The following is a 115,343-nucleotide window of genomic DNA, read 5'->3' on the forward strand; positions in this document are numbered from 1 at the left end:
GTGCTGTGGCAAGGATGGCTCAAATTACAAGCCATCCTTGAAGGGTACGAATTAGCCAAGTCTCTTGAACTCTAAGATGTGATCAAGAGACAGCCGCAAAGGTGGCCTCAACGCTTAAGCAGCGGGCAATTAGTCTTCTAAATCAACCACCACATGTTCATCCAAGGCTCGAAGTGCCGCGAGCAAGTCTTCTGCCGCCTGACCTTGGGGGATGCTGACCGCCAACTTGGCGACAAAGACGTTAGTTCCCAGCGACTCCACCTGAACCCGAGCGCTGTCCATATGGGTCAATTCAGCGCCCTGCTGGTCAATCACGCTGGTAATGTCGTGCACTAGGCCCGGTCGGTCATTACTATGAAAGCTCAATTTAGCGGCCTGTGCAGGGCTTGCTTTGGCCACCACATCGTCGATTTGAACCACCAATCCTTGTTGGCGGGTAAATTCTTGTTTAATGGCATCGAGCTGATCCTGCGGTGCGGTGACTTTAATATTGCCAGCGACATGACCATCGAGGTAATTCACCTTGCTGCTCAGCCATTTGCCGTCATGTTCATGGGTAAACTGCGCCAACTGCTTTAATAAATTAGCCCGATCTGGGCCTGCAAACGAAACAATAAATGCGGCACTCATACGCTTACTTCCTTTAGTTATAGTTACCACTGATGATTACAAGTTATAGTACGGGGCCAACCTTGCAGCCAGCTGAACTAGGATCAATTTGCATTGAAATGTTGTTTTAAATCACAACATTGGTGTACCTGGTGATAAAAGCATCAACTTGATAAGTCATTATGAGCAATCACAATTCTTGGTACCTGTATATCATTGAAACCGACAATGGCAATCTTTACACCGGCATTACCACCGATGTCGATCGGCGCTTTCAGCAGCATTGCGACAGTTACTACGGCAAATCCGGCGCGCAAGGCGCTAAGTACTTCAGAACGCAAGCGCCAAAACGTGTTGTCCACACAGAAAGCTACCAAAACCGAGGACAAGCTTCGCAACGGGAATATCAAGTCAAAAAAATGACCAAAGCGCAAAAAATGACGCTTTTTAGCCATTAAATCATTAGCAATTTAAATTAATATTTCTAATGCAAAAACCATTCAATAATCGGTTTATAAAAACAATAGACCCATTGATAAGAAAAAATATTAAATCCATATAAAATAGCTAATTAACGAACAGATTGCGCAAAAAAACTTAGTCAAAGCATAAAAAAAAATAATGCAAACTAGGTGTCAATGTTGTTACAGATCAATGATTCAAACTAATCAAAATTGAGGTTACTAAAACTGTTACTGATCACTAAAAAAACTCTTGATTACTGTTGTTAAATAGCCCCATCGATTTACGGCAACAGACGCCTAAATCACTTTGTCCTACTAAACCGGAGGATCGGGCAATGAAAAAATTAGTTATCAGTGCAGTTTTGACTTTTGGTGTTTTAAATCTTGGAGTAAGCAACGCAGCGATGGATCCGGTGGTTGAAAAAGCGTTGCAAAACATCTGTCACAGCAGTGCGACTGATCGCTTAAACAACTTCAAAAGCGTTGTTAAAAGCTACAACTTGACCATGGATAAAGTAGCCAATCAGGTTGTTTGTAATGGTGAAGATATCGGTACCTTCGCTGCTGAAAATGGCGCAGCGAACACTGCTAACTTCTTACGTGATTTTCAGCAGGGCCACGTCGAAGTTCGTGACCTCGCCAAAGCTGAAACAACTCAAGCGCCTCAGGCGTAAACACTCACCAACATTTTCTCTCATTCTGTCATTTGCCGCGGCTAGTCCGCGGCTTTTTTGTTGTGGCTTTAACAAACAAAAGCGACAAAAAAAGCAATGGACCAGCCATTGCTTTGTTCGGATAAGATGAGCTGAACGCTATTTTATTGCCACTAAGTCCATATTGATATTGCCCAACGCGCCATATTTTACCGTTGATGTTGACCCAACTAGAGTCTCATGAACTCCTGTGGTGGCTCCCGTTAAAATCATGCTACCGGCCGGTACTTTGATACCGCGTTTGGCACAGCAGTCGATGAAGAATGCTAAGGCGCCAAGCTGACCATTGTGGATCCCATTAGCCGGCGCACTGTTGATCAGTTCGCCATTGATGATGGTTTCGACGGTGGTCTCAGCAAGAACCGTTTGCCAGTTTTCAATGGCAGGACCAATCACCATACCGTGTTGATTGCCTATATCTGAAATAATCGCCGCAGGCCCATAGCTATTGAGGTCGGGAACTGGGCTGCTGGCAATTTCAACACCGGCATACATGGCCTTGACCAAATGCTCTACCCCCTGCGACGTATCAACACTACCTGGCTCAATGTCCTCGGCGATCTCGATAATTATTTCTGCTTCGACGGCAATGAATCCGCCCGCGAACACGGGTAGTACAATCTTTTCATCATCGCTGTGGGCATGACCGATAAAATGGCTTACATTCTTGAAGACTGGCCCGATAATACGCTCAGCACCGTACTGTTCACGAAGCTCAGGGGGTACCATACCAATCTTCCAACCAACAATGGATTCTGGCGCCGCGCCAATGACCAGATCTTGAATTTGATAAGCTTCATTTAACGTCGGCGGCACTCGGCCAGGAAAAGCTTCTAGTAAACCACCAGAGAAGCGCGCTGCAGCAAGAGTTTCGGCCGTTTGGCTGATCTCATCCTGCGACAATGGGGTGGACGTTGTCATGATATTGTCTCCAAAATTGCAACTACAATAGTTCGTTGTGTCAGCAGTTATGGCGTTGACGTACTCGGTCATCAACTGGGTCGTAGCGATAGACCTGCCGTCACATCCGATTAATTTAATGACAACTCTAGGTCAATTGGATTTACCATTCCAGATAAATATGTCTCACAAATTGGTAATAACAGAAATTCCACAGGCAGTAAGCATCACCGCGAGGGTCTTTGAGCCTCATAAAAAAGCCCCGCGATTAGCGGGGCTCATCATGACTTAATTACAGCGGTTGAGCGGCTAAAATGTCACTGAAACCTGCTTGGTAACAGCAACCGCTTTATCGATTGCTTGTTCGATAGTCGGTGCTTTCGCCAATGCCACCCCCATCCGCCGACTGCCTGCAATTTCTGGTTTACCAAACAATCGTAATTGAGTGCCGGCCACAGCAAGTGCAAGGTCCAGTTGACCAAACTGAGTCTGGCGAGAGTGGCCAGAAGGCAGTAATACCGCTGACGCACTCGGGCCATAGTGCTCAATCGCGCCAATTGGTAATCCTAAGATGGCTCGAACATGAAGTGCGAATTCTGACAGATCCTGAGAGATCAGCGTCACCATACCCGTATCATGTGGTCGCGGCGACACTTCGCTAAAGTAAACCTCATCGCCTTTAACAAATAACTCAACGCCGTAAAGGCCATAGCCACCTAATTCTTCAACAATGGCTTTGGCAATATGCTGGGAGTTGTTCAATGCCGCCTCGGACATGGCTTGAGGTTGCCAAGATTCTCGATAATCGCCATCTTCTTGGCGGTGACCAATCGGCGGACAAAAGTGAATGCCATCACTGGCAAGCACAGTAAGCAGGGTGATTTCGTAGTCAAAATCGACGAAGCCTTCGACAATCACCCTACCTTCACCGCTACGGCCACCTTGCTGCGAATAGTGCCAAGCCTGATTTAAGTCATCACTGCTGCGGACCACACTCTGCCCCTTACCCGACGAACTCATCACTGGCTTCACGACACAAGGCATACCAACGTTTTCTAGCGCTTGGCGAAATTCGGCTTCAGTGTCGGCAAATTGATAAGCAGAAGTCGACAAGCCAAGGCTTTCTGCGGCAAGGCGACGAATTCCTTCGCGATTCATGGTTAGTGCGGTGGTCCGAGCGTTGGGCACCACTTTGACCCCTTCTGCTTCGAGCTTTAACAACTCGTCAGTCGCAATGGCCTCAATCTCTGGGATGATAATGTCAGGCTGCTCTTTCTCGACCAGCGCGCGCAACGCCTGGCCATCAAGCATGTCCAACTCGTAGCTGCGATGCGCAATTTGCATTGCTGGTGCATTGAGATAACGATCGGCGGCAATCACTTCAACACCTAATCGCTGTAATTCAATCGCGACCTCTTTACCCAATTCACCCGAACCTAACAACAAGGCTTTGGTCGCTGTCGCAGACAGCGGGGTTCCCAACATCATACTCTGAACTCCAAAGAAAAATCCGGCCCAAGTATATGTCAAATTAAGATGCAGGTATTGATCTGTATCGGCGCTGTTTGGCGAATCATATCAGCTCGAACGAGCGTGCAAATGAAAGCGGCCCCGTCATCGGAGCCGCTGCAACTAAAAGGTAGCTTGTTTTGAGTTAACGAGCTGTGGCTTTGTGGTTTTGCATTAAGCGCTGTGCTGCTTGCTGCGGCGTAAGTTGCTCGTAGAAATATTGGTCTTGCAGCACTTTGTCGTTTGCCGCATCAACCATTTCGTTTTCTAAACCGGTCATGTGCTTCGCTTGTTCTGCTACCGCACTACGCCAAGTAAAATAATTTTCGCTCATGATTCAGTCCTCATGTTTGAAACAACCTTCATTCGTTGCGAGCTAAAGCTATAACTATGATGTTCTGGTGGCTTTCGTTTGTAGCCTATCGTTTGCAACAGGTCGCTAAGTATAGACACGAAAAAAAGCCATTAGTTTAGTTTTTAATCAATAACCCTACTCTGATCACGGGTTTAAAAAATCAATATTGCGTTATTAATCTGCGGCATGTAGCCACTAAAAACGCATAAAACATGCATAAAAATACTGCACCAAAATATATCGATTTTAATTTAACGCAGTTATTTCAAGTTATTAATTAAATTTTTCTCGAACAAAAACATCAAAATTATTACTAAGTATTCACATCTAAGTCAGTGGAATGAGAATACTTATAGCTTACTTCAACGTCGATTGTCGCCACCGGATCAAAACCGAACGAACATTCCAGCAGTAAATTGATATTGCCACCAAACACCGCCATCGATTTTGGCAATGCAGCCGCCATTACAAAAAATAGTCGTATCACTACCGACTGTCGTACCGATGGCACGAGCATCAAAGCGAGCACCAACCCAGTCGCTTGCAAACCACTTTAAGCCGCCATTAAAGCCAAACGAGAATTCATTTTCAGAATCGTAATCGTCCGGCTTAAAGCTTGTCATACCGATGGTTGCACCAACGTAGGGGACAAAATTCGAGTCGCTGTACTCGATTTCGTTAACACCACCAATGTGGTAGTAACGAATATCCATATTCGAAGTGGTTTTGTCAGCAGATTCAGCATCTTTGATCACGAGATCAGTCTCGGTCTGCGCTAAATACAATTCATACTGCAGCCGGCTGCCATGTTTGTATTTTTGCAGATAATTAATACTCACCGCGATGTTGGTGCCATTGTCGGTGTCGAGGGTATAAGAATCAGATTCCAGCGATTTAAAATCACTACTACCACTAGTACCTGCGAGCAAAGACACATCAAAACTAGGTTGGTAAGCGGTGCCCTCTTCTGCGGCAATGGCCATAGTCGAAGATAGCGCGAGTGCCGCAGCAGCAAGACTGAACAATTTCATACTTAGTCCTTGTAAGCATATGAATGACCATTAGCCACCATGCGGCCAACAGCAACAACTGAGATCGGCAAATTGTTTCAGATTGGCATAGAAATGTGAAGTTATTGAAAAGATAGGGCCAACAGCTTCGTCCTATCGCGAATGGCCCTTGAGTAAGGTTATTGACCGGAGCAGTTGCTGCGATAATTATTTGCAACGTAGCTGACTGCTGCAGTTTGTTCGCCGCCAGCGGCAGTCGCGGGCAGCTGTTCAAGCTCTGCAATCGCCAAATATCCAGCGACCTGCTGTAACTGAGCATACAGTTCAGGCTGCTGTTTGAGTACTAGCTCTTGCTTGGCTTGATTGTCAAAGGTGCAATGGGCCGAATTAAGCCCTGTGACCTCACAATAACGATGTTGGGCAAACTCAAAGTACTGACCATTGTCGATAAACTCCGCGTTACGCCACTGTTTCATATAATGCGCTTTAACTTGCGCCATTGAGCTGGCTACCGGAGTCTGGCGGTAAACTGACAGCGACACGATCTGACCGCTATCTTTCAGATAAGCCAAGCCCACTTGTTTCATTGGTGTTTGCTTGTAATAGGCTGAAACCGCCTGCTGCAGCGGGTTGTTATATTGACCGCTCGGTTCAAATTCAAAGTGACAAACGACCAATTGCTCACTCTTGGCGAGTTGCGCCATCTGCTCATCATTGATAACTGCATCTTGATATTGCACCAATGATGCACGCGATAAGGCGATAGTTTCACCGAGCTGTTCACCGACTTCAGCAGCAAGCCATTCGTCGAGAGCTACAGTTTGATAGACATTCTGTTCATAACACCCATGCATATTCTCTGCGGGAATGTGGTGTTCAATAGCAAATGTTTGCTTGATGGTATTGCCAACTTCGATGCCACCAATGTCGCTGGCAACGGCGTTAAATGAAATTAGACAGATAGGAAGGATTCGGTTGATGCTCATGGTGGGGCCTCCTGGTCCATTTGTTTGGTGTCAACACAAACAGCCACCGATTGGAAGGTGTCAGCAAGCGAAGTTGCCGCTCACTAAACTAAAAGCGACTATTGAAGCCGCTCAAAAATTATACAACAAACCCCTTCAAATTTGACCTAGATCAAGCATTTTATTTTTCTAACTAAGTTTAAAACGCAACCTTTTAGCAGTCACGAATGAGCCTTATAAAAGTTCTCAATAACTTTATTTTGTAAAATAAAAACAAAGAATTAAAAAATCCGGAATTAAACCAAATCAACGCTAATGAGGGATTCATTGAAGGAATAACGCTGTTTAACATCCGATTAAAGTGTAAACAGCGTCGAAGTTTTTGAAACGTCGCGCAAGGCGGTGAAGCGGAGCCTACAACAAGTTATTGTGGGGCAGCGTTTCCAGTAGATGCAGAAGCCGTTGAACTTGCTTGGCTTGCCATTGCCTTGGCAATTTTCGGCGTCAATGCTTTTTGCGCCATTGGCGATGGCTCCAAACTATTGTCACGAGTCAGGCGCACGACGACTCGGCGGTTCTTGTGCCGGCCAATCGGCGATTTGTTTGATGCCACATGGCGCCGCTCCCCGTAGCCCGCCGTCACCAAAAGCTCATCATTAACGCCTTGTGTCACCATAAAGTCTTTGACTGCAGCAGCGCGCTTTTTCGACAACTCAAAGTTAAGCCAGCGACCACCATAGCTATCAGAGAAGGCGTCAATTTCAACGCGCACAACGGCGTCGTCATGGCGCAGATAGTCAACGATTTTGCGGAGTCGTTTTAACGACTCTAACTCAAGCTCATCACTATTTAGCTTGTAATTTAATACGCTAATCGCAACATCATCATAGCCATACGGAAGTAGGCCACCGACACAGTCAACAAACTCATTGAGAGAACGGCGGAAATTAGCCGAGTTTAGAGCCACTTCAATATCGCCAAGGCGACTGTAGCCATCTTTGTAAAATAGGGTCGGATTATTGCCCTGCTCTAATTCCGTTAGAATTTGCCAAGACAATTGCTCACCGAGCATGGTGTTAAAGCCGTCATAGACCTGAACATTGGCCATGAGGCTGGCTTCCATTCCTGGTTTGTAGCTCGGCGGTACTGACATCAGCCGAGCATGACCGCTGACTTGTGGCCGACGCAACATTTCTAGGGTCATATGCAGCGAGTTGCCACTACCGGCCTTGTCGGTGAACACAGCCGTGCCGTAACTCGGAATACCATGCTCAAGCTGACAGACCAGTGGCGAACTTTGGGTTAAAACCCAGTCCGAATGTCCTATAGGCGCAGCATACTGCCTGACAGTGGCCTCTCCGAATGGGCTCACGGCAGATAGCAACCCGAAGGTCATTGCAGTTGTCAGCACTGAATGTTTCATGATGGCTTAGTGTCTTCTCATGGTGGCCTGCATCTTTAATCGGCGTCTATCAAGATAACTTGAGTCATTTTTACGTTAGATACACCATTAAACAAGATTTTCTGGAATAATGGCGCTCGTTTTTCAAGTATTGAGTGCAAAAATGACCGCCACAGCCGATCCAAAACTAGCATTAGCAGCAAGATTCCGAGGTTATTATCCGGTGATCGTTGACATTGAGACCGCTGGTTTTAATCCGTTAACCGATGCCGTTTTGGAAATTGCAGCCACTGCGGTCACGATTGACGAAGACGGCCTGCTGTCGCCAATTGAAACCTTCGCCTATAACGTTAAGCCGTTTGAAGGCGCCAACCTAGAGCCGTCGTCTTTAGCATTCACTGGAATCGATCCGCACTGCCCCGATCGAAACGCAATTGATGAAAAATCAATGCTCAATCAGCTATCAAAAGCGCTGCGACCATTACAGAAACAACACGGGTGCCAACGTTGTGTTCTGGTCGCACACAATGCCGCATTCGATAATAGCTTTCTCAATGCTGCTATTAATCGGACGCGCTTTAAGCGAAGTCCATTTCACCCGTTTGTGACTTTTGATACGGCGACACTGGGGGCATTAGCATTGGGACAGTCGGTGCTCAAAGACTGTTGCGAACGGCTAGATATTAGCTTCGATCAACAAGCTGCCCACAGTGCAGCCTATGATGCGGCCAAAACGGCTGAGTTGTTTTGCCAAATCGTCAATCGCTATCAAGCCCTTGGTGGCTGGCCCTTGGCGGCAGAATAAACGGCTTCATTACGCCTACAAGAAAAAACAAAAAGGCGAACAAGTCGCCTTTTTGCATTAATTATTTTACGCCGTGCGCTTGAAGCTCTCGCCCAACACGAAACAGGCAGCGGATAAATTTAGAACGATTCATCGAGATTTACCTCCTTCATTTGTGATCAACATCTCAACGAGGCAAATGATAGACAGCAAAATAAACAGTGCAAAATGAAATGTTTTGCGCCACTGGCATTAATTTAACTAATCAAATATTTTTAAGCGTTAGCGGCAATGGCCAATAGCGCTTGATCGGCTTGTTGCCAGTCTTGAGGGCAAGGCTCAGCGTCATTGCCAGCAATTTTATATTGCTGCCACGGAGAGAGAAGCGTTTGTAGCTGATTAACTGGGTTGCTAGGTTCACTGCCGGCAACCAATGGCTCGGGTCTTAAGGCGTGCAATAGTCGCACGTCGGTCAAGCCGCCAGAGTGAAACGCCTGTGTCAATGAAGATTGATAACTCGGGTGGTGTTGATCGTAGAACGGTTGTTCATCCGCCAATTGTAACGCTTGTCGAAGATCTTGCGATGGCTTGTCATCGGTTGGTAAGCGGCCAAATTGAGGCTGATCACAGACATCAGTAGACAGCATCGACAGCAGCAATCGAAAGGTGTCGCTGTTGCCAGACGCTGCAGCAACATTGATCGACTGACCCAAGTCATATTCATTCGAAACCGGAGGCTTGGCAACCTGGGACAACACTAATAAAACCGCCTTTAATTCACTGCACTAGTTTACTGCACGATCACTGTTCATAAAGGTTATCGGCCTTGTCTTTTGTTTCTTTAATAAAAAAGCACCTGAGTTAGTCGAAAAAAAACGCCATCTTTTACTTCGTTGGGTATTTACATCACCATAATTCTTCGTATAATTCGCCGCCATACTGCTGACTACGCAAGGCAGTAACAATGCGCGCAATGTGCAGCTGTGGAGGGGTTCCCGAGTGGCCAAAGGGATCAGACTGTAAATCTGACGGCTCCGCCTTCGAAGGTTCGAATCCTTCCCCCTCCACCACTTTTCTTGCAGCTTCTCCAGACACTTCCTTTTCCTCGGCTTGTGATACACTCGAAACAAACCCATGTTTTAAAGTCGTTGGATGAAGTCAAACATCGATTTCAAGCGCACCAAAGTTCTGATTGTTGATGACCAAAGAGCGTTTCAAGTGACCTTGAAAGGCATGCTCGTAAATTTGGGCATCAAAGACATCCACTTTGTCGAATCATCTGAAGCAGCAATCCGCGCTTGCCGTTCAACAAAATTTGATATTGTCTTGGCCGATTACAATCTTGGACCGGGGCGAAATGGCCAACAGCTACTTGAACTCCTGCGGGCCCAGAAATATTTATCGCCCGCCGCAGTATTTTTTATTATCTCAGGCGAAAGCACCCGCGGCATTGTCCTCGGTGCGCTCGAACGTGAGCCCGACGATTATCTGGTTAAGCCGTTTTCCCTCAAACAATTAGCCAATCGACTAGAGCGGGCATATTCCAAACACCTTGAACTCGGGCCGGTCTACAACGCTGTGTTTGCCGATGATCTGCCACAAGCCATCACCGAATGCGAGAAACTGCTGGCAGACAATAGTCGCTACAGTGGCCTGTGTAATAAGATGCTCGCCGAGTTTCATCGCCGTACCGGTAACCCTCAACATTCCGAGAAAATACTCCGAGAAACACTTGAGCAACGCGATTTAATTTGGGCAAGAGTCAGTCTTGGCCATACCCTCAACGACTGTAAACGGCATGAAGAAGCCATCACCACGGTCGCTCCAATTTTGAAAACCAGCCCGCTGACAGTCGAAGCACACGACTGCCTAGCTGAAGCTTATATTGGCCTAGGCGACCAGACGCGCGCTTTGGAAATGCTGAAAAAGGCAACCGATCTGTCGCCCTTCCGGCCCGAGCGGCAGGAACGATTGGCCCAGTTGGCACTGGATAACGAAGAGTACTTGTTGGCCAACGACGCGTTCAAGCAGGTCTACGACCAGAGCCGCCGCGCAGTGGAGCGAAACACCGAACACTTGTGCAATTACGTTCGGAGCACCGTCGAAGCTTCGCTTAATATCCCCGATGAACGCACCTCTGGGCGACTCGAGTCAGAGGCTTTTAGCACCCTCATGCGAGCGCGGCAGGACGCACAATTTAACGGCTTCGATTTTCAAAACTATGAAGATTTGCTCAATGCTGCCAAATTCGCCCGTAAAGGCGATTTATTGAAAGCGAAAAAGCTCTACTACAAAGCCACCGAGCGCTACGATGAAAGCTCCGAAGAGAGTCAGCTACCCAACGATTTCATTACCGAAAGTCTCGCAACGGTCAGCCTGATCGGCGAATTGGAAGAAGCGCAACAAGTTCTAGCCAAAGCCAAACAGCTCGATTCCAGTAACCCTTTCTTGCAAGCCGCCATTGCCCACCAGCAACATGAAACAACGGGCCTGCAAAGCCGCCACGAGACCTTTCAACAGCATAGCAGAGCGGGTATGGAAGCCTATGATAAAGATGACTTTAAGACCGCAATTGAGGAGTTTGAGCAGGCATTACAAATCGCACCGACCAATACTGGCGCCGCACTTAACTTAATTCAAACCCTGCTCAAACGCTTATCTGAGTCGAAAAAAATGAGTCCGGGTCAACTGCGACGATGTGAAGAATTGTTCAAATCTGTCGACGGCGTTCGCCTGCCTGCGCAACACCGAAGCCGTAAAAATGAGCTTTGGGGACAATTTCAACAATTAAAACGCCAATAAGGACAAAGTTGCGGGATCTTTGATTGAATGTGAATGGGCGACCCAGTTACACTAACCGTGGCTTCAAAAGATATTTAAAATAACGACAAATTAAGGACACACAATGCGCTGCTTGCTTCCGCTCTCAATGATGTGCGCTGCTTTACTTGCCGGCTGTTCCACTACTGACAGTTGCGAAAATATTGAAGACATTAATGCTCAACGTCGCGAATGTGACGAGCTATCCAAGCGTATTCGCCAGACCGAGTCAGTTGTTGTTCGCACCAACTTGCAAGAAATCTATGAAAAACAATGCGTCGACATCCGCTTCTACCGCGATGGTTTTGATGACAAACAAGTGTGCTCAGCGAATCGCGATAAAAATGCTGAGAAAAAATAAGTACCAAATCGTCTAAAAGAAAAAGCCGTACTCTCGAGTACGGCTTTTTTTGTGGCTTGGTGATCATTATCCGCCTTGATGGCGATCGACTATTTCTTTGACATAGTCATCAACTGATAAATGCCGTTGAAAATAGGAAAACTCCATATCTTTCGCAATTGCCTGATCATCTGTGTCGACATCAATGTGATGCTCTTTTAATTGCAGTTTAACTTGGGTCTTCCAACTAAAGAAGTTTGTGCATAACACGTTAAACCTCCTCCCTATTCCTAAAGCGAATGAAAATGTAGGTACTTGTTTGGTGGCAGGGCGTTTGCGACAATCAGCGCTCTTTACTCCCTGCAACCGAATACTTTATGACCGACTTTAAAATCGTTTCTTTTAATATTAATGGCCTGCGCGCTCGCCTTCATCAGCTGCAAGCGCTCATCGACAAACACAGCCCAGATGTCATCGGACTGCAAGAGATCAAAGTCCATGACGATGCTTTTCCGCTCGAAGCAGTTGAAGCAATGGGCTATCACGTCGCATTTCATGGCCAGAAGGCTCACTACGGCGTTGCAATGCTAACCAAAGCAGAACCATTAAGCGTCGAGAAAGGTTTTCCTACCGATCCCGAAGATGCTCAACGGCGAATGATTACGGTGACTGTGCCACTCCCTAATGGTGATACGGTAAAAGTCATGAATGGTTACTATCCACAAGGAGAAAACCGCGATCATCCTGTGAAATTTCCATACAAACGCCAATTTTACCAAGATCTGCAAAGCTACTTGGAGCAACACTGTACCCCAGAACAAGACTTGGTGCTCATCGGCGACATGAACATTTCTCCGACCGATGCAGACATTGGCATCGGCGAAAACAATGCCAAACGTTGGCTCAAAACGGGCAAGTGTAGTTTCTTGCCGGAAGAGCGCGAATGGCTTGCCACTTTACAAAGCTTCGGCCTAACCGATTCGTTCAGAGCATTACACCCTGAACAAAATGAACGGTTCAGCTGGTTTGACTATCGCTCCCGCGGCTTCGATGACAACCGGGGACTGCGAATCGATTTACTACTGACCAGCGCCTCAATGCAAGCACGCTGCGTTGAAAGTGACGTTGATTACGAACTCAGAGGGATTGAAAAACCATCTGATCATGCTCCTGTCTGGAGTACGTTTCGTTTTTAGTTGAGAGTCAAAATAACAAACAGGGCTCCGAAGAGCCCTGTTCTGAATCATTGAAAAGTGATTTTTTTTATAGTAGCGCCGGAATCGCGTACTTCGGTTCCAACATACCCACCGCCAACATGGCAGCCAAACAAATCAATAGGACCGAACCTGGGATCACCAAGCGATCAAGCTTAGACAGCTTTTTCGGACGCTCTTTATCACCGATCCAACCATTGTTGTCCAACAGCATTGTCAATGCCCACGCCAGAACCGGGTTAGTTACTGCTGCTGCAAACACACAGATACCTGCCGCTTGTGCGTCTTTCTCATTGCGGATCATTTGCATGCCCGCTTCAAGCAGCGGCAGGAATACGCCAACTAAGAGTGCAACACGCATTACCGGAGGCCATACCGCAACATCCATTGGGAAGCCGAGCACAGCAACAATCATGGTCAGCAAGCCAAGCAGGATGGCGCCGGCCGGAATTGGGCGCTTGGCAATAGCCGCTGGGATCATGTAGGTCCCCCAAGATGAGGTGATGTTACCACCACCAACTGCGGTACCAACCATTTGGCGGAATGAACAAGCGGTCATGGTGTCATCAACATCCATCAACACGCGCTCGGAATTTTTCGGATAGTTCAGCTCTTGGAAAATACGGTGACCAAGGAAATCAGGCGACCACATGGCGACTGCCAGCAAAGCAAACGGCAACGACGCGATAAAGTGAGAAACCGTTGGCAAGCCAAGCATCCAACCTTGTTCAGTGCTGCCCCACCAATACATTGGATTCAAATTTGGCAGACCCATTTCGGTTTCAAAACGCAAGTCGAAACCGGCACCGAATGCCAACGCAATCAACAAGCCGGTAATAGCACAAGCTGGAATCGCCAACCAGCGTTTGCCTAGCCGCGCCAATACCGCATACAGAATGACAGTGACGCCGAGCACAACCAAGCCGACATAACCCATTTCACCTGCGGCAACGCCCGCTTCTGCGTTTTCCAAGCCGACCGCCCAATCCTGAATATTGCCGATCATGCTCATGGCGCCAGTAAAGCCGAGGAATACCAGCAAGCCACCGGCGACCCCCTCACTGGTGAGGTTGACGAGTTTCGAGCCACCTTTAAAGTAACTCAGCAACAAACCAAAGATACCGAGCAAAATAGCCAGCGCTAACGGGTGAGCACCCGCTAATGCAATCGCGCCAATCAGCGGGATCATAGGGCCGTGGTTACCGGCAAGGTTGGCCCTCGGGTTAAAGACACCGGAGGCAAGCACACAGAACAGCAATGCTGGGATCAACATTTCTACCCGGGCAACTTCAATGGCGAAATCTTTGCCAAGTTGGATATGTTCCCACTTTGCCGACAGACCGTCAGCCCAAGCCATCATCACCGCGGAATACATCGCAATAATGCCAATGGTACCGGCGATCGCTGGAACTAAGTCTTCCCACTCAAAACGGAAATCGCGGAAAGGTAAGTTAATCCCCCAACGCTTTGGCTGCATGATCTGCAATTCATGATCTAAGTAGTCAGAGCGACTTTCAAATTCGCTAGCAGGTTTGTGTAGCTCCTGATAGCTTTTGTTTTCTTGCTGTTCCATAAGGTTTCGCTTGTTGTTGCTCGAATGAGTAGCAAAGTCAGCAGGATAGCTTCCAGCTGCTTCGGCGGCTAAATAATTCTTAAAAATGAATAACGTGTAATCAGTCTAACCAAGATCTGATTTTTTGCCCGCATCAGCGACATACGCTCGACCCTTTTTTGATGGCCTGGCGAGCAATGTTGTTATGCTGTAAGCGTCAAACGCGCACACCATATGGACAATGGAAATTAATTTCATTGATGAAAATCAATTACAACCAACAACCAAATTCCGAACAACCACTATTCAGCGACAAATTATTACATAAAAACAATAGATTACTACAACACAAAAACAAGTGGCGAGGGACTAGCGTGGTCATCAATTGAAAATAATGAGCTGTAAATCCGGCGTAAATCAGTTGTTAATCAGGTGTTAACAATGAAAGGGCGACGAAATTAAATTACATTCAACCAGTAATTTGCCGCTTAATTGCTTATATAGCCGCATTCTTTATGCGGTTTTAGGTTGACAGAAAATTATGTAATTTTTTTACAAGAAGTATTGAAATCTGATCCAGATCAATCATTATTCAGGCACATTTCGATACCTTGATGCCACACAAAAGGCACCGTGCCACCAATATCAGTAAAGACCTGATATTTAATATGTTTTTAACCAAATAGACCAATAATTATAGCTGGTTAAATTTGAAGTAAAACGAATATAGCTGGAAATCATAAAACCATCTGCCAGATGGGCTGCTAAAATTATCATCAATTTCAGCAGTAACAGTTCTGATTGAGGCTGAATAAGGTGGCGTGTCGAAAGGCGGTCGTGTAACCCGCCCGCTATCAAGTATTCGTGTCGTACGCTGCAATCGCACATGCGACTGACATATTTCAAATCACAAGGTAAAAAGTAATGGCTGATCAAACCGAAACATTTGCCAGCGCCTGGGAAGGTTTCCAACCTGGCGACTGGAAAAATGAAGTAAATGTTCGCGATTTTATCCAAAAAAACTACAGCCCATATGAAGGCGATGAAAGCTTCCTAGCTGGCGCTACCGAAGCCACGACTCAGTTGTGGGACAAGGTAATGGAAGGCATCAAGCAAGAGAACTCGACTCACGCGCCTGTTGACTTCGACACCGATCTGCCTTCAACCATCACTTCTCACGGTGCTGGTTACATCAATAAAGATTTAGAAACCATCGTTGGTCTGCAGACTGATGCGCCATTGAAGCGCGGCATCATCTGTAACGGTGGTATCCGTATGGTTGAGCAAAGCTGTGCCGTATACGGCAAAGAGCTTGACCCTATGGTCAACAAAGTATTCTCTGAGTACCGTAAAACACACAACCAAGGCGTATTTGACGTTTACACTGGCGACATTCGTAACTGTCGTAAATCAGGTGTGATTACTGGTCTGCCTGACGCCTATGGCCGTGGCCGTATCATTGGTGATTACCGCCGCGTTGCCCTGTACGGCATCGACTTCCTGATGAAAGACAAAGTACGTCAGCACAAGTCACTCGAAGATGCGATGTACAATGCGCCAGATTCAGCCGCTCTTGAGCGTGCTATTCGTCTGCGTGAAGAAATTTCTGAGCAACACCGTGCGCTGGGCCAAATGAAGCAAATGGCAGCGAGCTACGGCTACGATATCAGTGGTCCAGCTACTTCTGCCCAAGAAGCGATTCAGTGGACCTACTTCGGTTACTTGGCTGCGGTTAAGAGCCAGAACGGTGCTGCGATGTCACTGGGCCGTACATCTACCTTCCTCGATGTCTACATCGAGCGTGACATTGCTGCAGGTAAGATCACCGAAGAACAAGCTCAGGAAATGATTGACCACTTCGTTATGAAGTTGCGTATGGTTCGCTTCCTGCGTACTCCAGAATACGATGAGTTGTTCTCTGGTGACCCAATCTGGGCAACCGAATCGTTGGCAGGTATGGGCTTAGACGGTCGTACTCTGGTTTCTAAAACCAGCTTCCGTTTCATGAACACCCTGTACACCATGGGCCCAAGCCCTGAGCCAAACATGACCATTTTGTGGTCTGAAAACTTGCCAGATAACTTCAAGCGTTTCTGTGCCAAAGTTTCTATCGATACTAGCTCTGTACAGTACGAGAACGATGACCTAATGCGTGATGACTTCGAGTCTGACGATTATGGTATCGCTTGCTGTGTGAGCCCAATGGTAATTGGTCAGCACATGCAGTTCTTTGGTGCTCGTGCCAACCTAGCCAAAACGCTGCTTTACGCAATCAACGGTGGTGTTGATGAGAAGCTGAAAACCCAAATTGGCCCAGTTTCTGACAAAATCACTGACGAGTATCTGAACTACGATGACGTCATTGCTCGCCTCGATTCCTTCATGGATTGGTTGGCGAAGCAATACGTTGCTGCGCTGAACTGCATCCACTTCATGCACGACAAGTACTCGTACGAAGCTGCGTTGATGGCACTGCACGATCGTGACGTACGCCGCACCATGGCTTGTGGTATTGCTGGCCTGTCGATCACTGCCGACTCACTGTCTGCAATTAAGTACGCCAAAGTGAAGCCTGTTCGCGACGAAGACGGCATTGCTGTTGACTTCGAAATCGAAGGTGACTTCCCTAAATATGGTAACAACGACGATCGCGTTGACAGCATTGCGTGTGAGCTGGTTGAAGGTTTCATGAAGAAGATTCAGAAACTATCTACCTATCGCGATGCGGTACCAACTCAGTCAGTTCTAACCATTACCTCTAACGTGGTTTACGGTAAGAAAACCGGTACTACACCTGATGGCCGCGAAGCTGGCGCGCCATTCGCTCCAGGTGCAAACCCAATGCACGGCCGTGACGAAAAAGGTGCTGTAGCGTCGTTGACGTCAGTTGCGAAACTGCCATTTGCTTATGCTAAAGATGGTATTTCTTACACCTTCTCTATCGTGCCAAACGCACTGGGTAAAGAAGAAGAAATCCGTAAGAAGAACTTGGCCGGTTTGATGGATGGTTACTTCCACCACACACCAGCAGTTGAAGGCGGCCAGCACTTGAACGTGAACGTGATGAACCGCGAAATGTTGTTGGATGCGATGGAAAACCCAGACAAGTATCCACAGTTGACCATTCGCGTATCTGGCTACGCGGTGCGTTTCAACTCGCTGACTAAAGAGCAGCAGAACGACGTAATCTCTCGTACCTTTACGACATCGTTCTAATGCATCTCAAGTAATGCATCTGAGCTAAAGCTCAGCTACACTAGGCCTTGCAATCTGCAAGGCCTTTTTTTTCCCGACAAGAAATCAAAATTATATGAGCATTACCGGACGCGTTCATTCCGTCGAAACCTGTGGCACCGTTGATGGCCCAGGTATTCGCTACATCGTTTTTATGCAGGGCTGTTTAATGCGCTGCAAATATTGCCACAACCGCGACACTTGGGATGTCGATGGTGGCAATGAAAAAACCGTCGAAGAGCTCATGAGTGACATGCTCAGCTATCGACACTTTATCGAAGCTTCAGGCGGCGGCATCACCGCTTCCGGCGGCGAAGCCACACTTCAGGCTGAATTTGTCACCGAGTTGTTCAAAGCTTGCCGCAACGAAGGCATTCACACCTGCCTCGATACCAATGGTTTTGTTCGTCATCACAATGAGAAGATTGAACACCTACTTGATGTCAGTGATTTGGTCATGCTGGATATCAAACAAATGGATGATGCCAAGCACATTGACCTCACCAAAGTAAGCAACCGCCACGCCAAGGAATTCGCCCTGCGATTGGCGGAACGCAATCAACCAACATGGATCCGTTATGTGGTCGTTGGTGGTTACACCGATGATGAGGCGTCAGCCCATGAATTGGCGAAGTTTCTCCAGCCAATGAAAAACGTTGAGCGAGTGGAATTGCTGCCCTATCACGAATTAGGCAAGCACAAATGGGAAGCGATGGGCGAAACATATGAACTGAATGATGTTCACCCGCCGAGCAAAGAAACCATGGAAACCATTCAGGCGATTTTCAAGTCATACGATCTGCCTGTGATCTACTAATGCATTGGGAGCTAGTTGGCGCGATCTGCTGGCTCTCCTTGCTGTTATGGCAACAGCCAGCCTCCTGTTGGCGGCGATTAACATCATCGCCGTTCACTTCAAAAGCCTTCGCCGCCAGTTTAGCTTTACTCGCAGTCTTGTGGCAGTTCGACATCGAACTGGTTGCAGGCTTATCGCTGCATTTTCTGCTGGTCACGTCAGCGGCTCTGATCTTAGGTTTTCGATTAGCTTGCTGGGCCACCAGCGGCGCGCTGTTGTTACTCGCTTTTGTCGGCCTGATGGATTGGCCCTCGTTAGCTCAAGAGTGGCTGTTCCAAGTTTTACCAGCCCTTGTCGTAAGCTACGGCCTGTTACTGGTAAGTCGAAAATACCTCCCCCGCCACTTATTCGTGTTTATTTTCGTCAACAGCTTCCTCGCCGCGGCATTGGCGATTGCGCTGAGCATTTATTTACAAGCGGGATGGTTTGGATGGACAGGCCAGTTCAGCGAACAACAAATCGATCATTACTTGCTTCGGATGCTGCCGCTCATGCTTTTTCCTGAAGCGCTATTAAATGGCATGCTGATGACCTTGCTAGTGGTGTACAAGCCTGACTATGTGTACACCTTTAGCGATTGGGATTATTTACGCAATTAGCGGTCGCTTTTGATGAACTGCTCCAGCTTTTCGAAAGCGTGCTTCAAGGTTACCGCCAAATCATAAAACTTCGGAGCACTGGCAACTTTCGGCACTTGTTGGCAACCCTGCTCGGCCATCGACTGATGCAAATCCCGATACCAGCTCCGCAAGCCTGGTGGCAATGGTGACTGTGAGCGCTTGCCGAGCCAGTACAAACCTTGCAATGGTAAGCTCAACATCAGTAGTGCCGAGGCGATTGCCGATGGCACCATGTCGGTCAGTCCCATCGCTATCGGCATCGACACCGTTAACACCGCAAACAAAGGGATCCAAAGCTGCGCTTTACGTGTCAGGTCAATAATGCGGTTTTCCGGCATAAGGACAGCCAGCTCAGCACGCATTGGCCACGCCCGCATGTAGTCCTGACCATCAACAAAAACTTGAGTAATTTTCATGCCACCACCATCGACCCGTCTACCCTTCATAAATAGCGTTCACTTTGAGCTATTTCAAGCTAACTTTACGAGTTTTCCATGAGTTGAGATCTTCGACACTCGAAGAAAATGAAAGTTTCCAACAAAAGTTGATATAGATTAAGTCTTAAACATGGAAAAATCGGTAAAAAAATTACAAAATTACAACCTGATCCTCTAAATGACTTCTTTCGGGTAAAAGAGGCCAGTTTTGGCTACTCTTTACACAACTTTTAGCGGCATCTTCTATTACTTCCTACATCGTACAAAAGGATACGTTTCGCCATGCAAAGTAAGCTCGTTCTGGTTCTTAACTGCGGCAGCTCTTCTCTTAAATTCGCCCTGATTGACTCACAAAATGGTGATGAGCACTTAAGCGGCTTAGCTGAATGTCTAAGTCTTCTTGAAGCCAGCATTATTTGGAAACTGAATGGTGAAAAAATTCAGGAAGATTTAGGTGCAGGTGCCGCCCACCGCGAAGCGCTCGAGCGCTTGGTGAAACTGATTCAAGACGAAGGCTTCAATGATCAGATTGTTGCTGTCGGTCACCGTGTTGTTCATGGTGGTGAAAACTTCACCGCTTCTGCTTTGATTACTCCAGAAGTTGTTAAAGGCATTGAAGATTGTGCCACTCTGGCACCACTGCACAACCCAGCTCACTTGATTGGTATTCGTGCAGCTCAAGCGGCCTTCCCGTCATTACCACAAACTGCGGTGTTCGACACAGCATTCCACCAAACGATGCCAGAAAATGCCTACCTGTACGCTCTGCCATACAAGCTATACAAGCAGCACGGTGTTCGCCGCTACGGTATGCATGGTACTAGCCACTTATACGTGAGCCGAAAAGCGGCTGAGATGTTGGGCCAAGACGTTGCCGAGACCAACGTTATTGTTGCTCACCTAGGTAACGGTTCTTCAATCTGCGCGGTTAAAGATGGTAAGTCAGTCGATACCTCAATGGGAATGACGCCACTTGAAGGTGTGGTGATGGGAACTCGTTCTGGCGATTTCGATCCAGCAATCATCTTCCACTTGGTCGACAAATTGGGTTACTCACTGGATGAAGTGAACACCATGGTTCATAAGCAAAGTGGCCTGTTGGGTTTGAGCGAACAATCAAGTGACTGCCGCTTCATCGAAGAAGGTATGGAAGAAGGTAAACCTGAATCAATCCGTGCTCACAGCGTGATGTGTTACCGCTTGGCGAAGCAAATTGCCGCTTATGCTGCCGCACTGCCACGCATTGATGCGATCGTATTTACCGGCGGTATCGGCGAGAACTCGGCCAATACCCGTAAAGAAGTCATTGAGCGCTTAGGTGTATTCGGGCTGAAACTGGATGAGCAAAGTAACCTTGACGCTCGTTTCGGTAACGACGGCTGCATCACGACTGCCGATAGCAACTTTAAAGCGTTGGTGATCCCAACCAACGAAGAGTGGATTATCGCTCAGGATAGCGCTCGTCTAGCTGGCGTATAAACAAAAAGAACAATATAGAGGTATATAACCGTGCAACGTACAATCATGCTGATCCCAATCGGCGAAGGCGTTGGTTTAACCACCATCAGCCTTGGTTTGCTTCATGCATTCCAGCGTTTGGGTTTATCCAGCACATTTTTCAAGCCTGTCGGCCAGCCTCGTCCTGGCTACGAAGGCCCAGAACTGTCGACGCGCATTGTTTCCAATGCCACTGGTATTCCAGTCATTGACTCAATCCCGTTGGAAATGGCCGAAGGTTTAGTCAGCGGCGACAAAAAAGACATCCTGCTCGAAGACATTGTCGAGCGCTATCAGCGCGATTGCTCTGAAGGTGAAGTGGTTATTGTTGAAGGCTTAGTACCGACTCGCCGTCACACATACGCCACTCGCCTGAACTTTGAAATTGCAACCGCATTAAATGCCGATATCGTTTTTGTCACCATCCCAGGTGGCGACAAAGCCAAAGATTTGAAAGAGCGCGTTGAGATCACCTATAACAACTTAGGTGGTAGTAAAAACAAACGTCTTCTCGGCGTTATCGTCAACAAAGTTGGCGCGCCGGTCGACGAGATTGGCCGCAACCGCCCAGATCTGTCTGAAATGTTCGATGAACATGAAGCGACCTTGTCTGCCAACATCGATAAGATTAAGTCTGCGTTTAGTCGCTCGAAAGTACCGCTGTTGGGTTGTATTCCGTGGAACTTCGATCTGATTGCTCCTCGAGTTTCGGATTTGGCGGAACACCTTGATGCCAAATACCTCAATAAAGGACAAGCCGATACTCGCCGTCTGCGCAGCGTGACGTTCTGTGCGCGCAGCATTCCAAACATGGTTGAACACTTTAAGCCTGGCTCGCTACTGGTTAGCTCTGCGGACCGCTATGACGTTGTTGTCGCCGCTTGTTTGGCCGCCATGAATGGCGTTGAGATCGGTGCATTGCTGCTGACCGGTGGTTACGAAACCAATCCTTATGTGATGGATCTGTGTAAGCAAGCGTTCGACAGCGGCTTACCGGTGATGATGATCAACACCAATACATGGCAAACGTCGCTAAGCCTGCAGAACTTCAATCTCGAACTGCCGATTGACGATGCTGAGCGTCTTCATTTAGTCCAAGAGCACGCGGCTCAGTACATCCACAACAAGTGGTTGATGGAGCTGATGGATGGCGTTGAAGGAACGCGCAAACTATCACCACCAGCCTTCCGTTATGAGCTGACTGAGCTTGCTCGTCGTGCCAACAAACGTATCGTTCTGCCAGAAGGTGACGAGCCACGCACCATTCGCGCTGCCGCCATCTGTGCTGAGCGCGGTATTGCCCGTCCAGTGCTGCTGGGTAGCCCTGCTGAAATCAATCGTGTTGCAGAGCAGCAAGGTGTGGTACTGCCACCAAGTGTCGAGATCCTCGATCCAATGGCGATTCTAGAAAGCTACGTGGCGCCAATGGTCGAGTTGCGTAAGCACAAAGGCCTAGAAGAAGTGGTTGCTCGCGAACACTTAGAAGACACCGTTGTTCTTGGCACCATGATGCTGCAAATGGGAGACGTCGACGGGCTGGTTTCTGGCGCTGTGAACACCACCGCCAATACCATTCGTCCTGCGCTGCAGTTGATTAAAACGGCGCCTAGCTCATCGCTCGTTTCGTCAATCTTCTTCATGCTACTGCCGGACCAAGTATTGGTTTATGGTGACTGCGCCATTAACCCAGATCCAAATGCTGAGCAGCTCGCAGAGATTGCCATTCAATCGGCAGAATCCGCTCTGGCCTTTGGTATTGATCCGAAAGTGGCGATGATCAGCTACTCAACCGGTACCAGTGGCACCGGCTCTGATGTCGATAAAGTGCGCGAAGCCACGCGCATTGCGCAAGAGCGTCGCCCTGATCTGATTATTGATGGCCCGCTGCAGTACGATGCTGCAGTGATGGAAAACGTGGCAGCCAGCAAAGCGCCAAATAGCCCTGTTGCAGGTAAAGCAACGGTGTTCATTTTCCCTGATTTGAATACCGGTAATACCACGTACAAAGCCGTTCAGCGTTCCGCTGACTTGATTAGTATTGGTCCAATGCTGCAGGGTCTCAACAAGCCAGTAAACGACCTATCGCGTGGCGCATTGGTTGAAGACATCGTCTACACCATTGCGCTGACAGCGATTCAAGCAACGCAAATGGAAGCCAGTGCCAAGGCTTAATCTTGCTGCACTTGAACTGAAAGTGCCACCTGTGTTGCAGGTGGCCATTACTGCTGGGCTGATCACCATAAGCCCAGCATCCAACCTCGCTTTTCCTCACCAACCTCTGTGGTCAACTTTGGCCATTGCCTGCGCCATTGTCGGCTTTGTTATTGCCATCAGTGGCGTCCGTCAATTCCGCCAGCACCAAACAACTGTTAATCCGCTAGCACCAGAGCAAGCCTCGTTACTGGTTACCTCGGCGATCTACCGCTATACGCGTAATCCCATGTATTTAGGTATGTTGATCGCTTTGCTTGGCTGGTCAGCTTGGTGGTTGCAGCCACTTGGCGTTATCATCAGCCTTCTGTTTATGCTGTACATGACACGCTTCCAAATCTTGCCGGAAGAACGCGCACTGGCCGCCCAATTTGGCCCGCAATTCAGCGCATACACTCAGCAAACCAGACGCTGGTTCTGATTGATCAGCAGATCTTGCATTTAATGTTTGAATTTCTTGTATAATTGGCGGTCGGCCTTGGTTTGCCGATCTTCTGTTAGTTATTGATTACCGAGTACATCATGGAACGAGTACCTGTTAGCTTGCTGTTAGAGCAAGGGCCTATGCTGAAGTCTTTTGCTGGCGTTATCGGCAGAGAGTTAGTGCCCTTCACTATCGCCAATAAAAACCCTCAGGCATTTGCCGAATTAGAAGCCGAGCTGGCGATCCCCAGTGAACGCTTGGTTAACCACTACATGGAATGGGCTGGATGCGACAAAGGCCGCTACAGCGCCAGCATCCCAACCCACATTTTCTTCCAGTTAGCGATGCCGCTGTGTATTAAGCAGTTGGCTCAATCGCGCTATCGTTTGAGTAAAGTCATCAATCAAGGCTGCCGGATGACGGTGATCAAACCGATCCCATGGGAAACGCCAGTGACGGCCAAGGTCTCCGTCAGCTCGATCAGAGAAGTGCCGGGAAAAGCCCGAGTCACTCAGAACATCGGGATTTATTACGATGATGAATTAGCGGCAGAGCTGCAAGTGCACACGTTGTTCCCGCTGAGTATCGCCAGCAAAAGACGCCATAAAGAGCCTGAAGTACAGCAGTCATTCAGTGTGATCGGTCATTGGAGCTCAAGCGATCATGATGGCCGCGACTTTGCCCTGTTAAGTGGCGACTTTAATCCGATTCATTGGAGCCGATGGATCGGTAAAATGTCGCCCTTCGGCACTCGGGTATTGCATGGCATGGGCACCTTTATTCGCAGCATTGAGGTGTTACAAAACAACCTGCAAGCCAATATCAGTGATATTGATGCTCGCTTTACCGCACCATTAAAACTGCCCGGCGGGGTTAATACCTTGCTCCATCAACTTGATTCCTCGGCAGCCCATCAGCAGCGGGTACCATTGCGCTTAGAAGACGAAAATGGCCGCCTGTTGATGCTCGGTAGTTATCGTCTTTAACCGCCCTTCACAATCAACAAGGCCCCTGTATGTTCATACAAGGGCCTTGTAGTTAACGCAGCTGCAACGCAGATCAGGATTCGCTTAAAGCAGCATCTAAATCTTCAATTTTCGCTTTCCACAGCGCCGGACCACGTACGTGGGCGTTGTCACCCGTGCTATCGACCGCAACGGTGACCGGCATGTCTTCAACCTCAAACTCATAGATTGCTTCCATACCCAAGTCTTCAAAGGCCACCACTTTGGCTTTCTTAATGGCCTTCGCCACCAAATACGCCGCTCCGCCAACCGCCATCAAGTAAACGGCTTGGTGGTTCTTAATGCTCTCGACTGCCGCCGGACCACGCTCGGCCTTGCCAATCATGCCGATTAAGCCAGTTTCAGCCAGCATCATGTCGGTGAATTTATCCATCCGAGTCGACGTTGTCGGGCCTGCCGGACCGACAGCCTCATTGCCCACTGCATCAACCGGACCGACGTAATAGATGAACTTATTGGTGAAATCGACGCCTTCAGGCAGCCCCTCGCCCTTGCTGAGCATCTCTTGGATGCGTTTATGAGCCGCATCTCGGCCAGTTAAAATAGTACCGCTGAGCAGCACTGTTTCACCGGTTTTCCATTCTTGAATATCCGCTTTGCTGATCTCATTCAGATTCACCCGACGCACGCTATCTCCAACTTCCCAAGTCACCTCAGGCCAATCGGAAACGTTGGGCGCTTTCAGTTCTGCTGGACCAGAGCCATCAAGGTGGAAGTGAACGTGACGGGTCGCGGCACAGTTTGGGATCAGACACACCGGCTTCGAGGCGGCGTGAGTTGGCGCTGTTTTAACTTTGACATCAACCACAGTCGTGAGGCCGCCAAGGCCCTGTGCGCCAATGCCTAACTTGTTTGCCTTGTCATACAAATCGAGGCGCAGTTGCTCATCAGCATTGTCAGCACCCTTGGCAATCAGTTCATGAATATCAACCGGATCCATCAGCGATTCTTTGGCTAGTACGGCCGCCTTTTCTGCCGTACCGCCGATGCCAATACCGATCATGCCTGGTGGGCACCAGCCCGCGCCCATGGTTGGCAAGGTTTTCAACACCCACTCGACAACGTCATCTGACGGATTCAGCATCACCATCTTGCTTTTGTTTTCCGAGCCGCCGCCTTTGGCAGCAATCATGACTTCCACTTGGTCGCCGGCGACCAACTCGGTGTGAACCACCGCAGGGGTGTTGTCTTTGGTATTGATGCGCTTGCCATTGGGGTCGGCAACAATCGAGGCACGCAATGGGTTATCTGGGTTGTTGTAGGCTCGGCGGGTCCCTTCATCAATCATTTCTTGCAGTGTTAAGTCGCCATCCCACTGCACTTTCATCCCGACTTTGACAAAACAAGTGACGATACCAGTGTCCTGACAAATTGGCCGCCGACCTTCAGCTGACATCCGGCTATTAATGAGAATTTGTGCAATGGCGTCTTTGGCCGCCTGCGATTGTTCTTTTTCGTAGGCTTCAGCAAGGGCATTGACGAAATCAAGAGGATGGTAATAACTGATGTATTGCAACGCATCTGCGACGCTGTCAATCAGATCGTCTTGGCGAATGATGGTCATTGTTATCTCCGTGGACCAGTTGCTCTGGTCCCATTTTGTTTTTAGAGGGTATAGATGTTTTTCACGTTGGCGCTATGATAACCTCCGCCACCCGTTGCTACCAGCGGGTAAGTCAATAATTGGAGAACAGATTTTTGCATCAGCGCCGTGGCTCAATTGAACGTTTGGACTGGCACCAATTTGGTGATCCAGAAGCAATCGCGCGACGCTTTTACCAGCAACCGGATTTCATCTGGCTTGATTCGGCCAGCAAGCATCACGTCAACAGCCGTCACCATATTCTGGCTTGGGCGCCGCGCTTAAAACTGCTCACCGAGCAGGGCCAAACCAAGCTCGTCGGCCAACCCCAAGAATCTGCCACTTTATCCGAATCTGACCTGCAATCACCGTTTGCCGCCATGCGGCAGCTGGCGCAACAACTTCATTGGCAACCAGCAACCGACAACCCAGCAGGCTTTGATGGCGGCTGGCTTGGCTTTTGGGGCTACGATTTAGGCCGATACCTCGAGCGATTACCCAATCAGGCACAAGCTGACATTGATTTCCCCGACATGGCCGTGGGGTGGTATGAAGCTGCGTTGATCATTGATCAAACCAAGCAGCAGGCTTATCTGATCGGAGAGCGTCACGCCTGTCATCATTTCAAGCAGCAACTTGAGCAATCGATACCTGAGCCTGCGCCTACGCCATTTAAGTTGGTTGCGCCATGGTCATCCAATATGTCTCACGCCCAATACAGCGACAAATTTGATGCCGTTCAGAATTACCTGCTGGCTGGCGATTGCTACCAAGTGAATTTGGCTCAGCGCCACCAAAGCCAGTTCCAAGGCGAACCATTCAGTGCCTATCTAGCGCTTCGGCAACATAACGCGGGGCCATTTTCAGCCTACATCAATAACAGCAAGGGCCAAGTGCTGAGCTTGTCACCCGAGCGCTTCATCGAATGCCAGCAGCTGCGCATTGAGACCAAACCGATTAAAGGTACTCGACCGAGGGGCCATGACGCAATCAGCGACACCAAGCAAGCTCAGGCGCTGCAGTCCGCAGAGAAAGATCGCGCAGAAAATCTGATGATCGTTGACTTATTGCGCAATGATGTCAGCAAAGTGGCCGCTCCGGGCAGTGTTGAAGTCCCGGTTCTATTTGGCATCGAGAGCTTTCCGTCAGTCCATCACATGGTGTCAACGGTCACCGCGCAATTGTCAGAGCACCACGATGTCTATGATTTACTTGAGGGCGCCTTTCCCGGCGGCTCGATTACCGGCGCACCGAAAATTCGGGCAATGGAAATTATTGACGAGTTAGAGCCACACCGGCGCAATATTTATTGCGGCTCAATCGGCTATATTTCAGTATCAGAGCAAATGGATACCAGTATTACCATTCGGACATTACTGTGTGACAACAGTCAGCGCATTTTCTGCTGGGCCGGTGGCGGTTTGGTTGCCGACTCAGAATGTTCAGCGGAATATCAGGAAACCCATGATAAGGTGAGCCGGATTTTACCTTTGCTGAATGATTTATGATGACAGCGAATCGACAGCAGTTCCTAACTCGGTTTAGTTTGCAACCCTTGCAAATTGATGACCACAAAGCCAGCTATCAGCATGAAGCCGCTGTCGTGATCCCGCTATTCGAGCGTCAGCAACAATTGCACGTGTTGTTTACCCAGCGCGCCGAGCACCTGCGCCACCACGGCGGCCAAGTGAGCTTTCCAGGCGGTCGGCATGACCTCGATGATCACGATCTGCAGGCTACCGCATGGCGCGAATGCAGTGAAGAAATTGGCGTGCAACCGGATTCGGTTTGGGGCCAACTGCCGGTTTATGTATCGAACAGTGGCTTTTCCGTGACGCCATTTCTGGGCTGGTTCGAACAACCTCCCGAGCCCTCACCTAACCCTGATGAAGTCGATTTTACATTTTCAGTGCCGCTGAATTATTTAATGGATCCGAGTAACCATTATCGCTACACGGTCAGACGTAATCAGCGCCAACTGGACGTCTACTGGATCCCGTGGAATGGCAGTTTTATCTGGGGCGTTACCGCCGGCATCATCCACAACCTCTACAGTCACCTGTACCGTCTACCCGGCAACGCCGAGCGCGACTGACAACATTTGTTGCCAATCGCCAGCAATAACCTTCTGCCATCACAACTCGCCTGATTCTGACTCAACAGGTTAGTATGCACGTACGTAATTTAGCTTCACGACAACTGGATCAGAAACCCTATGTTTAGTGTCCGCGACATGTTTACCGTTGGCATTGGCCCCAGTAGTTCACATACCGTTGGCCCAATGCGAGCCGCAGCCGATTTTGTCAACCAACTTGAGCAAAACCAGCAATTAATGGCCGTTACTCAGGTGAAATGTGAACTGTTCGGTTCCCTTGGGCAAACCGGCAAAGGCCACGGCTCAGGCAAAGCGGTGATTCTCGGGTTGCTCGGGCTAGAGCCTGAAACGGTCGATGTCGATCGGATCCCAGCATTGCTCGCCGACATCGAAAGCAGCCAACGCATCGCCTTGAAACAGCAGCATATTGTCCGCTTTCCAAGAAAAGGCGCAATTGTGTTTCACCACCGTCAAACCTTGCCTCAACATAGCAATGGCATGCGCTTGCAAGCCTTTGACGATCAGCAACTGCTGTTGAGTCAGGATTATTACTCCATTGGCGGTGGTTTTGTTGTCACCACCGAGCAATTCGGCCAACTTGAGCCTCAAAACAATGACGCGGCGTTACCTTTTCCATTCGAAACCAGCGCCGAACTCATGGCCCATTGCCGCGAACAAGGCATGACCATCGCGGGGATCATGCAAGCAAATGAGCAAGCATGGTGTGATTATGAACAAATCATCAATCACATCCGCTCGATCGCTGAGGTCATGGAGCAATGCATTGTTCGCGGTTGTCGCACCCAAGGCGTCCTCCCGGGAGGGTTAAAATTACAACGCAGAGCGCCACTACTAGCACGACAACTCAAAGCAGAACAAAAAACCAATCAAGATCCGCTTAATGCCATGGACTGGGTAAACCTCTATGCCCTCGCCGTTAACGAGGAAAACGCCGCCGGCGGCAGAGTGGTGACCGCGCCAACGAATGGTGCAGCAGGCGTCATTCCTGCGGTGCTGGCGTACTATCAGCATTTTGTCGGCGAATTGGATGATGACACCCTAGAAACTTTCTTCCTAACGGCCACCGCAATCGGCTCGTTGTACAAGCACAATGCCTCTATTTCAGGCGCAGAAGTCGGTTGTCAGGGTGAAGTTGGAGTGGCTTGTTCAATGGCTGCAGCGGCCCTAACGGCGCTACTTGGCGGCAGCAACGGTCAAATCGAAAACGCTGCTGAGATTGGTATGGAGCACAACCTCGGGCTGACCTGTGACCCAATTGGCGGCTTAGTGCAAGTGCCATGTATTGAGCGCAATGCCATGGGTGCAATTAAAGCAATTAATGCAGCTCGGTTAGCGATGCGCGGCACCGGCGATCACAAGGTGCCATTAGATAAGGTGATCACAACCATGAGAGACACCGGCCGCGACATGAAAACCAAATACAAAGAAACCGCCAGAGGTGGTTTGGCGGTGAATGTCATTGAGTGTTAATTACCGCACTGGTAAGTCAATATCAGCAAACAAGGCATCCATTTCTTCGGGTGAATTGGCAGCAATCGCCTGATCGACTAAGTCTCGATTCAGGTGCGGTGCGAATCGCTCGATGAAATCATACATGTAACCACGCATGAAGGTGCCTTTGCGGAAACAAATATTGGTCGTGCTGCGCTCAAACAAATGTTCGGTATGAATCGTCACTAAATCCTTATCCACGACCGGATCAATCGCCATGGTGGCGATCACACCAACGCCCAAGCCAAGGCGAACATAGGTTTTAATAACATCAGCGTCTGTTGCTGTAAACGCAATATGGGGCTTGCAGCCGGCTCTGGCAAATGCCTCATCCAATGCCGAGCCGCCACTAAAACCAAAGACATAGGTGACCAACGGGTATTCAGCTAGCTCATCAATGGTGATGTTACTGCTCCTAGCAAGCGGATGGTCGGGCCGCACCACTAGCGATCGTGTCCAGTGGTAACAAGGCAGGCGCACCAAATCCTGATACAAATGCATGGCTTCGGTGGCAATGGCAAAATCGGCTTCACCGCGAGCCGCCACTTCACTTAGTTGCGCCGGAGTTCCCTGATGCATATTAAGGCTGACTTTGGGAAACCGCTCCATGAAGCCTTTGATTACTTCAGGTAATGCATAACGAGCTTGGGTGTGGGTCGTTGCGATATTCAATAACCCTTCGTCCGGTCGGGTATGTTCACTGGCAATAGCGCGAATGCTATCGGCCTGCTCTAGCATCGAACGGGCCACTTCAAGGATTTGCTGACCGGCAGGGGTGACATGGCTTAAGTGCTTGCCGCTGCGACCAAAAATTTGTACGCCAAGCTCATCTTCAAGCATTCTGACTTGTTTACTGATGCCGGGCTGAGAGGTGTAAAGACTTTCTGCGGTAGCGGAAACATTGAGGTTGTGATTGAAAACTTCCACGATGTATCGAAGCTGCTGCAATTTCATTTTGTACCCTCAATTTGCTAACTGTGAGCAGATCATTAAACTTCAGTGTAAGAAACCGTATCCTTTTCTCCTACTCAATGGAATAACAATTTAACTGCATGTACGACTTGTTTAGTCAAAAAAAGGTACTGATTGTTGATGATTTCGCCGAATTTCGGCTGTCATTGCGTTCCATGGTCGATGGCTTTGGCTGTGCCACGGTTGATTTGGCCAAAAACGGGGAAGAGGCAGTCGCCCTTTATCAACAAAATCGACACCATATCGTGTTGTGCGATTACAACTTGGGCAAGCAACAAAACGGCCAGCAAGTGCTTGAAGAAATTAGCCTGCGCGGCTGGTTAAGAGCCGATACCGTGTTTGTGTTGATCACTGCAGAGACATCTCTCAGCATGGTCATGGGAGCGCTGGAATTTCGTCCTGATGATTATCTGTCGAAGCCAATTAACAAGGCTAATCTGAGAACTCGGCTGACTCGCTTGCTGCAACAAAAATCAGAACTATCCGATATCTACCAAGCACTTGGTCAGCATGACTACGCCCTAGCCCGCAAACGTTGTGCCGGCCACATTAAAGCCAAAAGCCGCTATGCTGGTGCCTGCTATCGCCTCTTGGCTGAAATTTTACTGCGTCAGGAAAAGCCCGCCGAAGCCAAGGCCATTTACCAACAAATGGTCGACGTGCGGGCATCGCGCTGGGCGCTGCAGGGTTTGGCAGAAAGCCATTTTATGCTGGCCGAAATCGATGCCTGTATTGATGTTTCAAAGCAAGTACTAGCCGACAACAGCAGAGCGGTTGATGCCATGGAGCTGCTCGCCAAATGTTACATGGCGCAAGGGCAATACCCCGAAGCGTATGATTTTATTAAGCAAGCCATCGCCATCTCACCACGCTCGATTAAGCGCCAACGAATCGCCGCGCAAATCGCCAAGCTAAGCAGCGACCAGCAAGCCGAACTGCGAGCACTACGCCACATCCATGAGCTTGGCATTCACTCAGTGCAAGCCGAGCCAGATGATAACGTGAAATACCTGAATATGTTGATTGGCCATGCGGAAGCAGAATCAGGCGTGAATCGACGTCGTTTAATTGCCGAGGCGCAAGACCAGCTGGCTCGGTTTAGCCGCCACAAAATCGATGAGCGGCACCACTGTCAGGGCTTAATTTTGCAAGCACAGATGGCCCGAGTTCAAGGCTCTCATAAGCAAGCAGAGGAGTTGTTGACGCAAGTATACGAGCAAGCTCCGGCACTAATGCAACAACAAGACGAGTTGACCTTAGCCATGCTTCAAGAGGGTTTGCAGCAGACGGGCATGGATGAGCACAAAGAACATGTCGAGCAACAATTACGGCAATCCCGTGAGCAGCATCAGCAGCGTGAACAAATCGCCGCTAAAAGCACTGAGAACGTTCGTGGCATTAAACAATATGAAGCGGGTGATTATGTTGCCGCAATTGCCAGCTTTCGAGATGCCATCGCCAGCAATCCGGCCAGCACGGCGATTACTCTTAATTTGGTGCAAGCACTGTTGAAACACTTGCCGCCGGGCACCGATCGGATGAAAGTTCGTGATGAATGCACCACATTATTGGATCAACAGCGATTTTTACAACCGAATAATCCAAGATATAAGCGATATCAAATGCTGAAGAGTAAGATTCATCAGCTGTAGCAGGAATCAATCCATGTCCGAACATCAGTTAGATTTCTCAACCGTGCTCGCCGCTTGCGTGCATGACATGAAAAACAGCTTGTTTATGTTGCTGCAATCCATCGAGCAGCTCGCAGACAACAATGATCTTCCTGCAGAACAACAGCAAGAGTTAGCCAAGCTTCACTATGAGGCGTATCGGGTAAATACCAACCTGATGCAGTTGCTCAGTTTGTATCGGATGGAGCGTCAACGCCTCCCGCTCACCATCGAAGAATATTTTGTTTCTGATCTATTCGACGAATTAATCGCCAAAAATGCTCTATACCTTGAAAGTAAGGAAATTGTCATCGACACCGATGTCGATCCCGACTTGATATGGTATCTCGATGGCGATTTGATCAATAACTTGCTGACCGATGTGGTCAACAATGCGCTGAGATATTGCAATAACAAGTTGCTGCTGAGCGCCAGAGTCAATGATCAGCAGATGTTGGAAATCATGATTGAAGACGACGGCAGTGGCTATCCTGAACAAATGCTAGCATTTGATACAACCAGTGATTTGCAGTCGTTGGATATTAAAAATGGCCGCACCGGCTTGGGTTTATACTTTGCCGGATTGATCGCACGTTCACACAAAAATAAATCGGTTCAAGGTAATATTAAACTCTCTAACGGAGGTCACTTTGGCGGCAGCGTATTTACATTAACGCTACCCTAACGGACCGCTTTTCGATAGAGTATAGAGCCTTGGAATACAAAAACTTAATGTACAGGATAATGGTCTAATGACTGGTACGGCAATCATAATTGTAGCGCTGATTGTGGCACTCATCTTTCTTGTCATCATCGTCAATGTGATGCAACAACAAAAAGAACGTCAAAACACTGAGCGCCGTACAGAAATAGCTCGTCAAAAAGCCATCATCGATGAAACCGAAGATGTCATGCTACTGAGTAGCAAAATGCCGATGAGTAAACAGCTGATGCGGGTACTGCTGACGCGCGTTGTTAACTCGCTGCAAGCCTGGCAGAAAGTACAAAGTACCGATGAAGTCAATCGTCGCTTAAAAGACATCAACGGCCAGCTAAAAGAACTCGATAGCAGCTACAGCGAGATCTCCGAGCGCGCCTTTCAGGTGCCGGACAATGAAAAGCAAGCCATTGCTTTGTTGCAGGGGCTGAAAAAGCTGCGCTTGCTAATCCGTGCCGAGCACAACAAAGGGCAGGTTTCACCAGCCGTATTTGTCGATGAAGAGAAACGCATCGACCGCTTACTGATTCGGATTAACTTGGAAAACTTAATGTCGCGCGCAACCGCGTCTATGCTAACCAAGCAATACGGCTCTTGCCGCCAAATGCTTGATAAAGCAGAAACCGTCATCTCCGCCGTCACTGTTCCCGATGAATATATTGCGGCGAAAATCAGTGACATCGAAGCCTTGAGGGCTGAACTGGCCGCCGTTAACCGCAAGGTTGAAGAAGAGAATCAAGCCAAGCTGAAACGCAAATCAGACGAAGACGACCTGATTTTCAACAAGAAAAAATGGTAATTCAAATTATTCACTAAGCGGGCTGAAAAGCCCGTTTTTTTTGCCTCGAACAAGGCATAAAAAAACCACCGCAACTTGCGGTGGTTTTTGTCATTTGATGACCGTTACTTTTTCTTGGCCTTAGTGGTTTTAGTCGCTTTCTTGGCTTTGGTCTGCTCTTGGTGCCACTGACCATCGCGATAATGCGCCACCCACCCTGTCGCCTTGCCATCGACTTCTGACATCACATACTGCTCTTTGTTCTTACGGCTGAAACGAACCAGAGCAGGATTGCCATCAGGATCTTTCGCTGGCGCATCGGCTAAGTAATAGAACTTCGGCGAGATGCGATCCCTGAATCGAGCCAACTCCTCGACCAGCGGCGCACGCGTTTCCCGCGATTTCGGGAAAGTGCTGGCCGCTAAGAAAATCCCTGCAGCGCCATCACGCAGCACAAAGTGTGCATCGGACTTTTCACATGGCAATTCGGGCAACATCACTGGATCTTCTTTCGGTGGCGCTGGCTCACCATTTTTCAGCAGCTTACGTGTGTTTTTGCAGGTTTCACTGGTGCAGGCAAAGTACTTACCGAAGCGACCATTGAGCAACTGCATATCAGAGCTACAGCGATCACATTCAATAACTGGACCGTCGTAACCTTTAATCTTGAACTCACCTTTTTCGACAATGTAACCATCACAGCGAGGATTGTTACCACAGACGTGAAGCTTACGTTCTGTGTCGATCAAGTAGCTGTCCATGGCGGTGCCACATTTAGGGCAACGGTCCTTCGCCATCAGCGACTCAGTTTCTGATTCAAGCGCTGACTCAGCCTCATCGCCAGACGTCAGGTTCATGGTGTTGTTGCAGCGCTCTTTTGGCGGCAAGGCATACCCCGAACAGCCCAAAAACACGCCGGTACGCGCAGTACGAATACCCATTGGGCGATTACATTTGCTGCATGGAATGTCGGTCATCACCATTTGGTTATCTGACATTCCGCCTTCCTCAGCAGGCAACTCGGCAGTTTCTAATTTGCCCGAGAAATCGGCATAGAACACATCCAGCACATCGAGCCAGTTTTGTTCACCAGAAGCGACCTGATCAAGCGTGCTCTCCATCTGCGCCGTAAAGTCATAACTCATCAAATCATCAAAGTTCTGCATGAGTCGATCAGTGACGATTTCGCCCATTTTCTCAGCGTAAAAGCGGCGCGCTTCGAGGCGCACATATCCGCGATCCTGAATGGTTGAAATGATGCTGGCGTAGGTAGAGGGGCGGCCAATGCCGCGCTTTTCAAGCTCTTTTACCAATGACGCTTCGCTAAAACGCGCGGGCGGTTTAGTAAAGTGCTGTTTCTGCTCTAACTTTTCTTTGTTAATTGCCTGGCCTTTGGTGACCGCAGGTAAGATCACTTCATCTTCAGCCTTGCGAACCAGCGGCGCTAAAACACGCGTCCAACCATCAAATTTGAGGGTGCGGCCACTAGCGCGGAATTCATAATCGCCGGCTTGCACCGTTAGCTTGGTGGCGTCGTATTCAGCTGGGACCATCTGGCAGGCAACAAATTGCTTCCAAATCAGCTCATAGAGGCGTTCTGCGTCTCTTTCGACACCAGACAGTTGCGATGCCAGCAAATTAACATCAGAAGGCCGTATCGCTTCGTGAGCTTCTTGCGCATTGTCCTTGCTGCCATAGACATTGGCCGACTGTGGCAAATAGTTGCTACCAAAATTAGCACCAATGTAATCGCGACAGGCCGCTACCGCTTGCTGACTCAAATTAGTTGAGTCGGTACGCATATACGTAATGTGACCAGCCTCATAAAGACGCTGCGCCAGCATCATGGTTTTCTTGACGCCAAAACCAAGACGAGTGCTAGCCGCTTGCTGCAAAGTCGAGGTAATAAACGGTGCCGAAGGGCGGGAGCGGCTCGGTTTCGTTTCGCGATCAGCGACAACAAACGACGAGGCATTAATCGCTGCCACGGCAGCATTGGCCTGCTCTTCATTAACCGCTTTAAATGCTTTGCCCGCATAACGCTGTAACTCGGCGCGGAACTGTTCGCCAGAGACGCTCAAATCAGCATGAATACGCCAGAACTCTTCTGGGGTAAAAGCTTTGATTTCACGCTCTCGCTCAACCACTAGGCGCACCGCAACCGATTGCACTCGGCCGGCAGAAAGGCCACGAGCGACCTTTTTCCACAACAGTGGCGACACCATAAAACCGACGACCCGATCAAGAAAGCGTCGCGCTTGCTGGGCATTCACCCGATCCGTGTTGAGGTGCGCCGGATTAGCAAATGCCGCTTTGATCGCCGTTTTAGTAATTTCGTTAAATACCACCCGTTGATACCGCTCAGGATCGCCACCGATCACTTGTTGCAAGTGCCAGGCAATGGCCTCTCCCTCGCGGTCCAAATCCGTTGCCAGATAAATGTTGTCAGCTTTGGCGGCAAGTGTTTTTAGCTCGTTGACCACTTTCTCTTTGCCGGGCAGCACTTCGTAACTGGCTTGCCATCCTTTATTCGGATCGACGCCCATGCGCGTGACCAGAGCCGCCTGCTCTTTTTGCTTCTTGAGCTTAGCTTTTTGCTCGGGCGACATTCCCGCAGTAGAGGTCCGTTTGCGATTAGCAGTCGAAGAAGATGACCGCGCGCCTGTCGGCAAGTCACGGATATGGCCGACACTGGACTTCACGATGAAATCCTTGCCTAAGTATTTATTAATAGTCTTCGCCTTGGCGGGCGACTCCACTATGACCAGCGATTTTCCCATAAAGATTACTGCTGTCCTTCAAACGATAAGTGGCAAAAAAAGAAGCGTATATATAGAGGCATAACGCCCCAGATGCAAGGATGTCAACTTTTCATTGCAAATTTTTCTCCAACAAATGACATCTAAACTTGCATCTTTTAACCTGTTTGCCGAGTTGATTCGCCCCAGATAAACCTGTAAAACGAGCAATTACTCGAGCAAGGAAGACCTTGCCTTTTCTAACAAAAAATAGTTCCGCACCCGATTACGCGAACAGCATCAGGTCAAAAGAGAGGCTCCTAGGTAATGACCTATCAAGAATACAATTTTGATGGACTGGTTGGTCCAAATCACAATTACGCTGGTTTATCTTTCGGCAATGTCGCCTCAACGGGCAATGCGAATTCCGCTTCCAATCCACAACAAGCCGCGTTACAAGGATTGGCCAAGATGCGCAAACTGATGTCGTTGGGCATCCCACAGGGCGTTTTCGCGCCGCAGCAGCGCCCTCATGTGCAAGCATTGCGCGCCATCGGATTCAGCGGTACTGATGCGGATGTGATGAGCCAAGCGCTGCAACAAGCACCAGCCATTTTTAACGCCTGTGTTTCTGCTTCTTCGATGTGGACGGCCAATGCGGCAACCGTATCACCGAGCCCAGACACCGCTGATGGCAAGGTTCATTTCAGTGCCGCCAATCTAGTCAACAAATTTCACCGTTCGCTTGAGCATCCTTTCACGACGGCTTTACTTGAGCGTGTTTTTCCAAGCCAAGCGCACTTTGTTCATCACGGCGCACTGCCAATGAGCGATCATTTTGGCGATGAGGGCGCAGCCAATCACACCCGTTTTTGCAATGGCTACGCTAGCGAAGGCGTAGAGTTTTTTGTCTACGGTAAAGCGGCATTTGATAGCAGCAAACCCCAGCCCCAAAAATTTCCTGCTCGGCAGACTCTCGAGGCCAGTCAAGCTGTCGCCAGACGCCACGGTTTGGCGGCCAATCGCACCGTCTATTCACAGCAGAATCCAGCCGTGATCGATGCCGGCGTATTCCACAACGATGTGATTTCAGTTGGCAATGGTAACGCGTTGTTTTACCACGAATTAGCCTTTGCCGATGAAGCACAAACAAAAGCCGACTTAGTGCAAGCTTTTGACGGTTTGGGCGAGATGGAATTTATCAAAGTTCCGACCGCAGAAGTGCCGGTTGCTGATGCTGTTGCCAGCTACTTATTCAACACTCAATTAATTACCTTGAACGGTGAAATGGCGTTGATCGCGCCCACCGAATGTCAGCAAACAGAATCAGTCCATCGTTATCTGACTAACTTACTAAAACAAAACACCGCAATTCAGCATGTTGAATACATCGACGTGAAACAGAGCATGCAAAACGGCGGTGGCCCAGCTTGCTTGCGCTTGCGTGTGGTACTGAGCGAACAAGAGCAGGCTGCTGTTAACCAAGCCTGTGTTATGAATGAGACTAAAATCAGTGCCCTAGAAGCGTGGGTGAAGCAACATTACCGCGATCGCGTGGATGTTGCCGATCTCGCCGATCCGCAGTTCGTCCAGGAGTGTAACACCGCGCTTGATGAACTGACTCAACTGCTTCAACTAGGCTCGATTTACCCGTTTCAGCAGGCCTGACAAACCACGCAGGTTTTCCAGCAAAAGCAAAGAGGCAAGAATCAACACGACAAGACGCCGTGAAATCATCCCTGATGGCTCAACCGCCGCTCCCTGCGGCGGATGCTTGTCGGATTGCCCCTTGCCCCTTTCCTAGCGAAGCCAATCGCCCTGTTCGTCTAGCCGAACTAACATCAACGCCAAACGGCGGCCACAAAAAAACCGGAGCTAAGCTCCGGTTTTTTTATTTAACGCTTAAAATGGGCTGCGAAATTACAGGCCTTCAGCGTTTTCAGACAAGTACTTAGCAACACCTTCTGGTGACGCGTCCATACCTTCTTTACCTTCTTCCCACTGTGCAGGGCAAACTTCACCGTTTTTCTCGTGGAAGTTCAGGGCGTCAACCATACGCAGCATTTCGTCAACGTTACGGCCCAAAGGCAGATCGTTTACGACTTGGTGACGAACGTTACCTTCAGCATCGATCAGGAAAGAACCGCGGAATGCAACGCCAGCTTCTGGGTGCTCAACATCGTAGGCTTGGCAGATTTCGTGTTTGATATCAGCAACCAGTGGGTATTTAACCGCACCGATACCACCATCTTCGATGGCAGTGTTACGCCAAGCGTTGTGAGAGAAGTGAGAATCGATAGATACACCGATTACTTTCACGCCGCGTTTTTCGAACTCTTCGATACGGTGATCAAAAGCAATCAACTCAGAAGGACAAACGAAAGTGAAGTCCAGTGGGTAGAAGAAAACTACCGCTTTTGAACCAGCGATGTACTCTTTCAGGTTGAAGCTATCAACGATTTCACCGTTACCAAGTACCGCAGCAGCAGTAAAATCCGGGGCGGGACGACCAACTAAAACAGCCATTGTTTATCTCCATTTTATGAGGCTCTGGCCCCCTTTTGGGCCAGCTACCAGATGTTCAATTATTCCGACGCGGACTCGCTCGCATCATCAGCATATTTTGCCGCAGTTTCCTTGATCATTGGTTGCAACTCGCCCTGTTGGAACATCTCGATAATGATGTCACAACCACCAATCAGCTCGCCGTCAATCCACAATTGTGGGAAGGTAGGCCAATTGGCATAGGCAGGGAGCTCTGCGCGAATGTCAGGGTTTTGCAAAATATCAACGTAAGCAAAGCGCTCTCCACATTGCATCAGCACTTGCGCTGCTTGAGAGGAGAACCCACAACTCGGCAATTTTGGCGAGCCCTTCATGTAAAGAAGGATTGGGTTTTCGGCGATTTGCTTTTTGATACGGTCCAGCGTTTCCATAAATGTTCTCTTTTAGCCTTAGAATTTCTTTCAGAGGCAACATTGTACGCAGCTAGTGTAGCGAATCAAACCAACAGTTGGAGTGGTTTTTGCCTATTAGTTTGATAGGTAGAGACATTCAAAAAATACTAAATGTAGCTTTTCGTTTTTTAAATACCCGTTAGAATACGGTCAGTATAAGAAAATCATCAAAAAGGGCATCATACCCTGCCAATGGAGACGAGAGATATGGCATTCGAATTACCCCCCCTACCGTACGAGAAAGACGCATTAGAGCCATTGATTTCTAAAGAAACTTTAGAGTATCACTATGGCAAGCACCACAACACTTATGTGGTCAAGCTGAACGGTTTGGTTGAAGGGACTGAGTACGAAGGCAAAAGCCTGGAAGACGTAGTTAAAACATCAAGCGGCGGCGTGTTCAACAACGCAGCTCAAATCTGGAACCACACGTTCTACTGGCACTGCCTGAGCCCAAATGGTGGCGGTGAACCAACCGGTGCATTGGCAGAAGCTATCAATGCAGCATTCGGTTCATTTGAAGAATTCAAAGCTAAATTCACCGACAGCGCCATCAACAACTTCGGTTCAAGCTGGACTTGGTTAGTGAAAAAAGCTGATGGCTCACTGGCTATCGTCAACACTTCAAACGCAGCGACGCCGCTGACCGAAGAAGGTGTTACGCCACTGTTGACTGTCGACTTGTGGGAGCACGCTTACTACATCGATTATCGCAACCTGCGCCCAAGCTACATGGAAGCGTTCTGGAAGCTGGCTAACTGGGATTTTGCGGCAGAAAACTTCGCTTAATTCGCAGTCAAGCAAACATAAAAAAGCCGCCTTAAAAGGCGGCTTTTATTTTATTATCAAACAGTTAAGCCATTAACTACTTAAATCATCAAAGAACTTTTTCACGCCATCAAAAAAGCCTGTCGCTTTTGGTCGATGCGTTTTTCCGCCCATTGATTCTTCCAGCTCTTCCAACAATTCGCGTTGACGAGCATTCAGCTTAACTGGCGTTTCCACCACCACTTTGCACAGCAAGTCACCGACAGCGCCACCACGAACTGATTTCACGCCCTTGCCGCGCATACGGAACATGCGGCCGGTTTGTGTTTCTTCGGTGATCTTCAGTTTCACCCGACCATCTAAGGTAGGCACTTCGATCTCGCCACCCAATGCGGCCTGGGTAAAGCTGATCGGCACTTCACAATACAAGTTATTGCCATCGCGAACGAAAATTGGATGTTCAGCGACATGAACCTGCACATACAGATCACCCGCTGGTGCGCCTGTTTCACCAACTTCACCTTCGCCAGCAAGACGAATGCGGTCACCGCTATCAACGCCTGCCGGAATCGATACTGACAAGGTTTTGGTGGTTTGTTTACGGCCTTGACCATGACAGTCACCACACGGATCTTTGATCACCTTGCCGCTACCTTTACAGGTCGGACAGGTTTGCTGCACGGCAAAGAAGCCTTGGCGCATTTGCACCTGGCCTTGACCATGACAGGTGCCACAAGTCTCTGCTTTGGTGCCTTTCTTGGCGCCCGAGCCGTCACAGGTATTACAGCTTTCCCAACTTGGGATCTTAATTTCTTTCTTAACGCCTTTAACCGCTTCTTCGAGAGTCAGCTCCATGTTGTAGCGCAGATCGGCGCCACGTTGAGGACCGCGACGGCGTCCACCGCCACCACCAAAGATATCGCCAAAAACGTCGCCGAAGATGTCGCCAAAGTCGGCGCCGCCAGCACCACCAAAGCCGCCCTGACCTTGTTCAAAAGCGGCATGACCATATTGGTCATATGCGCCTTTCTTCTGCGGATCAGAGAGAACTTCGTACGCTTCTTTAAGCTCTTTAAACTTTTCTTCCGCAGCGGCATCACCGGCATTACGGTCCGGGTGGTACTTCATCGCCAGCCGCTTGTAGGCTTTTTTAATGTCACGGTCTGAGGCGTCCCGCCCCACACCCAGCACTTCGTAATAATCTCGTTTTGACATGTTTCGCTACAGCCTTCTTTAAAACACCAACGCGGGCGATTGCTTCCACAAACGCCCGCGCGAATTACTTATCGAAAGAAAGGACGCTTATTTTTTGTCGTCTTTTACTTCTTCGAATTCAGCATCAACCACGTCATCTTGAGGTTGTGCTTGCTCTTGCTGAGGCTCGCCACCTGCGGCACCTTGTTGTGCTTGTGCTTTGGCCTGAGCAATTTCCATCAGTTTGGCAGAAGCTTCCATCAGCGCTTGAGTTTTAGCATCGATGTCATCTTTGGTACCAGACTTAGCAGCAGTTTCTAGCTCAGCAACAGCCGCTTCGATCTTCTCTTTGTCTTCTGCTGGCAAATCATCACCGGCTTCTTCCACTTGCTTACGGGTACCGTGAACCAATGCGTCTGCTTGGTTACGCGCTTGCGCTAGCTCTTCAAACTTCTTGTCTTCTTCCGCGTGCGCTTCGGCATCACGTACCATTTGGTCGATTTCATCATCGCTCAAACCAGAAGAGGACTTAATGGTAATTTTTTGCTCTTGGCCAGTGTTCTTGTCTTTTGCAGAGACATGAAGAATACCGTCGGCATCAAGGTCAAAAGTCACTTCAATCTGTGGCATACCGCGTGGCGCAGGCTGAATACCTTCAAGGTTGAACTGACCCAACGACTTATTCAGGCTCGCTTGCTTACGCTCACCTTGCAGTACGTGAATCGTCACCGCTGCTTGGTTATCTTCTGCGGTAGAGAAGGTCTGGCTTTCTTTCGTTGGAATCGTGGTGTTCTTGGTAATAACCGAAGTCATTACGCCACCCATCGTTTCGATACCTAAGCTCAGCGGCGTGACATCTAACAACAACACATCTTTCACTTCACCGGCCAATACACCACCTTGCACCGATGCACCCAGCGCTACCGCTTCGTCTGGGTTGACGTCTTTACGTGGCTCTTTGCCAAAGAAGTCAGTGACCGCTTTCTGAACAGCTGGCATACGTGTTTGACCACCAACCAGAATCACATCATTTATCTCGCTGACAGACAGGTCGGCATCAGCCAAAGCAATCTTCAACGGCTCCAATGAGCGCTTCACCAAGTCTTCAACCAATGACTCCAGCTTGGCGCGAGTCAATTTGATCGCCATGTGTTTTGGACCAGACGCATCAGCAGTAATATAAGGTAAGTTCACCTCAGTATTTTGTGCTGAAGACAGTTCAATCTTGGCTTTCTCACCGGCTTCTTTCAGACGCTGCATCGCCAGAGGATCGTTGCGCAAGTCAACGCCCTGCTCTTTCTTAAACTCATCAACCAAGTAGTTAATGACGCGGTTATCAAAGTCTTCACCACCAAGGTGAGTATCACCATTGGTTGCCAGTACTTCGAACGTGTGCTCGCCATCAACTTCATCGATTTCGATGATTGAAATATCGAAGGTACCACCACCCAAATCGTAAACAGCGATGATGTTGTCGCCTTGCTTCTTGTCCATGCCATAAGCCAAGGCAGCAGCAGTTGGTTCGTTGATGATACGCTTCACTTCCAAGCCCGCGATGCGGCCAGCATCTTTGGTTGCCTGACGTTGTGAGTCGTTAAAGTAAGCAGGAACAGTGATCACCGCACCAGTCACTTTTTCACCAAGGAAGTCTTCTGCAGTTTTCTTCATTTTCTTCAAAACTTCTGCAGAAACCTGAGGTGCCGCCATTTTCTCATCGCGGACTTGAACCCAAGCATCACCGTTGTCCGCTTTGACAATTTTGTACGGCATGATGTCAATATCACGCTGCACTTCTTTGTCTTCATAACGGCGGCCAATCAAACGCTTGATGGCAAACAGAGTATTAGTAGGGTTAGTGACGGCTTGACGTTTAGCAGCCTGACCAACCAATACTTCACCGTCTTCGGTGTAGCCGATAATCGATGGGGTTGTGCGATCGCCTTCCGCGTTCTCAATGACGCGTGGCTTGTCGCCGTCTAATACAGCGACACAAGAGTTAGTTGTACCGAGGTCGATACCGATGATCTTGCCCATAGTGGTCAATCTCCAAAAAATGGTTTACTTCATTTTGTCTGTTGACTGATAGATAGGGGCAAGCAATTCCTTTTCAAGCGGCGTGATAAAAAAAAGTGACATTTTTTTGATGGGTTTGTCTGAAAAGCTCGCATCGGCTGACGCTCAACGAACATTTTTACAGCGCCATGTCGGCGATTTAGCCAACATACAGCGCGACTCAAGCTAATCCAACGGCCCTAAATAACGGAATCGCTCAATCACTTCACCATCAATTTCGATGGTCTCAAAAAACATATCATAGGGCCGGACCCACAATTGCTTGTCGCCATACAATGGCCGATAGAGCACCATCTTCTCTTCGGTTTCACTGTGCGTTACTAAATCCAAAACGTGGTACTCGCCCCCTTTATAGTGTTGGTATTTGCCACGCTTGACGTGTAAATCGGTCATTTGGGGATCCTCTTATTTTTTGGAGTGTTCAGAATAGGTGCCATTCTGTCGTTGCAATCGCGTTTTAGCCAACTAATTATCGCCCGATTCGAAAAGATTTCGAATAAAACAGGCAGTTACTAGGAGCAATAAAAAACAGCTGCTATTCTTTATTGCCAAGACCAAGGAGGGACTATGCAGCTGTCAAATAAAATGCTCGACACCATGGATGCCTTCATGCTGTTGAGTGTGGTCAACATGAAGCTCAGAAACGAATACAGCGATTTAAATAACCTCTGTAACGCCTGCGATATTGACTGCCAAGCGTTACAACAAAAACTCCATTCAATTGATATGGAATACTACCCCGACAGCAATCAATTCCGCTAAGCCGCCGACTGCGAGCGTGGCCACACAAAAAAACCACCCGAAGGTGGCTTAGTCAGAATATTGCTGAGGGTGGCTTACGCGCCTTTACTCACCATCACCATAGCAGCGCGGATCAAACGACCGTTGAGGCTGTAGCCTTTTTGCATCACCGCCATCACTGTATTTGGCTCAAGTTCGGCATTTTCTTGCATCGACATCGCTTGATGTAATTCTGGGTTGAACGGTTCACCCTGTGGATCAATCACTTCAACGCCAAACTTAGACACTGCATCAACAAAGCTCTTTAGGGTCATTTCAACCCCTTCGATCATCGGCGCCAGCGCTTCTTGTGAGCGATCGGCAACCAAAAGTGCACGCTCCATATTGTCCATCACGGGCAGTAATTCGTTGACGAATTTTTCTAGGGCGAATTTGTGGGCTTTATCGACATCCATCGCGGCACGGCGACGAATGTTATCTACTTCAGCGGCAGCGCGGACTACCGAGTCTTGCTGCTGAGCAATCGTTGCTTTGGCGGCTGCTAACTCTTTCTCAAGGGCTAGTAGACGATCTTCGGCAGTCTCGACTTCGACTTGTTCCGCTTCTTGTTCTGCGGCTTGAGGTTCAACAGTTTCAGCTTCGGTCGCTTGTTCCAGCTCAACTTGCTCTTGTTCAGGCTTGTTGGTTTGCTCTTGATCAGCCATTACAACTCCAGACGATAAATCAGGTTAAATCTTCAGTTGGGCTAATTATGGGGATTGCTTTTCTGGTTTCAAGCATTGGATTCAAATCGATCACAACTCAGGTGCTAACCATGGCTTTTATTCAGCGCCATAGATAACATCTTTGCGGTCACATCAACCATCGGAATGACTTTGCTGTAGTCCATCCGCATTGGCCCAATCACAGCCAGCGCGCCGACCACTTCACCATCGACCTGATACGGAGAGCTCACCACAGAGCAAGACGACAAAAAGTCGATACCGCTCTCTTTGCCGATAAACAGCTGAACACCGTCGCTATCTAGGCAAGAATCAATCAAATTCAGTAAGTCTCCGGCTTGCAAAACACCATCGAAAACACTGCGAATTTGCGTAATATCGTCGGCAATCGCCGGATCTAACAAATGCTCTTCTCCAGCAACATGCCAGCGTTTAGTGCTTTGTTGTTGGTCAGCCAATGCCAACGCCTGCTGGCCGACCGCAATGGCCGCCTCTTCAACGTCTAGCCATTGATTCAGATGCGATTGAATATCGCTCAATGAATGATTGGGCAGCAATTGGTTCAGCTGTTGCGTCATTCGGCGCAAACAATCAGCCGTTAGCTCTTGGCTTAGTTGCAAAATACGGTTGTGAACGGAGCCGTCTTCTGACACCAGCACCGCCAATACCCGCCCTGCGCCAAGCGCCACCAATTCAATTTGCATCAGCCGCGCAGCGCCCGCTTTTGGCAGCACCACAAAACCAGTCAGTTGGGTCAGCTCGGCGAGCATGTCACTGGCGCTGCGACACAGCTGTTGGGTCGGCATTGATAAGTCGAGTTGCTTTTGCAATGGCACTTGCCATTGCTCTGTTTTGCGTACCGATAACATGGTGTCGACAAAAAGACGCAAGCCATCTTCTGTTGGTACTCTACCGGCCGAGGTGTGGGGCGACATCAAGTAGCCCATGTGCTCTAGTTTTGACATCACGTTGCGAACCGTTGCCGCGCTCGCTTTAATCGCGCCACACGATGTCAACGCCTTCGAGCCCACAGGTGAACCACAACGAATAAACTCTTCAATTAATCGCTGAAGAACTTCCTGCGCTCGATGATTGAGTTGAGTCATAACGCCAATACCATCAAAAACATCTCTGTTTGATATGCGAATAACATGACATAATTTCAAGCCTGTCCGGAACTTGTTCGATCACTACGGGCATTTTATTGTGATCAACGACAGCAATACCAACTCCTAAATAGCGGATCTGTCATGACAACCTCGGTATTCAACAAAGTTGCGATTATTGGTAAACCCGACCATCAAGGCGCCAACGAAACGGTGCTGGCTCTGCTTGACTTGATGGCTCGCATCAAGCAAGCCGTTGTTATTGAAGAAAGACTCGCCAAGTCCATTGGTTGTGATTACCCAACCGCTCCTTTGAATGAATTGGGTGAACAGGCCGATTTGGCGATTGTGGTGGGTGGCGATGGCAACATGCTCGGCGCCGCGCGGGTGTTGTCCCGATACAAAGTGGCAGTGATTGGGGTGAATCGCGGCAACTTAGGATTCCTCACCGATTTAAGCCCAGATAACTTTGAACAACCTCTACTCGACGTGTTGCAGGGCCGGTACAAAACTGAATATCGCTTCTTGCTCAATACCGAAGTCTATCGTCATGGCCAACTAAAAAGCGCCAACACCGCCGTCAATGAAGCAGTGCTTCACCCTGGTAAAATCGCCCACATGATCGCCTTTGAAGTGGCCGTTGATGATGATTTTGTGTTTCAGCAGCGAGCTGACGGCTTGATTGTGTCAACACCAACCGGCTCCACTGCATATTCGCTCTCTGGCGGCGGCCCGATCCTCACTCAGGATTTAGATGCGATGTGCTTACTGCCCATGTTCCCGCACACTTTGAGTGCCCGTCCGATCGTGATTAAAGCGGACAGCGAAGTGAAACTCAGAGTACTGGATGAGAACGACGACGATCTGATGATCAGCTGCGATGGCCACGTCACCTTAGCGGTTATGCCTGGTGATGAGATCATTATTCGTAAAGCGAAGCACCGACTGCGCTTGGTTCACCCGCCCTGCTACAACTACTACGAAGTATTGCGCTCAAAACTCGGCTGGGCCAGCAAACTTTTCTAGCGCAAATTTCGATCAAAAAACTTGCACCAACAGCAAAACACTGTATAAATAAACATACTTATACAGTAATTATACAGTGTTATTATGTTGCAGCAATTAACCATTCAAAACTTTGCCGTCGTATCAAAGCTGACACTTGATTGGAGAGCCGGCATGACGACCATTACCGGCGAAACTGGAGCCGGTAAGTCAATTGCACTGGATGCATTGAGTTTGTGCATGGGTTGCCGAGCAGAAGCAGGCATGGTTCGCTCTGGCGCCGCAAAAACCGATATTTCAGCAAGCTTTGATTTGCGCCAAATGCCTGAAGCCAGCTTATGGCTGCAACAACAAGATTTAGCTGGCGAAGAGGCCGACGAGTGCATTATTCGTCGGACCATCACCAAAGATGGCCGTTCGCGCGGCTATATCAACGGTTATCCCGTTCCTGCCCATCAATTAAAAAGCTTGGGGTCGATGCTGATTAATATACACGGTCAGCACGCCCACCTTGATTTACTAAAAAACGAACGACAACAAGATTTACTCGACCGTTTTGCTGGCAATGATTCGCTACTTGCGCAAGTGGCTAGCGCTTATCGTCACTGGCAACAAAGCCAGAAAGCTTTTGAGCAAGCAACAGCGCAGCAACAAGCCACTCATGATCGCTTGCAGTTGCTTCGCTACCAAGTGTCTGAACTCGACGAATTCAATCCGAATGATGGTGAGTTTGAACAACTAGAGTTGGAATTTAAGCTCTTAGCAAATGCTGTCGAGCTCATGGCCAGCTGCCACACTAGCCAGCAAATCCTATCCGAGTCAGAGCAGGATAATGTGTTATCGATGTTGCATCAGGTACAGCAGCAATTAATCCGAGCAAGCGAAGCCGATGCCAACCTGCAACCGACACTGGCACTATTAGCTGAAGCACGGATCCAACTCGAAGAAGCGGCCAGTGAGCTTGAGCATTACGCTGCCACCTTAGAAAGTGATCCGCAGCGCACTCAAGAGGTCGAACAGCGCCTAGAACAATGGCTGAGCCTCAGCCGCAAACACCAGATTCAACCCGAACAACTGGCTAGCTGCCACCAACAGCTGACTACGGAATTGGCCCAGCTAGATAATCCAGAACAGCAGCTCGAGCAATTGCAGCAAACCATGCAACAAGCAGAGCAAGAATACCTCGCCGTTGCTCACCAACTATCAGCGGCACGTATCGAAGCTGGCCAGCAACTCAGCAAGGCGATTGTTGCCGAAGTGCAGCAGATGAATATGCCCCACACTTTGATTGAATTTGCGATATCGCCAGCAAAGCCTTCCGCTCAAGGCGCCGATACCATTCAACTACTGGTTAGTACCAACCCAGGTCAAGCGCCCGGCGAACTAGCTAAAGTAGCTTCGGGCGGCGAATTATCACGGATTGGCTTGGCCATTCAGGTGGTAACTCACACCACGCAATCCACCCCAACGCTGGTGTTTGATGAAGTCGATGTCGGCATCAGTGGCCCAACAGCATCTGTTGTGGGCCGTATGTTGCGTAGCCTAGGTAGCAAAAGCCAAGTCATTTGTGTCACGCATTTACCACAAGTCGCAGCCAATGGTCATCAGCAGCTGTTCGTCGATAAGCTGATTGAGCAAAGCTCTACCGAAACGCGAGTCACGCTATTGGACAAGAAGTCTCGGATCAGAGAGCTAGCGCGGCTGCTTGGTGGTGAACAAATCACCGAACGAACATTGGCCAATGCGCAGGAGTTATTGCTCGAAGCTTAGCCAATCACTTTGCCAATGTTGGCAATGTGATAAGAATGCTAAAGCGACGGTGTACTAGGCGTCATCAACTCGGTATGATGCTCGCCATCTTTGTGTTAACTAAATGTCGTTACTTCGAATGTTAAAAGCCGCCTTTATTGCTCTTAGTTTGCTAACGCTGTCGGGCTGTTCTTATTTCAGCAATCTTGTCTACAAAATCGATATTCCCCAAGGGAACTACATTGACGAACGACAAGTAGAAAAATTGCGCGTTGGTATGAATAAGGATCAAGTGCTGTTCGTATTGGGCACACCAATGGCTAATAACGCCTTCGATCCCAACACGTGGAGTTACGTTTACCGCTTTAAAAGTGGTCGTGATGGTTCGGTTATCGCCAAGCACCTCGTTGCTAAATTCGATGAAACCGAGCATTTAATCGAAGTAACTGGCGATTACCAGCTACACGAGAACTTCCATATTCCAGTAGAAGAAGATATTCCTGATTTCCAACAGGATGCTGAAGTTGCAGCGGCTGCGGTAACTCCCGAAGTGAGCGAACAGCCTGTGAAACACAATGGCCCAGAGGTTTGGGCAATTAAAGTTGGCGAGTTTGGTAACCCACAAAACGTTAAGCGTTTGCAGTTCCAGCTAGAACAAGCAGGTTATGAAGTGAACTTACGTCCGTTGGAAGCTGAGCCGGGTGAAGTTGTCTCTGTGTTTGCCGAAGTCGCACACAGCAAAGAGGCGTTAGAAGAAAAACTCGAACTAATTGCCGAGCTCACTAAAACCAAACCCATTATTACCAAGCTGCCGCCGGCTTAAGTGTCTGCAGCAGTTTCACTGGCGCGACGGGCATTGACTCGTCCGCCGGTGACCTTATCAGCCCGTCCTTCTTCTTTTGCTTTCGCCGCCCGACGTTTTCGAACTTCCTTTGGATCGGCAATCAACGCTCGATAAATTTCAATTCGATCGCCCTCTTTTAATGGCGATGACAGCTTACAAGCACGACTCCAAATACCAACCTTATTGACTTTGTCAAAATCAATTTCCGGATGCATGTCGAGCACGCCTGATTGCCGTATAGCTTCTTCAACCGTGGTTTCTACGGCAACGGCGAGACTCAGCAAGGTCTGTTTTTGCGGCAAGGCATATGCGATTTCAATATTGATTTCAGCACTCACCATAAACCTCCTGAGCGCGAGTAACAAAGGCTTGTACCATATTGCTAGCAAGCTGATGGAAGATCTTATTAAATGCCGCTCCCAACAGACCGCTGGAAAACTCGAAATCGAGCTTCAGACTCACCCGACACGCATCTTCGGCTAATTCCGTAAACTCCCACAAGCCTTGCAGCTTTTTAAACGGACCTTCAACAAGCTCCATATGAATGGCTTGTGGCGCAACCAAAGCGTTATGGGTGGTGAACCATTTACTGATGCCACCTTTGGCAACTTTGAGCGATGCTTTCATGTGCTCGGACGAACTATCAAGCAGCTTACTCTCGGCACAGCCTGGCAAAAATTCTGGGTACGAAGCAACGTCATTTACTAAGTCAAACATCTGTTGCGCACTAAAACCAACCAGTGCAAATCGATCAACCTTTGCCACAAATATTCTCTCAGATAAAAATTTTTCAGAGTGTACCACAGCCCGATCAACAGAATGAACGTCGCGACGATAGCTTTCGCTTTGGGCGTGAGTATAATGAGCCGCCTATGGCTAAGAAAAAATCAAAAGACAAAAGCGGCTCTAATACCATCGCACTGAACAAACGTGCTCGCCACGATTACTTTATCGAAAAGGAATTCGAGGCCGGATTAGAGCTTCAAGGCTGGGAAGTGAAATCGCTACGCCAAGGCAAAGCGAACATTGCCGAGTCATACATCACTGTGAAAAATGGCGAATGCTTTATGTTTGGCTCGTCCATTCTTCCATTAACAGCGGCCTCAACACACGTCATCAGCGAGCCAACTCGAACTCGCCGGTTACTGTTGAATCGACGCGAAATCGACCATTTAGTTGGCGCAATTGAGCGCGAGGGCAAAACCATTGTTCCGCTGTCGCTCTATTGGAAAGGCCCCTGGGTCAAAATAAAAATTGGTACCGCTAAAGGTAAAAAATTGCATGACAAGCGAGACGATGCCAAAGACAAAGATTGGCAGCGCCAAAAAGCGCGCGTCATGAAGAAAGGTTAATTCCTGTGCAAACAAACACTCGGCGCTATTCATTGCCTCATAAGCTCTGATACAATGCGCCGATACCAAGGATTAACACCACTTTCGGGGCCGATTTTGGATTCGACGGGGATGATAAAGTCTTAGGTGCATGTCGTGGGGCGGTTGGCCACGTAAAAAGCCGCAAACTAATAGTCGCAAACGACGAAAACTACGCTCTAGCAGCTTAATAACCTGCTAGCGCCTATCTGCCCTAGCTTCCGCTTGTAAGACGGGGAGTTCAGATAGTCAAACCCAAACAAGATCGTGTGGACGCCGTGCCTGTCGGCTGAAGCATTAAAACTAATACAGGATAGTCTGTCCGTGGCGTGTCCGTCCGCAGCGTACCGGCGAATGTAATGACAGGACTAAACATGTAGGACCGAGGATGGCGCATTCACGGACGGGGGTTCAACTCCCCCCGGCTCCACCACACAACAGAATCAAGACGTCTCAGGACGTCTTTTTTCTTGCCTAAATAAAATAAATATCAACAACTTAAGTATCTTTAGGTATCTTTTAGTCTCATAACTTCTCCGCCTTCTGGAATACCTTTCAGTATTCCAAATCTATGCTAATCTCGACTTGGAATACCAAGATCCGGTGTCGTGATGGCCAAATATAAACTCACAGATAAAGCGCTAAAATCTGCCAAACCTAACGATAAAGATTATGTTCTGACAGACGGCGAAGGGCTGCAATTCCGAGTACGAACAAATGGTAGCCTACAGTGGAATTTTAACTACCGTCACCCATTCACTAAAAAACGCATTAACATGGGGTTAGGTACCTATCCAACCATATCGCTGAAAGCCGCTCGGGAAATGGCTGATGAAGCACGAACATTGGTAGCCAAAAGAATTGATCCCAAGGAACACCGGGAAGAGCATCGACGCATGGTGCTCGAACAAACAGAACACACACTAGAGAAAGTTACCGATAATTGGCTTGCCACTCAGCAATCAACAATAACAGCAGATCACATCAAGGATATTCGCCGCTCACTTGAGCTCCACATATTTGACGACTTGGGCGATGTACCTGTTACAAAACTTAAAGCCCCAACAGTCATAACCACCCTAAAACGAGTTGAGCAACAGGGCAAATTAGAAACCGTTAAGCGACTGTGTCAACGCATCAACAAGGTAATGACATATGCAGTTAATTGTGGACTCGTTGAAACCAATAATCTTGCCGGCATAAACGCCGCATTTATCAGTCCTACAAAAGAAAACCTCCCTGCTCTAGCACCGACAGAGCTACCTGAATTACTCAAAACAGCGTCCAACGCCAACATGCATAAAGTCACACGAGCTCTATTTGAGTGGCAACTTCACACCATGACAAGACCCGCAGAGGCGGCTGAGGCATCCTGGGCTGAGATCGACTTTGAAAAGCAACTATGGATTATTCCCAAAGAACGAATGAAAAACGGTAAAGAGCACATCATCCCGCTCACCGAGCACGCTTTGGCCATACTCGAGGCAATCAAGCCAATTAGCGGGCACCGCCCATTTATATTTCCTTCAGATAGAGATCCTAAAAAACCCCGCAACTCTCAAACAATCAACGCAGCCTTAAAGCGAATGGGCTTCAAAGGAAGAACCGTTGGTCACGGGCTCAGATCACTTGCTTCAACCACCCTCAACGAAGAAGAATTCGACTCCGATATCATTGAGGCCGCCCTATCACACACTGGCAAAGACGAAGTTCGCAATGCCTATAACCGGGCCAAGTATCTAAAGCGGCGTCGCAAGATGATGAACTGGTGGAGTAAGCATATTGAGAAGGCTGCTAGTGGGTATATGCTTATAAGCAAAATATCCAATTGAAGTTCACTTTTCGAGCCCAAGCAAACAACTAAGGACGCTTTTTGAGGCTGTTACTTTAGACGCATTTCCAATTCAGAAGCAATCTGATCTATATCATCGTCAAATACCTTGAAGAGTTTATCTGCCAAAAGAGGTAATTCTTCGATAAGAGCGTTTTGATCGCCTACTATCAATGGAAGTAGTTTGGTCTGTTTTGAGTCTATTTCTGATGACAGTACTGCGTTCAACTCTTTCATAGGCCAAGCCTTATTGACTGAATGCTGTGAAATAATAGCTACAACATATTTTGATTTCTGAAGCGCAGTATTTATTTTCGCTACTAGCGAGTCCCCCCATTTTATCTCAAAACAATCAATAAAAGCTTTTATTCCTTTATCCTCTAAAGCTCGATGTAGAGGAATTGCGACATCATCTTTATCTTCACTCGCATGGCACACAAATACATCATACATTTCAAAGCGTTCCTTAAGTTTTGCTATGGATTTTGGCGGGCTCGGTTCAAGCTCCAGTATTTTTTTACATAATGTTAAGTAAGAAGAGTTATCCTCTCCTCTTATCATTTTTATAAAGCTCAGGCGGCCGTAGATAGCATTTTTAAAATATCTACCGTCGAGTTTTTTGCTATCAATTTCTGATTCGCTCATATGGTAGCGAGTCATTAGGAACCTTCTCTCGGCTTCTACCAAATCTTTGCTCCAGCTATTGAGCATTGCTCTAGTATTTCTGATGAACTTTCGGCTTACATTTACCCCATCATTAACAACCAACCCTGTAACCTCTTGCCTTTGGGAACGATGCTGAACTCTCGTTTTCGAATCGTTTACAGTAAAGCCACTTTCCTCAATTGATTGACGAAGAAGGCTGCCAACACGCCATTCAACTTTTCCTAGGTCAGTTTCAAAACGATCAACAATTGCCAACGGGAACTTTCTATTGCTGGAGAAGGTAATATCATCGGCATACCGAGTGTAGGTAAGATGATACCTCTTTGCTATCTTAGTTAATGCCGTATCAAGGGAGCTAGCGGCAAGATTTGAAAGAACGGGAGAAGTAGGAGCCCCCTGAGGTAATCTGCTATGGTTTGTGCATAACTGAGCAAGTACTGATGCTGCACTGTTGCCCATATTAAAAGGAACATTCATAAATATTCCTCTAACTCGACCAAAATGGACCGAGTGAAAAAAATCCTTTAAATCAATATTGAGTACATATTGTTTTTTCTTGTGTTTCTCTGCGTTACTAACAATCCCCTTTCCATTGCCAACAAATCCATGACATGATTTTTTTACTCTGTAATGATATTCGATCAGCGGCTTTACTTTGTGCTGCAGAATTTTTAACGATTTATTGGGAGACTCAATTACTCTAAGCTGCCCTGATTTTTTTTTAATGTAAAACTCGTGATAGCGCTTCTTTTCTTCATAAAGAATATGAAGTAACTGACCAACAGGAATTTCCAGCAGATTTGCAAGCTCGTTGTCAGTTTGTATACCAATCAATCTTTGAGCTACAGCATCCCTTTCTCTTTTTAGGGTGGGGGATAGCCGAGGATTCGACCAACTGGCTTCAATCCGTTTCGGCTCAAACTCACTTATATCGAGGAACTCTAAGGTTAACTGCATTTAAAACAACAAGGCCTTCCATGGTCTAAGTAGGCGAGTTTCAACCCAATCACCCTGCGCACCTTGCGGCAAGCAACCCATCAATCACGACAGCCCCCTTGGGCTTATGCAGATTTAATGAGCATAATGTTCTCGGAATTCCTAGTCCAAAGCAGTAACAACTTCAGACATTTTGGGTTGAAACCCATTGTGACAATACACTAAAAACCTTCTATCACAAAGGGTTACAAACAAAAAATCAGGAAAAAACTCAACTCACATCCTCTGTAACTGTCGTGATAGCCAAGTGCTAACTGTGAGCGGATCATGAAGTTTCATTAGCTTCTAAAGATATTTTATCTTGATACAAAGCTCTTCAAGCTTTTTATCGAATTGTAAAGTTCATTTACAAGTTGAGAGTATTTAATAAATGTTCGTTGGAGCTTAGGGGCGACTCTATCGTCATCTACATCCGCCTAAACACACCTTGGATATAAGGTATCAAAAGTACAATTTAAGGGTACCATTTACCCCCTAGAAAATGGACCCTTAAATGGTACTTCAGCCCACGCCAGACAAGGATTTCTTTGCGTTTATTATCAGCAGTACGTACCTACCGTTTTTTGAGGCATTTTTCACGCTATTTTGACACTCAAAATTAAACAGTTTAGTCTTAATTTTACTGGTACACATCAAGTTGTTTGGGTTTTACCTTTACTCACTCAAATACAACTCAGCCATGCCATCGAGGCGGCTTTTGACTTCTTTCCAGTTCGGCATGACACTGCTTAGCAAGCGCCAGAAGCGCTCGCTGTGGTTGTATTCAGCGATATGGCAAAGCTCATGCAGGATCACGTAGTCAATGCATTCCTTGGGCGCTTTAACTAGGTGGGGATTGAGCATCAGGTTGCCTTTGGCTGAGCAACTGCCCCATTGTTTGGTCATGGGCAGCACACGAAAGCTCGGCAAGCCTGTTACCCACTCAGCTTGGGGCAACATTACGGCTAAACGCTCGTGGAAGATGCGTTTGGCACGACTTAAGTACCATTGTTGAACCAGCGCTTTGACTTGCTTTGTTTTGTTCTCATTCTTTGTTTTGTCACCTAAGCGCCGCAGTGTCACCAGCAATTTGCCTCGCTGCATTTTGACCGAAGCGATTGCGTCGCTATCTTCAACCACCTTCAACATATAGCGCCGACCCAAATAAAACTGCATTTCGCCGCTGACATATCGCTTGGCCTGCACGTACTCCAAGTGGCCACGAAACTCTTTGAGGCCATCGTAAATCCACTTGGCTCGCTTCATCACTGCATCATGAATATCGGAGCGCTCTGCATCATCAGGAGCAGAGACAATCACTTCGCAATTGGGGTGTACCTTGATGGTCACTTTTCGTTTGGCGCTTTGCTGAGACGAGCCTTGTGAATAGGGCTTACGAACGACCTCGTAGCAGACAGCTTCATCCCCGTAGACAAAGCTGTATTCCTCTTTGGTGCGCTCTGGTGATTCAACCGATGTCATCGTTAAACAGCACCAACACCCAAACGAGTGATTTGAATCGTGTCGCCAATGATTTCTTTCGCCTTGTCCATACCTACCGCCTTAAACAACACAGGCAACAATTGGCGTCGGATGTGGTTTTCAATTTCCTGCGGATTAATCGAAAACTCAGCAACAGCAGCCGTCACAATGGTTTCGATTTGCTGGGCGTAAGCGAACATCTCATCTTCGGTTAGCGTATTGCCTTCACCTAATCTGTGCGGGAACAAGCCATAGTAGGCTTGTACATGACGCCTGATTTTCGGATCGAGTTCAGCAAAGCGATCGTTTGGCATGCCATCGACTTTGCGCTCTTTAACCTGCTCTTCAAAGTCGGCAAACAGCAAGTATTGCTTCACTGGCGCTTCGAACATTTCTTTGGCTTGCTCAATCGCCTGTTTCAGCAACTTGGAGAAGTATTCCTGGGCATAAGGGTCGTCCGCCAAGTCTTGGTCAATCATCTTGGTAATGCGGCCAGTAATCGCATCTTTTTTGTTGCGGGCTTCATCGTCAGACATTTCGCTGGGTGACGCGCTTTTGCCCATGTTACCAACGAGGTATGCACCGTCAGGCTCTTGGATGTTCACGCCACCAATGTGCTTATCGAGCATGGTTCGAATGCTCTCAGCATACTCATCGTAACTGACCGTCTCCTCGGCATCTTCACGTACTTGCTTGCGCAGCTCAGACATCGATTTGAGCGTCTTTTTGTAAAGGTCTCGCTTACCCAAGCCCGTTTTCGGATCGATGGCATCAAAGCTTTTATCTTCAAAGTATGTCGCCGATTGAAGCGCCACTTTGAGGCAGTTGGCAAATGCAGTGAGCGCCTCGTAAAAGTCTTCACGCTTTTTCAGGTTGGTATCGGTGAGTTGGCCATCAATAGTGTCAATCTTCGGAGCCAACACCTGCCGCAGCGCTTGACCGTCTTGTTTGTTCTGAACGCCGTCAAAAATTGCCCACAAGTCATCGTACAACCCCGGCAGTTTCTTGTACTCGGTGTCCATGCGGTTGTACAAGCCTTTGAGATCGTCAATGTCAAGGCCTCCCTGCGTCCGCTCTGCCAGGTCTTGGTAATCTGCAATGGTGGCGTCCAGTTCTTTAAGGATACCGCGGTAGTCAATCAAGTAACCAAACTGTTTGGCTTCATGCAGACGGTTAACCCGCGCAATGGCCTGAATCAGGTTGTGTTGCTTTAGCGGCTTATCGATGTAAAGCACCGTATTCTTGGGCTCATCAAAACCGGTTAAGAGCTTGTCGACCACAATCATGATGTCTGGCCCATCAGGCTTTCCGAACTCAGCAATAATGTGCTGGGTATAGGCTTTTTCATCCTGACCAAAGTCCGAGTTAATGACGTTGGCTTTCCACCAGTTCTGAACAATGTCCTTGCTTTCGCCATCCACGGTATCGTGGCCTTCACGGGTATCCGGTGGCGACATCGCCACAACTGAGGTGACTTTGCCAATCTGATCGAGCAGCTTTTTATATTGAATGGCCGACGCTTTGGAATCACAAGCCAGCTGGCCTTTAAGCCCTTGCCGTTTGAAGTTCTGGAAGTGGTCAGAAATATCGTGAGCGATGAGCTCTAGTCGGCCTTCGGTTTGGTAAATCTGGCCTTTTTGTCCGAATTTTTTCTTAAGGTCGGTGCGTTGCTTTTCTGAGAGCTTGTCGGTAATTCGGTCGAACCACGCATCAATGGCTTTGTCATTGGTACTTAAATCGGGAATACGCTCTTCATACAACAAAGGCGTCACGGTCTTATCTTCCACCGCCTGTTGCATGGTGTAAGAGTGGATAATTTTGCCGAACTTGTTTTCGGTCTTGTCATCTTTGAGTAGCGGCGTACCGGTAAAGCCAATGTAGGCGGCACGTGGCAACGCCTGTTGCATGCGAATGTTGTTCTCACCGTTTTGGCTACGGTGCCCTTCATCCACCAATACAATGATATCTGGGCTTTCGTTATAGCACTCAGGCAGCTCAATCGCGGTGCCAAACTTATTGATGATCGAGAAGATGATGCGCTCATTGCCCTTGCCAATTTGCTCGGCCAAGCGGCGGCCTGTTGTGGCCATGGCGGACTTCTTATCTTTATCCGACAGTGCGCCACCAGAGGCAAAGGTACGAGCCAGCTGATCTTCTAAATCAACTCGGTCGGTTACCACCACCACGCGGCATTTCGCTAGCTCTTTGAGCCAAATAAGCGCCTTGGATAAGAACACCATGGTGAAAGATTTACCCGAGCCTGTGGTGTGCCAAATCACGCCGCCATTGCGTGCGCCTTTACGAGCGCCACTCAAGCTATCGTCAAAAGTCGTGACGCGCTCAATCAGCGCCTTAATACCAAATACTTGCTGATAGCGGGCGACAATCTTGCCTGCTTTTTTATCGAACAAAGTGAATAATCGCGTCATTTCAAGCAAGCGATCGTGGCGAAGCAACGACACCAATAAGCGGTCTTGGTCGGTCACCACTAATTCGCCACCGCTTATTAGCGACAGATACTCATCACGAATCTTGGCGGGGCGATGATTGAAGATGGCATCCAGCTTATCTTGCGCCAATGGCGTGTTCTTAAGGCGGCTAAAGGTGGCATCGGTAATTTGCTCTTCTTTCCACTTGGCCCAGAACTTACTTGGGGTACCACAGGTGCCGTATAAGCCGTCATGGCCATTGACCGACAGCAATAACTGGCTGTAGGCAAATAAGTGCGGGATTTCATCGGCTTTTTGATTGCGAATGTTTTGCGATATGCCTTCGCTGACCGTTGGTTTACCTTCGTGCGATGAATCAGGGCGCTTGGCCTCAATCACCACCCAAGGTAAGCCATTTACAAAACACACCACATCGGGAATGCGATGGCCGGTGCCGCGACTGTTTTCCACTTCCATCTCTTCGGTAAAGTGGAATTGGTTATTGCTTGCATTTTCCCAGTCGATGAGATGAATGGTGGGCGATGCCTTTTTGCCATCCACAAATTCAGTGACGCCAATACCGTAGGTCAGCGCGTTGTAGAGCTTTTCGTTGGCGGCTTTGAGGCCTTCGTTCATGGCTGGGTTCGCCAGCTCTTGCACAATTTTGTCAATGGCCGCTTCTGATAAGTGCTGCGCTTTTCCCATAAAGGAATAGGTTTTGGTGGCTAGCACCTTGCGCAAAATGTTAGGCAAAATCACCGAAGACTTATTGCCGCGCCAAGCTAAGCATTGCTCAGGCGGCACACAGGTGTAGCCAAGGTTGGTGAGCAACGTTAGCGCTGGGATTTTGGCCGCTTGCTCTTCATTGAAACAGGGGAGAGGTGAATCCATACTTAAAGTCCCCACAATGCACCTTTGGCCGTAGTGACCTCTGGTAGCAGCTCTTTAATTTGTGACAGGGCCAAAGCTTCATAGCCATCTTGTGAATTTGATTTGGCTTGACGAACAATAGTTTTAGCCCGATCTAGAGCTGTTTTCTTGTATTGGGCAGCCCCCCACCCTAGGCTAAGTGACTCCACAGCATCAAAGAAATAATCTTTGAGCTGAGCAGACGTTAAAAGGGAGACCCAAATGTATGAACGCTCTGCCAGTTCCTTCTCAAGCTCAAAAGAGTTGAACGGATAGTTATTTATTGCATTCCAGTATTTTACAAGCCTAATCATGGGCTTTATTAGGCTGTTGTTTGATTGATTTGCGTTTGAAAGATCACGATTAATATCATTGGGATCAGTATCAATCCAATCGTTTAAGTCAGCCCGCTTAGCTGGAATTTGCAGGCCATGAAACCAATCAGTAATCGCCGGCACTAACTCAAACTTTATATGATTCAATGTAAGAACGATTGTAGGGTTCGATTGAGTGATCTCGGAGCTAGAGTAGTAATACTCAACAAACCGACGGAGTTTATCGAGATAGGTTTGAGGTTTATAATTCGACCCCTCAAAGACGACCATGTAATCAATATCGGAGTTACCGTCCATTGCTCTAGGTAAGATTGTACCTCGAGTGTACGACCCAAAAATAAAGTGCTTACTCAGCTCATTACCAAAGTAATACTCAAGCCTTTGTTGCAGTGTATGAATAGAGCGAGAGATGCTTTGTTTTTCCGCATTTCTTATTACCGCCGCGTCAGCAAGCTCTCTCAGGTGGCTGTTTACAGTCATTTAGATTTCCTATCCACTTGATACTTTGAACGGCCGGAGTCAATATCTTTCTTGGCTTTTTCATAGGCTTTACGAGGAATTGCAGGCATGGTTGTATTTAGTTCATCGCGTCGGCTAGCCAGCTTATGAAGGGCTTGCTTTCCCTCTTCAGCGCTCAATGACTCTCCAAGCTCTACTCCTCTAAATACACGGGTCTCGTTTCTCAATGATTGATACAAATTTCCTGCATTTTTGTGCGAGTCGGCTTTTTCGCTAGGTTTCAAAAAAGTCATACAGGTGACCAAAGCAGTTGAAAAGAAAGCTGTTCCAGTGATCATCGCTTGCGCTCCGTCTGCGGCCGACGAACCTCCTGCAACAGCACCTAACAATGCCGCTGGTAGACCAAGCCACAAGTTAATGCCAGACCAAAATTCAGCTGCATTGTAATGCGATTTGAAAGAGTGCTCAGAGTCTTCCTCTATACGAACGCATTCCTTGGCTATCTTTTCTTTTAAGTCGCTATCCATTGAACTTGTCCTACTTTTTGTCTTTTGGAGGATAAGGGTCATTGCCGTAACTGTTGCCAGCTCTGATCTTTCCATCTACTCCGTGTACTTTTGTATCTGTTTGCTGGTTTCTAGCAATTTGCTCTGCAACTTCAATTGCTTCTTTTTGAGTGCGAGTTACCTTGGTTGCTTTGCTGTTTCCTGCCCCTTTTACTGCCCAACCTTCGGGGTGTTTTACAACGTGCTGATTTTTTCCTTTTGTCATGACGAGATCTCCATTTCATCAATTGTAACCCTGCGCTTGCCCGTGAGTAGTTGCTGCATTAGGGCTTTTTTCTCTTGTTTGAGGTGGGCGAGTTTGGCTTGCTGCACTTCGATTTCTTTATCAGCGGCGGTTAGGACGGCGGCGATTTTTTGTTGTTCGTCTAACCTAGGAAGCTTGATTTTTATTCCTTTTATGATGGCCGCATTTAAATTCGGTTGACCACCTTGAACTAAAGTCAGCGCTTTCTCCATTTCCTTCTCTAGCAAATAAAAAAGGAATAGATTTGAATGCGCTTCTTTTACTTCAAGTGCTAGCACGGCCTGATTAATCGTCGCAGATTGCATTCTATTGATAGCGACTTTTCCCGCAGTAGCGCCATACATTGCGATTAATAAAGCACCTTGCGCAACATATTTAGCAGATGAGTTGGATACACCACTTTCAGTAATGTATTCATTAACTGACTCCACAAAACGATCATTTAGTTTGCCTGATGTAATCCATGGGATAGTTCCACCATAGTATTCATCATTTGTTCTAGACGGTGTGCCACCAGAGAAGCACTTAGCCGTAGTTGAAACCAATGTATTCTCCCACTCCCCCTCAAACGGTTGGCCGGTTTCGGGGCTGGTGAGGCGTTTTTTGCCGGAGAGGAGTTGCTGCATCAGGGCTTTTTTCTGCTGCTGGCTGGCGGCAATGAGCTTTTCGGTGGTGGCGATGGCCTTATCCCAAGTGGCAAGGATTTTGGCGATCTTGCGTTGTTCAGGGAGGGGGGGGAGTGGCAACTTTACTTTTCGAAGCTCCTCTAAAGAAATCTCCTTGAACGTTGAGCCTTTACTCAGAGCATTAATGCGGTTCAAAATTGGTGAGCTGGCCAGTTTGTAGTATACGAACTTCGTATCATTGAGTGCGTTTACGGAAATTCTAGCTGTTCCCTGAGTCAAATTAGCTTCGGCTAGCTCAGCCGGAACGATACTAGTTCTCGCGATATTACCCCGCAACGAAAACACAATATCATCTGGGTGGACTGCCGAACGCCTGTATTTTTGATGGATCTCTACAGCTGTCTTTTGAAGACGATTTACATCTATATCACCTCCAACATCAGAGCTTTTGATATAAGGCACCCCATCATCTACATGAGGTCCAGCTTGTACGATCCCGTAAGAAATTTTTTCTTTGGTGATCTCTTGCAATGTTTCTTCTTTCCATCCTTCAGGCACCATAACCCAACTCCTTCAGATAACCCGCCATTTCGGTTTCCAGCTCAGCCAGTTCAGTTTGCAGCGCTAGGCGTTCGGCGCGCACGGCAACCAAGTCGATTTCTTCCTCTTCTTCAAAGGTATCGACGTAGCGTGGGATGTTCAGGTTGTAGTCGTTTTCTTGAATCTCTTTGAGTGAGGCAAGGTATGCGTATTTATCAACGCTTTGCCCATTGCGGTAGGTTTCAACAATCTTGTTGATGTTGTCGGTGGTCAGCAAGTTTTGGTTCTTGCCGGACTTAAACTCGCGACTGGCATCGATGAACAAGACGTCGCTGTCGTCTTTGTGCTTTTTGAAAATCAAAATCGCCGCGGGGATGCCGGTGCCAAAGAATAGCTTTTCTGGCAAGCCGATCACTGCATCGAGCAGGTTTTCATCAATCAGTTGTTTGCGGATTTTGCCTTCGCTGGATGCGCGGAATAGCACGCCGTGGGGCACTACCACGCCCATTCTCCCTGATTGAGGTTTTAAGGTTTCAATCATGTGGGAGATAAACGCATAGTCGCCTTTGGTCTTAGGTGGAATGCCTCGGCGGAAACGACCAAAGTGATCGTTGCTGGCATCTTCATGGCCCCACTTATCGAGAGAGAATGGCGGGTTGGCGGTGACCACATCAAAGTGCAGTAGGCCGCCGTCTTGATCCTGAAGTTTGGGATTACGAATGGTGTCGCCCCACTCAATGCGGTGGTTGTCTTCGCCGTGCAGGAACATGTTCATTTTGGCCAATGACCAAGTGGAGCCAATGGCTTCTTGGCCATACAGCGCATACTTCTTAGAGCCGCCAAAGTTCTTTTGAATTTGCTGGCCACACTTCATCAACAATGAGCCCGAGCCACAGGCCGGATCGCAGATGCTGTCGCCTTCTTGTGGTGCCAACAGAATGGAGAGCAAGTCGGACACTTCGGGCGGGGTATAGAACTCACCGGCCGATTTGCCGCTGCCAGCGGCAAAGTGCTTGATGAGGTATTCGTAGGCGTTACCAATTACGTCGAGCGAGCCAACGCGGCTTGGGCGCAGATTCAGGGTGTCTTTACCAAAGTCTTCTAGCAGGTGACGCAGAATGTCGTTCTTTTGCTTTTCATCACCGAGCTTGTCGGTGTTAAAGCTGATGTCTTGGAACACGTTTTTCAGCTTGGTGCCGTTGGCTTCTTCAATGGCATGCAAGGCTTGGTCAATGCGTGAGCCATTACCCGCCTCATGGCGCGCTTCATACAAATCCCAAAAGGTGTTGCCGGCTGGGATTTTAAATGACTGGCTTTCCATCATTTCATTGATTAGCTCTGGCACATCACCGTATTCGGCTTTGAGTTCATCGTATTTGTCTTGGTGCACATCGGAGATGTACTTCAAGAACAGCATGGTGAGGGTAAAGTCTTTGTAAATTGATGGGTCAACGGTGCCACGGAAGGTATCGCAAGCCGCCCATACGGCTTTGTTGATTGCATCTTGGTTGATTGGTGACTGGGTCATTGGTGTTCTCTTGGTTAATTCTGTACTTGTTTAATTCGGTTCGTGTTCAAATTGGTGCTTGTTTAATCGGCGCTGGTTCAATTCGAGTTCTGGGCAGTTAAATCGTGACGAAATTCGGCACGCAAACCGGCGAAGTAGCGCCCCCCTTAATGGCCCGAATGACGGCCGGGGTTTTCAGCCCTCAAAACTTCAATTATTTTCAAAGCGTTACGCATCAAGCCAAACGTCTTTACCAACAAAAAACACCAACTTCTCGTTAATACTTACTATTTCAAATGGTCCGTTTGGCATTCTGTTGAATAAACTGGCGACTCCAGCCCCGGCGCAATCGACAGCTCATTAAGCTCAGCCAATGCCTTGTTGTTTTGCAGGTAAAGTTGATACTCAGGGCTTCGCAACCTTGCCGTTTGTGAGCAGTCCACATTCCAGCGACGCAATAAGTAACCCGCTAGCGCCACCCGAGTGCTGATGTTCAAAACGCCGTCTTCCATGCCGTAGTCCATTTCGATGGCCTTAGGATGTTGGACGTTGTGCGGGTGCGGAACCAGCTCTAATGAAAGTGGTGCTTGCCAGTGAGTGTCGTAACTTTGCGACTCCACTTCATCCACTTCCGTTGGCAACACCGTCACCTCGCCTATGCGAGTCAGCACGAAATCACGAAACGACTGACTTTTGCGATCGTACGCACGAACATGCCAGCGCAAGCCATTATCCACAATGGTGTGAGGCACGAGTTCTCGCTCGCTGGTGCCACTGCTTAAGCTTGTGTAGGTCACTTTAACCGGCCGCTTGTTGATCACCGCCTGTGACAGTCGCGCTACCACGAAGATGTCCGGCACGTTCAATTGTGTAGGTGCCGTCACCGGAAACTCAACGTCGCCCACAGCATCAAAACCATCTGATATCTGATGAGCGATCTTCATCAGTGATTTACGTGCATCGTGCTCAAACAGCGGCTTAAACGAGTTGGTGATGAAGTACTTTTTGACCGCGTTGTCGTAGGCCATGTTGTTTGGTGTCAGCTCTTTATAGAGCGACAAATCACGGCTGGCTGCAGCAAGCCCTAACTCAAACCGTTTGACGATTTCGCTACGTGTGACGTAACCGGCGAACAGCAACTTGAAATCGATGTAGGCGAGCCGTTGCTTTTGGGCGTAATTAACGTCTTCAGGGATCACAGCGTTTCCTTGATACTTTTCCATTTACTGGAATCGAAGTTTGTATCATTTTGAGACAAACCTCAATTGGTCGGGTGTGACTCCTATCACCATGTCATTAAGCCAATGGTTACTATGTGTTCACTTCCCTACTCTGCTGCGTCTTTGATGTAAATATGAACAATGGGCGAGCCCGGCGATGGCTGACGCTCTTGGCAGTGGATGTAGCTTAAAGATTTGACTAAATTTCCCAGCTTGCTGTAACCGAAGTTGCGCGGGTCGAACGATGAGCTGACTTTGTTGATTTGAGAGCCGACAGCAGACAACGGCGCCCAGCCATCGTCTTTAGCGACTGCATGTATCGCATTGAGCACGAGCGCCTTTAATTTCGGATCAGATGGCTCATTCGATTTATTCGCAGAATCTGGTTCGGGTCTTAATATTTCGGTATACACGAACTTGTCGCAAGCTGCGACAAACGGCTCTGGTGTTTTGTTCTCACCAAAGCCATATACGGTGCAGCCGCTTTCGCGTAGTCGATTGGCTAGTCTGGTGAAATCGCTATCGGATGAAACGAGGCAAAACCCATCGAGTAGACCTTCGTGCAAGAGGTCCATCGCATCGATAATAAGAGCTGAGTCGGTAGCGTTTTTGCCGGATGTATAGCTGAATTGTTGGACCGGGTGAATGGCAAAGCGATGTAAGTGTTCTTTCCAAGTTTTGAGGTTGGGAGTAGTCCAATCGCCGTACGCTCGTTTGACGCTTGCGACTCCGAATTTCGAAACTTCGGCCAACAGCTCTTCACACACCGCAGCTTGGGCGTTATCGGCATCGATCAATACAGCTAGTTTTGCATTTCCGTTGCTTGGCATTTGTTATTCCTTGTATCCGTTTTATTTGTTGGTTGGCTCTGTGTATCGACAATGGGGAAATGCACTGCAGCCGAAGAATTCGTTACCTGCGTTAGCCCCTCGTTTCGCGGTTCGCTTAACCAAAGTTGAGTTGCATTTTGGGCATATTCGCTTGGCGTCACGAGTGGTCGATAGGATCTGCTCAGGTTTAGGCGGTGGCTCTGTTTCATTGGCTTGAACATTAGCTTGAGCATGACGGATCATCGGCCACAGCGCCTCGCCATCGATTAACGTTACACCAACCGAATCCGCGAACTCTTGTGCATCTTTTGTATAGCTGCCGGTTGTGACTATGGTCATCGACGAAGCTTGCTCAGCGGTTTGTACACCGTACATCTCACGCACGATTTGAATACCAACCTTTTGGCTGCGCCATTGCTTGCATTGCACCAGGTGTAATTTCCTACCTTTACTTAAACGCAGGTCGACACCGCCATCCGCTCCTGGTTTAAGTTGCTCGATGACTACAAATCCTTGGATACGATAGTAAGCCGCGATCAGTGACTCGAACCGCTGCCACGACAAACTACGAATCGAGTCGAGCTCAGTTTGTGCTTGGAGCAGCTTCAGCTGTTGCCGCTGGCGAATAAACGAAAGAGCGGCTGTAAATACAAAAAGGGTCGCAAAAATTGGAGCCACATGAGGCAAAGCGCGCAGCATATTTTGCAAGATAGGATTGGATACGTTGATGTTCGGCGCGACATACACCAACGAAACGTAGGCGGTACAACTGAGTAATAGGTTAACCCACCACGGCAGGTTCAAACATAGAGCAATGAGACTGTTTTGCCGTTTTGACATGTGCAAATCCTTTGCATTTTGATGTCCTTATGCCGCTCATCTTACACAAACTGAGCCGTATCACTTTGCTCTGAGCCACTTTTTACAATTTTTTTTGTTGTTTGGGCCAGATCAGCTCCCGGCGCATCAATTGGTTTAACCCAATGCAGTTGAGACAACTCAACTGATGGATTCACCATGAAATCACAAATTGCAATTATCAATACGATTGATGCGACCAACTTTGATCGCAACACAGTTACCGAAGAATGCGAGCACTTTATTGATCACCTCAATATTGCTGAATCTAATCGGCCACTGCTTTACAACATTCCATGCGCCGTGGTTCACACTTTAAATCACGAAATCGTGGCTGGTCATCTTGCTCTTTGTGTCGCGGCGATGCGCGGCGACGAATACGTTATCGAACTCAAGCTTAGTGGTGCGGACTTCAATTTAATTAATTTTGCATGGGCGACATTACTGAAAGATGCATTGTCGCTATCAACCAAGCTTCATACAGAAGTCGCTCACCTACTCCTCTCGTCACCCAGTCGATATTGGTCTGACGAACACCGAACGATAAGTAAGCTTGCCGAGATATCAGGTATTCATCGAAACACCTTGGCATCGCGCGTCCGACGATTTAACCGCGGAGGCTGCGATGTTTAAGAGCAAAGATTTTGTTCGCCGTAAGTTGACATCAAGCGACCTGCCCACGGTTTGCAAAAAAATTTGGCCGCACTTAGAGCAACATGCGATCGCCAGCGTGTTAATCGTAAGTGCCCTAACCGGGCGCACGATTGAGAACATTAGTCAAACGCTGCAATGTTGCAATTTGCGCGCTCGCTTTGAAATCAGCGATAGCAGCGTTGTATTGATTCAAGACACAACCCTAGCAAATCGCGCAGCTTCGGCTGTTGCCTTACCCTTGCCAATTGAACTCGCAACGGGCTTGACAGAGTCTGCGAAGCACAACGAAGCAGAGTGCTATCAACTCGCTCGTCAATTTTGTTCAGAAGTACTGGCTGATGAAGCAATTAGACCCAGTCGAGTGCATGCAATGTTGAGCGATGGTCGCTGGAATGGGTCCACATCGCCATTACCCAGAGAGCTCGATGAGTATAATCTTTGCTGGATCACTGGACTGGCCGATCGGCGCCATATGTGCGTGTACTATGCTGGCGGATCAGAACGGGATATACAAAAAAACTACCTGACGTTTTTAAACCGCACGTTAAGTGATGCGGAGATATCAGCAACAATTTGCTTTGCCGAAAAGTCCATTGGCGTAACAGGCAGGAGCTTCGACTTGCAGTTATTGCGTCAAACGATTAGCGACTTGTATGACAAGTTAAATCGTTGCACGCCACGGACGACATTAGAGATTATCGATTATCACAACGACTTAGTTTCGTACTGTGCGCTTGTTCTTGAGCTAAGCACCAGTGCTCGCCCATCGTTCTCAAGCAATTTTCAGTTTGATCACTTGATCACCAGCTCTTGGGTGTTGGTCAAAGATAAAGGAGTGGATAGCAAGCGCAAGTTGCAGCTCAATAGCATTTGTCAGCATCAAATCGAGTTCTATCAAAAGCATCTAGAGCAAATTCGCGGCTCGCGGTTGTCAATGACGAAGACCATTCGCGACGTAATAGAAGGTGCGCTAGGCTGCGAATCTCGAGCATTTTTTTATATCAGCCATGGACAGGTATCGGACAGACAGCCTTTAGAGCTTAGTGCAAAGTCGCGCCGGAAGTTCAAAGGACTACCCGCAAAACTTCCAATCAACACAGGTCACTTGGCATTCACACGCTATATGCCTGAATACCTGAGTCAGTGCCTTGTTGACATTTACAGTGACCATGGTGCTCAGCGTCATTCAAAAAAGAAGTTTCAATCTGGATTCATCGATCAAGCAGCGTGTTGTTCTGTCATAGCAAGTTGGCTAGCTGACTTAGGTGTAAGGAAACTTCAATGAATAGATACAAAGCAGCACGTCTTCTCGTTGAGCGATTCAATATCTATATAAGCGAGTTACCCGAAGACGCAAATGTTGAACATGTTCTTTCATGCGTTTTACTTTCAACGGTGTTGTTCGACGGAGTCTGGTCTGAAGCATTTTTAAAATCGTTCGCAAGGGCGCTATGCAATCCCCCGTATCATTGGAGACGTCGGGTTTGGTACGAGTGTCAAATCGATAGTGTTGAACATGGCAACAACCGTGACGAACGAGGATCTGCGGTACTCGAATGGCGATTAGAACCAGGGCCAACAACAGCAGCATTATTAATTCGGCTATACCGAAACTGGGAGCCTTTAGAAACCCAACAGTGCTTAGCAACCTTTGATGTATGCAAACGCTTTATTGCGCTAATTGCTAGACTGTTGCCCAGTGTCGAGATGTCGATTTCAATTTGGCTAAAAACAATCGCTGAAGTACAGTCGATGAACCTGACGGTTCCGCTTGAACAACATCAAATAGATGCGTTGCAAAACAAGTTAGTCACGGTACCGATCAACCACGCCAACTGGCGTCAGATTGTTGCACCTTCGGCTCCAGAGGTATCGCAAAAATATCGTTCCGCTTACTCTTTTGCCCATACTCATTACAATACTGTCGATCATATGAAAGCCATTCGAGATGCTCTGAAGCTAACAATCAAAGAATCTCGATTAGCGCTATTGCAGATGATTAACGAGGGCGGACATGATGGAAAGAGGATCGTTGCAAACTATCTGCTTCATCAAATTGCCGTCGCAGGAAACAAGTTAAGCGCAGTAAGTCGCGATGCGAGCTTTCTTCGGCTTTTTACGCTCCCTGAATTCGAAAATCTGCAGGGGCTATCCAGTGATGAATTTCTGTCTGCGCTGAGTAACCTGATTCGAAAGTCTCCGACCAATACAGATAAGCATCGCGTATCTCGTATCAACAAAGCAATGGCATTAGCCGCGCAAGAGGGCTTACTAGATAATGATTTTAGAAGCCTAAGTAGCACCGATAATGATCACGGTGTAGTGACACGAGCGGGTCTTTTGGCAGAGCCCGCTTTCAGATGTTTATCAGAAAGAGTCATGGACTTCGCATGCTTTGAGCCTTCTCTCGTTGAGCGAGCACTGCTACATATAAATCACGTTGGCAAGTTCGCTCTCCGGCCAGTTGAATCAAGAGAAATTCGTAGCAAAGACCTACTCAGCAGTGAATCGCTATATGTAAAAGAAAGTAAAACCATCAATTCATCAAGACAACTGCCAGTCAGTCGGATAGTAACACTAAGCGACTGGATGCAATTGTCACCGATTTACAATCGGTACACCTACTCCCATGTTCTAAACGCTAATCACCGGCTTTTGTCCGGTGATGCTTCAGGCTACGTAGATGTTCATTACGGCAAATTAGCAAAATTCATTAGCAATCAGGTGAGAGCTCTTACTGGTAATCCACACGCGTCGTTTTACTCACTGCGTCACAGTGCTATCACCCGTTTATATTTGCTAATTTATGCATCACCAAAGCTGGGTTCGCGGCTTTTATGCATTTCAGAAGATGAATTCATCGGCATGCAAAATCGGTTGCCGGCTGAGCTAAATGACGAAGTCCTCTCATTGTATCAACTCGCTGCATTCAGCGGCCATGGCTCGCCAGCGACGACGTTATCAAACTACGTTCATATGTTGCATGAAGTGGCTAGAGATCGTTTAGTTGAATCAAATCCATGTTTGTCCGGTAAACAGCTAGCTGCAATCACTACAACATCGCCGATCTCAATATCAAAGCTGGCACCACTGAAGCGTAGCAAGGAATTAAGCGCAGTCGAGGCACAACAAGTGACACACCGCCTGCTCAAGCGATTCGCTCAACCTATGCTTCGGCCGGACGGGAAGCCAATCGCCAAGACAAAACAGAAAGCATCAACCCAAAAACCTAAAGCAACGCTTTGTGCAATTGAAGAAACCCTAGCGTCTATCGGCAATGGACTGCCGGCCAAAGATTCAATGTTTCCCGCTGCCGTTGCAAATACCTGGGTCGAGACTGCGCGATTATTGATTGAAAAGCTAGGATCTGAGGTTAGTCCAACTTCAGACTGTTCACTCAAACCTTTGCGCTCGGACCAAAGTGCTGCGTGGCAATTTACATCAACGCAAATTCACCAAGAGATGAATTCAGTTTTAAGCAGCAAACACATAAAGCAATTACTGCAACAGTCAATGTCACACGGTCTTGTTAAGAATGGAGCAATGCAGCTACCAAGTGACTCACCCAATTTAATTGAGCATCTCAAAACAGTTTTGAAACTGCTCGGAAACAGTGATCTGGTCATTAAGCTACCCAAAGATTTAGATAAACAAACAACGCAAAGAATGAATAGCCTTGCAAAAACTCGATATGCGCGACTCGTAGCCAATGCCGTACCCGCAAATCAGCCAATTCAAATACTCATCGAGTCATGTAAAAACCAATCGAAATATGATGCTGACGAGGCTGAACCTCATGTTGTAGTGAATCGACGGCTAATGGCGCATATCCTATTTCATCTGTGTGTCTTGCACTCAGTGTGCTGACAATTTACTAGGCGCAGTGAGCTTTAGTTTTCTGATGGAATCAATGGTCGCCAGCTTGCAACCGATCATCAATCCAGCGTTGAACCACATCGATATGCCACGCCATACGGCGTTCTGAAATTTGAACGCCTCGCGGAAACGTACCTTTTTTGATCATGCGGTAAAGAGTCGCCCGCGACAGGCCGACCAAAGTACATACTTCCTTAAGACTTAAAAACTGTTGTGGATACATCATAACCACCTTACATAAGACAATAAGGTGTATGGGCTATTTCAATTGAGCTCGAGTGAGCGAAACTGTGCTTATTTTTCAAAACAGTCCCGAATAGCAGTGATTCCGATCACAGTTCTAAGAATGTGGCCACCAGGATTGGGTGAATCGTCCTGAGCCTTTGACTTAGCGAAGGGCAATAGGGCTAGTCCAACAAAAATGTTTTGTGATTCTGCTTATGCATTCAATGCATACACCAACTTGGAGAATAACGATGAGAGCAATGCAGAAAACATTTTGTGATTCAGTCTTGGCTGAGCGCTACGACCAAGCACAAAACCTTGCTAGATACATGCGCCCACGAGAAGTTCGAATGGCACCAAGAGACTACATTCAGACTAATTGTGGCAAGCTCGATTCCGTTGAGCTGATCGATCACTTTGAAAAACTATCAAGATTCGTCGATACACTGAACTAGTGTTAAGCGTTATTGCTGCCACATTGGAGTTTCACTTAATGTGGCGGCTCTTTTGTTTGTTGCACCATTCTCAGCCAACATCCGAATCCCCAATAGCCTCAAAGTAGTGCTTTGCAGCTTTGTAAACCCCCAGTACATTGCTTCGATCGGGACTCAATTCTATGGCGGTAACTAGGTTCCCGTCAGCCAAACTTGCGACTAAGAAAACTCGATAGGGCTCATGAACTAACCGAGCCAAGTCGCCAACTTTTGCTCTTTTGTTGGTCTGACGATCTGGATTCAGGCGCATATGAACCGGCTCAATCAAGACCAGCCATGCAGTCATGCCTATTGCGCATTCGGCAGAAAGGCCAAGCTCCAACTGGCAGTGCTCTAGCATAGCTCGATGATGTTCATCCAGCCGAACGCCTTGTGACCAAAGAAGAGCCTGAGTTGATGCATCAATTTTAGACATGTCAATATCGACAGGAGTGCGATTACCTAAGCCACGTTCTAGAAACAGCTTCGGACCATATCGTGAATTATCGATAACAAAAATCTGTGGTCGAAGTCGATCGTTCAGATTATCCGGACCTCCGAATTGCTCACTTAGATTTATAAAATCATCCATATCCTCATCCAATCCGCCTATGCCACTACCATTCTAGTTTGCTGTTTCAAATCGGCTAGACAAGGATTTAGTTTGTGTGATTCCTTTCTGACCAGCTCATTGCGCCGATGCAGGCAGCAGAAAAACCCCGCAACTCGAACGAGTTGCAGGGTCGATAGTTAATTAGCAAATCATTCCACTACCAGTGCCTTTCGATTGGATTCACTTTGCGGATATGTACCACAGCCATTAAATACGAACAGCGCGCTGAATTTTCTAAGCAGCAGCCTAGTCATTACACCTTTGCCGGCGACGGTGCAAAAAGGCTGTGCCTAAATACTTATGATTAACTTTTTATGGCTCAGCGAGAGCTTGAACGTAAAATACATAGTGATATCGATCACATTAATTAACGCTTTTGCTGGGAGCACAAAAAGGTATGAATTTAACCCCGTCAGGTAATTCAACGTTACATCTTTGTCATGCGCCCCCAATGAAAGCTGCAACTAACTCCCGTTAACGTAATCTTCATTTGGCTTTAAGAACACTAGGTGATGTAGGAATCATGACTATGTCGACATTGTCGTACCCCAACTGATAAGCAATCTCAGCAGACTTCAAACGGCCAATATCTTTTTGTGATGGGATTCTAATGACAAAGTAGTTGTACTGCTCAGTTAATTGGTCGCCCAACTGCCCGTCAACGACATCGTAAATATATTCGTGAATGAAGATGAGCAAGGCTCCCTTTTCATTTAAGCCAAAAGAGCTTCTTTCCATTCGAACAGGATAGGTACCTTCATCTTCACTGCCCATATCAGCGGCAATGACTTGATGATTATAAATAAGCCCCGCTCGATACTGGCCATTTCTAGGTTTTGGATACCAAACACTGAAATCTTTGTCGGCGAACTGACCAGAATGCGCATAAAACGGTGTCCTTTCTTTTTTCTTTAGCCCGCGACTCCCCTCGTTGGGGTCAAGGCCAAAACAGTCAGCTTTCTCTGGTTTAGAGTTGGCGTATCGCCACCATAAACAACTTAACTCTCCGGCTAAATTGCGCACCGACTTTTCGTGGTTTCTATCGTATGCAATACGATAAATTTCTGACCCAGACAAGTGACCATACATAAACTCCACATGGTTCTTATCTGATAGAACAGAAATTGGCTTCCAAGGGGTATGAGACGGCATGGTTATTTTGGTGTAACTGTGAGTGTTAAATGCCGATGAACGCTGGGGGAAAACAGCAATCAGTAATGCTGTTAGTATAACGATGTATCGCATTTCAGATCTCCCTATCTGTATCGAACAAATTACACACAATCAGCATAGCTACTAATAATCAATTGGTTATTGATCAAGGCACAGTTTTGATACGAAGCTATTCGCATAGGATAGTCGTTCACCTCTGTGTGAATAATGAACGGAAGCGAAGAAGTAAAAGGAATTACCTATGGGAACTTATCACTTGTGTATTTTGGACAATGAACCGGCTTCAATCGTCACTCCAGCATTTGATAGCTACATACCCACCGACGGACTCGTGCTGTCTTACGGCAAAACACAAGAAGCAACGGCTAAGCGCATTCAGAAAATAGTCAAAAGCAGGTCCATGCAGTGCGAAATTCATCTGCAGCCGGATGTAACTGAGGTTGCAGGCCTAAAAGACCATTATTCCGAACTGCTCGAACGCTATATTGATGAGCACGATGTTTGGCTGAATGCTAGCACTGGCAGTCATCACCACATGCTTTCAGCCTTTGACGTTTTTAGAACATATCAGCAGCAAATTTTTATAGTGGAACCGAAGTTAGACCGGCTTCATTGGCTATATCCTGACAATCTTTCGGCAACCGAAATAGCCGACAAAATCAACCTCAGCGACTTTCTATCTTTGTATGGTGCGAAACTAGCCACAACCAAAAACAAAGCTGGAATATCTGCTGATATAAGAGTAATCGGCGAACATTGGGCCATGCATGCGGACAGCTATGCCGATGCTCTAGGTCGATTAAATTACCTCGCTTTTACTGCTGATAATTCGACACTCACATCCGTTCCCCTGTCCGACAAATTTATCCGAGACCCCAACCTAAACCAATTGATTACAGATCTGGAAGAGCTTGATTACGTCGGCATCAAAAACAACAAGCTTGTATTTGCGAGTGAAGAAGCAAGATTTTTTGCCAATGGCGGTTGGCTTGAGGAACTGGTCTTCTCTATTGTTAGGGGCCTTCGAAGCAAACTAGGCACTATTCACGATGACGGTCATAGCATCGAAATCAGTCGCGACATTGGCATGCCCCACCCTGTCAAAAATGAGCTTGACGTGGCCTTATTGGCAAATAACAAGCTGCATTTGATCGAGTGTAAAACGAAGAAATTCGAGTCAAACGGAGCGTCATCAGCCTTGTATAAACTTGACTCGCTGACCGACCTTCTGGGTGGAATTCAAGCCAGAGGAATGCTAGTCAGCTATCTGCCAATATCCAAATCAGACAAACGCCGAGCAAAAGCACTAGGAATCAAAGTTGTATCAGCAAAACAATTACAAAACTTGAAGGCAATCATAAAGCAATGGGTATTGCTGGCTTAACAAGATACAAAGAAATCAACACTCTGACCGGCTAACCAATTTTAGTGGGATCACTATAGCGAAAATCATAGGCTTTGATTTCCTTGCCGTTTGTGTCGACATATTGGTTTTTGATGTCCATGACTGTCGCAGCCAACGCGCCTGCTACCGAAACAGGTTTTGATCCTCCAGTTACATCGATCACTGTATTGTGGTGACCTATATGCCGAACGTCGTCCAGTCTTAAAAACTCGTTCAATATATGGCTCACTTCGTTGTATGACCCGAAGTCTATTCCGTGATACGAGCCATCGGCAGACGTCAATCTACAGTTTTTAACTTGAATGGGTTGCTTTTCACCACTGGTTTTATCAACGAGATACAATTCGACGTTCCCTGCAAGATTTTGCAGCTGAAGATAGCCAGATAAGAACTTGTAAAACAGTTCAAATTTTCGCCTTGAACCATCATGCCCTTCCGACGCAATAAACGTGATGCGCCTAAGCTGACTGTTCTCTTGATCAAGGTGAAAACCGATGGAGCGAAGAGGCATTTCCCAGCTGCATTGAAAAAAACGAGCCATGTCAACACACGCTTGAGTTAGACCATGAGAGCCTAGAGCTCTCGTCCTTGCAACAACTACACCTTCAGAAAGCCAAGCCCCTCCAAAGGCTACGAATTTTTGATATGGATCCAATTGAGACAGGAAGCTTTGGACATGATCATTTTGTTCCTGTAGTGCAGAAATTGAAGCCTTGTCAGCTCGATAGTACTCCTTTAAACACATCAGTTTGATTAATGCCTTTCGGCAATTATCCACTTTCGTCACATCGACATTTGATTCACCTTTCATATTGCTCAAAAAAAGTACCAAATGATGAGCTTCTGTATGTTCAAGTTCATTTAAGTAACGATTGTGTGGGCGAATAAAGTCGCGTGCCAATTTAGCAAACAAAAAAGCAAGGTAGATGGTAATGCCAATAAAAACGATAGTTTGAGCCCATGTTGATGCATTGGAAAAACACATGAACTCAGCAACGATCAAGATAATTATTCCAACTCCAACCAAGCTAGCTCGATGTGCTAGTTTTGGTTTTCCTGGCTTCAATTTGTATAGACTTTGCACGCCTTGGAATGAAAAGCCGCTTCTAAAAAATGCTTCCCCAAACAGCAACCCTAAACTTATGCCTCCAAGAGCAAAGCTCATCACAAGGGTTCCAATATATTCATTCGCTTGCTTTGAGACCAAACTCGATATAATGGAAAAACATGTCGCCATGAACCCCGTCACAACGAAAAACATAGCAACCTTTCGCAAGTACAAATTGCTGATTCCGCCTTTCATTTCGCTAGCTGGAAGCTTTTCGTAATGATTGCTAACCAGCATCATTGTGAACATGAATAAGGCCAATAACAGCAATAACCCATAAAACGCATACGCTACTGAACCACTTGTCTTTTCAGTAATGACATTCGCCCAAGATGACGCAAGCCACCCTATGGATGCAATCATCAATGGAGTTACCAAATAAGCAAATAAGCGAGCCGCGAAAGCGCTAAACAGGTTATGTTCTTTCAAAATTCACAAATCCTTTTGGAAATGGCTCCTATCCAGTCATTTGATAGGATTCAGCTAGGGCAGCAAACGAGAAGTCGTATTGGCCAAGGCCAAAACTGCTCTTGCTACCGACATGGAGCAGTTTGCCCAAAATTAACCACGGTATCGCAGCTTGTACATGGCCAACATAGGACCATTGCCCCAGTAAACCACCGAATGGCAAATCTTGGCCAGTCGACTTTTGAGGTCTCATCCATTCACTAAATTGGACCGACGATATTAGATGACTTTCCGGCAAATTAGGCCGAGCTTGCCGAATCAGTTCGAACAGCTGTTTATCATCATCAAAATACCAGCGAATGAGCAATTGCAATCTGCGTTCTATTGCACTTACAAAAGTATCTAAACTCGGAGCTTCTAGCAGTTTGCCGTTTTCTTGCTTAAGAACAATGCGAGTTAATGCCCTCACGTTCAAACAAACGCGTTCGCTATTTGGTGTCCAATTTAACTGATGAAGGTCATGATCAAGCCACTCTCCGACACTGGCTATAGGCGGCTCTTCGAGCGGAGGCATTCCAGCTAGGAATATGGGTTGTGTAATACCAGGGAGAACGGCATCGATTGATACCACTTTAAATGGGGCACGTTTTGGCCCAAGCCCCAACGCCCCCCATTGCCAAATTGAGGCAAAAAAGTCATCTCGAACCTCATTGGCAGAGCCAAACAAAATGAGTTCAAATGTTAACTGGTCACCAGCGCTAAAATACAGTGCATCCGTTTCAGGTGGACGAATAACGAAACCCAAAGGTTGTTGTGGTGCTTTCGTTGTAAACCAAGCATCAAAAAAGGCCTTGTCGTGAGCGGCCATGGCTCGCCCCAACCCTCCATGAAAAGTGCTTCCCTTATAGGATTCAAGCTTAGCTGACGCCAGTAACTCAACAGTTAACTTGTAGTGCCCTAAAGGGCAGTTGCTCAAAGGGTACCACCAACTCAAGACAGAGCCTCATTCAAGACTTGTTGTTGCTTTTTCCTATCTTTCCATTTTTTGCGCTGCTCCACTTTCCTTGTTGGCGGGCTTTTGCTTTTCCAGTACTCAGCATTTGTATTTCGAGCTTTCATAGTCTCGGCAAACCCTATTAATTTAGAAGCTATTTCTGGAGAAACTCCCTCTTCGATAGCCTCATCTATAACGTTATGAAGCTCGTTCAACATACTCGGCAACTGGCCTAACTCAGCTTTTTGTAGACGAGTATCAAATTCATGAATAGTTTTCGCGACTCCGGTCAAACTTGCATTAGACTTCTCAAGTTTGGACAACTCTCGAATAGCTGCTACTTCATCTAAAACTGATTGATCATCACTCAATAATACATTCAACGAACCAGAACCAATATACTCTGGAGTGGTAAACTTATTTGATGAAAGGTTGATTCCCTTTCGAACAAACGGCTCCAACCTGCGTTTATGCCTCTTCGTTTCAACATAATTCGAATCAGATTTATTTAGAAGCATGTAGTCAAGATTCTTTGTTTTGATTTCGCTCAATGTAGCCATACTTTTCAACAATGCCACTTGGCTAGACTCATGCCAAAGAGTCGTTGAGTAGCGCTCACTTTGCTTATTCATATATGCCTCAAACAACGCCACATATTGCTCCAAAGAGCAGTTACTTCCATTATTTGATAGCACCGAACCTGACTCCTCTTTAACTGATATTTTACAGATACCATAACCCAACGGCTTCCCAGCTCCTATTTGATGTCTAGCAGCATCATCTCCGCCCCAAGTCAATGCCCAAATAATAGCCCCTAACTCTTCAGGTTTAAGATTATGAAAGCGTAGCTTCGATTTAAATTTACTTGCAGGGGAAAGACATTCCAAATATTGTGTTTGCTTATCTGATCCACTTACATAATCGTATAGCTTTTGCTTTACAGGATAACGTTTCCACCCTCTAGCCTTCACATTTTCATTATTGTAATCAACGTAGCCTCTGCTATTCCCATGCTCCAAATATCCACCAATGAATTTTGCACTAGGGGTCAACAAAGTTACCCTATGATCTTCTGCTCCATAATCATCTTCATTAATACAAAAAGCATCAGAAAATGAAATCCTTCCCTTGAGCGACAGTTCACCAACCACTTTCCTAGTTGTACCAAATATTAATTCTGCAAAATCGAAGACCGCATCATTTTGGCAGAACACTTGATTATTACGAACAGCTTTATTTATATCATATTGATAAAGCACATGAGGCATTTGAGAAAGTCCAATATGAAAAACCCCCTGTTCTTTTTGAAAGTAAAAAACGGGGATACCCGAGCTATCATTTGCATCGAGAAGAAAATCATATGTCTCTTTAGATTCTTTAGTGTTTAGTGACTTTAAAAAACCTTCATAAACGTCATCCGAAATAGCAAAAGTTTGTTCACCAGGCTTATCAAAAACATATTGATCGCCATTTTTATTTTTGTGGTTGTACCCGACAAAAACTAGGCATCCATTATACTTTCCATGATCAATCAACTCTGATCCAACATGCTCTATAGGATCACCGATTTTTTTGTCATAGCCTACCCAATAAAGCCTTGGCTGCTCGCTATCGATCAAGCTTGATTTATACCTTTTAGCAGCATATTCTCCCTGCCGATCGGATATATAGAGATTTTTGTCTATACGCTTTAGGTATTTATTGACTTTATTCAAAGCAACTCGTTTATAGTCACACTTCTTTATCACCCAAGAATCTAAGCTCGTATCAAATTGCAACCATCCGGTATAGCACTCGGAGTCGGCTAAGAATTTCTCATATTCTGGTTGATCGGGTGTTCTATAAGAAAATAGCTTATTTTCGAACAAGCTCATTTTTCCGAAAGTGCTAACTTCAACGATGCTTCTTATTACTCCAGAAATACTTGATCCCGGTATAATTTTGCACTCATTGCCATTCTTGGGGGATTTCAACCAAGAAACTCGTCCGCTCTTACTATTAGAGCTTCCTACGCAAATATGGGATTCAGCTTCGATCTCAAGATCCAATACTCCGCTAATACCGTCCTTGAAAGGATGATCATGACTAACAAGATGAGCCCAACTTGGCATATGTACCCAACTAGACAGAGGAATAAAGTTATAAGGAGCATGAACCAGGCTCATTTGGCGTCCTCCATAAAACCAATAAACATTTCAACCCATGGGAACTGCCGACCTTCAGCCTGTTTAGCCAGTTCCGGAGTCTCAGCAAAGTGCTCACATCCATCACGCCACCAGTGGCGATACTGAGCTACAATTTGCGGCCCTCTTTTTTCACTTAATGGCGTCAAGTACTGCTGTTCATGAAACACATAGTCGTCACCCGCTTCAGCTTTAAGCTCCACCACCTGCCAACAGCTCTGATCAACGTGACGTACATGAATACTATGCACATCGCCAATAACTCCTTTACTCCACTGCCCTTGAAGCAAAAATGGCTCGCCAGTTGGCAGCCCAATTCCTTGAGCTGAGGGTAACAAGTACCACCCATCGGTATGCTGGTCAGCGAAGTCGCGAATGATAATCCACAGCTCACTTAGTTCATTAACCATGATTGTGTTTACGTTCAAGCTACCTGAATACAATTTTGGCAAGTAGACACCGCCAACCGCGTCGGCTCCTAAAGCATTTATTTGTTCAACATCAAAGCTCATGAGTCACCTCCTTGTAATTCGCCCATGCAGACAATGTTTCCATGAACATAGCTATGCCCCTTGCTTGCATAGGCGCCAAGCGCTAACCGGCCTTCGGCCAAATCGGCAAGTGTTAACTTCAAAGCGTTTTTAGTATCTTCATCGTCAGCAAATACGTTATCAACTGCATAGATAGAGAACTCAATATCCGGCTGATAAATTACTTGTTCATTAAATAAAGCGCCATCTCGAACTCCACCCGTAAACCGATCAATGCTGTTGTGCTGGCGCACCTGTGTTTGTTCATAGTTCAGTTCAGCATCCTCAAAGAACAATAATCCGGCTTGGCCTGAATCAGGGCCGGAAACTGAACCTAACAGTCGGTCGAGAGCATCGGGTCGCGCCTGATCGAGCCACTCCGCATTTTCATCAACAAACTCGTTCTTGATACAGCGGTAATGAAATGCCATACGATGGGCCAATATGCCTTTAATGGTTGACGCAGTTAAGGTTGCTTTAGGTGCGTTTATCTCCGCTCGTTGGCTATCTCCACTACCCAACCACTTTATGCAAACTTCACTGCCACTAAAACGGTTTATGCTTGAACGATTCTTACCCGATAAATCGTAGTGCCCCGTGCCCGATATCCATCCAGATTCCGCTTTTAATGACGCTTTTACGATAGGCTTCACCTTGGTGTTAGGCACATAATCATAAGACTCGTCGTGCAACGACCCGTTAATTCTGCGATTAAGGTGGGCGTACGACGTTGCCGCATCTTCCGCCTTGAGGTTCCAATTGACCGTTTCGATAGCTTTGACGTCAAAGCAACCAAAGCCGTTGCGGGTTGTAGCGCCCAACCGCAATAGAGGGTGAGCCAACACGTCCAATAGCGCATGCCAAGCCTCACCAACTTTGTGTGCTTCTTGCAACACGAGATCAAAAGTAAAACGAGTACCTTTAGGCAACGCAACTTGGTCAAACTGAGCTTTGTCTTTGGCAACACCACGTTCATTGAGGGCTACTCTGTCTCGTTTAACAGGAGCTTTCTGAATCAGGCGGCTCAGCAGATCGTCCTGTTCGATTTCAGCAGGAGATATGAGCCCTTGAATTGGTTGATTCAACTGATTGTGAACGCAACCAAAAGTAGCACTCACTTTAGAGCTTTCGTCTTTATTCCCAAACCAATCAGAGTTTGAACTGTTACGTTCATAACAATGTCGAAGTGCACCAATCAAGCTTGTAGCTGGAATGATGGGTAACCCGTTAGCATCGCGAACAAGATCGGCATCGAACCCCTTTGCTGTTTGCCCGCTATTGACTGCCAAGGGGCTTGTGGTCTCAATGCAAACCCGGGCGTGGTAGTAAAATGGCCGAGAGATCATAAGCTAGCCCCCATTAGTTCTGAGTTGAACCATTGCTTCTTTTGAGCCAGCTCGGCGATTTGAATCAAAGCATTGGCTCGCTCCTGGTCATCGAACTCTTCCAATTCCTTCTTTAAAAATTGATTTAGGGGGGTCGGTCGGTTGTGACAATCCGGCGCCATGATCACCCATTCTGGATTATTACTATTTTGTCCATCAGAGGTTTTTCCGTCCGGCTTACAGACACCACCACTTTCAAACAATGGCTCAATTGAAGCGCCACGACCTGCCTGGATTGCCCAATCTTGTAACCGACTCCATTGCGTTTTGCTCGGGCCGTACGAGTCTGACGGATCAACAACGCTATAACGTCGCGCCAACTGAATGTGCTTAAAGATTGCCTCGTTAAATTGATGGTATTTGTCTTCCATAGTGGCAAGTTGATCTCGCTGCTCAACTTGCCCCAGCAACCAAGCTTGCAGTTGGCTATTGACTGTAATCTTTGCCGTCAAATCATTTGGTTTTTGAACGGCAATGCCTGAGACTAAAACGTCCTTAAACAAGGCCGCTGTCGGCAACGAGTGCTGTGTAGTCAATACTGCCGGGTTTACAACAAGTTGACCTAACCCTTGACTTTGATACAAGCCAAGACCAGATGCCAACAACTGTTTGTCTTGTTCTGTAAGCGCGCAGTTGGCAAACGAATAGGTAAGCACGGAACCTGCACCAATAACTTCTCGAGTTGTTTCGTAACCGCCACGATGAGCATTAAATGGCGTATAGCTTCGAGCGCGAATGAAGCTCTTTTCAAGCACAAGCTCACCAGCTGACAATCCAATTTGTTTGCCACTTGGAGTAAGAGTGGAAATGCCAGACGTATCGCAAACGTAACAATCACTGACCAGCCATAGAGTCAATTCTGAATGATCAAATGACATCGAATCGGACTCATCGAGCTCATGATACTGAATCGACACTCGGCCAAACTCTGCTCCTCTGCTGCGACCTAATCTCAATCGACCAGACAAAGCTGATAGCAAGATCGTACGCAATTGCTCGGGCACATCATCAGCTATATTGATCGTTGCCAAAAAGTATTGCTTACTCGCCAAAGATTCATAATTGAACAACTGACTAGTAGCAGCTACGCCTGTTTGGGGGTTAATGGCGGTCTTCGTCACTTTGTTTTTGCGAACATCGACAACACGCCCATCAGCTCCTAAAAAACCGGTTCGCAATTGCTTCGGTTGCGCAGATTCATCGGGCTTAGTGTGCATCATGTTGTACACCGCTGCCGCGTTTAATATCTGGTTGCCAGCATTCGTTACGGTTAAATCGTCGTACTTTCCACGATGTAGAGCCAGTGGCACAGGTAAGGCTCGTTGCCAACGTCCATTTAATTCATAAGCTGGATAACCGTTGCCAAATTGCACGGCGCCACTAAAAAACAGTTGCCAGATTAGCTCATCTCGATTGCTATCTAATTGAGGAATAATCGCGCTAGCCATAGCTCCAAGCAACGCACTTCCGGGAATGTAATCTAGGCTTTGGTGATCAATTTCTGTCGCACTTGTCGCACTCAGAATGACATCATCATCTAAGCGGATCAGTAATCCATACTTCATGCTCAATCCTTTTATTGTTTTTCAAAGGTAACGACTACATCGCCAAAACCACGATTCCGAAATGCTCCTAACTGTCGAATCAGTGGCAAGCATTTTTCCAGCCATTGACTTGCCGTATTGACAACACGGTTGTAATCAAGCTCCTGCAACAACTCATTGGTTGGACTTGGGTTAAAGCTCAATTCGGCATACAACGTCAGTGGAATAACCGCTTCAAGACTTCGCAACGACATGTTTTTCGCACAACCTTTGTCGTCGATTTGGGTTTGCGAGTAGTTCAAGTACAAGAGCTTGTCATTGTCATTAGCAGCAAATAGCGCTTTGTCCGCGGCACTTAGGCTTGCGGAACTAATCGTCATGCAACCTTGCCCGTTTGCCGCTTGGTCGGGAATACCGCACAACAATTCAGCAATTGTTGATCGCTGTTCAGTTGCTTGTTCGATACCGGCTCTCTCGTCGAACCAGCCGAAACAATCCGCTTGAGCAAGAGCATCACGCAATATGCCTTTCAGAGTTTTACCTGGGACTATCGGTAATTGATTGTCATCCTTGTTTACTAATAAATCCGCGAACGCTCCTGCAGATAAGCCACTGCCAACGTGCCACGGCGATAGAAACTCAAGCTTTAATAGATACGTACTCATGCGCCCATCTCCTCAGCTTTGCGTTCTTTCGATTGTTGCACATCGGCCGCAATGCTTGGTTGAGAGATCTGTTCGACATGATTGACCATCAACACATCAGCCACGGGGGAAGCTCGATATTGTTTATCTGTATCTGTGAGGGGCAACTTTTCGCTAACAAGCAATAGCGTTCGGTCACATGACACACCAGTTAATTCATCAAACAAGCGGCACCAGTCTTTAAGATCGCCGCTATTGGTTGTATCGGCTTTTCTATAGAGCTCATCAATGCGAGCTAACTGCCCTTTTAGTTCAACCAATGATTGAGTGGCTATCAGGGTATATAGTTGTCGAAGCTTGGTCGGGGTAAACGGCATATCATAAGCTTTTTGCTTATGAAGAAAGCCAATACAAGCGCGTAGCTGGTCGATGGTTGGCAAATCTGTAACCGGCTCAGTAACTGAATAAGCTGGCATTGATAGTTGCCAGCTTTCTTGCTCACTAACTTCGACTTCAACACTTAGTTTTCGCAACGATGATAGCGACTCAATACCCCCACCTTGAAGTCGATATAAACTCAACACGGAGGGTGATATCGGTCGTTTCTCTTTGCAATCATGCGCCCATTTTTTCGCTTGCCGACATAGCGCTTCAGCTAAGTCATGTGCATGCATAAACGGCTTTTTAGGTGATTGGTAGAGTATACCGCCACCGGCTGTCAGCTTTGTTAAGTGTTTAAGCTCATTAGAGCTTTTGGGTAATACAGTGTTCAGATCAGAAAGAAATTTTTTAGACTCTTGTTCAAAGGCTTGAATGAATGAGTAACTAAATTCCAATGCTAAATCAGCACGAATAATCAGGGTTAAATCATCCCCACCTAGCACTAGTGGCCGAGCTGGCAACACGCGCTTATCACCTTGCACCTGAGCATGCTTTGACAGCACATCAACAGTGGCTTTTGCTGCAGCCTGTTGAGTGGCAATTTTCAAACCATCAGAGAATGTACGAAACACCCGAAGATACTTCGCAGGATGATCTTTCACTGAGTTTTTTAAATCGCGCAGCAGTTGACCTAAGCCGTTGCCGTCAATATGAACCAACGCAACCAAGCTTTCATCTTTAATAAAGGGAAATAGTACATCGGCATCACCAGTTCGGCCTTGTTTTGTCTCGTCTATTTCAGTGCGCTCAAAATGAAGTGGCCAAGCATAGCTTTTATCAGTACAAAATTTGTCAGTGAGGGTCGATTCATCGCCTGTTTTTAAATATCGAATATATTGGCGTTTCAACTCGGTCGCTTTGTCGACTACTTCATCTTTTTTAATCAAGTTTGGCCCCACATTGACCGCGGGCTGACCAGTCCGCGAACAACGCTTGACTAATGGTGATGATTGCAACTGCTTGGCTGCCAACATATTTCGGTTTTCGAGTAACCTTTCGGTTCCTGCAGAAATAGCCTCGTACACATTCGGCTTGTTTTCGACAATAACATCTATAAATTCTGCGCCGGGGAACAAGCGAGCGACGAACAGCGTCCAACGTTGTCGTAATATTCTGATGTTGTCCACTTCAGAACTGGCGGCAACTAGATAAAATGCTCCACCAGCTTTGCGAGCGAAGTAGACTTCATTGGCACTAATAGAGGGCTCTTCAAGCGGAAGGTCTTTGGTTTTCTTACCTTGCTCAACTAATCCGACACTAGCTAAGTGAGCATCAAGCGGGCTTTCGGTGAGTTTGTCGAGCAAATCACTAGCGGCCACCATATCTTTCAGTTTGCCACCAGCGAATAGATAGTTTTGAACGGATTTGACTTCAAATAAGTACGCACAAAGCATAAGCACCGAATCCTTTTGGTTAATGACATCATGTCAATAAAACCAAACTTAACAAACTCATAAAGTTAGACACAAGAACATATCGCCATACGTTTTGATCCAACAACGTGTAGAGTAACTTTGCATCAATTTCTGGGCTTGGGGTATTGGCAAGATTGTGAACAGGTCACTTGCTTCAAAGTTGCATAAGATCTGGCTTACCCTTTGATATCTGTTGGAGAGTCGCGATGAGCGGCCAATCTCTGTTGGTGAGCCTGAAGGCCATGGATTCCTCAATCGAACATTTTTGGAGTGATGCAGGTAAATTAGTAAACCAATATGGTGGGGTTTTAATTAACGATGAGTTCTGGGTAATCGAAGCAGAATGGTTGTTTCAGGCCTATCACTTAGCAGGCACAAACAAACCTGAATTTGTATTCCTTGGTCTTCAAGCCAACAATAAGCGTGCTTTCAGTTTGCTTTCTTCGAGTGAGCACTGCCCTAAATTTTTGATTGAAATGGCGAATGCCATGTTAGAGGCCAAACAAAGAAGGCAGCAAAGCCGATCGTCCTAAGTTTGTCGAACAACAAACACTTACAACTTATCAAGTCCTAAGCCCCTATCCTTCCGTGGCTTGGCCACTTCAACACTCACCGCTCGGTTTAACCCCATCAAAACTGGGCACATCTCAGACAACAAAGCTTAGCGGCGTAAAATATTCAATAGCTTTTGTCTTAATCCCATCAAAACTGGGCACATCTCAAACGCTATCAAAAACAGCAAGCAGCATAAGAATGCAGTCTTAATCCCATCAAAACTGGGCACATCTCAAACTGCGAATGTCTTAGCTTTTACTGTAGTTATGTTGTCTTAATCCCATCAAAACTGGGCACATCTCAAACTGGGTAAGGTTTTAGATGCAGAAGTAAGTGGGGGTCTTAATCCCATCAAAACTGGGCACATCTCAAACGGATGACATTAACGTTCTTCACCTCTGTATTTTTGTCTTAATCCCATCAAAACTGGGACATCTCAAACTGACCCCTTCGACTTGGATGAAGAAGGCCATAAGTCTTAATCCCATCAAAACTGGGCACATCTCAAACTAATCCAGCGCTTACTTATTGGTGTTATTTGTATGTCTTAATCCCATCAAAACTGGGCACATCTCAAACCAAAAAAATTCATAAGATGAGGCTACGAGTAATTGTCTTAATCCCATCAAAACTGGGCACATCTCAAACAAATAAGCCCTATGATGTGCAGAAGAAATTTGGTCTTAATCCCATCAAAACTGGGCACATCTCAAACTTACCGTACCTAAGAGTACAGAAATCGATCAGCGTCTTAATCCCATCAAAACTGGGCACATCTCAAACAAGAGACCTTTCGTTTAGGGCCTCCTCGCCTAAAGTCTTAATCCCATCAAAACTGGGCACATCTCAAACAAGATTGTAACGTGGGTGTGCACGCTGATTCTCGGTCTTAATCCCATCAAAACTGGGCACATCTCAAACCCACCGCTGCTTAAACTCAAACAGAAAACGAAAGTCTTAATCCCATCAAAACTGGGCACATCTCAAACTCTACCCCTTTAAACCCTTGCGAATCAACTTCTACGCGATTGCTTTGCGGTAAATAATGTGATGTTGAACTAATTAGTGTAAGCATAGGAGATCCGATCAATGACATTTACATATAACTATTTGTAAAACAATCTTATTCTTAATAATTATTAATCTGGCGATTGTTATAACGCCGCAATCTATCGAACTTGCTCATCGATCACGTACCACTGGTGCGCCCACGTAATCTGGCCACAGCCGTCAGATTTTCGAGCACCAATGTCTTTGCCGCATAGCGGGTAAAAAACTACTCGGTCGCCCGGCTCCAATATCTTCTCAGTGCTCTGTTGCAATTGGTTAAACTGACTGCGCCGAAGGTGTACTTCAAATACACTGTATTGAACCCGCCAACCATATTGCTGTAGCAGCTTCGTCAACCTCCTGCGCACTTGTTGGCGACTAACATCGAAGCAAATCACTACAAACATAGTTACATCACCAAAGTATGCAATCGCCAAGCATTGAGTTTGCCAGGCCCTTGCTGGGTACGCTTAGTTAAACACGACAAACACAACGGAAAGTAGTGAATACGATCACTCAGTGGGTCAATCAATTGTTGCAACTGCCAACGCAACTGAGCGAATTTGTTTTTGTTAATTTGGCATTCAAACACGCTGTATTGGACTCGAATACCATAGTTTTTCAGAGTTCGTTCAACGGCCCTACGAGTTTTGTTGTCGCTAATGTCGTAACACACCATCATGATTTGCCGCATCTATTTTCCCCAAAGAGCCTCACAGCATAGGTTATCGCAAGCGCAGTGGCGTCAACTTGCCCTCTCCTGTTGCGATAAGGTTTCTTAGCTCAAGTATTTGTAGGTCCATGAACCGCCGAATATCAGTTTTGATCTTCAAAATTGGATGACTGAATTGCTGTTGCATCCGTTGTTCAAAGGCGCCAACAAACATTTTTCTCGCCTCTTTACTCATGTTGCAGCCCGAACTTGAGGTTTGAAATTGGTTGCTAGTTAAGTGTTGGCGTAAAACAAGCTTCAATACAATTTCGTCAACTACAAAGGCTCGCCACGGTTCCATAACATCTAGCGCAAGACTGGCAAAACCACTGCGTTGTTGGTGCAAGTAGCCAAACTTAGGCTCAAGCCCACGCACCACTATCAATGCGTGAATGTTGTGGTACAACAACTGATAACCATAACTGAGCATGGCATTTACTGGGTCCCTCGGAGGCTGGCGATTACGACCGGTAAATTGCCAAGTTTTCCCCAACCAACATTTTAACTGACCAAAATAGTGGCGTCCGGCAATACCCTCATAGCCGCGAAGCTGTTCAATAGCCGAAGCCTCACGCAAGCTATTGCGGGCTTGGCGAATACAGTTGAGTGCAGACTGGTCGACAGGCAAACCATACTTCTTCCATCGATTCAGTAAGTACAATTGATTGTTGACTTTTTGATGAACAAAGAATCGGCTGTGGCTTAGTGCCGTTTGATTGTTCATTGAATCATTGGCTTGAGCTCGGATAATCTTTGGATCAGCGTGATGACTGTAGCCTAATGCGCCAAGCCATTGACCTGATTGAGTCATAAAAATCAGCGGAATCTGTTGCTCAAAACAAAATCGAATGACCGCTAACGTGGGGTGAATTGCACCAAAAAGGTATATCAGATCAACCGTACTTGACGGGACTTTCTGTAAACATTCACCTTTATTTTTGATAACAAATTGTCCTTGATTCAATGCCAGCACTGCCCCTTGGCGCTTGATGTAAACACTCCTAAGGCGAGCGACTTGTGATCTCGATAGACCGCTTTGAGTCGATTGTTTTATGTCGGCTTGCTGCTCCAACACATATTGTTGCAACTGTGCTTGTTGTGCTCCGAGCTTGGTTGACCATGCAAACTCATCAAATACTACGCGAGGCTCTACTTCTGCTTCATTAGCTTCAAGCGGTTCATCTGACTCTGATGGAGGATCAATCGGCGTATTGAGCCACGCTCGTTCCGAGTGTTCGCTCATTGGCATGACTAGGTTTTCGACAAACCCCATGCCCAAAAATGTGAAACCTTTATTAAAATCGGTCAGCTGGGTTTTGGCTTCATTGAGTTGCAATTGCAAGCTAGCCACTTGGGCGCGAACTACTTCCAACGCTAACTGTGATCCTTGCGCAGTTTGGCACATCACGACAAAATCATCGGCATAGCGAATGGCTTCAAAGCCACAATCCAGCAAGGCTTCATCAAGTGGGTCGAGGTACAAATTTGAAAGTAAAGGTGATAAAGAGGAACCTTGTGCTACACCTTTACCAAAGGCCACTCCAAAAGCGGGTGACTTTGAACTTTGTGGTAAACGCTGGGGTGTAAATGCAGCATGTAAAATGAGTTTTGCGAGTGCTTCATCCTTGATTAGTTGCTTAATCTGATGAGTTAGAACTGCATGGTCAATGTGATCGAAATAACTCTTGATATCAGCGTCAACTACGTATAAATATCCTTGGTCGCGCAACTGCTCCAATCGTTTGATTGCGTCCATATAGCTCAGGCCCGGCCTGTAACCATCACTACATCGCTCAAACTCACTTTCCCATAAGGGTACTAAGGCTTGGGCTATAGCAGTGTGAACAACTCGATCTCGCACAGTTGGAATGGCGAGTTTGCGTTCGGAGCCATTTGCCTTGGCAATGGATATGCACTTGAGCGCGCTGGGTTGCCAAGATTTGGCGACAAGGTCTTGTTGCAATTGGCCAAGATATCGCTCTTGATGTTGCCTAAATTGACGAATGCTCATGCCGTCTATGCCGGGCGCACCATTGTTTTCTGCAACACGCTCAAAAGCAGCACTTAACGCAGCTGAAGTAATGCATGAATTCAAGCTGATCATTTATATACCGCCTCGGGTAACTCTGTTTCTGTGGTGGTTGATGCATATATCTGTTCATCCAACCAATCTTCGAGTTCAGTGATCGCCAAAACATCAATGGTGTGCATCTGACCGGCATGCTGGTCATCCTGCTGATCGCGTTCAGATAAAATCACTGCACATTGTTCCAACGGAATTCCAAAGTGCGAATGCAATCGCTCCAAGGATTGAAGCTGAGATTGCCACCGACCAGTTGTCACTTCCACCACAACAATTCGCTGCTCAAAGGCAATGATAAAATCTAGTTGCTGCTGCTCGCCGGCAGCACTTCGAATAGCAAGATTTCTAACCAACTGTACTTCGGGGTTTGTTTGTTGATAGTCCTTAATTTTCTCAGCAACAGCCACTTTAAACCACTGTCCCGACAGATATGACGTCGTAGCAGGGAGGCCATTTAGCTTTAAGGTAAGCAAGCAGTTAGGGCTTTTTTTGTATTGGCTGTAAAGACACATGCCAAGTTGATCGAGTGAGTGAGCAATATGGCAGCAAGATGCAATAACTTCTGGGGTCTGGCGCTTTAAGTCAATACGAATACGGCGTTTTCCTTGCGGGTCGCGTTCCAATGCTTTGATGATTGGTGCAGCCTGATTTATGTTCATAGCCATATACTTTGCCAGTTGTGCAATTTGTTTAATCGGTGGGGCTTCTTTATTGACACCTGCAATACCAAGCTCCATTTGTCGCAACCACTTGACTAAATTCTGATTTAGCTGCTCGTGAGATAGGGTGGATTGATTGTGGGGCTTACATTGGGGGGGTTCTCTCGTCAAAAGTTCAAGGAGTGATGCTTGCTGCTGAATAACCTGCTCGAGCAAGCTGACCACTAGTAGATGTTGTTGTTTATTTCGTTGCCAAAACCACATGAGCCCCCCTTCGGTTAAACACCCTCTAAATACCTCACAGTGATCAAGAGACTCGCAATCGTCTCTTGATCGTTTGCTCAAGCTAGCAACTGACTCGCTGCAAGCGCCTTAAAGTTGCTAATAGAGCTAGCCCAAAGAGCAAGCTGCCGCCAGCTCCGCCGCCGCTACTGCTGCTCGATTCAAGTTCTGGCTGCTCAGGTTGAGGATTCTCTGGTTGCTCAGGTTCGGGCGTTGTCGGCTGTTCCGGTTCAGGATCTGTTGGTTGCTCTGGCTCAACTGGGTCCACCGGTCCTGTTCCACCGAGTTGAATGTCATATTCATTCATGAGCACAGGGTTAGATGAGCCCAAGTAGTCATACTCAGTGAAATCGGAAATGGTGACATTCAGCGGATAAATCAGCTGTGTTTTATAGTCGCCCCACAGCACATAACCTGCGGGATGAAATGCGACGGTTCGATCACCGATCAACTGGCGATCATCAAGCAGCACTTGCCCATCCCAATCGGTGACAACAAGTCGCTCATAGCGACCATCAGCAAAAATGAATGCAATAGCATCATCTGCAAATTCGGCATGAATCAAATCAGCATTTAAAACTAAACGAGAGAACAACTCAGTTTCTTGCTGGTCAATTATGGTAATGACTCGATCATCGCCAACCGTGACTAGATAACGTGATTCAACAATTGGCATCTGGTCTGCATTCAGGTACACATTGAAGGTATTGGCATCGACATATTCATTTACACCATCATTGGTGACACAATTGAAGAATCCCTGCTGAGCCTGACATGAGCTATATTCAGCACTGTAAAGTGGATTCAAATTGATATCGTACTCAATCAGAGCCTTCTCGCTATTATTGAATAACACGAGATTAAAACGGTTATTCACAATGGCTTTCGTAGTTCGCCCTACATTTCCCAGTAATGGCAACATCGAATAGCTCTGAGCGGCTTCATCCCAGGCGATTAAATTACTGTCAGTATCGTAAATCCAAACTGAACCATCCGGGTTTCCCGCCGCCCACTCTAGGTGACTGGCCGATTCTTCAATAATGTGTTCCGCAATAAGGTTTCCATCTTGATCAAACTTATTTAGCTTCAAAACAAAATGACCAAAGCCAGAGCGGTAATCTTGAATGCTGGCCATGTGGCCATCGGCGAAGACTAATGGTGCTCGCTTAAAGCCAGCCGCTCGAAATGATGTCTTCGCTTCTTCAGCCCATACGACATTTGCGCAAAACGCCGCGATGACGCCAACACTAAGGCAGCTAGCTCGCATGATTAAGTTATGAGCAGATAATTTAGTACGTGATGAAATCTTCATGAACTTCCCTCTAATCAATATCAATTCAACGACCAATATTCTGCTGGGCAGATTGTGTCACTTAGTCACATACCCATTTGGCCTGTTGCCCGAAGGCAAGTTGACGATATCAACTGAATGAGTGATTAGATTTTTGGCAAGCTTGCGAATGCTGTGGCGTACAATATGTAGCATTCTTGTAGAAATAAAAAAGCGACTGACGCTTTGTCGCCAATCGCTTTTTATTAGTGGAATTCAATTTACAGCACGTAATACTACAACTGTAACAAGACGCCAACTAACTCCCTGTTAACTGCCATTCATAGCGTATTGAATAAATTCTTGTTCAACATCGACCCCAAATACATTAACCGCTCGATTGTTGTTTGCCACTTCGGCAGTATCTACTGAAACAATTTTGTACCGAGCAGCCAAGTTCGGCCCTAGCGCCTTCTCAATCGCACTATTAACTCTTAGCTTTCTTCCGTTAAAGAAATTTATTTTCATTCCCCCAGCCAACGCACTTAGCGAACGCTCCGTTAAGCGTGTATCCATTGCGCTATCAGAATTCTTTAATACATCAATGCATTGGAGCAATTCGGTAGTAATGTCCCGTTTTGGAAAGCATTGTTCGGGTTCTTCTAGTCCTAAACGTCCAAGCTCTACCAGTAAGTAATTAAGCGCATTCAAATGGTTGTTCTCCACATTACTAACGCCTTCAGACTTACAAACAAAAAAATAAAACAACCATTCTGTAGGGGGGAATGTAATCGTACTTCCATGAATATCAACAGTTTTTCCATCGGGGTAAAATATGATCGAAGGATCTTCTGCTAACTTTCGTTGGACGTTGAACTGATCAACAAAATCGACATACCGGCATGCTTTCTCTACTGCAGACTTGCGTAACAGACTACTTAGTCTAACAAATGCGATCGGAGCTAAATCGACGGTTGCCTTAGACGGATCAAGTGGCTTATCTTTGTTATCGTAAACCACATCGGTATATGGAGTCGGATAAAAAAACTTGGGGACAAATTCATAGGGCTCGCTTACCAATACATGACTGAGTTCATCCTGCGTTCTTCCAAATAAGCTCATCGCATAACCAATAAAAAAGGTCATAGTTTTTCGTCCCCCAGCAAGGGATGCATGTAATGCAGGGGAATCGTTTACTAGTTCGCGAATTGTATTGGTAATAAAATCAGCCAAAATATCATGATCGGCTTGATTTCTAGCATCCTCCATCGGCTTTCCAAACTGATCATTGGGCACAAGGATATCGTGTTCATCAAACTGTGGCCTTTGTACTTGGTAATCTCGGCAAAAATCACCCAGCCTATCGTTTACAATAAGCTCCAGCCGAGCCCGCTCAAATCCTTTACTGGTTGTTATTAATACGATACGGCTTGGCATCTGACGGCCTTGCTTGTGAAGCGCATAAAGCGTCTCGGTCACTACTTGAGGAGTTAATCCCAGCACACTTACTAACCAGTAATCTTTTGATTCATCATACATCATCCAATACCTCATAATTTCCTGCTCAGCATTAAGATGCACCATTAATACGAAGCAGATAAAACATAATAATTAATATCAGCCAATAATTGACGTTCTGCTAACGCGAAGAAGCATCGCTTATATCATCGCCATGAATTAAGTTTTCAACTTGAATATCGAACGTATTGGTATTGACATATTGCAATGACATTTTCCAAAGCGTCGATGCTTTCCCCAAAGCTCCTGTCATTGAACTCAAACCCAAGGTAATGTCAGCCATCACATTATTTTCTGAATGAACTTTGTTCATGATCGAATTAAGGACCTTGTAATACAGATGAACAAGCTCATATAAGTTGTTTGTGTCTACACCTCGCCGAGGTAAATTACACTTATCATCACGGGGTAAGTAGTCGGAATAGTGGCTAACTTTAAACTCTCTATCAGCAATTCGGCCCAGTAATTTTTCGGCAATACCAAAGTCCCGCTCACTACCTCGTTCGCCTGCCGAAGTCACGATCACTAATTCGTTTATCGTTTGATTTGAATAAACAGACCAAATAAGAGGGAACCAGTTACTATTGCATGTTGCCTCTTTTATCAGGGCCATTCTCTCTTCAACATCGCCCTCGTGGTTTTTCAACTTGTAAATTAGAGAATTAATATCCGTTTGCCATTGGGTGACATTTGTATGGTTGATCTCTCGTTTAGGAGTATTGAGAGCTGGCCAGTGGTTAAATGGCGACAATGAAGATACCAAAACTTCTGGCGAGCCGATTGACTTTTCAACGAGCCTATCTGGCTTGACAAATTTCCGAGCCTGATGCGTGAGGTGAACAATCAATAAGATGAAAACCGGCAGGACCAAAAAATTGCCCAATAGCTCGGCATCGACGAGAACTTCGCTTACAGGCGGCCACTCATAGGGAAAATGTGGCAAATCAATCGGGATATAACCAAAGGCAAAGGAGCCAAGATGAGACAACAGTGATAGCAGCAATGCAACGCCATAGCCAAGCAATAATGGAATAGCGGTAAACAAGATATCGGCAACCCAAGCAAGCATGATCAGTGCGACGACAGTTTCCAAAACTAACCCTGAAAACACACCATGCATGATTCGATAAGCTTGAAATGAAGAAAGTGATAGAAGTTTTTTCATGTTTCGCCCCTGCGTTTTCAGTTCCATCAACAACCGAGACTCAACATATGACAACAAGCTTTTGAATTGACATTCACAAGCTTGCCAACGTGAACAACAATCCATGTTCATTACACTGGGCTAAATATTAGCTTTAAATCAATTAATTAATATACCGCTGACGATACAATAACAAACTAAGTTGTTAAAGGGATCGAACATGAATAAACGATATTTTGTATGCAGGCATGCTGGCGCAATCGATTGGGCAAAACAGCAAGGGATTGAAGTTGACGCTCAGATACCACATCTCGACATAAACGATTTACGCCGCAATGATATTGTTATGGGCACTCTACCGGTCCACTTGGCAGCAGAGGTTTGCGCAATAGGCGCAAAGTACTTCCATTTGACGCTTACAATCCCAGAGCACCTTAGAGGCAAAGAGCTTACAGCCAAAGAAATGGATGAGTGTGGTGCACAACTGAGATCCTATGAAGTGAATCAGTCTGACTAGAAGCTAGCGATGGAGGCCAGAGCCTATGCTTCAGCAAGTGCATGATGCTAGTTTGCTCCAGCTAGTAAATGCATGTTTGAGTCTAACGAGCGAGCCTTTGACTCAAACGGTGGTTCGTTTGAGTCAAACAAAGCACCTAGCAACATCATCAGGTCGATAAACACTATGATGGCCAGCAAATTTAACGTGTATTCCATGCAGCGTTCCAATGAAAGGTTAGGCTCAGATAAGTCCATACATATCAACCTGGTACAGCATCAATTCAACCTCCCCCGGCTCCACCACACAACAGAATCAAGACGTCTCAGGGCGTCTTTTTTCTTGCCTAAATAAAATGAATATCAATAAGCTAGACTTTTTAATTCCTTCCCCCTTTAATTCGCACGTATCAATGTATCAATCACTATCAAGGTGAACTCCCCATTTAAGACGAGCACTTCTATCGTGTCATAACTCGCCCCAAGGCACTGCAACGCTCTGTAATACGTTGAATAATCGTATCGTAAATATCGTCCGGCATATCGGTCCGAAAACCGCTATCTATGGTCTCCGTCACGTTGCGGCAGAGTTTAGCTATGTGTTTTTCGACAACCTTTTGCGGCAAGCCGATGTTCACACCCAGCTGAACAAAATCGGCTTTGGTGTAATAACCAAAATGCTCATACGCATCACTGAACTCTCCTTCGTCGCCTTCTTCAATGGCCAGCAGCCCAATTGACAGGTAACACGCTTGATCAAAGATTGGATAGGGAGCCAAACTCAACACGTCATACATGGGGGTGAGCAGCTCCATGATGCAGTTTCGACGATCAGGCTTTCTTTGCATTGAGAAATTCTTTAAATGCAGATCATTGTTACCGACGATAAAGCTATAGATCAGCTGCAAAAATAGTTTGAGGGTGATGGCTTTGCTATGACCCGCGCACTTGCTGAGTTTGAGCAATACCGTTTCATAACTGAGTGCATCGCTGTCTTTGTTTTTTGGATGGACCTGACAAAGCGAAGCCCCATCTTCAATCAAGTAACGTTGGCGCTCATTAATCACATCAAAGCGTTTGGTCACGTAGGCAAGCTCACCGGATTCAAAAGGAACTAAGCCACAGTCAGCAATATCAAACCCCACTTTTTTAGCCAGCTGCATGACAAAGAATTCGTTCTCGGGTAAATGAGGCGCTTCCTCTGGTGCGGGTTTCACAATGTACTGACCGCCGCTACTGGTTGGCCTGAGTGTTCGCCCTTCTAATTTCATCAGCAACTTTCGTTGCACGCCCGAGATCGAGTGCCCATCGGTATGGTCAACAGCATGCTGATTAAACTGATTTGGGGCACCAATGATGCTAACCCCTCGTTCTTTTAACGTCATAGGGGTAGCAATTGGAATATTGACTAATTGCCCGCCCTCAATCTCTGCAACATCACCAGCCACAACCGATACGGCTCCAATCAGCTCTTTACCATTGGCGCATAACAATCCAAATTCATCTTTCTTATCAAGCCTTGCGAGGTTAGCTTGGTGTGCTCGTAACCAACCTTCCGACAGTAAATTGGTAAAAAACGGCGGCAAAATATCAAAGTCGAATGCTTCACGGCGCAATGGGAAATGGTGCCCGATGGGTACGCCTTGGCTAAGATAACTCTCAAGGTAAGTGAACCGGTAAAGTTCCCGGCCGGAGAGCGTCGGGTCAATGTATTCGATTAAATCGCCAGCCTTGATGCTATTCACAAAAACCGAAGCAGTGCGATTAATCTTCATGCTTGCGTCCCACGAATAACTGATAGTTGCCAAGCACAGATAGGATGGATTCGATCGTTGCCCGTTTGGTGGAGCCAGGGCTATTGAATGCTTTATAGAGAGTCGTTTTGCTGATCATGGCCAATTCGCAAAACGTATCGATGATGATTTGCTGCTCTTCGCAATACTGCTGGACGCGCTCTTTTAACTCGGCAAGTGGAAAAGCATCGGTCTTATCATATTGATACGATTCTAAGCGCTCAACTTCCTGCAGTAACGTTAGGATTTGCTGCTTCAGTGGTTGCAATTCATTCATGGCCTAGCCTTTTAGTTCACTATAAGTTACTAATTTAAAATTTCGCACTACATAAAAAACAAAAATAGCCAAAACATAATCAAAAGTACACAAAAGCAAACGCCAACACAAAAATGACCACCAAAATGAACTATAAGCCCAGATCAACCACCAAAAAACCACCATAAAGAACTGTTTAATTAAAAAGTTCACTTTAAAAAACCAACCTCAATGGTTTTGGGGAGTGAATCAACACATCTGATGTACTCGCTCAGCTTCCAAAATGGATTTGTAAGTTGGCATCAACCAAACCCAACGGATCACCTTTGATACCAGCACCTAATGACCAACCTTTAGGCTGCATAAATGCTTTAATGGCCTGCCACAATTGGCTAGATATTTTCAAAATAAGTGGCTTAATTCGGTTCTTGATGAAAAGCTCGACGGAATCTATCGCCCCTCGCAAACCTTGTCCAAGCCCCCCGAATCCCCCTGTGCGATCAGTTGCCATTGCTAATGCGCCTTCAAAGCAGGCTACTTGAGCACTGACTTCAGATAGTTTTAAAACTAAATCTGGCGCGAATTCAACGATCGATTCAGGCGTTTGAATCGAGTCCCCAATCTCCATCATCAGTGCTGGCGTGCGATATAGGAACTCATCGACTGATGCACCGTTTTCGTCACCACCAAACTTTTCAAAGAAATAACTAAACTCACCATTAAACATCTTCGATGTTACCCCTGAGCATTTTTAGCAAAGCAGCATGAGACTCTGTCATTCCTTTATCTCCGGTTATTCGCAGCTAATGTTTATCAACAGCAACCTTCAATATAGGTCGCTACGAAAAGTTCTCAATTCGATTAGATGTTGACTATGCTGATCGGGCATGCCGTTTCACCAAGTCAACAGGCAGCTAAATGGTTGTCGCCATGTTTGGCTCTCGCGCCGCACTAGGTTCTGGGGTTCAAGGAGGATTGAGATGAGCACTGTTGTCTGCACTGCACCACTGAATGTTCGCGCCTTGCCTGTCATCAACAGCCAAATATTAGGAGTACTTGAATCGGGCCGAGCGATTGCCACCAATGGTGAAAGCAATGCTTGGTATGAAGTCGATTTTCAAGGCTCGATTGGTTATGTCTACGGCGGCTACGTAGCGCCGGTGAATCAATATCCAGAAACCTTCGCCATCGTTAACGTCGGCGCATTAAATGTCCGAGACCAACCTAGTGCTTCGGGCAAAAAATTAGGCTTGGTGTATCGTGATAACGTATTGAAGGTTCAGGCCATCACCAGCGGCTGGCTCGAAATTGAATTTAATCGCGGCATTGGTTATGTCAGCCAATCTTACGCCAAAGTGTATGCCGCCCTGCCCGGCTATTCGGCCATCGTTACCGCCAACTTACTCAATATACGAAACGGTCCTTCGCGCCAAAGCCAGATCATTAGCCAAGTTCCCGGAGGCACACAATTAACCATCGACTCTGTCATTGGTGCTTGGTGCCAATTGAAGATGAATGGCCAACAGGTCTATACCCCAGCCCGTTACCTACGACAAGTGCCTGTCATCGATGAAGTGTCGAGCACGATTGAGCAAGCCGCAGAGGATGAAGCGCCACTTATCGACAAGCCGGAAGCAGATGAGCCTGCAATAATGCAGTTGCAGCCGGTCAATAAGTTGCCAGTCGCAGGTAGCTCCAGCCAACAAAATGTTGCACGGACCTGGAACAACTACGGCGCCTTGCTACAACGCTTGAGTAGAGCGAAGGCACTTGATGTCGCTTGCGCTGTGGCCGTGCTATGTGTTGAGAGTTCAGGAAAAGGTTTTGAGTATGATAACCAAAACCGCATGATCATCCGGTTCGAGAACCACAAGTTCTACCGCTATTGGGGCAAGCAGCACCAAGCGCAATTTGATCAGCATTTCAAATATACCAAAGGCAAAGCTTGGACCGGCCACCAATGGCGTACCAGCCCAGACCATCAATGGCAAAGCTTCCACGGTAATCAGGCCAAAGAATGGCAGGCCTTCTTGTTTGCTCAATCCATCGATAAAGAAGCCGCCATGTTGTCCATCAGTATGGGGGCGCCACAAATCATGGGGTTCAACTATCGCCAAATCGGCTATGACAACGTTGAGCAAATGTTCGACGCGTTCTGTGAAGGCATGGACTCTCAAATTGCCGGCTTCTTTAACTTTTTCTCTCCGGCAATGATCAAACAACTACAACAACTTGATTTTGTTGCTTTTGCCAAGGGTTACAACGGCGACGGCCAAAAACAAAAATATGGTCAGTGGATCCGCAACCACTACGACGCTTTTAAGCACCTACATGACCAAACGCTGACAACCAACGCTAACAACAGGAGGCTAGCGTGAGCATACTTTCATTTATCAGCAGTATCTTCGAACCGGCAGTGAAGCTTATTGATGATTTGCACACCAGTGATGAAGAAAAGCTGCAAATGCAGCGTGAAATCAAAAAGGTAGAGAACGAACTGCTGACCAAGGTGATTGATTACGAGCAGCAGCTGCCGGCCAGTAAAACCAAAATCATCACTGCCGAAGCAACCGGTCAATCGGCGCTGCAACGCAATTGGCGGCCAATCACTATGCTGACCTTTTTAGCCTTGGTGGTGTTTGATAGTTTCGGCTGGTTACCCAACCCGTTAGCAGACGAGGCTTGGGTGTTATTGCAAATCGGCTTAGGTGGTTACGTTGCCGGTCGCTCCGCCGAGAAAATTACCCAGCAATACATGAAGGGCCGTTCGCCAGATAATACCAACGACGCATCGGCTAAAGGTTAAGTGGCTCAGCGCACAAAAAAGCCACCCCGCGGAGGGTGGCTTGCATTATTTTGATTTGAGCTGGACCGATCAATTAGTCGCGTAGCAGCGATTGGATCTGGCCCAAAGAACACAGGTGGATGTAAATCAAGCCTAAGAAACCAGACTTGTTTAGCTCCAACACTTGCTCATCACTCAGTTGCTTGAACTTCTCTTCATCAACAATATTGATACCAGTTACTTCTTGCTTGGTACCGTCTTTGCGTTGAATGTTTAGGTTTGATGCTTGCAGCAATTCAAGTTCAGTCAATTTCGCAATGAATGCTTCGGTAGCTGCGTCTTGCTGGATCAGGTTTTCGATAGAGCCGATGATGCCTTCAAAATACTCGCTACGCTCACCAGTTTCAGTAAACAGCGGCTGACCTTCTGTTTCAGAAACGCGAACATCGTCTTGATTCAGACAAATCACTGGCTTCTCATCGTTGCTGATAAAGAACGGGCCACGAGCCATGTTGTGCGGTAAGTAAGTAGCGGTCCACTTGCCATCAACAACAAACTTGTTCTCGTTTGGAGCAATCGAGAACATGGCTACGACTTTGAATTTCTTCGACTCTGGCTCTTGAATGAAAACAATTGGGAAGCAACACGCGGCGCGAGAAAATTCGTGAACAACCAAAGGTGACATGTGGCGCTTGGCGAACACATTAAAATCGGTCAACGGCTTAATTTTGGTATTGGCGTGCTGTTTTACGGTAATCGGTGCGATATTTACTGCCACGACGATGAATCCTATTAAATGCATGAACTAATGTAGAGGCCGCATGCTAACAAGTTTTGCCCGAACTGCCAGTGCTATCGACCGAAAACTGTGAGCAATACAGCTGAATCTACCATCCTGTTGGCCGGATATTTTTCGGTAACGAACGAAATGGCACCAACCTTGGTGCTAATCTGCCCAGAACTATGGCGCGTTGTCAATCACTGCGTAACACAGGCAATCACTTTTGGCGATGATTGGATTGGAGGTGATCATGAATAGTTTGAGGCCAACTCGATTCAACAAATGATGCTGACTGACGGCAAATAATTCATTGGTGCGATCGCGCCCAGCAGCGTCTGTTGCGACGATGCAATTAAGCCCGGCGGTTTTCAAATGAGCCAATGACGTACCCGGCTGCAACCGGCCAAAATTAAAATGCTCGACATCGGGCGGCAACGTGATGTCGGCGTCTTGGCACGGTTGCTCGGCATAAGCGATGGTAGCCTCCGAGGTGAGCGTAATACGCAGCGGATCGCTTAATACCTCCATATTCCAATCATGAGGCGGCTCCACCAGCACCTGTGACTGACTAACAAAACGCTGCAAACCCTCCCAAGCGACCCGCGCCGATTGCGGATCAATCGCACCGCCGCACTCGATGGTCACGATCGGCCGCTGTGCCGTCGTCAGCTCCATTAAAGCCCCCAGTTTGGTTTCGGTGAGCAATAATCGCTCAGTAAACAACGACGCCAATGCAATGTGCTTGGGGCAGTCAGAAAAACTCACCGCAAAACTAGGACCTGATCCCGAGGTATTGTGAACATCAAGCACTGCTTCGGGTTTAATTTCCGCCATTAACGCCAGCAGCTGCGCGGCTATCTTTCCGGGGACATCATCAAAAGGGCCGTAAAAACAGCGATTCAAATCTCTGACTTCGGCAAAATGTCGAACGCTAAAGTGCGGCTCATGACGGGCAGCCTCGACAGCGCCAATAAAAAAATAACAAGTGACAGCCGGCTGCTGACCCGACTGCAACCAACGCAAAATAGCCATTAATCCCGACGGTTCATTGCCATGCAACAAGGTCACGAATAAGCGCGTTCTGCTAGTGTCGCGGCCTTGCTGAACAATCAAGGTGGGCTGCTGCAATTGCTGCAAAAAGCTGTCAGCACATTGGGCCACCTCGTCGGGCTTGGGGTCGTGCCATACCAGCATGGATTCAAGTGAATTCATCAGCCAATACTCCATTGAGCGACCGGCGTATTGCTGGCGCTCAATTCGATATAGCGTTGCAACATCAGTCGAAGGGCGTCTCGGCGATCATGATCGCGCTCCAACATTTTGGTCATCGCCACTTGCCAAGTCGCACCAGTCTGTTTAAACGCCAAGCGTTGCTCGATGAGCGTCAAATAGTACGCCACTTCTGATGCGTCAATGCCTCGCTCAAGTAGCCCCCGATGAGCTATCGGCAACATTTGTTCGAGTAAACCATCGACAGGCACTTCTGTCAGCCCTTCGCCGGTACGATCTGGCCACACAAATTTAGCTGCCAGCCCATGTTTTGCGGCGCGATAGAAATTGTGCACCACATAGTTAAACGGCAACTTCATGGTCAGCTCTTGGATCGAGTCGACAAATCCCTCGGCCAAACCAATGATCAGCGCAATATTAGCCAGCATATCTGTGGCAGTCGGTCCGGCTGGCAAGGCACGCAATTCAATCCGCAAATGACCACCATCGACCGGATCATAAATCGCCCGATTCCAACTCCATATGGTGCCGTGATGCAATCTTAATTCTTCTAATTTAGGGCCGCAGCTTGAGGTATGGATATGGCCATCGCCTGCTGGATTGACCAAAGGCAGCAAAGGCTTGTGAAGGTGAACAGACTCAGCAAACAATTGATAAGCGCCGCCTTGTAACCAGCCTTGACCCAAGGTTACCCGAGAGGGCTGCCAATCGAGCACTCCCGGTGTCCGAGGATCGGTCGACTGTTTGAACAGGGCAATTCGGGTTTCATGCCATAACTGCCGATGCAGCAAATATGCGGAATTACCGGCCATCGCCAAAGCCAACGGCGTCACCAACTGAATGGCATTGTAAAGATCATTGAAGCGACTCGGACTGACTCGATAATGAAATTGAAACGAGGTATTTGCACCTTCCAGGGTCAAGTCGCTGCGTGTCATTTTCAGCTGTTCGGCACCATTGATGTCGATTTGAAACGGTCCGCCACGAAGCTCGCTAATGTTCTTGGTCAGCGCATGATAGCGAGGCCGATCCGACATCGCGCACATACCCAAATGGCGTTCTTCCAAGGTGGGCAAAATGCCGATAATGGCCATGTCCGCATCAATCGTTTTGGCTAGCTGTTGCAAGGCGCTGTTTTTGTCCAACACCTGCTGTTCAATGCGTTGCAATGGCGTGCCAGTAAATGCCACTGGTGGAAGGTTAAACTCAAGGTTGAATTGATTCAGCTCTTCGGTCAGCTGATTATCATTGGCGAGGGCTAATAACTGTTCACTGCAGCATTTGGGTTGTAACTCGGCATCAAGTAGGTAGAATTCCAACTCAGCACCGGCGCTACAAGGCCCCTCGCCCCAGTTTGGTTGTTCGAGCAAGGCACGGAAATCGGCTAACTGAGACTCAAGCTTGATCGCAAAGTCTCGGTAATCCGCTGAAGTAAATGATTGCTGCGCAAAGTGCTGTCCCACGAGGCATCGTCCAAGCCTGCCAACTTAGACTAAGTCTATGTGATCCTTGAAAACTTGCCTGCTATTGCCGATCAGAATGCTATTCAGATCAACAACTAAAATCGCCCTCAGAATAAAAATTCACACAAGTTGCATAAAAATTGATTTCGTAAGACTGCCAAGTCACATTTTTTTTGTTAGTCTAGCTTCCCTTTACTAAGAGACGTTCGAGAAACAGGAGACTACGATGGCGTTGAACCAGGTAGGATTTGTCGGTTGGCGCGGCATGGTCGGTTCAGTTCTGATGCAGCGCATGCGCGAAGAAAATGATTTTGCCGCTATAGAGCCGGTATTTTTCACCACATCACAAGCAGGCCAACCAGGCCCAGATGTGGGTAAACCGGTAACCCCGCTCAAAGATGCATTCGACATTGATACCTTAAAAACCATGGACGCCATTGTCACCTGTCAGGGCGGCGACTACACCAAGGCGGTGTATTCAAAGTTACGCGACGCAGGCTGGCAAGGTTATTGGATTGACGCAGCATCATCACTGCGTATGGACGACGATGCCATCATCGTGTTGGATCCGGTCAATCGCAATGTCATCGACCAAGGTCTGGCCAATGGCGTAAAAACCTTTGTCGGCGGTAACTGCACGGTATCCCTGTTGCTGATGGCCGTTGGAGGCCTGTTCGAAAAAGATTTGGTCGAGTGGATCACCCCACACACCTACCAAGCCGCGTCTGGCGCCGGTGCTCGCAACATGCGTGAACTGATCAGCCAAATGGGTACGGTACGTGATTCAGTGGCTGATTTGCTGGACGATCCTGCATCAGCGATTCTGGAGATCGATCAAAAAGTTGCGCAAACCATTCGTAGCGACGAATTCCCAACAGAGCAATTTGGTGCCCCTCTTGGCGGTAGCTTACTGCCATGGATTGATACCAAGCTCGATAGCGGTCAAAGCCGTGAAGAGTGGAAAGCGCAAGTTGAAGCCAACAAGATTTTGGGTACTGAAGCCGCTCCTACGCCAATTGATGGTTTGTGTGTTCGGGTTGGCGCCATGCGCTGCCACAGCCAAGCGTTGACCATGAAACTGAAAAAAGACATTTCAGTTGGAGAAATTGAGTCAATTCTGGCCGCTCACAATGACTGGGTGAAAGTGATTCCGAACGATAAAGAAATCACCATGCAAGAGCTGACGCCAGCAAAAGTAACTGGCACCTTGAGCATTCCAGTTGGCCGTATTCGCAAACTGACCATGGGTCCAGAGTACGTATCAGCGTTCACCGTTGGTGACCAGCTGTTATGGGGCGCTGCCGAGCCGCTACGCCGCATGCTAACGATTCTGAATGAAGCTTAATTGCAGCTTGATCTGGATTTGAAAGGCGCCGATTGGCGCCTTTTTTGTCTTTGGTTACGAGCGGCTTATCAGCAAGGCTAGAAATAAGATGTATCAGCGTGATTACTAGGAGGAGCTTGACGGTCCAACTACCAAGCGATTTTAACAACCACACGAGTACAAGATGATGAAGAAACCAATATACAGTCGGACAACCTCGACTCAAAGCTGCACTAGTTTAAAAGAACCATCTTTCATTTTCTCGGGCTTAAAATCCTGAAAAGCTGCCGGAACGTCCTTCGTAACGATATCAAACAATGCACAAGAAATTTTTCGCATCTCCCAATCTCCTTCTAAAGCACCGCGCATTTTAAAAAAGTGTCTCAAAGCTCTTGCGTTAGCTGTCACGACAATTTTGGTTTCTGTTGCGTTTGGGAGAATCGATCTTGACGCTGATCGCAACCCCCTCAGTTTTTCTTTTTTTGAAGATTCACAGAGCAAAGGGTCATTATTTATTTCGTAAACAAGCCGTTTGTAAAAAGCGAGACTTTGCTCAATTGTTTTTTTCCACTCATTAAACAAATTTGGGCATCGAGCGATTTCTGGAGGAACGACAAATGAAGCTCCAGATTCATCATGATACTGCTGCGATAATTGGCTATACGCAAAGCCAACTCTGTGACGAACTAACTGATGCGTAAATGCGCGAGAAACGCCAGATATTAAAAAAGTCCAATTAACATGTTCCAGTACGCTTTCATGCCCCTGATCTACCAAGTGCTTTATATACTGCCTGTTATCTTTTCCTGACTGCCTTTCTGCGCCGAAAGCCATGTAGCAAACTCTACCGGCAGCTTCGATTAATTCCTCTCCTGGAGTACAGCTTGATCGATTCCAATTTAAACGTTGCTCATCTAAAAATGACAAAAAACTATCTTCATCAAAGTTAGGCCTAGCCAAGCACTTTATCGACAACTCGGAAATTTCTATCATGTAGCATATCTCAAGGGTTACTTAACTCTTTACATTCTGTTGTTTTGGAGTTTTCACATACTTTCAGAAGAACTTTCTTCAGTGAATCCAGCTGAGCTTGTATGTTTTCACTTGCCTTTGAATAGTCAGTTATCATTGCTTCTCTCAAGGGTTCAATGAGCTCTTGGGCAATCTCCTCCTCCTTTTTTGACTCTATGCGATACTGACCCAGCTCAGGAAGGATAAGAGCATAAGAGGCAAATACCAAACCAACTAACGCTAAAGCAGCACCCACTCGATGAGAAATGTACTCCGTGATCAAACCTGGAAGTCTTGATTTCAAGCCAGCAAAGTCTACATCGAGTGATTGAAGCTGAGTTTTATGCACTCCTTTTCCTTCTGAACCAGCATATCCATCCGTGGGCTCGTCCACCCCAACCAATAGTAGCGTTGTGATCACTTGATCTACTGCTATGTGAACTTCCTGCCTTCCCATATTCACCAAGCATACAGTAACCAACCCCCTGTAACCTGGGTCTACATGCCCAGGATTGGTCATCAATAGCCCTTCTTTAGCCAATTTGTTTGGGGGAAACAAAATTCCTCCCATGTCACGAGGCATGGCAAAGTATTCCTTCACTTCAATAAGAGCCATCTCGCCTGGTTTAATCCGATGTTTTTCAAGCGCCACATCATCGATTTTATAGTTATGAAATACTTGAAATTGATTTAGTATGGTCTTTGCGTTTTCTGGCTGAAAGATCCGACCAACAGTCAGGTCACAGGACGAGCCACTCAAATTAATTGAAGACATGTCTAATGGGATATTCCGTGACTTTCGCAAAATTTCGCCGGAATTAATCCTTGTTTCTAAAGATTTCTTTGATAACAGCACGTATTTTTATTCCTGTAGTTGCGAACTGATTCCGATGTACGCTATTAATCAATGCATTGCTAATGATAAGAGCCCCACTTATCTGCACTCTATGGAAAGTTAATCATTTACTTGATGAGCAGGCATTCCCAGCCAGAGTTGTGACAGGTAAGTTTTCGGGGGCTCTTAATGCCCCCTTTTTCGCCTTTCATTAGATGTACTTATCGCAGATATCATCGACTTTGGGATATTTGTCTCTGATAAATGCAGAGGGAGAATGCGACTTATTATAGCGTTCTCGGACTATACGACATGTTTTAATAATCGATTGTTCGAGTTTGTCTCGCTGTGTCTCGGTTAGGCTATGCCCTGTTAAATACAAATTTGATGCTTGCGCGATCATGATGGCATCTTCTCTGAAATCAGAGTCTGAATAGTAAGCGGTAATATCAGTGTAACGAGATGTTTTTTCGTTAGTCTCAGTTTGTGTAGCGTCACTTTCATGATGCTCTTTCAATATAAATTTACGCCGCTCCTCTGAATTTTTTGCAGTGTCAAGATCTTCAAGGCAGCCCTGTGCAGCTTCTCGGTAATAAGGGTGCCTGTCTTTTGCAACCTCCTCGAGCTTGGAGCGATTGCTTTCCTCGCAAATGCTTCGGATTTGCGCTTGTGCCTCTTCTTCTTCTTCCATGACACTTCTGACCATCAAATTGCCTCCCTCACTTGGGTGTATTACATACATTTCACCGGTGAGAGGATGTTTGGCACACCCGACTATACTGCTGAGAAAGGCAGTAATGAGAACTAATCTCCGAATATTCATTGCGTTCCTTGCTTTAACATGTTGATACTGAGGTGAATTTACCATTCTTCACCTTTGGTTCATAGTCCAGGCCATATTAAGTTTGGTCGTCACTCTAGAACCGAAAATCTAGCGCAATTCTGTCGGGTAGGCGTTTTTTTGCTAAGCATTACGCTCGTCGATTAAAACTTTACATGCAACTCTCGCTGCATGCGGCTCGGTTCATTCATTACATTTTCAGAGACGCTACGTTATTCAGAGTCTACGGGCATCTAGTGATACAAATGTTTTGCTCATGTACTCGCTGAACATCGTTACATACGACTGCGTGTCACGCGCGCCATTTGGAGTGACTCAACGAAAACGGATATTTTCGAAGTAGCGACTTGAATCGATTTTGGTTGCAACAACCGTTTGGATAAACTCCGTCTCAAATGGACGCCAACGCACCATTCGCTCAAATATGATCCAACACGGGTGACCAGAGCATAGAGAGTTCCCTTGTTAAGGGGTTAGAGATCTTTTTGTCTTGCTGTTGCAGTAAATGACTGACTTGTTCGGCACCAGCATAATCGCTTGATTCAATTAACACGCCATATTTCAAGTATTGTAATTGCGTGCTCGCAGGAGTCATTGCCAACCTCTGTTCAACAATCTCCAACGCTTTTTCATATTGCCCATCTTCAACAAATGCCCTTACCATCATACTGATGGTGTTGGGTCTAATTTTTTCCGAAGAGTAGTCGAACAGTTGCATGATCTCAGTTGCTTTTCTAGCATCAGCCAGCCTTAAGTAAGCTCGAGCTAAATGATGCCGATAAAATTGCGGCATCCGTTCAGGCTCAGGAAAGTAGCGCCCCAGCAGCGCAACAATTTCAGACGATTTATCCTGTTGCTGTAATAAGAAGTGTAAAATCGACACCACCTGCATCACCATGCGTTTTTCAAGACTGTTGTTTGTCGCAAAGTAATCATTTTTGCTTTCGGGCGCCCCTAGCGCAGCGCGATTAGCATCCCATGTTTTAATCAAATGGAAGAGCTGATCAAGCTCATCGACGTCTGCGCTTAGAGCACTTTGACTTAATTCGATTAATTGTTGAATTTGACGGTTATATTCGCTGTTTGCCTCGGTTCTGGGTAAGAACACCGGCATTGGTGGCTGTTTGGCTCTCTGGTTTTTAAAATGGATTGCCTTGGCGTGCAATCTTTCAGTCACGGGAGCTAAACCTCGACTATTTAGATGAGCACACGCAAGCGTGGTCATAAAGAGGCTCATCCCCGCGACGAGCAGATAAGAGAACTTCATCTTTTTCTCAACTTCGAGGGCCTTGAGGCGTTTAATATTAACGCTATTGGCATGATGAATGGTTGCTATCCCCGCCATACCAGCAGTGTTATGAAGCTGCTGCGCTTGGTTTTGTTGCCAGATTATTTCGGCTAATGAGATTCGATATTTTTCCCTATTTTTCTGGTAGCAGATCTGATCACAATTCACTTCAATCACAAGCTCAAGAGTATCCACAATCCATTTCACAACAGGATTCCACCAGAATACTCTTTTTGAAAATGCCGCCAGCCATTTAAGCAAGGGATCAAATTGGCGAAGATGAGTGAGTTCGTGAAGCAGAATGTTATTGACGTGCTTGGACTGTGAAAAATGCTGGTTAAGCCATATGACTGGTGAAAACAATCCTGTCGCCATTCCTGGCTGCGACGCTAGGGTAATCTTGACTTTCACTTGTCGGCCAAAAGCCAGAGTCGATTCTAGATCAGCTTGAGCAAGTAGCTCATCACCGGGCATAGCATCCTGCTTTAAACCGGTTAGATATTGGCGATAACGCCAAACATCGCAACCAAACAAGGCTAATCCGGCAAGGGATAAACAGAGGAAAAAAGTCGTAAAGGGTACGCTCAAATATAGTTGATGGAGGGCCGCCAACATCCGTTGCCAACCACTCGCTTGATTTATGTTCAAAGCCCCGTCTAACTGGGGAGTTGATAAAGATCCAACGCTTTCAGGCAAGCTGCCAAACGACCAAAGCTGAACATTTGGTAGAAAGGTTGTTATGTCACCAATAGATAACTCGATATTGTGCCAAGGTATAAACCAGCATAATAAGGCGAACAATAGCAGCATTAAATGCAATCTAGCAGGTGCTTGATTAAGCCACTTAACCGCTGTCAGCAACAACGCGCTTATGACTAAGTTGGTGATAAAGTAATCCACTTTTCGCCCTTCGTTAAAAACAAATCAGAATTTATTCAGCCCATTACGATTTGCTTTTCTTCTTTTTAGCTAGGTAATTTTCAAGGTACTCAAGCTCATCATCAGATAATTTTTCATCATCAATCAGGTGTGTAATCAAACTGCTGGCATTACCCGCAAAAAAGCGTTTAACAAAACTGGGCAAGATACTCGGGGTTAAATCATCTTTGGAGATTTGCGTCTGAAAAACAAAGGCTCTTCCGTCCTTTCCTACACGTTTAATCGCGCCTTTGTCTTCTAGGCGATCAACAATGGTTTTGACAGTGGTATAAGCAGAAGGCTTCGTTTCACAAACCCATTCATGTATCTGTTTTGCTGAACAATCTCCGTGCTGCCAAAAAAGCTGCAATACGTCTAATTCAAAATCACTTAACTTCATTTAATCAACCTGCTGAGCTAGTTGTTTTACTTTGGCCAGATGAGACATGTCGATTGCCCCAGAACACTCGTAAAAACTGCAAACATAGCAATAAAAACTGATTGGACTGACCTTTAGTTTCAAAGGTAAATAGCGCCCCTAAAGAGGCGCCATATAATCGGCTATATGTAGTCGAGTATAGGCGACCAAGCAATAGACGTTGTTCCTCTCGCTAGAGACTTCGGCATTGCATTGCTTGAGGATAATTGTTCTGCAACTTCTTCTGCAGCAGCCATATCTCCAATTTCTAACAACACACCATATTTTAGTTGTAACAACTTATCCGTTGTTCCGAAGTGTTTGGCGCGTAGCTCAATCAGATCGATTGCTTTTTGAGACTGCCCATTGCCAACATAAGCCATCGCCAGCATACGAACGGTATAGGGTTTAACACTCTCATCTTCATAGTCAAACAGGCTAAGTACATCGATAGCCTTATCATATCGATTTAGCTTTGCATAAGCCGCAGCCAAGTGATGGCGGAATAATTGGGGCAGTTCCTCAATGGTTTGATATTCGCCTAACAGCAAGCTAATAATCTCATCGGTTTTATTTTGTTGCTGCAACAGAAAGTGTTGAATGGATATCCGATACTTGGTCACCCTTTCATCAAGGCCTTTGATCTCTGTCGTATAAACATTCATGCCGTACGAAATGTAGCTTTGTCTTATCGGCCTAATTTTACTGCGACTGCTATTCCAACTTTCTATCGATTCATAGATATCATTTAGCTCGTTCAGATCATCAGTCAGCGCATTTTCACTCAATTCAACAAGCTGCCTTATTTGCCGGTTGTACTGAGAAAATTTGTCATTTTGAGGCTGATAGATTGGCATCCTTTGCTTGCCTTCTCGCTTCTTTTTCATTGACAGCGCTTTTTGGTGCAACTGTTCGGTAATGCTTAATGAGCTCTCAACCTCACTTCCCGACGCCTGAACGGCATTGCACAGTGCAAGGCCCATGCAGGCAATCGCTAAATGAACTCGTTTCATAAGTCTCTCCCGACGTGGTGTTCTATTTGTTATGTGGTCCGCTATCCAAAGCCATTTACTACCGTTGTAGCAACAAACAATTACAAATGTAGTAAATAAAAAGAAAGTGTCAACTACAAATGTAGTTAATGTTTGACCGATCTTGTGCTAATTCCACTGGTTTCCGTTTGGGTTTGGTTAAGCCATACCAACTTCAATTATTCTGAACCAAGGCTTTCCAGCGATGTCTTGCAACGAGATGGGGATTTAAAGGTGAATCGACCAGCCTTCTGATCAAATCACGCTGCTTAGTTTGAGGGCTCTGAGCAATTTATCTCCAAAAACAAGAGATCATCTAATGTATCGAATGTAAGCCATGTCGGATTGCCGCCGCACGGGTGCGGCGGCAGGGCCTTCAGCAGTTAGTAACCTTCACAATCACTCTGGGCGCTATGATCGCAGCCGTCGCGGCCAATGTAGCTTTGAGTTGAGTACTCATCCATCCGCAATTTGGTCAATGATTCATTGGCGTCGCTCAGCATGTCCATGTAGCTGATAAAGCCCTGCGCATACTCGGTGTACGTATCAACAAAGCGACCAGCGTTGTAGACCACACCAAAGGTGTCATAGCCATCGCGACCTGAAGCAATAAAGTCATTGGTGACCACAGTGTAAGTGGCAGCTAGATCAATTGCTGCCCAATCACCCGCTACACGCGAATTGACTTCAACATTGCTGATACGGCTACCTTCTGAAGCACTGGCATCAACGTCGTAGCGCAAGCCTGAAGCGTACGGGTAAGAGCCACTAGAGCCGCCGTCATCAATGGTGTTTGATAGCGCATCTTCAAGCACGGTGACAATCTCTTGCCCGGTCATGTCCATGGTGATCAAGGTGTTGGAAAATGGCAGCAAGGTGTAGGCATCAGCAATGGTGTATTCGCCTGCTGCGACATCAACTCGAACGCCACCACCGTTTTGAATGCCAATGTCGGCAGTTGGCGTGACCATCAAGAATGCTTTGGCGACGATATTCGAAATATCACTCCCCCTGGCATAAGTCGCCGATGCATCACAAATGGTTGAACGGCCTTGACCCGGATAGCGCTCTAAACACAAATCATCAGCCACCTGGCCAATGACAGTTTGCTCCAGCACCTCGACCTGCTCATCAAAGCTTGCTAGCAATGCTTCAGTGTTAGCATTGGGCTCAACAGCCATAATTTCAGGAATTGTTGCTAAGGCATCAACAACCAATTGTGCATCAGTGCCTGAGAGGACTCGATATTCGCTATCGTTATATTCATAAACAAATTCAGCAGTCACTGGCATCACTGGCGTGCCTTCACACGACTGCACAACACCCTTCTTATCGAAACTGGCTTCAAGCTTGCCCATCAGATGGGCGTATTCCCACGCTTGAACCACACAAACCGCTTCACCATCGGCATTAGTGGTCAACGCTGGGTAGCTATCGATGACATTAAAACCAGCCTCGGCCAACTCACTAGAACCCAGCAAGGTGTGAGAATCACCACCAACAATGACATCAACACCCGACAAACCCTGCGCCAGCGCTAAGTCATTCTGATATTGGTAATGCGTCACCAAAATAATCTTGTTGACGCCATCGTCACGCAGTTCATCAATGTACTGTTGCGCCGTGGCCATTTCATTGAGGAATTCAGTGCCGTCATCAGGCTGTGATGAATTCTTAGTTTTATCAGCAATATCAATACCGATTAAACCAACTTTCTCGCCTTGAAAGCGCATCACGGTGTAAGGCTGAATATACCCTTCGGCAATAGCGGAAGAAGAATCTGGTACCACGTTGGCCGCCAGCACTGGCGTATCACAGCTATCACTACTGAGAAAATCAAGGAACTTTGCAAGGCCAGCATCACCATCATCAAACTCGTGATTACCCAACGCGAATACATCAAAACAGATGTCGTTCATAACAGCCGCGTCTGCTTCGCCTTCGAACAAGCTGTAATAAAGTGTGCCAGTAATGGCATCACCGGCGTGAATTTTGATTGGGTTAACACTCGATGCGGTCATCTCATCGAACAGGGTTTTCATCATCGCAAAGCCACCGTAGGTGACTTCAACTTCTTCGATTGCTTGACCTGCTTCATTAGTCGCCGACAGGTTCAGCGCAGAGACATCGTAATCAAAATCATCAGCGGCGATGTGAGAATGATGGTCGTTCATATGCAACAAGGTGACGTTAATTGCCTTGTCGTCGTTGTCATTGCAGCCTGCCAATGCTGCAGTTACCAAACCAGCGATTGCCAGTTGCTTAAAGCCTTTCATGTCACTTCCTTGATTGAGATTGTAGGGAGGATTATCAGCGGTCCATCTCAAGGGAAATGAATGACAGTTCAATGGCAGCGGCGTGACAAAGATATTAAAAATAATGAACAGGCATATAGAGCCGTTGTCTCGATGTTTTAGAACTAAGTATGGGATTTAGTCTGTCGATAGATGCAAGTCGTTGAATTGCATTGCTCACAGCTGTGCTCACGAAAACGCACTCTGGAACCAACGCCAATCAGGCCACTGATCGATTTAATCGGCATCATCAAGCAACTTTCGGTCAGTTCAATGCCGCAAAACTTGTCGGGCAACAAGTCGAACAATGCTCGCTGCTCGGCGATATTCCATGAGCAATATCCTGGGCTGTATCGGTTGGTTATTTTCAAACCCTGACTGGCTAAATCCTGCTGCAAGCGATGCTGGATCTGGTTCATCGCTTGTTCCACCAAACAAGAACCCATCACGTCAACGACATACCCTTCTAGCAGTAGACCTTGTGCCATCAGCTGTTTCGAGCGTTTGGCGATATAGTGACCAGCAGAGCAAGCAAAAACCGCGATTTGTTCAGCTCGCTTGTAGTAGCTGAAGTTGCGCCTACCGGGGCTGAAGATCGATTGCTCTAGTTGAATCGTGTGGTCATCTAAATCTAGCTCACAAGGCAATAACCGATAGCCGCCAAGAATCTCTGGGTTGCAGGGAAACAACTGCTGTTCTTGCGCCATCAAATCAGCAATTTCAGTGGGCAGTTGGTCTGCTGGATACCCCATCAAACTGGCAATATCTGCCAGCTCCAAGTCAAAATCATTCAGACCAAATTGATACTGAGTCAAGTTCATGATGCATACCTGCGAACAATTTGACGAACCTGTTTGCTTGTCAAGGTTTCGCTAAACGCTATCAGCTCGGCGGCACCGCTATAGCTGCTGACCGCTGCAACCTGACAGTTTTCAAACACCGAATGAAAACTCAAGGTGACATCTTCTGGCGTTTGCACAAAGCCCTTGATGCGAATGCAATCATGTTGCAGTTCGGCCAATAGCGCATTGAGATTTTCTTGAGTAAAACGCTGATGTACTCGCACCACACAAGCACTTAATTGTTCAGGCCGATCGGCAGACTGGCGGCCATAGTATTGCCCAGCTGCAAGATGACTCGATTCGGTGAGCTGTGACAGGCAAATTCGGCCATGCTCAGTCGGATAAATTGCGGCATGTGGATTCATAGACCGGAGCAAGCGAC

The 115,343-nt window shown here is 46.9% G+C and carries 104 protein-coding genes, 1 tRNA gene, 1 other RNA gene and 2 CRISPR repeat arrays (1 of these 108 running past the window's edge); of the genes, 39 read left to right on the forward strand and 67 right to left on the reverse strand.

What is annotated here, in order from left to right; translation table 11 throughout:
• Positions 1-129 precede the first annotated feature (129 nt).
• The gene (locus tag IC617_RS07200; protein WP_191144315.1) at positions 130-630 is read right to left on the reverse strand and encodes a glycine cleavage system transcriptional repressor; all 501 of its coding nucleotides are present in this window, start codon (positions 628-630) and stop codon (positions 130-132) included.
• A gap of 161 nt (positions 631-791) precedes the next feature.
• Between IC617_RS07200 and IC617_RS07205 the strand changes: the two genes are divergently transcribed.
• The gene (locus IC617_RS07205; RefSeq protein ID WP_191144316.1) at positions 792-1,067 is read left to right on the forward strand and encodes a GIY-YIG nuclease family protein; all 276 of its coding nucleotides are present in this window, start codon (positions 792-794) and stop codon (positions 1,065-1,067) included.
• Positions 1,068-1,408: 341 nt separating this feature from the next.
• A complete protein-coding gene (locus tag IC617_RS07210) occupies positions 1,409-1,747 on the forward strand; it encodes a DUF3718 domain-containing protein (RefSeq protein WP_191144317.1) in 339 nt (112 codons plus the stop codon).
• 138 nt (positions 1,748-1,885) lie between these two features.
• Here IC617_RS07210 and IC617_RS07215 read toward each other — a convergent pair whose 3' ends face one another.
• The 6 genes from IC617_RS07215 to IC617_RS07240 form a co-directional block, all read right to left on the reverse strand.
• Positions 1,886-2,707 (reverse strand): 2-keto-4-pentenoate hydratase, encoded by an 822-nt coding sequence (locus tag IC617_RS07215; RefSeq protein WP_191144318.1) that lies wholly within the window; start codon positions 2,705-2,707, stop codon positions 1,886-1,888.
• A gap of 288 nt (positions 2,708-2,995) precedes the next feature.
• Positions 2,996-4,171 (reverse strand): formate-dependent phosphoribosylglycinamide formyltransferase, encoded by a 1,176-nt coding sequence (gene purT / locus IC617_RS07220; protein WP_191144462.1) that lies wholly within the window; start codon positions 4,169-4,171, stop codon positions 2,996-2,998.
• Positions 4,172-4,340: 169 nt separating this feature from the next.
• Positions 4,341-4,529: a hypothetical protein gene (locus tag IC617_RS07225; protein ID WP_191144319.1), complete on the reverse strand. Its 189-nt coding sequence runs from the start codon at positions 4,527-4,529 to the stop codon at positions 4,341-4,343.
• Positions 4,530-4,936: 407 nt separating this feature from the next.
• The gene (locus tag IC617_RS07230) at positions 4,937-5,581 is read right to left on the reverse strand and encodes an outer membrane beta-barrel protein (protein WP_191144320.1); all 645 of its coding nucleotides are present in this window, start codon (positions 5,579-5,581) and stop codon (positions 4,937-4,939) included.
• 158 nt (positions 5,582-5,739) lie between these two features.
• Positions 5,740-6,546 (reverse strand): hypothetical protein, encoded by an 807-nt coding sequence (locus IC617_RS07235; protein ID WP_191144321.1) that lies wholly within the window; start codon positions 6,544-6,546, stop codon positions 5,740-5,742.
• Between the two features lie 403 nt (positions 6,547-6,949).
• Entirely contained in the window at positions 6,950-7,948 is a 999-nt protein-coding gene (locus IC617_RS07240) for a flagellar protein MotY (RefSeq protein ID WP_191144322.1), read from the reverse strand.
• A 142-nt stretch (positions 7,949-8,090) separates the two neighbouring features.
• On the opposite strand from IC617_RS07240, the gene rnt reads away from it, so the two are divergent.
• The gene (rnt, locus tag IC617_RS07245) at positions 8,091-8,732 is read left to right on the forward strand and encodes a ribonuclease T (protein ID WP_191144323.1); all 642 of its coding nucleotides are present in this window, start codon (positions 8,091-8,093) and stop codon (positions 8,730-8,732) included.
• Positions 8,733-8,986: 254 nt separating this feature from the next.
• Here the strand turns inward: rnt and IC617_RS07250 are convergent, their stop codons facing one another.
• Positions 8,987-9,469 carry a VC2046/SO_2500 family protein gene (locus tag IC617_RS07250; protein WP_191144324.1) on the reverse strand — a complete coding sequence of 161 codons (483 nt, stop codon included), beginning with the start codon at positions 9,467-9,469 and terminating at the stop codon, positions 8,987-8,989.
• Between the two features lie 227 nt (positions 9,470-9,696).
• On the opposite strand from IC617_RS07250, the gene IC617_RS07255 reads away from it, so the two are divergent.
• The 3 genes from IC617_RS07255 (at position 9,697) to IC617_RS07265 (ending at position 11,892) form a co-directional block, all read left to right on the forward strand.
• Positions 9,697-9,781, forward strand: a tRNA-Tyr gene (locus IC617_RS07255).
• Between the two features lie 82 nt (positions 9,782-9,863).
• Positions 9,864-11,513: a tetratricopeptide repeat-containing response regulator gene (locus IC617_RS07260; RefSeq protein WP_191144325.1), complete on the forward strand. Its 1,650-nt coding sequence runs from the start codon at positions 9,864-9,866 to the stop codon at positions 11,511-11,513.
• A 103-nt stretch (positions 11,514-11,616) separates the two neighbouring features.
• Positions 11,617-11,892, forward strand: a complete 276-nt coding sequence (locus IC617_RS07265) for a hypothetical protein (RefSeq protein ID WP_191144326.1) — start codon at positions 11,617-11,619, stop codon at positions 11,890-11,892.
• Positions 11,893-11,958: 66 nt separating this feature from the next.
• Here IC617_RS07265 and IC617_RS07270 read toward each other — a convergent pair whose 3' ends face one another.
• A complete protein-coding gene (locus IC617_RS07270; RefSeq protein ID WP_191144327.1) occupies positions 11,959-12,141 on the reverse strand; it encodes a hypothetical protein in 183 nt (60 codons plus the stop codon).
• Between the two features lie 107 nt (positions 12,142-12,248).
• Between IC617_RS07270 and xthA the strand changes: the two genes are divergently transcribed.
• Positions 12,249-13,067, forward strand: a complete 819-nt coding sequence (gene xthA / locus IC617_RS07275; protein WP_191144328.1) for an exodeoxyribonuclease III — start codon at positions 12,249-12,251, stop codon at positions 13,065-13,067.
• Between the two features lie 67 nt (positions 13,068-13,134).
• Here the strand turns inward: xthA and IC617_RS07280 are convergent, their stop codons facing one another.
• Positions 13,135-14,658, reverse strand: a complete 1,524-nt coding sequence (locus IC617_RS07280) for a DUF3360 family protein (protein ID WP_191144329.1) — start codon at positions 14,656-14,658, stop codon at positions 13,135-13,137.
• 903 nt (positions 14,659-15,561) lie between these two features.
• On the opposite strand from IC617_RS07280, the gene pflB reads away from it, so the two are divergent.
• The 3 genes from pflB to IC617_RS07295 all read left to right on the forward strand — a co-directional run bounded on the left by pflB (position 15,562) and on the right by IC617_RS07295 (position 19,326).
• Positions 15,562-17,853, forward strand: coding sequence for a formate C-acetyltransferase (gene pflB, locus IC617_RS07285; protein ID WP_191144330.1), 2,292 nt, complete (start codon positions 15,562-15,564; stop codon positions 17,851-17,853).
• A 94-nt stretch (positions 17,854-17,947) separates the two neighbouring features.
• On the forward strand, positions 17,948-18,688 hold the full coding sequence (pflA, locus tag IC617_RS07290) for a pyruvate formate lyase 1-activating protein (RefSeq protein ID WP_191144331.1): 741 nt from the start codon (positions 17,948-17,950) through the stop codon (positions 18,686-18,688).
• Complete coding sequence (locus tag IC617_RS07295) at positions 18,688-19,326, forward strand: energy-coupling factor ABC transporter permease (protein WP_191144332.1); 639 nt, start codon at positions 18,688-18,690, stop codon at positions 19,324-19,326. The genes pflA and IC617_RS07295 overlap by 1 nt, the downstream gene beginning before the upstream one ends.
• Here the strand turns inward: IC617_RS07295 and yfbV are convergent.
• Complete coding sequence (gene yfbV, locus IC617_RS07300; RefSeq protein ID WP_191144333.1) at positions 19,323-19,763, reverse strand: terminus macrodomain insulation protein YfbV; 441 nt, start codon at positions 19,761-19,763, stop codon at positions 19,323-19,325. The two genes, IC617_RS07295 and yfbV, sit on opposite strands and share 4 nt — an antisense overlap.
• 303 nt (positions 19,764-20,066) lie before the next feature.
• On the opposite strand from yfbV, the gene IC617_RS07305 reads away from it, so the two are divergent.
• From IC617_RS07305 to IC617_RS07320, 4 genes are all read left to right on the forward strand, one after another.
• Positions 20,067-21,263: an acetate kinase gene (locus IC617_RS07305; RefSeq protein WP_191144334.1), complete on the forward strand. Its 1,197-nt coding sequence runs from the start codon at positions 20,067-20,069 to the stop codon at positions 21,261-21,263.
• Between the two features lie 45 nt (positions 21,264-21,308).
• A complete protein-coding gene (gene pta, locus IC617_RS07310) occupies positions 21,309-23,453 on the forward strand; it encodes a phosphate acetyltransferase (protein WP_191144463.1) in 2,145 nt (714 codons plus the stop codon).
• Positions 23,440-23,913, forward strand: a complete 474-nt coding sequence (locus IC617_RS07315; RefSeq protein WP_191144335.1) for a methyltransferase family protein — start codon at positions 23,440-23,442, stop codon at positions 23,911-23,913. The genes pta and IC617_RS07315 overlap by 14 nt, the downstream gene beginning before the upstream one ends.
• 101 nt (positions 23,914-24,014) lie before the next feature.
• Positions 24,015-24,902 (forward strand): MaoC/PaaZ C-terminal domain-containing protein, encoded by an 888-nt coding sequence (locus tag IC617_RS07320; RefSeq protein ID WP_191144336.1) that lies wholly within the window; start codon positions 24,015-24,017, stop codon positions 24,900-24,902.
• Between the two features lie 73 nt (positions 24,903-24,975).
• Here the strand turns inward: IC617_RS07320 and IC617_RS07325 are convergent, their stop codons facing one another.
• Positions 24,976-26,505: a fumarate hydratase gene (locus IC617_RS07325; RefSeq protein WP_191144337.1), complete on the reverse strand. Its 1,530-nt coding sequence runs from the start codon at positions 26,503-26,505 to the stop codon at positions 24,976-24,978.
• 119 nt (positions 26,506-26,624) lie between these two features.
• On the opposite strand from IC617_RS07325, the gene pabB reads away from it, so the two are divergent.
• From pabB to IC617_RS07340, 3 genes are all read left to right on the forward strand, one after another.
• Entirely contained in the window at positions 26,625-28,031 is a 1,407-nt protein-coding gene (pabB, locus tag IC617_RS07330) for an aminodeoxychorismate synthase component I (protein ID WP_191144338.1), read from the forward strand.
• Positions 28,031-28,618 carry a CoA pyrophosphatase gene (locus IC617_RS07335; protein WP_191144339.1) on the forward strand — a complete coding sequence of 196 codons (588 nt, stop codon included), beginning with the start codon at positions 28,031-28,033 and terminating at the stop codon, positions 28,616-28,618. Before pabB ends, IC617_RS07335 begins: the two co-directional genes overlap by 1 nt.
• Positions 28,619-28,738: 120 nt before the next feature.
• The gene (locus IC617_RS07340; RefSeq protein WP_191144340.1) at positions 28,739-30,109 is read left to right on the forward strand and encodes an L-serine ammonia-lyase; all 1,371 of its coding nucleotides are present in this window, start codon (positions 28,739-28,741) and stop codon (positions 30,107-30,109) included.
• Here IC617_RS07340 and cysB read toward each other — a convergent pair whose 3' ends face one another.
• A complete protein-coding gene (cysB, locus tag IC617_RS07345; protein ID WP_191144341.1) occupies positions 30,110-31,084 on the reverse strand; it encodes an HTH-type transcriptional regulator CysB in 975 nt (324 codons plus the stop codon).
• A gap of 107 nt (positions 31,085-31,191) precedes the next feature.
• Between cysB and IC617_RS07350 the strand changes: the two genes are divergently transcribed.
• The 3 genes from IC617_RS07350 to IC617_RS07360 all read left to right on the forward strand — a co-directional run bounded on the left by IC617_RS07350 (position 31,192) and on the right by IC617_RS07360 (position 34,289).
• Positions 31,192-32,754, forward strand: a complete 1,563-nt coding sequence (locus IC617_RS07350; protein ID WP_191144342.1) for a tetratricopeptide repeat-containing response regulator — start codon at positions 31,192-31,194, stop codon at positions 32,752-32,754.
• Positions 32,755-32,767: 13 nt separating this feature from the next.
• A complete protein-coding gene (locus IC617_RS07355) occupies positions 32,768-33,457 on the forward strand; it encodes a sensor histidine kinase (RefSeq protein WP_191144343.1) in 690 nt (229 codons plus the stop codon).
• 67 nt (positions 33,458-33,524) lie between these two features.
• Positions 33,525-34,289 (forward strand): hypothetical protein, encoded by a 765-nt coding sequence (locus tag IC617_RS07360; protein ID WP_191144344.1) that lies wholly within the window; start codon positions 33,525-33,527, stop codon positions 34,287-34,289.
• 104 nt (positions 34,290-34,393) lie between these two features.
• Here IC617_RS07360 and topA read toward each other — a convergent pair whose 3' ends face one another.
• Positions 34,394-37,048: a type I DNA topoisomerase gene (gene topA, locus IC617_RS07365; RefSeq protein ID WP_191144345.1), complete on the reverse strand. Its 2,655-nt coding sequence runs from the start codon at positions 37,046-37,048 to the stop codon at positions 34,394-34,396.
• A gap of 285 nt (positions 37,049-37,333) precedes the next feature.
• Between topA and astB the strand changes: the two genes are divergently transcribed.
• Positions 37,334-38,674, forward strand: a complete 1,341-nt coding sequence (astB, locus tag IC617_RS07370) for an N-succinylarginine dihydrolase (RefSeq protein WP_191144346.1) — start codon at positions 37,334-37,336, stop codon at positions 38,672-38,674.
• Between the two features lie 252 nt (positions 38,675-38,926).
• Here the strand turns inward: astB and IC617_RS07375 are convergent, their stop codons facing one another.
• Positions 38,927-39,532 (reverse strand): peroxiredoxin, encoded by a 606-nt coding sequence (locus IC617_RS07375; RefSeq protein WP_191144347.1) that lies wholly within the window; start codon positions 39,530-39,532, stop codon positions 38,927-38,929.
• A 59-nt stretch (positions 39,533-39,591) separates the two neighbouring features.
• Complete coding sequence (locus tag IC617_RS07380) at positions 39,592-39,942, reverse strand: Grx4 family monothiol glutaredoxin (RefSeq protein WP_191144348.1); 351 nt, start codon at positions 39,940-39,942, stop codon at positions 39,592-39,594.
• A gap of 228 nt (positions 39,943-40,170) precedes the next feature.
• Between IC617_RS07380 and sodB the strand changes: the two genes are divergently transcribed.
• A complete protein-coding gene (gene sodB / locus IC617_RS07385; RefSeq protein WP_191144349.1) occupies positions 40,171-40,752 on the forward strand; it encodes a superoxide dismutase [Fe] in 582 nt (193 codons plus the stop codon).
• 72 nt (positions 40,753-40,824) lie between these two features.
• Here sodB and dnaJ read toward each other — a convergent pair whose 3' ends face one another.
• From dnaJ to IC617_RS07400, 3 genes are all read right to left on the reverse strand, one after another.
• Positions 40,825-41,946: a molecular chaperone DnaJ gene (gene dnaJ / locus IC617_RS07390; protein WP_191144350.1), complete on the reverse strand. Its 1,122-nt coding sequence runs from the start codon at positions 41,944-41,946 to the stop codon at positions 40,825-40,827.
• Positions 41,947-42,033: 87 nt separating this feature from the next.
• Positions 42,034-43,959: a molecular chaperone DnaK gene (gene dnaK, locus IC617_RS07395; protein WP_191144351.1), complete on the reverse strand. Its 1,926-nt coding sequence runs from the start codon at positions 43,957-43,959 to the stop codon at positions 42,034-42,036.
• 204 nt (positions 43,960-44,163) lie between these two features.
• Positions 44,164-44,391, reverse strand: coding sequence for a DUF1653 domain-containing protein (locus IC617_RS07400; RefSeq protein ID WP_191144352.1), 228 nt, complete (start codon positions 44,389-44,391; stop codon positions 44,164-44,166).
• A 174-nt stretch (positions 44,392-44,565) separates the two neighbouring features.
• On the opposite strand from IC617_RS07400, the gene IC617_RS07405 reads away from it, so the two are divergent.
• Positions 44,566-44,760, forward strand: coding sequence for a DUF4250 domain-containing protein (locus tag IC617_RS07405; protein WP_191144353.1), 195 nt, complete (start codon positions 44,566-44,568; stop codon positions 44,758-44,760).
• 74 nt (positions 44,761-44,834) lie between these two features.
• Here the strand turns inward: IC617_RS07405 and grpE are convergent, their stop codons facing one another.
• A complete protein-coding gene (gene grpE / locus IC617_RS07410; protein WP_191144354.1) occupies positions 44,835-45,443 on the reverse strand; it encodes a nucleotide exchange factor GrpE in 609 nt (202 codons plus the stop codon).
• 104 nt (positions 45,444-45,547) lie between these two features.
• Positions 45,548-46,567, reverse strand: coding sequence for a heat-inducible transcriptional repressor HrcA (gene hrcA / locus IC617_RS07415; protein ID WP_191144355.1), 1,020 nt, complete (start codon positions 46,565-46,567; stop codon positions 45,548-45,550).
• Between the two features lie 144 nt (positions 46,568-46,711).
• On the opposite strand from hrcA, the gene nadK reads away from it, so the two are divergent.
• The 3 genes from nadK (at position 46,712) to bamE (ending at position 50,144) form a co-directional block, all read left to right on the forward strand.
• A complete protein-coding gene (nadK, locus tag IC617_RS07420; RefSeq protein WP_191144356.1) occupies positions 46,712-47,593 on the forward strand; it encodes an NAD(+) kinase in 882 nt (293 codons plus the stop codon).
• A gap of 84 nt (positions 47,594-47,677) precedes the next feature.
• Positions 47,678-49,342 (forward strand): DNA repair protein RecN, encoded by a 1,665-nt coding sequence (gene recN / locus IC617_RS07425; RefSeq protein ID WP_191144357.1) that lies wholly within the window; start codon positions 47,678-47,680, stop codon positions 49,340-49,342.
• 103 nt (positions 49,343-49,445) lie between these two features.
• Complete coding sequence (bamE, locus tag IC617_RS07430) at positions 49,446-50,144, forward strand: outer membrane protein assembly factor BamE domain-containing protein (RefSeq protein WP_191144358.1); 699 nt, start codon at positions 49,446-49,448, stop codon at positions 50,142-50,144.
• Here the strand turns inward: bamE and IC617_RS07435 are convergent.
• Positions 50,141-50,506, reverse strand: a complete 366-nt coding sequence (locus tag IC617_RS07435) for an RnfH family protein (RefSeq protein ID WP_224745870.1) — start codon at positions 50,504-50,506, stop codon at positions 50,141-50,143. The genes bamE and IC617_RS07435 overlap by 4 nt on opposite strands.
• Entirely contained in the window at positions 50,493-50,930 is a 438-nt protein-coding gene (locus IC617_RS07440; RefSeq protein ID WP_191144359.1) for a type II toxin-antitoxin system RatA family toxin, read from the reverse strand. The genes IC617_RS07435 and IC617_RS07440 overlap by 14 nt, the downstream gene beginning before the upstream one ends.
• A gap of 107 nt (positions 50,931-51,037) precedes the next feature.
• Between IC617_RS07440 and smpB the strand changes: the two genes are divergently transcribed.
• The 3 genes from smpB (at position 51,038) to IC617_RS07455 (ending at position 53,367) form a co-directional block, all read left to right on the forward strand.
• Complete coding sequence (gene smpB / locus IC617_RS07445; RefSeq protein WP_087506332.1) at positions 51,038-51,517, forward strand: SsrA-binding protein SmpB; 480 nt, start codon at positions 51,038-51,040, stop codon at positions 51,515-51,517.
• Positions 51,518-51,603: 86 nt separating this feature from the next.
• Positions 51,604-51,968: a transfer-messenger RNA gene (gene ssrA / locus IC617_RS07450) on the forward strand.
• Positions 51,969-52,146: 178 nt separating this feature from the next.
• Positions 52,147-53,367, forward strand: coding sequence for an integrase domain-containing protein (locus IC617_RS07455; protein WP_191144360.1), 1,221 nt, complete (start codon positions 52,147-52,149; stop codon positions 53,365-53,367).
• A gap of 50 nt (positions 53,368-53,417) precedes the next feature.
• Here IC617_RS07455 and IC617_RS07460 read toward each other — a convergent pair whose 3' ends face one another.
• The 11 genes from IC617_RS07460 to IC617_RS07510 form a co-directional block, all read right to left on the reverse strand.
• The gene (locus tag IC617_RS07460; RefSeq protein WP_191144361.1) at positions 53,418-54,989 is read right to left on the reverse strand and encodes a TIR domain-containing anti-phage reverse transcriptase; all 1,572 of its coding nucleotides are present in this window, start codon (positions 54,987-54,989) and stop codon (positions 53,418-53,420) included.
• A 693-nt stretch (positions 54,990-55,682) separates the two neighbouring features.
• Entirely contained in the window at positions 55,683-56,489 is an 807-nt protein-coding gene (locus IC617_RS07465) for a M48 family metallopeptidase (protein ID WP_191144362.1), read from the reverse strand.
• 2 nt (positions 56,490-56,491) lie between these two features.
• Positions 56,492-59,809: a type I restriction endonuclease subunit R gene (locus IC617_RS07470; protein ID WP_191144363.1), complete on the reverse strand. Its 3,318-nt coding sequence runs from the start codon at positions 59,807-59,809 to the stop codon at positions 56,492-56,494.
• Between the two features lie 2 nt (positions 59,810-59,811).
• The gene (locus IC617_RS07475) at positions 59,812-60,642 is read right to left on the reverse strand and encodes an SMODS domain-containing nucleotidyltransferase (RefSeq protein WP_191144364.1); all 831 of its coding nucleotides are present in this window, start codon (positions 60,640-60,642) and stop codon (positions 59,812-59,814) included.
• Positions 60,639-61,148 carry an SLATT domain-containing protein gene (locus IC617_RS07480; protein ID WP_191144365.1) on the reverse strand — a complete coding sequence of 170 codons (510 nt, stop codon included), beginning with the start codon at positions 61,146-61,148 and terminating at the stop codon, positions 60,639-60,641. Before IC617_RS07480 ends, IC617_RS07475 begins: the two co-directional genes overlap by 4 nt.
• 10 nt (positions 61,149-61,158) lie before the next feature.
• Positions 61,159-61,392 carry a DUF2188 domain-containing protein gene (locus tag IC617_RS07485; protein WP_191144366.1) on the reverse strand — a complete coding sequence of 78 codons (234 nt, stop codon included), beginning with the start codon at positions 61,390-61,392 and terminating at the stop codon, positions 61,159-61,161.
• Positions 61,389-62,618: a restriction endonuclease subunit S gene (locus IC617_RS07490; protein WP_191144367.1), complete on the reverse strand. Its 1,230-nt coding sequence runs from the start codon at positions 62,616-62,618 to the stop codon at positions 61,389-61,391. Before IC617_RS07490 ends, IC617_RS07485 begins: the two co-directional genes overlap by 4 nt.
• The gene (locus tag IC617_RS07495) at positions 62,608-64,125 is read right to left on the reverse strand and encodes a type I restriction-modification system subunit M (RefSeq protein ID WP_191144368.1); all 1,518 of its coding nucleotides are present in this window, start codon (positions 64,123-64,125) and stop codon (positions 62,608-62,610) included. Before IC617_RS07495 ends, IC617_RS07490 begins: the two co-directional genes overlap by 11 nt.
• Before the next feature lie 266 nt (positions 64,126-64,391).
• Entirely contained in the window at positions 64,392-65,327 is a 936-nt protein-coding gene (locus IC617_RS07500) for a WYL domain-containing protein (RefSeq protein WP_224745871.1), read from the reverse strand.
• A gap of 104 nt (positions 65,328-65,431) precedes the next feature.
• Positions 65,432-66,154 (reverse strand): NYN domain-containing protein, encoded by a 723-nt coding sequence (locus IC617_RS07505; RefSeq protein ID WP_191144369.1) that lies wholly within the window; start codon positions 66,152-66,154, stop codon positions 65,432-65,434.
• A gap of 21 nt (positions 66,155-66,175) precedes the next feature.
• Entirely contained in the window at positions 66,176-66,994 is an 819-nt protein-coding gene (locus IC617_RS07510; protein WP_191144370.1) for a restriction endonuclease, read from the reverse strand.
• 177 nt (positions 66,995-67,171) lie between these two features.
• On the opposite strand from IC617_RS07510, the gene IC617_RS07515 reads away from it, so the two are divergent.
• From IC617_RS07515 to IC617_RS07525, 3 genes are read left to right on the forward strand one after another with little or no spacing between them, the layout of a single operon-like run.
• Positions 67,172-67,645, forward strand: a complete 474-nt coding sequence (locus IC617_RS07515; protein ID WP_191144371.1) for a helix-turn-helix domain-containing protein — start codon at positions 67,172-67,174, stop codon at positions 67,643-67,645.
• Positions 67,638-68,951 (forward strand): hypothetical protein, encoded by a 1,314-nt coding sequence (locus IC617_RS07520; protein ID WP_191144372.1) that lies wholly within the window; start codon positions 67,638-67,640, stop codon positions 68,949-68,951. Before IC617_RS07515 ends, IC617_RS07520 begins: the two co-directional genes overlap by 8 nt.
• Positions 68,948-71,533 carry a hypothetical protein gene (locus IC617_RS07525; protein WP_191144373.1) on the forward strand — a complete coding sequence of 862 codons (2,586 nt, stop codon included), beginning with the start codon at positions 68,948-68,950 and terminating at the stop codon, positions 71,531-71,533. The genes IC617_RS07520 and IC617_RS07525 overlap by 4 nt, the downstream gene beginning before the upstream one ends.
• 40 nt (positions 71,534-71,573) lie before the next feature.
• On the opposite strand, the gene IC617_RS07530 is transcribed toward IC617_RS07525, so the two are convergent.
• Positions 71,574-71,768 carry a helix-turn-helix transcriptional regulator gene (locus IC617_RS07530; RefSeq protein ID WP_191144374.1) on the reverse strand — a complete coding sequence of 65 codons (195 nt, stop codon included), beginning with the start codon at positions 71,766-71,768 and terminating at the stop codon, positions 71,574-71,576.
• Between the two features lie 259 nt (positions 71,769-72,027).
• Between IC617_RS07530 and IC617_RS07535 the strand changes: the two genes are divergently transcribed.
• On the forward strand, positions 72,028-72,222 hold the full coding sequence (locus tag IC617_RS07535; RefSeq protein WP_191144375.1) for a hypothetical protein: 195 nt from the start codon (positions 72,028-72,030) through the stop codon (positions 72,220-72,222).
• 70 nt (positions 72,223-72,292) lie between these two features.
• Here the strand turns inward: IC617_RS07535 and IC617_RS07540 are convergent, their stop codons facing one another.
• Both IC617_RS07540 and IC617_RS07545 read right to left on the reverse strand, forming a co-directional pair.
• The gene (locus IC617_RS07540) at positions 72,293-72,832 is read right to left on the reverse strand and encodes a hypothetical protein (RefSeq protein ID WP_191144376.1); all 540 of its coding nucleotides are present in this window, start codon (positions 72,830-72,832) and stop codon (positions 72,293-72,295) included.
• A 507-nt stretch (positions 72,833-73,339) separates the two neighbouring features.
• Positions 73,340-74,098, reverse strand: coding sequence for a hypothetical protein (locus tag IC617_RS07545; protein ID WP_191144377.1), 759 nt, complete (start codon positions 74,096-74,098; stop codon positions 73,340-73,342).
• A gap of 169 nt (positions 74,099-74,267) precedes the next feature.
• On the opposite strand from IC617_RS07545, the gene IC617_RS07550 reads away from it, so the two are divergent.
• Complete coding sequence (locus IC617_RS07550) at positions 74,268-75,410, forward strand: Card1-like endonuclease domain-containing protein (protein WP_191144378.1); 1,143 nt, start codon at positions 74,268-74,270, stop codon at positions 75,408-75,410.
• 31 nt (positions 75,411-75,441) lie between these two features.
• On the opposite strand, the gene IC617_RS07555 is transcribed toward IC617_RS07550, so the two are convergent.
• From IC617_RS07555 to IC617_RS07590, 8 genes are read right to left on the reverse strand one after another with little or no spacing between them, the layout of a single operon-like run.
• The gene (locus IC617_RS07555; RefSeq protein WP_191144379.1) at positions 75,442-76,968 is read right to left on the reverse strand and encodes a hypothetical protein; all 1,527 of its coding nucleotides are present in this window, start codon (positions 76,966-76,968) and stop codon (positions 75,442-75,444) included.
• 28 nt (positions 76,969-76,996) lie between these two features.
• Positions 76,997-77,941 (reverse strand): CRISPR system precrRNA processing endoribonuclease RAMP protein Cas6, encoded by a 945-nt coding sequence (gene cas6 / locus IC617_RS07560; protein ID WP_500793314.1) that lies wholly within the window; start codon positions 77,939-77,941, stop codon positions 76,997-76,999.
• On the reverse strand, positions 77,938-80,106 hold the full coding sequence (locus IC617_RS07565; protein ID WP_191144381.1) for a TIGR03986 family type III CRISPR-associated RAMP protein: 2,169 nt from the start codon (positions 80,104-80,106) through the stop codon (positions 77,938-77,940). Before IC617_RS07565 ends, cas6 begins: the two co-directional genes overlap by 4 nt.
• Positions 80,103-80,636 (reverse strand): hypothetical protein, encoded by a 534-nt coding sequence (locus tag IC617_RS07570; protein ID WP_191144382.1) that lies wholly within the window; start codon positions 80,634-80,636, stop codon positions 80,103-80,105. Before IC617_RS07570 ends, IC617_RS07565 begins: the two co-directional genes overlap by 4 nt.
• Complete coding sequence (locus IC617_RS07575; RefSeq protein WP_224745872.1) at positions 80,633-82,000, reverse strand: RAMP superfamily CRISPR-associated protein; 1,368 nt, start codon at positions 81,998-82,000, stop codon at positions 80,633-80,635. The genes IC617_RS07570 and IC617_RS07575 overlap by 4 nt, the downstream gene beginning before the upstream one ends.
• Positions 81,997-83,604, reverse strand: a complete 1,608-nt coding sequence (locus IC617_RS07580) for an RAMP superfamily CRISPR-associated protein (RefSeq protein ID WP_191144384.1) — start codon at positions 83,602-83,604, stop codon at positions 81,997-81,999. The genes IC617_RS07575 and IC617_RS07580 overlap by 4 nt, the downstream gene beginning before the upstream one ends.
• An 11-nt stretch (positions 83,605-83,615) precedes the next feature.
• Complete coding sequence (locus IC617_RS07585) at positions 83,616-84,248, reverse strand: RAMP superfamily CRISPR-associated protein (RefSeq protein ID WP_191144385.1); 633 nt, start codon at positions 84,246-84,248, stop codon at positions 83,616-83,618.
• The gene (locus tag IC617_RS07590; RefSeq protein WP_191144386.1) at positions 84,245-86,062 is read right to left on the reverse strand and encodes a Cas10/Cmr2 second palm domain-containing protein; all 1,818 of its coding nucleotides are present in this window, start codon (positions 86,060-86,062) and stop codon (positions 84,245-84,247) included. Before IC617_RS07590 ends, IC617_RS07585 begins: the two co-directional genes overlap by 4 nt.
• A 227-nt stretch (positions 86,063-86,289) precedes the next feature.
• On the opposite strand from IC617_RS07590, the gene IC617_RS07595 reads away from it, so the two are divergent.
• Entirely contained in the window at positions 86,290-86,616 is a 327-nt protein-coding gene (locus tag IC617_RS07595) for a hypothetical protein (protein ID WP_191144387.1), read from the forward strand.
• An 85-nt stretch (positions 86,617-86,701) separates the two neighbouring features.
• Positions 86,702-87,013: direct repeats of the CRISPR family, unit length 35 nt; unit sequence GTCTTAATCCCATCAAAACTGGGCACATCTCAAAC.
• Between the two features lie 100 nt (positions 87,014-87,113).
• Positions 87,114-87,627: direct repeats of the CRISPR family, unit length 35 nt; unit sequence GTCTTAATCCCATCAAAACTGGGCACATCTCAAAC.
• Between the two features lie 180 nt (positions 87,628-87,807).
• On the opposite strand, the gene cas2 (IC617_RS07600) is transcribed toward IC617_RS07595, so the two are convergent.
• From cas2 (IC617_RS07600) to IC617_RS07630, 7 genes are all read right to left on the reverse strand, one after another.
• Positions 87,808-88,095, reverse strand: a complete 288-nt coding sequence (cas2, locus tag IC617_RS07600; protein ID WP_191144388.1) for a CRISPR-associated endonuclease Cas2 — start codon at positions 88,093-88,095, stop codon at positions 87,808-87,810.
• Positions 88,096-88,097: 2 nt separating this feature from the next.
• Positions 88,098-88,382: a CRISPR-associated endonuclease Cas2 gene (gene cas2, locus IC617_RS07605; RefSeq protein ID WP_191144389.1), complete on the reverse strand. Its 285-nt coding sequence runs from the start codon at positions 88,380-88,382 to the stop codon at positions 88,098-88,100.
• A gap of 31 nt (positions 88,383-88,413) precedes the next feature.
• Entirely contained in the window at positions 88,414-90,504 is a 2,091-nt protein-coding gene (gene cas1 / locus IC617_RS07610) for a CRISPR-associated endonuclease Cas1 (RefSeq protein WP_191144390.1), read from the reverse strand.
• The gene (locus tag IC617_RS07615; RefSeq protein ID WP_191144391.1) at positions 90,501-91,487 is read right to left on the reverse strand and encodes a hypothetical protein; all 987 of its coding nucleotides are present in this window, start codon (positions 91,485-91,487) and stop codon (positions 90,501-90,503) included. The genes cas1 and IC617_RS07615 overlap by 4 nt, the downstream gene beginning before the upstream one ends.
• Position 91,488: 1 nt before the next feature.
• Positions 91,489-92,736, reverse strand: coding sequence for a hypothetical protein (locus IC617_RS07620; protein WP_191144392.1), 1,248 nt, complete (start codon positions 92,734-92,736; stop codon positions 91,489-91,491).
• A gap of 288 nt (positions 92,737-93,024) precedes the next feature.
• Positions 93,025-94,236 carry a CRISPR-associated ring nuclease Csm6 gene (csm6, locus tag IC617_RS07625; protein WP_191144393.1) on the reverse strand — a complete coding sequence of 404 codons (1,212 nt, stop codon included), beginning with the start codon at positions 94,234-94,236 and terminating at the stop codon, positions 93,025-93,027.
• Positions 94,237-94,333: 97 nt separating this feature from the next.
• A complete protein-coding gene (locus IC617_RS07630; protein WP_191144394.1) occupies positions 94,334-95,377 on the reverse strand; it encodes a hypothetical protein in 1,044 nt (347 codons plus the stop codon).
• Between the two features lie 199 nt (positions 95,378-95,576).
• On the opposite strand from IC617_RS07630, the gene csx16 reads away from it, so the two are divergent.
• Positions 95,577-95,873, forward strand: coding sequence for a CRISPR-associated protein Csx16 (csx16, locus tag IC617_RS07635; protein WP_191144395.1), 297 nt, complete (start codon positions 95,577-95,579; stop codon positions 95,871-95,873).
• A 439-nt stretch (positions 95,874-96,312) separates the two neighbouring features.
• Here the strand turns inward: csx16 and IC617_RS07640 are convergent, their stop codons facing one another.
• From IC617_RS07640 to IC617_RS07650, 3 genes are all read right to left on the reverse strand, one after another.
• On the reverse strand, positions 96,313-97,626 hold the full coding sequence (locus IC617_RS07640) for a type II toxin-antitoxin system HipA family toxin (RefSeq protein ID WP_191144396.1): 1,314 nt from the start codon (positions 97,624-97,626) through the stop codon (positions 96,313-96,315).
• Entirely contained in the window at positions 97,616-97,921 is a 306-nt protein-coding gene (locus IC617_RS07645) for a hypothetical protein (RefSeq protein WP_191144397.1), read from the reverse strand. The genes IC617_RS07640 and IC617_RS07645 overlap by 11 nt, the downstream gene beginning before the upstream one ends.
• Before the next feature lie 250 nt (positions 97,922-98,171).
• Positions 98,172-98,627 carry a hypothetical protein gene (locus tag IC617_RS07650; RefSeq protein WP_191144398.1) on the reverse strand — a complete coding sequence of 152 codons (456 nt, stop codon included), beginning with the start codon at positions 98,625-98,627 and terminating at the stop codon, positions 98,172-98,174.
• Between the two features lie 253 nt (positions 98,628-98,880).
• Here IC617_RS07650 and IC617_RS07655 point away from each other — a divergent pair, with 253 nt between their 5' ends.
• Together IC617_RS07655 and IC617_RS07660 are read left to right on the forward strand one after the other, a co-directional pair.
• Complete coding sequence (locus IC617_RS07655) at positions 98,881-100,278, forward strand: N-acetylmuramidase domain-containing protein (protein WP_191144399.1); 1,398 nt, start codon at positions 98,881-98,883, stop codon at positions 100,276-100,278.
• Complete coding sequence (locus IC617_RS07660; protein WP_191144400.1) at positions 100,275-100,706, forward strand: 3TM-type holin; 432 nt, start codon at positions 100,275-100,277, stop codon at positions 100,704-100,706. The genes IC617_RS07655 and IC617_RS07660 overlap by 4 nt, the downstream gene beginning before the upstream one ends.
• Positions 100,707-100,779: 73 nt before the next feature.
• Here IC617_RS07660 and IC617_RS07665 read toward each other — a convergent pair whose 3' ends face one another.
• The 3 genes from IC617_RS07665 to IC617_RS07675 all read right to left on the reverse strand — a co-directional run bounded on the left by IC617_RS07665 (position 100,780) and on the right by IC617_RS07675 (position 104,159).
• Positions 100,780-101,463, reverse strand: coding sequence for a SapC family protein (locus IC617_RS07665; RefSeq protein ID WP_191144401.1), 684 nt, complete (start codon positions 101,461-101,463; stop codon positions 100,780-100,782).
• A 183-nt stretch (positions 101,464-101,646) separates the two neighbouring features.
• Positions 101,647-102,678, reverse strand: coding sequence for a M14 family metallopeptidase (locus IC617_RS07670; protein WP_191144402.1), 1,032 nt, complete (start codon positions 102,676-102,678; stop codon positions 101,647-101,649).
• Positions 102,678-104,159 (reverse strand): glutamate-cysteine ligase family protein, encoded by a 1,482-nt coding sequence (locus IC617_RS07675; protein ID WP_191144403.1) that lies wholly within the window; start codon positions 104,157-104,159, stop codon positions 102,678-102,680. The genes IC617_RS07670 and IC617_RS07675 overlap by 1 nt, the downstream gene beginning before the upstream one ends.
• A gap of 226 nt (positions 104,160-104,385) precedes the next feature.
• Here IC617_RS07675 and asd point away from each other — a divergent pair, with 226 nt between their 5' ends.
• Positions 104,386-105,504: an aspartate-semialdehyde dehydrogenase gene (asd, locus tag IC617_RS07680; protein WP_255522915.1), complete on the forward strand. Its 1,119-nt coding sequence runs from the start codon at positions 104,386-104,388 to the stop codon at positions 105,502-105,504.
• A 201-nt stretch (positions 105,505-105,705) separates the two neighbouring features.
• On the opposite strand, the gene thyX is transcribed toward asd, so the two are convergent.
• The 9 genes from thyX to IC617_RS07725 all read right to left on the reverse strand — a co-directional run.
• Positions 105,706-106,476, reverse strand: coding sequence for an FAD-dependent thymidylate synthase (gene thyX / locus IC617_RS07685; protein WP_191144404.1), 771 nt, complete (start codon positions 106,474-106,476; stop codon positions 105,706-105,708).
• A gap of 10 nt (positions 106,477-106,486) precedes the next feature.
• The gene (locus IC617_RS07690; RefSeq protein WP_191144405.1) at positions 106,487-107,350 is read right to left on the reverse strand and encodes a dCTP deaminase; all 864 of its coding nucleotides are present in this window, start codon (positions 107,348-107,350) and stop codon (positions 106,487-106,489) included.
• 190 nt (positions 107,351-107,540) lie between these two features.
• Positions 107,541-108,020 carry a hypothetical protein gene (locus IC617_RS07695; protein WP_191144406.1) on the reverse strand — a complete coding sequence of 160 codons (480 nt, stop codon included), beginning with the start codon at positions 108,018-108,020 and terminating at the stop codon, positions 107,541-107,543.
• Between the two features lie 568 nt (positions 108,021-108,588).
• Positions 108,589-110,358 carry a M56 family metallopeptidase gene (locus tag IC617_RS07700; RefSeq protein ID WP_191144407.1) on the reverse strand — a complete coding sequence of 590 codons (1,770 nt, stop codon included), beginning with the start codon at positions 110,356-110,358 and terminating at the stop codon, positions 108,589-108,591.
• Between the two features lie 43 nt (positions 110,359-110,401).
• On the reverse strand, positions 110,402-110,776 hold the full coding sequence (locus IC617_RS07705) for a BlaI/MecI/CopY family transcriptional regulator (protein ID WP_191144408.1): 375 nt from the start codon (positions 110,774-110,776) through the stop codon (positions 110,402-110,404).
• A 161-nt stretch (positions 110,777-110,937) separates the two neighbouring features.
• The gene (locus IC617_RS07710) at positions 110,938-111,807 is read right to left on the reverse strand and encodes a hypothetical protein (RefSeq protein WP_191144409.1); all 870 of its coding nucleotides are present in this window, start codon (positions 111,805-111,807) and stop codon (positions 110,938-110,940) included.
• A 401-nt stretch (positions 111,808-112,208) separates the two neighbouring features.
• Positions 112,209-114,101 carry an NAD nucleotidase gene (gene nadN / locus IC617_RS07715; RefSeq protein WP_191144410.1) on the reverse strand — a complete coding sequence of 631 codons (1,893 nt, stop codon included), beginning with the start codon at positions 114,099-114,101 and terminating at the stop codon, positions 112,209-112,211.
• 143 nt (positions 114,102-114,244) lie between these two features.
• Positions 114,245-114,940, reverse strand: a complete 696-nt coding sequence (locus IC617_RS07720) for a vitamin B12 dependent-methionine synthase activation domain-containing protein (protein WP_191144411.1) — start codon at positions 114,938-114,940, stop codon at positions 114,245-114,247.
• A protein-coding gene (locus IC617_RS07725; RefSeq protein ID WP_191144412.1) for a CobW family GTP-binding protein crosses the window boundary here: on the reverse strand, positions 114,937-115,343 show its 3' end. 502 nt of this gene lie beyond the right edge of the window; only the last 407 of its 909 coding nucleotides appear in the window; its start codon lies off the right edge, out of view; the stop codon is at positions 114,937-114,939. Before IC617_RS07725 ends, IC617_RS07720 begins: the two co-directional genes overlap by 4 nt.

Origin of the sequence: Neiella litorisoli, from assembly GCF_014773395.1 — a bacterium.
Taxonomy (GTDB): Bacteria; Pseudomonadota; Gammaproteobacteria; order Enterobacterales; family Neiellaceae; genus Neiella; species Neiella litorisoli.

What these genes read in the sequence shown, in the direction of transcription:
- IC617_RS07200 (WP_191144315.1), bottom strand. Translation starts at nt 630, where the DNA reads ATGAGTGCCGCATTTATTGTTTCGTTTGCAGGCCCAGATCGGGCTAAT.
- IC617_RS07205 (WP_191144316.1), top strand. Translation starts at nt 792, where the DNA reads ATGAGCAATCACAATTCTTGGTACCTGTATATCATTGAAACCGACAAT.
- IC617_RS07210 (WP_191144317.1), top strand. Translation starts at nt 1,409, where the DNA reads ATGAAAAAATTAGTTATCAGTGCAGTTTTGACTTTTGGTGTTTTAAAT.
- IC617_RS07215 (WP_191144318.1), bottom strand. Translation starts at nt 2,707, where the DNA reads ATGACAACGTCCACCCCATTGTCGCAGGATGAGATCAGCCAAACGGCC.
- purT (WP_191144462.1), bottom strand. Translation starts at nt 4,171, where the DNA reads ATGTTGGGAACCCCGCTGTCTGCGACAGCGACCAAAGCCTTGTTGTTA.
- IC617_RS07225 (WP_191144319.1), bottom strand. Translation starts at nt 4,529, where the DNA reads ATGAGCGAAAATTATTTTACTTGGCGTAGTGCGGTAGCAGAACAAGCG.
- IC617_RS07230 (WP_191144320.1), bottom strand. Translation starts at nt 5,581, where the DNA reads ATGAAATTGTTCAGTCTTGCTGCTGCGGCACTCGCGCTATCTTCGACT.
- IC617_RS07235 (WP_191144321.1), bottom strand. Translation starts at nt 6,546, where the DNA reads ATGAGCATCAACCGAATCCTTCCTATCTGTCTAATTTCATTTAACGCC.
- IC617_RS07240 (WP_191144322.1), bottom strand. Translation starts at nt 7,948, where the DNA reads ATGAAACATTCAGTGCTGACAACTGCAATGACCTTCGGGTTGCTATCT.
- rnt (WP_191144323.1), top strand. Translation starts at nt 8,091, where the DNA reads ATGACCGCCACAGCCGATCCAAAACTAGCATTAGCAGCAAGATTCCGA.
- IC617_RS07260 (WP_191144325.1), top strand. Translation starts at nt 9,864, where the DNA reads ATGAAGTCAAACATCGATTTCAAGCGCACCAAAGTTCTGATTGTTGAT.
- IC617_RS07265 (WP_191144326.1), top strand. Translation starts at nt 11,617, where the DNA reads ATGCGCTGCTTGCTTCCGCTCTCAATGATGTGCGCTGCTTTACTTGCC.
- xthA (WP_191144328.1), top strand. Translation starts at nt 12,249, where the DNA reads ATGACCGACTTTAAAATCGTTTCTTTTAATATTAATGGCCTGCGCGCT.
- IC617_RS07280 (WP_191144329.1), bottom strand. Translation starts at nt 14,658, where the DNA reads ATGGAACAGCAAGAAAACAAAAGCTATCAGGAGCTACACAAACCTGCT.
- pflB (WP_191144330.1), top strand. Translation starts at nt 15,562, where the DNA reads ATGGCTGATCAAACCGAAACATTTGCCAGCGCCTGGGAAGGTTTCCAA.
- pflA (WP_191144331.1), top strand. Translation starts at nt 17,948, where the DNA reads ATGAGCATTACCGGACGCGTTCATTCCGTCGAAACCTGTGGCACCGTT.
- IC617_RS07295 (WP_191144332.1), top strand. Translation starts at nt 18,688, where the DNA reads ATGCATTGGGAGCTAGTTGGCGCGATCTGCTGGCTCTCCTTGCTGTTA.
- yfbV (WP_191144333.1), bottom strand. Translation starts at nt 19,763, where the DNA reads ATGAAAATTACTCAAGTTTTTGTTGATGGTCAGGACTACATGCGGGCG.
- IC617_RS07305 (WP_191144334.1), top strand. Translation starts at nt 20,067, where the DNA reads ATGCAAAGTAAGCTCGTTCTGGTTCTTAACTGCGGCAGCTCTTCTCTT.
- pta (WP_191144463.1), top strand. Translation starts at nt 21,309, where the DNA reads ATGCTGATCCCAATCGGCGAAGGCGTTGGTTTAACCACCATCAGCCTT.
- IC617_RS07320 (WP_191144336.1), top strand. Translation starts at nt 24,015, where the DNA reads ATGGAACGAGTACCTGTTAGCTTGCTGTTAGAGCAAGGGCCTATGCTG.
- IC617_RS07325 (WP_191144337.1), bottom strand. Translation starts at nt 26,505, where the DNA reads ATGACCATCATTCGCCAAGACGATCTGATTGACAGCGTCGCAGATGCG.
- IC617_RS07335 (WP_191144339.1), top strand. Translation starts at nt 28,031, where the DNA reads ATGACAGCGAATCGACAGCAGTTCCTAACTCGGTTTAGTTTGCAACCC.
- IC617_RS07340 (WP_191144340.1), top strand. Translation starts at nt 28,739, where the DNA reads ATGTTTAGTGTCCGCGACATGTTTACCGTTGGCATTGGCCCCAGTAGT.
- cysB (WP_191144341.1), bottom strand. Translation starts at nt 31,084, where the DNA reads ATGAAATTGCAGCAGCTTCGATACATCGTGGAAGTTTTCAATCACAAC.
- IC617_RS07355 (WP_191144343.1), top strand. Translation starts at nt 32,768, where the DNA reads ATGTCCGAACATCAGTTAGATTTCTCAACCGTGCTCGCCGCTTGCGTG.
- IC617_RS07360 (WP_191144344.1), top strand. Translation starts at nt 33,525, where the DNA reads ATGACTGGTACGGCAATCATAATTGTAGCGCTGATTGTGGCACTCATC.
- topA (WP_191144345.1), bottom strand. Translation starts at nt 37,048, where the DNA reads ATGGGAAAATCGCTGGTCATAGTGGAGTCGCCCGCCAAGGCGAAGACT.
- astB (WP_191144346.1), top strand. Translation starts at nt 37,334, where the DNA reads ATGACCTATCAAGAATACAATTTTGATGGACTGGTTGGTCCAAATCAC.
- IC617_RS07375 (WP_191144347.1), bottom strand. Translation starts at nt 39,532, where the DNA reads ATGGCTGTTTTAGTTGGTCGTCCCGCCCCGGATTTTACTGCTGCTGCG.
- IC617_RS07380 (WP_191144348.1), bottom strand. Translation starts at nt 39,942, where the DNA reads ATGGAAACGCTGGACCGTATCAAAAAGCAAATCGCCGAAAACCCAATC.
- sodB (WP_191144349.1), top strand. Translation starts at nt 40,171, where the DNA reads ATGGCATTCGAATTACCCCCCCTACCGTACGAGAAAGACGCATTAGAG.
- dnaJ (WP_191144350.1), bottom strand. Translation starts at nt 41,946, where the DNA reads ATGTCAAAACGAGATTATTACGAAGTGCTGGGTGTGGGGCGGGACGCC.
- dnaK (WP_191144351.1), bottom strand. Translation starts at nt 43,959, where the DNA reads ATGGGCAAGATCATCGGTATCGACCTCGGTACAACTAACTCTTGTGTC.
- IC617_RS07400 (WP_191144352.1), bottom strand. Translation starts at nt 44,391, where the DNA reads ATGACCGATTTACACGTCAAGCGTGGCAAATACCAACACTATAAAGGG.
- IC617_RS07405 (WP_191144353.1), top strand. Translation starts at nt 44,566, where the DNA reads ATGCAGCTGTCAAATAAAATGCTCGACACCATGGATGCCTTCATGCTG.
- grpE (WP_191144354.1), bottom strand. Translation starts at nt 45,443, where the DNA reads ATGGCTGATCAAGAGCAAACCAACAAGCCTGAACAAGAGCAAGTTGAG.
- hrcA (WP_191144355.1), bottom strand. Translation starts at nt 46,567, where the DNA reads ATGACTCAACTCAATCATCGAGCGCAGGAAGTTCTTCAGCGATTAATT.
- nadK (WP_191144356.1), top strand. Translation starts at nt 46,712, where the DNA reads ATGACAACCTCGGTATTCAACAAAGTTGCGATTATTGGTAAACCCGAC.
- recN (WP_191144357.1), top strand. Translation starts at nt 47,678, where the DNA reads ATGTTGCAGCAATTAACCATTCAAAACTTTGCCGTCGTATCAAAGCTG.
- bamE (WP_191144358.1), top strand. Translation starts at nt 49,446, where the DNA reads ATGTCGTTACTTCGAATGTTAAAAGCCGCCTTTATTGCTCTTAGTTTG.
- IC617_RS07435 (WP_224745870.1), bottom strand. Translation starts at nt 50,506, where the DNA reads ATGGTGAGTGCTGAAATCAATATTGAAATCGCATATGCCTTGCCGCAA.
- smpB (WP_087506332.1), top strand. Translation starts at nt 51,038, where the DNA reads ATGGCTAAGAAAAAATCAAAAGACAAAAGCGGCTCTAATACCATCGCA.
- IC617_RS07455 (WP_191144360.1), top strand. Translation starts at nt 52,147, where the DNA reads ATGGCCAAATATAAACTCACAGATAAAGCGCTAAAATCTGCCAAACCT.
- IC617_RS07460 (WP_191144361.1), bottom strand. Translation starts at nt 54,989, where the DNA reads ATGCAGTTAACCTTAGAGTTCCTCGATATAAGTGAGTTTGAGCCGAAA.
- IC617_RS07465 (WP_191144362.1), bottom strand. Translation starts at nt 56,489, where the DNA reads ATGACATCGGTTGAATCACCAGAGCGCACCAAAGAGGAATACAGCTTT.
- IC617_RS07470 (WP_191144363.1), bottom strand. Translation starts at nt 59,809, where the DNA reads ATGGATTCACCTCTCCCCTGTTTCAATGAAGAGCAAGCGGCCAAAATC.
- IC617_RS07475 (WP_191144364.1), bottom strand. Translation starts at nt 60,642, where the DNA reads ATGACTGTAAACAGCCACCTGAGAGAGCTTGCTGACGCGGCGGTAATA.
- IC617_RS07480 (WP_191144365.1), bottom strand. Translation starts at nt 61,148, where the DNA reads ATGGATAGCGACTTAAAAGAAAAGATAGCCAAGGAATGCGTTCGTATA.
- IC617_RS07485 (WP_191144366.1), bottom strand. Translation starts at nt 61,392, where the DNA reads ATGACAAAAGGAAAAAATCAGCACGTTGTAAAACACCCCGAAGGTTGG.
- IC617_RS07490 (WP_191144367.1), bottom strand. Translation starts at nt 62,618, where the DNA reads ATGGTGCCTGAAGGATGGAAAGAAGAAACATTGCAAGAGATCACCAAA.
- IC617_RS07495 (WP_191144368.1), bottom strand. Translation starts at nt 64,125, where the DNA reads ATGACCCAGTCACCAATCAACCAAGATGCAATCAACAAAGCCGTATGG.
- IC617_RS07500 (WP_224745871.1), bottom strand. Translation starts at nt 65,327, where the DNA reads ATGGAAAAGTATCAAGGAAACGCTGTGATCCCTGAAGACGTTAATTAC.
- IC617_RS07505 (WP_191144369.1), bottom strand. Translation starts at nt 66,154, where the DNA reads ATGCCAAGCAACGGAAATGCAAAACTAGCTGTATTGATCGATGCCGAT.
- IC617_RS07510 (WP_191144370.1), bottom strand. Translation starts at nt 66,994, where the DNA reads ATGTCAAAACGGCAAAACAGTCTCATTGCTCTATGTTTGAACCTGCCG.
- IC617_RS07515 (WP_191144371.1), top strand. Translation starts at nt 67,172, where the DNA reads ATGAAATCACAAATTGCAATTATCAATACGATTGATGCGACCAACTTT.
- IC617_RS07520 (WP_191144372.1), top strand. Translation starts at nt 67,638, where the DNA reads ATGTTTAAGAGCAAAGATTTTGTTCGCCGTAAGTTGACATCAAGCGAC.
- IC617_RS07525 (WP_191144373.1), top strand. Translation starts at nt 68,948, where the DNA reads ATGAATAGATACAAAGCAGCACGTCTTCTCGTTGAGCGATTCAATATC.
- IC617_RS07530 (WP_191144374.1), bottom strand. Translation starts at nt 71,768, where the DNA reads ATGATGTATCCACAACAGTTTTTAAGTCTTAAGGAAGTATGTACTTTG.
- IC617_RS07535 (WP_191144375.1), top strand. Translation starts at nt 72,028, where the DNA reads ATGCAGAAAACATTTTGTGATTCAGTCTTGGCTGAGCGCTACGACCAA.
- IC617_RS07540 (WP_191144376.1), bottom strand. Translation starts at nt 72,832, where the DNA reads ATGGATGATTTTATAAATCTAAGTGAGCAATTCGGAGGTCCGGATAAT.
- IC617_RS07545 (WP_191144377.1), bottom strand. Translation starts at nt 74,098, where the DNA reads ATGCGATACATCGTTATACTAACAGCATTACTGATTGCTGTTTTCCCC.
- IC617_RS07550 (WP_191144378.1), top strand. Translation starts at nt 74,268, where the DNA reads ATGGGAACTTATCACTTGTGTATTTTGGACAATGAACCGGCTTCAATC.
- IC617_RS07565 (WP_191144381.1), bottom strand. Translation starts at nt 80,106, where the DNA reads ATGAGCCTGGTTCATGCTCCTTATAACTTTATTCCTCTGTCTAGTTGG.
- IC617_RS07570 (WP_191144382.1), bottom strand. Translation starts at nt 80,636, where the DNA reads ATGAGCTTTGATGTTGAACAAATAAATGCTTTAGGAGCCGACGCGGTT.
- IC617_RS07575 (WP_224745872.1), bottom strand. Translation starts at nt 82,000, where the DNA reads ATGATCTCTCGGCCATTTTACTACCACGCCCGGGTTTGCATTGAGACC.
- IC617_RS07580 (WP_191144384.1), bottom strand. Translation starts at nt 83,604, where the DNA reads ATGAAGTATGGATTACTGATCCGCTTAGATGATGATGTCATTCTGAGT.
- IC617_RS07585 (WP_191144385.1), bottom strand. Translation starts at nt 84,248, where the DNA reads ATGAGTACGTATCTATTAAAGCTTGAGTTTCTATCGCCGTGGCACGTT.
- IC617_RS07590 (WP_191144386.1), bottom strand. Translation starts at nt 86,062, where the DNA reads ATGCTTTGTGCGTACTTATTTGAAGTCAAATCCGTTCAAAACTATCTA.
- IC617_RS07595 (WP_191144387.1), top strand. Translation starts at nt 86,290, where the DNA reads ATGAGCGGCCAATCTCTGTTGGTGAGCCTGAAGGCCATGGATTCCTCA.
- cas2 (WP_191144388.1), bottom strand. Translation starts at nt 88,095, where the DNA reads ATGTTTGTAGTGATTTGCTTCGATGTTAGTCGCCAACAAGTGCGCAGG.
- cas2 (WP_191144389.1), bottom strand. Translation starts at nt 88,382, where the DNA reads ATGCGGCAAATCATGATGGTGTGTTACGACATTAGCGACAACAAAACT.
- cas1 (WP_191144390.1), bottom strand. Translation starts at nt 90,504, where the DNA reads ATGATCAGCTTGAATTCATGCATTACTTCAGCTGCGTTAAGTGCTGCT.
- IC617_RS07620 (WP_191144392.1), bottom strand. Translation starts at nt 92,736, where the DNA reads ATGAAGATTTCATCACGTACTAAATTATCTGCTCATAACTTAATCATG.
- csm6 (WP_191144393.1), bottom strand. Translation starts at nt 94,236, where the DNA reads ATGATGTATGATGAATCAAAAGATTACTGGTTAGTAAGTGTGCTGGGA.
- IC617_RS07630 (WP_191144394.1), bottom strand. Translation starts at nt 95,377, where the DNA reads ATGAAAAAACTTCTATCACTTTCTTCATTTCAAGCTTATCGAATCATG.
- csx16 (WP_191144395.1), top strand. Translation starts at nt 95,577, where the DNA reads ATGAATAAACGATATTTTGTATGCAGGCATGCTGGCGCAATCGATTGG.
- IC617_RS07640 (WP_191144396.1), bottom strand. Translation starts at nt 97,626, where the DNA reads ATGAAGATTAATCGCACTGCTTCGGTTTTTGTGAATAGCATCAAGGCT.
- IC617_RS07645 (WP_191144397.1), bottom strand. Translation starts at nt 97,921, where the DNA reads ATGAATGAATTGCAACCACTGAAGCAGCAAATCCTAACGTTACTGCAG.
- IC617_RS07650 (WP_191144398.1), bottom strand. Translation starts at nt 98,627, where the DNA reads ATGTTTAATGGTGAGTTTAGTTATTTCTTTGAAAAGTTTGGTGGTGAC.
- IC617_RS07655 (WP_191144399.1), top strand. Translation starts at nt 98,881, where the DNA reads ATGAGCACTGTTGTCTGCACTGCACCACTGAATGTTCGCGCCTTGCCT.
- IC617_RS07670 (WP_191144402.1), bottom strand. Translation starts at nt 102,678, where the DNA reads ATGAATTCACTTGAATCCATGCTGGTATGGCACGACCCCAAGCCCGAC.
- asd (WP_255522915.1), top strand. Translation starts at nt 104,386, where the DNA reads ATGGCGTTGAACCAGGTAGGATTTGTCGGTTGGCGCGGCATGGTCGGT.
- thyX (WP_191144404.1), bottom strand. Translation starts at nt 106,476, where the DNA reads ATGATAGAAATTTCCGAGTTGTCGATAAAGTGCTTGGCTAGGCCTAAC.
- IC617_RS07695 (WP_191144406.1), bottom strand. Translation starts at nt 108,020, where the DNA reads ATGGAAGAAGAAGAAGAGGCACAAGCGCAAATCCGAAGCATTTGCGAG.
- IC617_RS07705 (WP_191144408.1), bottom strand. Translation starts at nt 110,776, where the DNA reads ATGAAGTTAAGTGATTTTGAATTAGACGTATTGCAGCTTTTTTGGCAG.
- IC617_RS07710 (WP_191144409.1), bottom strand. Translation starts at nt 111,807, where the DNA reads ATGAAACGAGTTCATTTAGCGATTGCCTGCATGGGCCTTGCACTGTGC.
- nadN (WP_191144410.1), bottom strand. Translation starts at nt 114,101, where the DNA reads ATGAAAGGCTTTAAGCAACTGGCAATCGCTGGTTTGGTAACTGCAGCA.
- IC617_RS07720 (WP_191144411.1), bottom strand. Translation starts at nt 114,940, where the DNA reads ATGAACTTGACTCAGTATCAATTTGGTCTGAATGATTTTGACTTGGAG.